The sequence below is a fragment of the Verrucosispora sp. WMMA2044 genome (assembly GCF_027497155.1).
Lineage (GTDB): Bacteria > Actinomycetota > Actinomycetes > Mycobacteriales > Micromonosporaceae > Micromonospora > Micromonospora palythoicola.
In genome coordinates, this window is record NZ_CP114913.1 from 3441310 (window position 1) to 3556652 (window position 115343).

General features: G+C 70.9%; 96 protein-coding genes, 1 pseudogene and 1 riboswitch (2 of these 98 only partly in view). Of the genes and pseudogenes, 53 read left to right on the forward strand and 44 right to left on the reverse strand.

Annotated features, from left to right (window positions below):
* Positions 1-285, reverse strand: the 5' end (the start) of a protein-coding gene (locus tag O3597_RS15645) for a hypothetical protein (RefSeq protein ID WP_281604555.1). The gene continues 306 nt to the left of window position 1, outside the view; the window shows 285 of its 591 coding nt (coding positions 1-285); the start codon lies at positions 283-285; its stop codon lies beyond the left edge, outside the window.
* A 301-nt stretch (positions 286-586) separates the two neighbouring features.
* On the opposite strand from O3597_RS15645, the gene trmB reads away from it, so the two are divergent.
* The 4 genes from trmB to O3597_RS15665 all read left to right on the forward strand — a co-directional run bounded on the left by trmB (position 587) and on the right by O3597_RS15665 (position 5636).
* Positions 587-1213, forward strand: a complete 627-nt coding sequence (gene trmB / locus O3597_RS15650) for a tRNA (guanosine(46)-N7)-methyltransferase TrmB (RefSeq protein WP_281604556.1) — start codon at positions 587-589, stop codon at positions 1211-1213.
* A 72-nt stretch (positions 1214-1285) separates the two neighbouring features.
* Complete coding sequence (locus tag O3597_RS15655) at positions 1286-3790, forward strand: DEAD/DEAH box helicase (RefSeq protein WP_164445299.1); 2505 nt, start codon at positions 1286-1288, stop codon at positions 3788-3790.
* Between the two features lie 119 nt (positions 3791-3909).
* Positions 3910-4554 carry a hypothetical protein gene (locus tag O3597_RS15660; protein WP_281601578.1) on the forward strand — a complete coding sequence of 215 codons (645 nt, stop codon included), beginning with the start codon at positions 3910-3912 and terminating at the stop codon, positions 4552-4554.
* A gap of 188 nt (positions 4555-4742) precedes the next feature.
* Positions 4743-5636, forward strand: coding sequence for a hypothetical protein (locus tag O3597_RS15665; RefSeq protein ID WP_281601579.1), 894 nt, complete (start codon positions 4743-4745; stop codon positions 5634-5636).
* A gap of 141 nt (positions 5637-5777) precedes the next feature.
* Here O3597_RS15665 and O3597_RS15670 read toward each other — a convergent pair whose 3' ends face one another.
* Positions 5778-6158, reverse strand: coding sequence for a cytidine deaminase (locus O3597_RS15670; RefSeq protein WP_281601580.1), 381 nt, complete (start codon positions 6156-6158; stop codon positions 5778-5780).
* A 304-nt stretch (positions 6159-6462) separates the two neighbouring features.
* On the opposite strand from O3597_RS15670, the gene hrpA reads away from it, so the two are divergent.
* Positions 6463-10530 carry an ATP-dependent RNA helicase HrpA gene (hrpA, locus tag O3597_RS15675; protein WP_281601581.1) on the forward strand — a complete coding sequence of 1356 codons (4068 nt, stop codon included), beginning with the start codon at positions 6463-6465 and terminating at the stop codon, positions 10528-10530.
* On the opposite strand, the gene O3597_RS15680 is transcribed toward hrpA, so the two are convergent.
* Positions 10527-11459, reverse strand: coding sequence for a LysR family transcriptional regulator (locus O3597_RS15680; protein ID WP_281601582.1), 933 nt, complete (start codon positions 11457-11459; stop codon positions 10527-10529). The genes hrpA and O3597_RS15680 overlap by 4 nt on opposite strands.
* 77 nt (positions 11460-11536) lie before the next feature.
* On the opposite strand from O3597_RS15680, the gene O3597_RS15685 reads away from it, so the two are divergent.
* The 6 genes from O3597_RS15685 to O3597_RS15710 all read left to right on the forward strand — a co-directional run bounded on the left by O3597_RS15685 (position 11537) and on the right by O3597_RS15710 (position 18587).
* Entirely contained in the window at positions 11537-12229 is a 693-nt protein-coding gene (locus tag O3597_RS15685) for a succinate dehydrogenase cytochrome b subunit (protein WP_281601583.1), read from the forward strand.
* A 2-nt stretch (positions 12230-12231) separates the two neighbouring features.
* Complete coding sequence (locus O3597_RS15690) at positions 12232-14169, forward strand: fumarate reductase/succinate dehydrogenase flavoprotein subunit (RefSeq protein ID WP_164445305.1); 1938 nt, start codon at positions 12232-12234, stop codon at positions 14167-14169.
* On the forward strand, positions 14166-14927 hold the full coding sequence (locus O3597_RS15695; protein ID WP_281601584.1) for a succinate dehydrogenase/fumarate reductase iron-sulfur subunit: 762 nt from the start codon (positions 14166-14168) through the stop codon (positions 14925-14927). The genes O3597_RS15690 and O3597_RS15695 overlap by 4 nt, the downstream gene beginning before the upstream one ends.
* A gap of 170 nt (positions 14928-15097) precedes the next feature.
* A complete protein-coding gene (locus O3597_RS15700) occupies positions 15098-16279 on the forward strand; it encodes a zinc-dependent alcohol dehydrogenase (protein WP_281601585.1) in 1182 nt (393 codons plus the stop codon).
* A gap of 93 nt (positions 16280-16372) precedes the next feature.
* Entirely contained in the window at positions 16373-17383 is a 1011-nt protein-coding gene (locus O3597_RS15705) for a serine hydrolase (RefSeq protein WP_281601586.1), read from the forward strand.
* A 52-nt stretch (positions 17384-17435) separates the two neighbouring features.
* Positions 17436-18587, forward strand: coding sequence for an MBL fold metallo-hydrolase (locus O3597_RS15710; protein ID WP_281601587.1), 1152 nt, complete (start codon positions 17436-17438; stop codon positions 18585-18587).
* Positions 18588-18623: 36 nt separating this feature from the next.
* On the opposite strand, the gene dgt is transcribed toward O3597_RS15710, so the two are convergent.
* A complete protein-coding gene (gene dgt / locus O3597_RS15715; protein ID WP_281601588.1) occupies positions 18624-20135 on the reverse strand; it encodes a dGTP triphosphohydrolase in 1512 nt (503 codons plus the stop codon).
* Positions 20136-20197: 62 nt separating this feature from the next.
* On the opposite strand from dgt, the gene O3597_RS15720 reads away from it, so the two are divergent.
* The 6 genes from O3597_RS15720 to O3597_RS15745 all read left to right on the forward strand — a co-directional run bounded on the left by O3597_RS15720 (position 20198) and on the right by O3597_RS15745 (position 28020).
* Positions 20198-22642: a Tex family protein gene (locus O3597_RS15720; protein WP_281601589.1), complete on the forward strand. Its 2445-nt coding sequence runs from the start codon at positions 20198-20200 to the stop codon at positions 22640-22642.
* A gap of 279 nt (positions 22643-22921) precedes the next feature.
* The gene (locus O3597_RS15725; RefSeq protein WP_164445311.1) at positions 22922-23356 is read left to right on the forward strand and encodes a hypothetical protein; all 435 of its coding nucleotides are present in this window, start codon (positions 22922-22924) and stop codon (positions 23354-23356) included.
* Between the two features lie 182 nt (positions 23357-23538).
* On the forward strand, positions 23539-24192 hold the full coding sequence (locus O3597_RS15730; protein ID WP_281601590.1) for a sugar transferase: 654 nt from the start codon (positions 23539-23541) through the stop codon (positions 24190-24192).
* Positions 24189-25337, forward strand: a complete 1149-nt coding sequence (locus O3597_RS15735; protein ID WP_281601591.1) for an aminotransferase class I/II-fold pyridoxal phosphate-dependent enzyme — start codon at positions 24189-24191, stop codon at positions 25335-25337. The genes O3597_RS15730 and O3597_RS15735 overlap by 4 nt, the downstream gene beginning before the upstream one ends.
* Positions 25334-25978: an acetyltransferase gene (locus O3597_RS15740; protein WP_164445313.1), complete on the forward strand. Its 645-nt coding sequence runs from the start codon at positions 25334-25336 to the stop codon at positions 25976-25978. The genes O3597_RS15735 and O3597_RS15740 overlap by 4 nt, the downstream gene beginning before the upstream one ends.
* Positions 25979-26148: 170 nt before the next feature.
* Entirely contained in the window at positions 26149-28020 is a 1872-nt protein-coding gene (locus tag O3597_RS15745; RefSeq protein ID WP_281601592.1) for a nucleoside-diphosphate sugar epimerase/dehydratase, read from the forward strand.
* A gap of 74 nt (positions 28021-28094) precedes the next feature.
* On the opposite strand, the gene wecB (O3597_RS15750) is transcribed toward O3597_RS15745, so the two are convergent.
* The 5 genes from wecB (O3597_RS15750) to O3597_RS15770 form a co-directional block, all read right to left on the reverse strand.
* Positions 28095-29219, reverse strand: a complete 1125-nt coding sequence (gene wecB, locus O3597_RS15750; protein WP_281601593.1) for a UDP-N-acetylglucosamine 2-epimerase (non-hydrolyzing) — start codon at positions 29217-29219, stop codon at positions 28095-28097.
* Positions 29216-30454, reverse strand: a complete 1239-nt coding sequence (locus O3597_RS15755) for a glycosyltransferase family 4 protein (protein WP_281601594.1) — start codon at positions 30452-30454, stop codon at positions 29216-29218. The genes wecB (O3597_RS15750) and O3597_RS15755 overlap by 4 nt, the downstream gene beginning before the upstream one ends.
* Positions 30451-31575, reverse strand: coding sequence for an NAD-dependent epimerase/dehydratase family protein (locus O3597_RS15760; RefSeq protein ID WP_164445317.1), 1125 nt, complete (start codon positions 31573-31575; stop codon positions 30451-30453). Before O3597_RS15760 ends, O3597_RS15755 begins: the two co-directional genes overlap by 4 nt.
* Positions 31569-32609, reverse strand: a complete 1041-nt coding sequence (locus O3597_RS15765; RefSeq protein WP_281601595.1) for a polysaccharide biosynthesis protein — start codon at positions 32607-32609, stop codon at positions 31569-31571. The genes O3597_RS15760 and O3597_RS15765 overlap by 7 nt, the downstream gene beginning before the upstream one ends.
* Positions 32610-32698: 89 nt before the next feature.
* Complete coding sequence (locus tag O3597_RS15770) at positions 32699-34246, reverse strand: hypothetical protein (RefSeq protein ID WP_281601596.1); 1548 nt, start codon at positions 34244-34246, stop codon at positions 32699-32701.
* 322 nt (positions 34247-34568) lie between these two features.
* On the opposite strand from O3597_RS15770, the gene O3597_RS15775 reads away from it, so the two are divergent.
* From O3597_RS15775 to O3597_RS15790, 4 genes are all read left to right on the forward strand, one after another.
* On the forward strand, positions 34569-35633 hold the full coding sequence (locus tag O3597_RS15775) for a glycosyltransferase (RefSeq protein ID WP_281601597.1): 1065 nt from the start codon (positions 34569-34571) through the stop codon (positions 35631-35633).
* Positions 35630-36961, forward strand: coding sequence for a hypothetical protein (locus O3597_RS15780; protein ID WP_281601598.1), 1332 nt, complete (start codon positions 35630-35632; stop codon positions 36959-36961). The genes O3597_RS15775 and O3597_RS15780 overlap by 4 nt, the downstream gene beginning before the upstream one ends.
* A gap of 191 nt (positions 36962-37152) precedes the next feature.
* Entirely contained in the window at positions 37153-40266 is a 3114-nt protein-coding gene (locus tag O3597_RS15785) for a M14 family metallopeptidase (protein ID WP_281601599.1), read from the forward strand.
* Between the two features lie 93 nt (positions 40267-40359).
* Entirely contained in the window at positions 40360-41289 is a 930-nt protein-coding gene (locus O3597_RS15790) for an NAD(+)/NADH kinase (RefSeq protein ID WP_281601600.1), read from the forward strand.
* A gap of 18 nt (positions 41290-41307) precedes the next feature.
* On the opposite strand, the gene pgm is transcribed toward O3597_RS15790, so the two are convergent.
* Both pgm and glgC read right to left on the reverse strand, forming a co-directional pair.
* On the reverse strand, positions 41308-42954 hold the full coding sequence (gene pgm, locus O3597_RS15795) for a phosphoglucomutase (alpha-D-glucose-1,6-bisphosphate-dependent) (RefSeq protein ID WP_281601601.1): 1647 nt from the start codon (positions 42952-42954) through the stop codon (positions 41308-41310).
* Between the two features lie 58 nt (positions 42955-43012).
* Positions 43013-44245 (reverse strand): glucose-1-phosphate adenylyltransferase, encoded by a 1233-nt coding sequence (gene glgC, locus O3597_RS15800; RefSeq protein WP_164445325.1) that lies wholly within the window; start codon positions 44243-44245, stop codon positions 43013-43015.
* Between the two features lie 95 nt (positions 44246-44340).
* Here glgC and glgA point away from each other — a divergent pair, with 95 nt between their 5' ends.
* A complete protein-coding gene (gene glgA / locus O3597_RS15805) occupies positions 44341-45540 on the forward strand; it encodes a glycogen synthase (protein ID WP_281601602.1) in 1200 nt (399 codons plus the stop codon).
* 261 nt (positions 45541-45801) lie between these two features.
* Here glgA and O3597_RS15810 read toward each other — a convergent pair whose 3' ends face one another.
* On the reverse strand, positions 45802-46980 hold the full coding sequence (locus O3597_RS15810; RefSeq protein WP_281601603.1) for a helix-turn-helix transcriptional regulator: 1179 nt from the start codon (positions 46978-46980) through the stop codon (positions 45802-45804).
* 186 nt (positions 46981-47166) lie between these two features.
* Between O3597_RS15810 and O3597_RS15815 the strand changes: the two genes are divergently transcribed.
* The 6 genes from O3597_RS15815 (at position 47167) to O3597_RS15840 (ending at position 56079) form a co-directional block, all read left to right on the forward strand.
* Entirely contained in the window at positions 47167-47394 is a 228-nt protein-coding gene (locus O3597_RS15815) for a winged helix-turn-helix domain-containing protein (protein WP_281601604.1), read from the forward strand.
* 147 nt (positions 47395-47541) lie between these two features.
* Complete coding sequence (locus O3597_RS15820) at positions 47542-49680, forward strand: alpha-1,4-glucan--maltose-1-phosphate maltosyltransferase (RefSeq protein ID WP_281601605.1); 2139 nt, start codon at positions 47542-47544, stop codon at positions 49678-49680.
* The gene (glgB, locus tag O3597_RS15825; RefSeq protein ID WP_281601606.1) at positions 49668-51770 is read left to right on the forward strand and encodes a 1,4-alpha-glucan branching protein GlgB; all 2103 of its coding nucleotides are present in this window, start codon (positions 49668-49670) and stop codon (positions 51768-51770) included. Before O3597_RS15820 ends, glgB begins: the two co-directional genes overlap by 13 nt.
* Positions 51771-52232: 462 nt before the next feature.
* Positions 52233-53522, forward strand: coding sequence for a lipopolysaccharide biosynthesis protein (locus tag O3597_RS15830; RefSeq protein WP_281601607.1), 1290 nt, complete (start codon positions 52233-52235; stop codon positions 53520-53522).
* On the forward strand, positions 53519-54889 hold the full coding sequence (locus tag O3597_RS15835; protein ID WP_164445332.1) for a glycosyltransferase: 1371 nt from the start codon (positions 53519-53521) through the stop codon (positions 54887-54889). The genes O3597_RS15830 and O3597_RS15835 overlap by 4 nt, the downstream gene beginning before the upstream one ends.
* 119 nt (positions 54890-55008) lie before the next feature.
* Positions 55009-56079: a glycosyltransferase gene (locus O3597_RS15840; protein ID WP_281601608.1), complete on the forward strand. Its 1071-nt coding sequence runs from the start codon at positions 55009-55011 to the stop codon at positions 56077-56079.
* A gap of 31 nt (positions 56080-56110) precedes the next feature.
* Here O3597_RS15840 and O3597_RS15845 read toward each other — a convergent pair whose 3' ends face one another.
* From O3597_RS15845 to O3597_RS15860, 4 genes are read right to left on the reverse strand one after another with little or no spacing between them, the layout of a single operon-like run.
* Positions 56111-57097 (reverse strand): LCP family protein, encoded by a 987-nt coding sequence (locus tag O3597_RS15845; RefSeq protein ID WP_164445334.1) that lies wholly within the window; start codon positions 57095-57097, stop codon positions 56111-56113.
* Between the two features lie 7 nt (positions 57098-57104).
* On the reverse strand, positions 57105-58223 hold the full coding sequence (wecB, locus tag O3597_RS15850; RefSeq protein ID WP_235944349.1) for a UDP-N-acetylglucosamine 2-epimerase (non-hydrolyzing): 1119 nt from the start codon (positions 58221-58223) through the stop codon (positions 57105-57107).
* Positions 58224-58231: 8 nt separating this feature from the next.
* A complete protein-coding gene (locus O3597_RS15855) occupies positions 58232-59365 on the reverse strand; it encodes an NAD-dependent epimerase/dehydratase family protein (RefSeq protein ID WP_281601609.1) in 1134 nt (377 codons plus the stop codon).
* Complete coding sequence (locus O3597_RS15860) at positions 59362-60477, reverse strand: polysaccharide biosynthesis protein (protein ID WP_281601610.1); 1116 nt, start codon at positions 60475-60477, stop codon at positions 59362-59364. The genes O3597_RS15855 and O3597_RS15860 overlap by 4 nt, the downstream gene beginning before the upstream one ends.
* Before the next feature lie 160 nt (positions 60478-60637).
* On the opposite strand from O3597_RS15860, the gene O3597_RS15865 reads away from it, so the two are divergent.
* On the forward strand, positions 60638-62023 hold the full coding sequence (locus tag O3597_RS15865; protein ID WP_164445337.1) for a hypothetical protein: 1386 nt from the start codon (positions 60638-60640) through the stop codon (positions 62021-62023).
* Positions 62024-62057: 34 nt separating this feature from the next.
* Here O3597_RS15865 and O3597_RS15870 read toward each other — a convergent pair whose 3' ends face one another.
* Positions 62058-63098 carry a phosphatase domain-containing protein gene (locus O3597_RS15870; protein WP_164445338.1) on the reverse strand — a complete coding sequence of 347 codons (1041 nt, stop codon included), beginning with the start codon at positions 63096-63098 and terminating at the stop codon, positions 62058-62060.
* A 75-nt stretch (positions 63099-63173) separates the two neighbouring features.
* Between O3597_RS15870 and O3597_RS15875 the strand changes: the two genes are divergently transcribed.
* From O3597_RS15875 to O3597_RS15890, 4 genes are all read left to right on the forward strand, one after another.
* The gene (locus tag O3597_RS15875) at positions 63174-64838 is read left to right on the forward strand and encodes a hypothetical protein (RefSeq protein WP_281601611.1); all 1665 of its coding nucleotides are present in this window, start codon (positions 63174-63176) and stop codon (positions 64836-64838) included.
* A gap of 8 nt (positions 64839-64846) precedes the next feature.
* Positions 64847-65641 carry a peroxide stress protein YaaA gene (gene yaaA / locus O3597_RS15880; protein ID WP_281601612.1) on the forward strand — a complete coding sequence of 265 codons (795 nt, stop codon included), beginning with the start codon at positions 64847-64849 and terminating at the stop codon, positions 65639-65641.
* A gap of 161 nt (positions 65642-65802) precedes the next feature.
* Positions 65803-66459, forward strand: a complete 657-nt coding sequence (locus tag O3597_RS15885; RefSeq protein ID WP_281604557.1) for a hypothetical protein — start codon at positions 65803-65805, stop codon at positions 66457-66459.
* A gap of 84 nt (positions 66460-66543) precedes the next feature.
* Entirely contained in the window at positions 66544-67506 is a 963-nt protein-coding gene (locus tag O3597_RS15890) for a TAXI family TRAP transporter solute-binding subunit (RefSeq protein WP_281601613.1), read from the forward strand.
* Between the two features lie 9 nt (positions 67507-67515).
* Here the strand turns inward: O3597_RS15890 and O3597_RS15895 are convergent, their stop codons facing one another.
* From O3597_RS15895 to O3597_RS15935, 9 genes are all read right to left on the reverse strand, one after another.
* Positions 67516-67755, reverse strand: a complete 240-nt coding sequence (locus O3597_RS15895; RefSeq protein ID WP_164445340.1) for a helix-turn-helix transcriptional regulator — start codon at positions 67753-67755, stop codon at positions 67516-67518.
* Positions 67756-67770: 15 nt separating this feature from the next.
* Complete coding sequence (locus O3597_RS15900; protein WP_281601614.1) at positions 67771-68622, reverse strand: ABC transporter permease; 852 nt, start codon at positions 68620-68622, stop codon at positions 67771-67773.
* Entirely contained in the window at positions 68619-69503 is an 885-nt protein-coding gene (locus tag O3597_RS15905; RefSeq protein WP_281604558.1) for an ABC transporter ATP-binding protein, read from the reverse strand. The genes O3597_RS15900 and O3597_RS15905 overlap by 4 nt, the downstream gene beginning before the upstream one ends.
* Positions 69504-69686: 183 nt before the next feature.
* A complete protein-coding gene (locus tag O3597_RS15910) occupies positions 69687-71141 on the reverse strand; it encodes a HAMP domain-containing sensor histidine kinase (protein ID WP_164445343.1) in 1455 nt (484 codons plus the stop codon).
* Between the two features lie 10 nt (positions 71142-71151).
* The gene (locus O3597_RS15915) at positions 71152-71808 is read right to left on the reverse strand and encodes a response regulator transcription factor (protein ID WP_164445344.1); all 657 of its coding nucleotides are present in this window, start codon (positions 71806-71808) and stop codon (positions 71152-71154) included.
* Positions 71809-71893: 85 nt separating this feature from the next.
* On the reverse strand, positions 71894-72241 hold the full coding sequence (locus O3597_RS15920; protein WP_235944350.1) for a hypothetical protein: 348 nt from the start codon (positions 72239-72241) through the stop codon (positions 71894-71896).
* A 101-nt stretch (positions 72242-72342) separates the two neighbouring features.
* Positions 72343-74088, reverse strand: a complete 1746-nt coding sequence (locus O3597_RS15925) for a CDP-glycerol glycerophosphotransferase family protein (RefSeq protein WP_281601615.1) — start codon at positions 74086-74088, stop codon at positions 72343-72345.
* Between the two features lie 207 nt (positions 74089-74295).
* The gene (locus O3597_RS15930) at positions 74296-76614 is read right to left on the reverse strand and encodes a DUF6077 domain-containing protein (RefSeq protein ID WP_281601616.1); all 2319 of its coding nucleotides are present in this window, start codon (positions 76612-76614) and stop codon (positions 74296-74298) included.
* A gap of 188 nt (positions 76615-76802) precedes the next feature.
* Entirely contained in the window at positions 76803-77402 is a 600-nt protein-coding gene (locus tag O3597_RS15935) for a TetR/AcrR family transcriptional regulator (RefSeq protein WP_164445948.1), read from the reverse strand.
* A 219-nt stretch (positions 77403-77621) separates the two neighbouring features.
* Here O3597_RS15935 and O3597_RS15940 point away from each other — a divergent pair, with 219 nt between their 5' ends.
* The 4 genes from O3597_RS15940 to O3597_RS15955 all read left to right on the forward strand — a co-directional run bounded on the left by O3597_RS15940 (position 77622) and on the right by O3597_RS15955 (position 82716).
* The gene (locus tag O3597_RS15940; protein ID WP_164445349.1) at positions 77622-78518 is read left to right on the forward strand and encodes an ABC transporter permease; all 897 of its coding nucleotides are present in this window, start codon (positions 77622-77624) and stop codon (positions 78516-78518) included.
* Positions 78519-78525: 7 nt separating this feature from the next.
* The gene (locus tag O3597_RS15945) at positions 78526-79326 is read left to right on the forward strand and encodes an ABC transporter ATP-binding protein (protein WP_164445949.1); all 801 of its coding nucleotides are present in this window, start codon (positions 78526-78528) and stop codon (positions 79324-79326) included.
* A gap of 150 nt (positions 79327-79476) precedes the next feature.
* A complete protein-coding gene (locus tag O3597_RS15950; protein ID WP_164445350.1) occupies positions 79477-80982 on the forward strand; it encodes a bifunctional cytidylyltransferase/SDR family oxidoreductase in 1506 nt (501 codons plus the stop codon).
* Between the two features lie 36 nt (positions 80983-81018).
* Positions 81019-82716, forward strand: coding sequence for a CDP-glycerol glycerophosphotransferase family protein (locus tag O3597_RS15955; protein WP_164445351.1), 1698 nt, complete (start codon positions 81019-81021; stop codon positions 82714-82716).
* Positions 82717-82834: 118 nt separating this feature from the next.
* Here O3597_RS15955 and O3597_RS15960 read toward each other — a convergent pair whose 3' ends face one another.
* The gene (locus O3597_RS15960; RefSeq protein WP_164445352.1) at positions 82835-83482 is read right to left on the reverse strand and encodes a DUF4360 domain-containing protein; all 648 of its coding nucleotides are present in this window, start codon (positions 83480-83482) and stop codon (positions 82835-82837) included.
* 471 nt (positions 83483-83953) lie between these two features.
* Here O3597_RS15960 and O3597_RS15965 point away from each other — a divergent pair, with 471 nt between their 5' ends.
* Positions 83954-84604 (forward strand): DUF4360 domain-containing protein, encoded by a 651-nt coding sequence (locus tag O3597_RS15965; RefSeq protein ID WP_164445353.1) that lies wholly within the window; start codon positions 83954-83956, stop codon positions 84602-84604.
* A gap of 109 nt (positions 84605-84713) precedes the next feature.
* Here O3597_RS15965 and O3597_RS15970 read toward each other — a convergent pair whose 3' ends face one another.
* On the reverse strand, positions 84714-85523 hold the full coding sequence (locus O3597_RS15970; protein ID WP_281601617.1) for a class I SAM-dependent methyltransferase: 810 nt from the start codon (positions 85521-85523) through the stop codon (positions 84714-84716).
* 182 nt (positions 85524-85705) lie between these two features.
* The gene (locus O3597_RS15975; protein ID WP_164445950.1) at positions 85706-86017 is read right to left on the reverse strand and encodes a hypothetical protein; all 312 of its coding nucleotides are present in this window, start codon (positions 86015-86017) and stop codon (positions 85706-85708) included.
* Between the two features lie 354 nt (positions 86018-86371).
* On the opposite strand from O3597_RS15975, the gene O3597_RS15980 reads away from it, so the two are divergent.
* Both O3597_RS15980 and O3597_RS15985 read left to right on the forward strand, forming a co-directional pair.
* Positions 86372-87184: a helix-turn-helix transcriptional regulator gene (locus O3597_RS15980; protein ID WP_281601618.1), complete on the forward strand. Its 813-nt coding sequence runs from the start codon at positions 86372-86374 to the stop codon at positions 87182-87184.
* Positions 87181-87375, forward strand: a complete 195-nt coding sequence (locus O3597_RS15985; RefSeq protein WP_281604559.1) for a DUF397 domain-containing protein — start codon at positions 87181-87183, stop codon at positions 87373-87375. Before O3597_RS15980 ends, O3597_RS15985 begins: the two co-directional genes overlap by 4 nt.
* Positions 87376-87442: 67 nt before the next feature.
* Here the strand turns inward: O3597_RS15985 and O3597_RS15990 are convergent, their stop codons facing one another.
* The 4 genes from O3597_RS15990 to O3597_RS16005 form a co-directional block, all read right to left on the reverse strand.
* Positions 87443-88339 (reverse strand): C39 family peptidase, encoded by an 897-nt coding sequence (locus tag O3597_RS15990; RefSeq protein WP_164445357.1) that lies wholly within the window; start codon positions 88337-88339, stop codon positions 87443-87445.
* A 226-nt stretch (positions 88340-88565) separates the two neighbouring features.
* Positions 88566-88706, reverse strand: a riboswitch (cyclic di-AMP (ydaO/yuaA leader).
* Between the two features lie 276 nt (positions 88707-88982).
* Positions 88983-89741 carry a hypothetical protein gene (locus O3597_RS15995; RefSeq protein WP_281601619.1) on the reverse strand — a complete coding sequence of 253 codons (759 nt, stop codon included), beginning with the start codon at positions 89739-89741 and terminating at the stop codon, positions 88983-88985.
* A 199-nt stretch (positions 89742-89940) separates the two neighbouring features.
* Positions 89941-90453: a hypothetical protein gene (locus O3597_RS16000; protein ID WP_281601620.1), complete on the reverse strand. Its 513-nt coding sequence runs from the start codon at positions 90451-90453 to the stop codon at positions 89941-89943.
* 111 nt (positions 90454-90564) lie between these two features.
* On the reverse strand, positions 90565-91893 hold the full coding sequence (locus O3597_RS16005; protein ID WP_281601621.1) for an acyltransferase: 1329 nt from the start codon (positions 91891-91893) through the stop codon (positions 90565-90567).
* Between the two features lie 255 nt (positions 91894-92148).
* Between O3597_RS16005 and O3597_RS16010 the strand changes: the two genes are divergently transcribed.
* The 5 genes from O3597_RS16010 to O3597_RS16030 all read left to right on the forward strand — a co-directional run bounded on the left by O3597_RS16010 (position 92149) and on the right by O3597_RS16030 (position 98025).
* A complete protein-coding gene (locus O3597_RS16010; protein ID WP_281601622.1) occupies positions 92149-93474 on the forward strand; it encodes a polysaccharide pyruvyl transferase family protein in 1326 nt (441 codons plus the stop codon).
* An 89-nt stretch (positions 93475-93563) separates the two neighbouring features.
* The gene (locus O3597_RS16015; protein ID WP_281601623.1) at positions 93564-94688 is read left to right on the forward strand and encodes a glycosyltransferase; all 1125 of its coding nucleotides are present in this window, start codon (positions 93564-93566) and stop codon (positions 94686-94688) included.
* Positions 94679-95731: a pseudaminic acid synthase gene (gene pseI / locus O3597_RS16020; protein ID WP_216592629.1), complete on the forward strand. Its 1053-nt coding sequence runs from the start codon at positions 94679-94681 to the stop codon at positions 95729-95731. The genes O3597_RS16015 and pseI overlap by 10 nt, the downstream gene beginning before the upstream one ends.
* Before the next feature lie 52 nt (positions 95732-95783).
* Positions 95784-96890 carry a potassium channel family protein gene (locus O3597_RS16025; protein ID WP_281601624.1) on the forward strand — a complete coding sequence of 369 codons (1107 nt, stop codon included), beginning with the start codon at positions 95784-95786 and terminating at the stop codon, positions 96888-96890.
* 187 nt (positions 96891-97077) lie between these two features.
* A complete protein-coding gene (locus O3597_RS16030) occupies positions 97078-98025 on the forward strand; it encodes a TerC family protein (RefSeq protein WP_164445363.1) in 948 nt (315 codons plus the stop codon).
* A gap of 10 nt (positions 98026-98035) precedes the next feature.
* Here the strand turns inward: O3597_RS16030 and O3597_RS16035 are convergent, their stop codons facing one another.
* Genes O3597_RS16035 through O3597_RS16050 form a run of 4 tightly spaced genes read right to left on the reverse strand, consistent with a single transcriptional unit; the run spans position 98036 to position 100766 of the window.
* The gene (locus O3597_RS16035; protein ID WP_281601625.1) at positions 98036-98533 is read right to left on the reverse strand and encodes a hypothetical protein; all 498 of its coding nucleotides are present in this window, start codon (positions 98531-98533) and stop codon (positions 98036-98038) included.
* The gene (locus O3597_RS16040) at positions 98517-99275 is read right to left on the reverse strand and encodes an SDR family NAD(P)-dependent oxidoreductase (RefSeq protein WP_164445364.1); all 759 of its coding nucleotides are present in this window, start codon (positions 99273-99275) and stop codon (positions 98517-98519) included. Before O3597_RS16040 ends, O3597_RS16035 begins: the two co-directional genes overlap by 17 nt.
* Positions 99268-100518 carry an AMP-binding protein gene (locus O3597_RS16045; protein ID WP_281601626.1) on the reverse strand — a complete coding sequence of 417 codons (1251 nt, stop codon included), beginning with the start codon at positions 100516-100518 and terminating at the stop codon, positions 99268-99270. The genes O3597_RS16040 and O3597_RS16045 overlap by 8 nt, the downstream gene beginning before the upstream one ends.
* Complete coding sequence (locus tag O3597_RS16050) at positions 100515-100766, reverse strand: acyl carrier protein (RefSeq protein WP_093403117.1); 252 nt, start codon at positions 100764-100766, stop codon at positions 100515-100517. The genes O3597_RS16045 and O3597_RS16050 overlap by 4 nt, the downstream gene beginning before the upstream one ends.
* A gap of 27 nt (positions 100767-100793) precedes the next feature.
* Between O3597_RS16050 and O3597_RS16055 the strand changes: the two genes are divergently transcribed.
* Complete coding sequence (locus O3597_RS16055) at positions 100794-101354, forward strand: GNAT family N-acetyltransferase (protein WP_281601627.1); 561 nt, start codon at positions 100794-100796, stop codon at positions 101352-101354.
* 68 nt (positions 101355-101422) lie between these two features.
* Here O3597_RS16055 and O3597_RS16060 read toward each other — a convergent pair whose 3' ends face one another.
* On the reverse strand, positions 101423-103183 hold the full coding sequence (locus tag O3597_RS16060; RefSeq protein WP_281601628.1) for a glycosyltransferase family 39 protein: 1761 nt from the start codon (positions 103181-103183) through the stop codon (positions 101423-101425).
* Positions 103184-103451: 268 nt separating this feature from the next.
* Here O3597_RS16060 and pseB point away from each other — a divergent pair, with 268 nt between their 5' ends.
* Genes pseB through O3597_RS16085 form a run of 5 tightly spaced genes read left to right on the forward strand, consistent with a single transcriptional unit; the run spans position 103452 to position 108985 of the window.
* Positions 103452-104435 carry a UDP-N-acetylglucosamine 4,6-dehydratase (inverting) gene (gene pseB / locus O3597_RS16065; RefSeq protein ID WP_281601629.1) on the forward strand — a complete coding sequence of 328 codons (984 nt, stop codon included), beginning with the start codon at positions 103452-103454 and terminating at the stop codon, positions 104433-104435.
* Positions 104432-105592: a DegT/DnrJ/EryC1/StrS family aminotransferase gene (locus O3597_RS16070; protein ID WP_281601630.1), complete on the forward strand. Its 1161-nt coding sequence runs from the start codon at positions 104432-104434 to the stop codon at positions 105590-105592. The genes pseB and O3597_RS16070 overlap by 4 nt, the downstream gene beginning before the upstream one ends.
* An 11-nt stretch (positions 105593-105603) precedes the next feature.
* Complete coding sequence (locus O3597_RS16075; RefSeq protein ID WP_281601631.1) at positions 105604-106440, forward strand: hypothetical protein; 837 nt, start codon at positions 105604-105606, stop codon at positions 106438-106440.
* Complete coding sequence (locus O3597_RS16080; protein WP_281601632.1) at positions 106437-108254, forward strand: class I SAM-dependent methyltransferase; 1818 nt, start codon at positions 106437-106439, stop codon at positions 108252-108254. Before O3597_RS16075 ends, O3597_RS16080 begins: the two co-directional genes overlap by 4 nt.
* Positions 108251-108985: a glycosyltransferase family protein gene (locus O3597_RS16085; protein WP_281601633.1), complete on the forward strand. Its 735-nt coding sequence runs from the start codon at positions 108251-108253 to the stop codon at positions 108983-108985. The genes O3597_RS16080 and O3597_RS16085 overlap by 4 nt, the downstream gene beginning before the upstream one ends.
* 5 nt (positions 108986-108990) lie before the next feature.
* Here the strand turns inward: O3597_RS16085 and O3597_RS16090 are convergent, their stop codons facing one another.
* A complete protein-coding gene (locus tag O3597_RS16090; RefSeq protein ID WP_281601634.1) occupies positions 108991-109215 on the reverse strand; it encodes a hypothetical protein in 225 nt (74 codons plus the stop codon).
* On the opposite strand from O3597_RS16090, the gene O3597_RS16095 reads away from it, so the two are divergent.
* A complete protein-coding gene (locus O3597_RS16095; protein WP_281604560.1) occupies positions 109156-110037 on the forward strand; it encodes a spore coat protein in 882 nt (293 codons plus the stop codon). The two genes, O3597_RS16090 and O3597_RS16095, sit on opposite strands and share 60 nt — an antisense overlap.
* On the opposite strand, the gene O3597_RS16100 is transcribed toward O3597_RS16095, so the two are convergent.
* Genes O3597_RS16100 through trpB form a run of 3 tightly spaced genes read right to left on the reverse strand, consistent with a single transcriptional unit; the run spans position 110002 to position 112781 of the window.
* Complete coding sequence (locus O3597_RS16100; RefSeq protein WP_281601635.1) at positions 110002-110769, reverse strand: GntR family transcriptional regulator; 768 nt, start codon at positions 110767-110769, stop codon at positions 110002-110004. The two genes, O3597_RS16095 and O3597_RS16100, sit on opposite strands and share 36 nt — an antisense overlap.
* A 15-nt stretch (positions 110770-110784) precedes the next feature.
* Positions 110785-111585, reverse strand: coding sequence for a tryptophan synthase subunit alpha (gene trpA / locus O3597_RS16105; RefSeq protein ID WP_281601636.1), 801 nt, complete (start codon positions 111583-111585; stop codon positions 110785-110787).
* A complete protein-coding gene (trpB, locus tag O3597_RS16110; RefSeq protein ID WP_281601637.1) occupies positions 111582-112781 on the reverse strand; it encodes a tryptophan synthase subunit beta in 1200 nt (399 codons plus the stop codon). The genes trpA and trpB overlap by 4 nt, the downstream gene beginning before the upstream one ends.
* A gap of 148 nt (positions 112782-112929) precedes the next feature.
* Here trpB and O3597_RS16115 point away from each other — a divergent pair, with 148 nt between their 5' ends.
* The gene (locus tag O3597_RS16115) at positions 112930-113565 is read left to right on the forward strand and encodes an alpha-ketoglutarate-dependent dioxygenase AlkB (RefSeq protein ID WP_281601638.1); all 636 of its coding nucleotides are present in this window, start codon (positions 112930-112932) and stop codon (positions 113563-113565) included.
* Positions 113566-113701: 136 nt separating this feature from the next.
* On the opposite strand, the gene O3597_RS16120 is transcribed toward O3597_RS16115, so the two are convergent.
* Together O3597_RS16120 and O3597_RS16125 are read right to left on the reverse strand one after the other, a co-directional pair.
* The gene (locus O3597_RS16120; RefSeq protein WP_281601639.1) at positions 113702-114535 is read right to left on the reverse strand and encodes an IS5 family transposase; all 834 of its coding nucleotides are present in this window, start codon (positions 114533-114535) and stop codon (positions 113702-113704) included.
* Positions 114536-114627: 92 nt separating this feature from the next.
* Positions 114628-115343 (reverse strand): annotated as a pseudogene (locus O3597_RS16125) (glycosyl hydrolase); its annotated part runs 57 nt beyond the window's last position; the annotation flags it as partial.

Sequence of the window (115343 nt, forward strand, 5' to 3'; positions counted from 1 at the left end):
GACGACGATGGCCCCCACCGAGTTGTCGTGGCAGCTGGCGCGGAGCCCGACCAGATGGCCCGGTTCCACCATGCTCGGCGAGACCTCCACGAACACGGTCGGGCCGGGCTGCGGTGCGCCCTCGGGTACACCGGGTTGCCCACCGCCGGGTTGCCCGGCGACGACCGGCACGGCGGCGGCCCGCGCGGGTGCCGCCAGGTGCGCCGAGTCGGTGCCGGCCGGCACGGACGGCGACAAGGGTGTCGCCACCGCCGGTACGGGCGTCAGCAGGGCGGCCAGGGTGATCGCGAGCAACGGGGCGAAGGCCGCGACGGTACGCAACGGAGCGGTGGACGGCGCCGGACGAGTGTGGATCGCTGCTGACACGCTGCCCCCTCCCGGTGCGCCGGGGCGGTCGCCGGGCACCGCCGGGCACCCGGTCCTGCCTTCTTCCGATGATGGTCTCACCACCGGGCGTACCTCACATCCGGGCCGGCGCGTGTTCGCGTAGGCTCGGTGCGTTGTGACCTCCACCGACCCCACTCCCGCCGTCGCCGTGCCGCATCCGGTACGGGCGATCCGCACCTACCACCCGCGTCGCGGCCGGATGAGCGGCCGGCAGGTGACGGCGCTGGAGCAGCACTGGCCGCGGTACGGGCTGCGCGTCGCCGACGCCGACCCGTTCGACCCCGTCGGCCTGTTCGGCCGCCGGGCCCCGCTGGTGGTCGAGATCGGTTCCGGCATGGGCGACACGACCGCGGAGATGGCCGCCGCCGACCCGGATCGAGATTATCTGGCGGTCGAGGTGCACACCCCCGGAATCGCCAACCTGCTGGACCTGATCCACCTTCGTGACCTGGGCAATGTCCGGATCGTCGAAGGCGACGCGATGGAGCTGCTCGATCTGCTGCCGCCCGCCTCGCTGGACGCGGTACACGTCTTCTTTCCGGACCCGTGGCCGAAGTCCCGCCACCACAAGCGGCGGCTGATCCAGCCCGCCCACGTGGCGCGGTTGCGGTCCCGGTTGGCGGTCGGTGGCACGCTGCACTGCGCCACCGACTGGGCGGAGTACGCCGAGTCGATGCGGGCCACCCTGGACGCCGATCCGGGCCTGGTCAACGCCCACGACGGGTACGCACCCCGGCCCGCGTACCGGCCGGTGACCCGGTTCGAGCGACGGGCGATGCGCGCCGGCCGCCCGATCGCCGACCTGATCTACCGCCGCCACGGGTAGGCCCGACGGCGGGCGAGCGCCGGCTGCCCCGGTTGGCGCACAGGCAATTCATCCAGGCACCATGGACCGGCCATGACACTCACCGCCGCGCTGCCGAAAACCGCCGACCCCGACACCCTCTACGACGCGTTCGCCAGTTGGGCGTCCGAGCGCGGCCTGGACCTCTACCCCCACCAGGAGGAGGCGGTCATCGAGATCGTCTCCGGGGCCAACGTGATCATGAATACGCCGACCGGCTCGGGCAAGAGCCTGGTCGCCATCGCCGCGCACTTCGCCGCGCTGGCCGACGACCGGACGACCTTCTACACCGCGCCGATCAAGGCGCTGGTGTCGGAGAAGTTCTTCGCGCTCTGTGAGGTCTTCGGCGCCGAGAACGTCGGCATGCTCACCGGCGACGCCAGCGTCAACGCCGACGCCCCGATCATCTGCTGCACCGCGGAGATCCTGGCCAACCTGGCGCTACGCGAGGGCAGTCGGGCCGACGTCGGTCAGGTGGTCATGGACGAGTTCCACTTCTACGCCGAACCGGACCGGGGCTGGGCCTGGCAGGTGCCGCTGATCGAGCTGCCGCAGGCCCAGTTCGTGCTGATGTCGGCGACGCTCGGCGACACCACCCGGTTCGTCGACGACCTGACCCGGCGTACCGGCCGGGCGACCGCCGTCGTGCGCTCGGCCGAGCGGCCGGTCCCGCTGCTCTTCTCGTACGCGATGACGCCGCTGCACGAGACCCTGGAAGAGCTGCTGGAGACCAAGCAGGCCCCGGTGTACGTGGTGCACTTCACCCAGGCCGCCGCCCTGGAACGCGCCCAGGCGCTGATGAGCGTCAACGTCTGCACCCGGGCCGAGAAGGACATGATCGCGGCCGCGATCGGTGGGTTCCGGTTCACCTCCGGCTTCGGCAAGACCCTGTCCCGGCTGGTCCGGCACGGCATCGGCGTGCACCACGCGGGGATGCTGCCCAAGTACCGCCGGCTGGTGGAGACCCTCGCCCAGGCCGGACTGCTCAAGGTCATCTGCGGTACGGACACCCTCGGCGTCGGAATCAACGTGCCGATCCGCACGGTGCTGTTCACCGGCCTGTCCAAGTACGACGGGGTCCGCACCCGGCTGCTCAAGGCCCGCGAGTTCCACCAGATCGCCGGTCGGGCCGGACGAGCCGGCTTCGACACCATCGGGCGGGTCGTGGTGCAGGCGCCCGAACACGTCATCGAGAACGAGAAGGCGCTCGCCAAGGCCGGCGACGACCCGAAGAAGCGACGCAAGGTGGTGCGCAAGAAGCCGCCGGAGGGCTCCATCGGCTGGGGCAAGCCAACCTTCGACCGTCTGGTGGAGGCCGAACCGGAACCGCTCACCTCCAGCTTCCAGGTCAGCCACTCGATGTTGCTCAACGTCATCGGCCGCCCCGGCGACGCGTTCGCGGCCATGCGGCACCTGCTCACCGACAACCACGAGGACGCGGCGGCCCAGCGCCGGCACATCCGCCGGGCCATCGCCATCTACCGGGCGTTGCGGGCCGGCGGCGTGGTCGAGGAGCTGCCCGAGCCGGACGAGACCGGGCGGCGGGTCCGGCTCACCGTCGACCTGCAACTCGACTTCGCCCTCAACCAGCCGCTGTCGCCGCTGGCGCTGGCCACCATCGAGCTGTTGGACGGCGACTCGCCGTCGTACGCCCTGGACGTGCTGTCGGTGATCGAGTCGATCCTCGACGACCCGCGCCAGGTGCTCTCCGCGCAGCAGTTCAAGGCCCGTGGCGAGGCGGTCGCCGCGATGAAGGCCGACGGCATCGAGTACGAGGCCCGGCTCGAACTGCTCGACGAGGTGACCTGGCCCAAGCCCCTCGCGGAGCTGCTGGAGAACGCCTACGAGATGTACCGGCGGGGGCACCCCTGGGTGGCCGACCACCAGCTCTCCCCCAAGTCCGTGGTGCGGGACATGTACGAGCGGGCGATGACCTTCACCGAGTACGTGCAGTTCTACGGGCTGTCCCGCTCCGAGGGCCTGGTGCTGCGCTATCTCGCCGACGCGTACAAGACGCTGCGGCAGACGGTGCCCGAGGAGGCCAAGACCGAGGAACTCGTAGACCTGATCGAGTGGCTGGGCGAGCTGGTCCGCCAGGTCGACTCCAGCCTCATCGACGAGTGGGAGCGGCTGCGCAACCCGACCGACCTGCCCGACGTCGCCGCCGCCCTGGACGACCGGCCGGCGGCGGTCACCCGCAACCCGCGGGCGTTCCGGGTGCTGGTGCGCAACGCCCTGTTCCGGCGGGTCGAGCTGGCCGCGCTGCGGCAGTGGAACGCGCTGGGCGAGTTGGACGCCGACTCCGGTTGGCCCGCCGACGCCTGGGCCGACGCGCTGGCGCCCTACTTCGAGTCGTACGACGGGATCGGGACCGGTCCGGACGCCCGTGGCCCGGCGCTGCTCATGATCGAGCAGGGTCGGGAGCGCTGGACGGTCCGTCAGATCCTGGACGATCCGGAGGGCGACCACGACTGGGGCATCAGCGCCGAGGTCGACCTCGCCGCCTCCGACGAGGCGGGCGCCGCCGTCGTCCGGATCACCGACGTCGGCCAGCTCTGAAATTTTCCGCGAGGGGGCCGTCCGGGATGCCCGGGCGGCCCCTTTCGTACCCTGGGCGATGTCAGGGTCGTCGATTAGAATGTATGTACTAATCGAGTTCCTGACCTGGGAGGATGCTCGTGACCGCGCCCATCTCCGCCCCCCTCACGCCGTACGCCACCCTCCTCGGTTTCACCCGGTACGTCGACCGCACCGGCCCGACCAAGGCCAGCTTCGTCGGCGGCCTGCGCCGGCAGCGGGCCAGCCGTTCCGGGTTCAACCCGCACGGCCAGTTCGTGAAGGCGCTCAAGGCCGACATCGCCTTCCACACCGGCGGCACCCACCTGGCGCAGGTGGTCGACGTGGTCAAGCCCCGCTGGCGGCCGCTCTACCAGTCGCTCGTGCCCGGCGCGACGGCCTGGCTGCACTCCCTCGGTGAGCCTGCCGGGGTCGACCTTGCCCAGACCCGCGACGCGCTGGCCATGCTCGGCGACCTGCCCATCAAGATCAACCCCCACTTCGGCATCCGGTACGCCGACGGCCGCGCCGAAGCGGTGCGCCTGCACTTCGACGAGAACCCGCCCAGCGAGGAGGCGACGCTGGCCGCCCTGCACCTGACCGCCCGGCACATGGACGCCGTGCTCCCGCACGCCGAGCCGGTCCTGGTCGACGTACGCCGGGGCAGCACCCACCGGATGCCCGACAACGCCCGGCCCGACGAGATCGAACGCTGGCTCGCCGGCGAAGCCGCCGCCTTCCGCGCCATCTGGTCCGCCGCCGCCTGACAGCCCCACCCCTCACCCGCCGCGTCTCAAAATGAGCAACTTCGGGGAAGGTGTCGCCTCGACGCGTCCGCAGGCAGCGCTTTCCCCGAAGTTGCTCGTGCAACGCCTCGTCGTGGTGGTCAGCGGGCCGCCGGTGGGTTATCCACAGGGGCGGCGGAAGGGGCTCGTGTTCGTCCATGGTGGACGTCATGGCCAAATCCGCTCGGCGTCCGGCGCAACTGCGCGGGCGCGTCTTCCGTGGTTCCCGTGCCGTGGCTCGCGGGCTGCTGACCCGGGGTGAGCTACGCAGCAGGGCGTGGCGGCCGGTCTTCCGGGACGTGTACGCCGACGCCCAACTCACGCTCTCGCACCGCACCCGGTGCGTGGCCGCGGCGAGGTGGGTCATGCCACCCGGTGCGGTGATCGCCGGGCGCAGTGCCGCCGCGCTGTTCGGCGCCGGGTTCATCGGAGACGCCGAACCGCTCGACATCCTGGTGCCCGCCGGGCTTCGCTTCGGGCCGGTCGCCGGTCTCGTGGTGCACACCGGGAAGATCACCGAGTTCGACGTGTTGTCGCACGCCGGCATGCCGGTCACCACCCCGCTGCGGAACTGCTGGGACCTGGCCCAATGGCTCGACGTCGAGCAGGCCGTGGTCGTCGTGGACCGGCTGCTCGGCCAGCGACTGGTGCGCGCCGACCAGCTACAGGAACTGGCGGATCGACGTCGGGGCACCCGGGGCTGGAGACGCATGCTCCGCGTGGCACAGCTGGCCGACCCGGGCGCGGAGTCGGCTCAGGAGTCGCGGCTACGGGTGCGGATCGTGCTGGCCGGTCTTCCCCGGCCGGTCACCCAGTTCGTGGTGCAGCGCGGTGGCAGGTTCATCGCCCGCGTCGACCTCGCCTGGCCAGAACTCAAGATCGCGGTCGAGTACGACGGACTCTGGCACGACGACCCGCAGCAACTCCATCGCGACCGGCGACGCCTCAACCGCCTACTCGGCGAGGACTGGATCGTCTTGCACGTGACCGCCCAACGCCTCCGCGACGACTTCGACGGCTTCCTCACCGAACTCCGCCAAGCCCTCCACACCCGCACCCGCTGATCCCGCCACCCACGCACAAGCCCGAACGGGCACAAGCGCAGACGGCAGTTTCGGGGAAACTGCCGCCTCAGCTCGTGTCGAGGGGACACTTTCCCCGAAGTTGCACACGCCGCCGTGGATCAGAGGTGCGAGCCGGGCAGGCTAGTGAGGGGCGGGTGGGGTCAGGTCGGTGACGGGCACGACCTTCGGATCCTCGGGGTTGCCGAGGATGACGCGTAAGGCCGGATAGCGTTCGGCCAGGAGCTGGCGACAGGCATCGCAGGGGGTGACGAGGGACCGGCCGCGGTCGCCGACCGTGACGATCGTCTCCAGCTCGCCCACGCCCTGCGTGGCGGCGGTACCAACCACAACCGTCTCGGGGCAGGCCCCGCCTGTCGCGTGCACCACGTTGACCGCCGAGATGACCCGACCGTCGGCGGTACGAGCCGCGGTGGCGAGAGTGTGGGTTGTGCTGCGGCAACGCAGCTTCGCCACCGCGCTGGCCGCCTGCACCAGCGCGCGATCGGTGTCCCGCATCGTCATCGGCGTCCCCACGTTCCGCTCCCAGCTCAGCGATCAACGATAGACCGCCACCGCGCTGGCGCCACTTCACCGCCTCCCTTGCTCTGCTTTGACCCACGCATCGGCTTCAGGCCGCAACCGTTGCGCCGGTTGAAGCAGAGCGTGCGGCACGGCGGTGAACCTCGGCCCGGCCGGCCAGCGCGGCCCGCCCAGCCCCGGCCGACCCAACCCAGCCGGTCCTGCCCGGCCAGCGCGACCGGCCCCGGGCACGGCGTGGGTAACCAGGAGGCGGACCGGCGGGCGGCTGCCTATCCTTGGCCACGACATGCAGAATCCAGCCTCACCCGCCGCGACCGATCCCGTCGGCGAGTTGCAGCGTCGACTGTCTCCGCTGATGTTCCGCGACCAGCGTCACCTGCGCCGTCGGCTCGACGGGCTGCGCAAGCTCCGCGATCCGCGGCGCCGCGAATCGGTGCTGGCGGAGATCGTCGCCGAGACGGCTGCGGCGGAGGGTCGGCTGGAGCGGCGGAAAGCGGCGGTCCCGAAGATCGTCTACCCGGCCAGTCTGCCGGTCAGTGAGCGCAAGGACGACATCGCCGCGGCGATCCGCGACCACCAGGTGGTGATCGTGGCGGGCGAGACCGGCTCGGGCAAGACCACCCAGCTGCCGAAGATCTGCCTGGAGCTGGGGCGGGGCATCGGCGGCCTGATCGGGCACACCCAGCCCCGGCGGCTGGCCGCGCGTACGGTGGCCGACCGGATCGCCGAGGAGCTGGGGACCGAGCTGGGTGACGTGGTCGGCTACAAGGTGCGCTTCACCGATCAGGTCAGCGAGAACAGCCTGGTCAAGCTGATGACCGACGGCATCCTGCTGGCCGAGTTGCAGACCGACCGGATGCTGCGCCAGTACGACACGTTGATCATCGACGAGGCGCACGAGCGCAGCCTCAACATCGACTTCATTCTCGGGTACCTCCGGCAGCTCCTGCCGCACCGCCCCGACCTCAAGGTGATCATCACCTCGGCGACCATCGAGACCGACCGGTTCGCCCGACACTTCGCCGGGCCACCGACCGCCGAGCATCCCGACGGCGAGCCGGCACCGGTGGTGGAGGTCTCCGGCCGGACCTATCCGGTCGAGGTGCGCTACCGGCCGCTGGTCGAGGTCGCCGGAGGCGACGAGGAGGATGCCGACGAGGAGAACGTCCGCGACCAGGTCCAGGCCATCGGTGACGCCGTCGAGGAGCTGGCCGCCGAAGGGCCGGGCGACATCCTGGTCTTCCTCAGCGGTGAGCGGGAGATCCGGGACACCGCCGAGGCGCTGGGCAAGCTGGTGCAGAACAAGCGGTCCCTGCTCGGCACCGAGATCCTGCCGCTGTACGCCCGGCTCAGCGTCGCCGAGCAGCACCGGGTCTTCGCCCCGCACGGTGGACGCCGGGTGGTGCTGGCCACCAACGTGGCGGAAACCTCGCTGACCGTGCCCGGCATCAAGTACGTGGTGGATCCCGGCACCGCCCGGATCTCCCGCTACTCACAGCGGCTGAAGGTGCAGCGGCTGCCGATCGAGCCGATCTCGCAGGCCAGCGCCAACCAGCGCAAGGGTCGCTGCGGACGTACCTCGGACGGCATCTGCATCCGGCTCTACGACGAGCAGGACTTCGAATCCCGTCCCGAATTCACCGACCCGGAGATCCTGCGGACCAACCTGGCCTCGGTCATCCTCCAGATGACCGCCATCGGCCTGGGCGACATCGCGGCGTTCCCGTTCATCGACCCGCCGGACCGGCGCAACATCACCGACGGCGTCAACCTGCTGCACGAGCTGGGCGCGCTCGACCCGGCCGAGAGCGAGCCGACGAGACGGCTCACCACTCTCGGCCGACGGTTGGCCCAGTTGCCGGTCGACCCCCGGCTGGCCCGGATGGTGCTGGAGGGGGAACGCAACGGCTGCGCCACCGAGGTGATGGTGATCGCCGCGGCCCTGTCCATCCAGGATCCGCGCGAGCGGCCGGCGGAGAAACAGGCCCAGGCCGACCAGGCGCACGCCCGGTTCGCCGACGCCGAATCCGACTTCGTCGCGTACCTCAACCTCTGGCGGTACCTGCGCGAGCAGCAGCGGGCCCTCTCCTCCAGCGCGTTCCGCCGGATGTGTCGGGCCGAGTACCTCAACTACCTGCGGGTCCGGGAGTGGCAGGACATCGTCAGCCAGTTGCGCCAGGTGCTGCGTACCCCTGACGACAGGAACCGGGGACGCGGCCAGCGGGGCGGCCCGGACGCCGCGCCCGACGGCGGCGGGCGGCGCCAGGGCGGCGCGGACCTGCCGGAGGAGATCGACACACCGAAGGTGCACCAGTCGCTGCTGCCCGGCCTGCTGTCGCACGTCGGCCTCAAGGACGCGCAGAAGCACGAGTACCTGGGCGCGCGCGGGGCGAAGTTCGCCCTGTTCCCGGGCTCGGCGCTGTTCCGCAAGCCGCCCCGCTGGGTGATGGCCGCCGAGCTGGTGGAGACTTCCCGGCTCTGGGGGCGGGTGAACGGGCGGATCGAGCCGGAGTGGGTCGAGCCGCTCGCCCAGCACCTGGTCAAGCGCAGTTACAGCGAGCCGCACTGGGAGAAGAAGCAGGCGGCGGTGATGGCGTACGAGAAGGTCACCCTCTTCGGCGTCCCGCTGGTCACCTCGCGCAAGGTCAACTTCGGCCGGATCGACCCGACGCTGAGCCGGGAGTTGTTCATCCGGCACGCGCTGGTCGAGGGCGACTGGTCCACCCACCACCAGTTCTGGCGGGACAACCAGCGGCTGCTGGCCGAGATCGAGGAGCTGGAGAACCGGGCCCGGCGGCGCGACATCCTGGTCGACGACGAGACGATCTTCCAGTTCTACGACGAACGGATCCCGGCCGACGTGGTCTCCGGGCGGCACTTCGACAGTTGGTGGAAGAAGATCCGCCGCGAGCGGCCCGAGCTGCTCACCTTCACCCGGGAGCTGCTGGTCAACGCGGGTCGGGGCGGGCTGGACGAGGCCGACTACCCCGACCAGTGGCGGGCCGACGGGGTGGCGCTGCCGCTGACGTACACGTTCGAGCCCGGTACCCCGACCGACGGCGTGACGGTGGACATCCCGCTGCCGCTGCTCAACCAGGTGCCCGCCGAAAGCTTCGACTGGCAGGTGCCGGGGCTGCGCGAGGAGCTGGTCGTCGCGCTGATCCGGTCACTGCCGAAGCCGGTACGGCGCAACTTCGTGCCGGTCCCCGACTACGCCCGAGCCGCGCTCGCCGCGCTCGCCGCGATCACCGTCGGCGAGGAGCCGCTGCTGGACGCGCTGACCCGGCAGCTGCGGCGGATGACCGGGGTGACCGTACCCCGGGACGCGTGGGATCTCAGCAAGCTGCCGCCGCACCTGAGGGTCACCTTCCGGGTGCTCGGCGACGACGACAAACCGGTCGCCGAGGGCAAGGACCTGCCGGCCCTGCAACGCCAGCTCAAGGCGGAGGTACGCCAGGTGGTGGCCGCCGCCGCGCCGGAGGTGGCCCGATCGGGGCTGACCGGCTGGGAGATCGGTACGCTGCCGCCCACCATCGAGCAGGTACGGGCCGGGTACGCGGTGACCGCCTACCCGGCGCTTGTGGACGAGGGCGCCACGGTCGGCGTGAAGGTGTTCGACTCCCCGGCCGAGCAGGAGGCCGCCCACTGGGCCGGCACCCGTCGGCTGCTGCGGCTGACCGTGCCGTCCCCGGCGAAGTTCCTCCAGGGCCGGTTGACCAACGAGGCGAAGCTGGCGTTGTCCCGCAACCCGCACGGCGGGGTGCAGGCGTTGATCGAGGATGCGGCCGGCGCGGCGATCGACAAGCTGATCGCCGACGCGGGCGGGCCGGCCTGGGACGAGGCGGGTTTCGCCGCGCTGCGCGAGAAGGTCCGGGCCGAGCTGGTGGACACGGTGGTGGCGGTGATGGACCGGGTCCGGGCGGTGCTCGCCACCGCGTACGCGGTGCAGCAGCGCCTCGGCGCGACGCGGAACCTGGCCGTGGTGGCCGCCCTGGCCGACATCCGCAACCAGCTCACCGGCCTCGTGCACGCCGGCTTCATCACCGAGGCCGGGTACGCCCGGCTGCCCGACCTGCTGCGCTACCTGACCGCGATCGAGCGTCGACTGGACCGGCTGCCGGGCAACCCGGCGCGGGACAAGCAGCAGCAGGACCGCGTCGCGGTGGTGCAGCGCGAGTACGACGAGTTCCTGGCCGCCCTGCCCGCGGCGCGACGCTCGTCGCCGGCGGTCCGCCAGATCCGCTGGATGATCGAGGAGTTGCGGGTCAGCATCTTCGCCCAGGCCCTCGGCACCCCCTACCCCGTCTCGGAACAACGCATCTACCGCACCATGGACGACGCCGAGAACGGCTAGGGCAGGGGCTCGACGCCGGGTGGGAGTTGGGCGGTGGCGGTGGCGGTGTGGACGTAGTCGAGCAGGATGCGGCGTAGTTCGCGGCCGGCGTGGGTGGGCACGGCGTCGCGGCGGCGGGCCACGGCGATGGTGCGGCGGACGCCGGGTGGGGCCAACCGGGTGACGCGGATGCCGGCCCGGCGGGCCACCACCATGCCGGGTACGACGGCGATGCCCAGCCCGGCCTCGACGAAGCTGAGCACCGCGTCCATCTCCCCGCCGTCCACCGACAGGGTCGGTTCGAAGCCGGCGCCCCGGCACGCCTGGAGGGTGGCGTCGCGCAGGTCGTAGCCCTCGCGGAACATCACCATCGGCTGGTCGCGCAGGTCGGTGATGCGTAGCTCGGCACCGGGGGTGGCGGTGGGCACCGGGTCGACCGAGGCGACCACCAGGTTCTCGGTGAGGATCGGGTCGGCCCGCAGGCCGGCGTCGGTGCCCTGGGCGGGCATGATGATCAGTGCGAGGTCGAGGTCGCCCCGGAGCAGGTCACGGACCAGGTCCTGCGAGCCGCCTTCCTCCATCCGCAGGTCGACGGTGGGGTGGGCGTCGCGGAACCGGCGCAGCACCGGCGGGGCGAGCGAGGTGGCGAGGCTGGGGGTGGCACCGAGGCGTACCCGGCCGCGCCGCAGGCCGACAAGTTCCTGCACCTCCCGGGTGGCGGTCTCGACGTCGGCCAGGATCCGGGTGGCCAACGGCAGCAGCACCTCGCCCGCCGCGGTCAGCGTTATGTTGCCCCTTACCCGTTCGAACAGGGGTGCGCCGAGGGTGTCCTCCAACGCGTGAATTTGCTTACTCAACGACGGCTGGGTGATGCCCACGATGTCGGCCGCCTGGGTGAAATGTCGTACTTCGGCCACCGCGACGAAGTACTTCAGCTGATGGAGCTGCATCTACATAGCTTATGACTATCAAGACTGCGGTGTCGATGCATTGGACGACTGATCGAAGTCCTCCTAGCGTCGGTCGAGTGGTAGTCACGACGAGAACCCGGTCGCCCATCCGATCGAATGTCGGCCTCAAGGCCGTCATGGCGGTGACGGGCATCCTGCTGGTGCTGTTCCTCATCGCCCACATGCTGGGCAACCTGAAGATCTTCTCGGGCGCGTCCTCGTTCGACCACTACGCGCACTGGCTGCGCGAGATCGGCGTCCCGCTGCTGCCCAGCGCCGGGTTCCTGTGGATCCAACGGGTCGGCCTGCTGACGGCGGTGCTGCTGCACATCTGGGCCGCCACGGTGCTGGCGTTGCGGGCCCGCGCCGCCCGTCCGGTCCGCTACGCCCACCGCAAGAAGGTCCGCGGCAGCTACGCGGCCCGCACCATGCGCTGGGGCGGCGTGATCATCCTGCTCTTCGTGATCTACCACATCCTGGACCTGACCACCGGCACGCTGAACCCGGTCGGCGACCCGTCCCGGCCGTACGCCAACGTGGTCGCCGACTTCGCCCCGCAGCGCTGGTACGTCACGGCCTTCTACACCCTGGCGATCGTCGCGCTCGGCTTCCACCTGCGGCACGGCGTGTTCAGCGCGTTGCGCAGCCTGGGCCAGCAGACCCCGCGCGGCGAGCAGCGGGCCCGGGTGGTGGCGCTGGTCTTCGCCGTCGTGCTCTGCGCCGGCTACCTCGTGGTCCCGTTCGCCGTACTCACCGGATTGGTGTCCTGACCATGGATCTGTTCACCGAGGGCGACCCGATCGCCGACACCAGGGCCCCCGACGGCCCGATCGAGACCCGGTGGGAACGCCGCCGCTTCGAGGCCAAGCTGGTCAACCCGGCCAACCGCCGCAAGATGACCGTGATCGTGGTCGGCACCGGTCTGGCCGGCGGCTCCGCCGCCGCCACGCTCGCCGAGCAGGGCTACCGGGTCCGGTCGTACTGCTACCAGGACAGCCCGCGCCGGGCGCACTCGATCGCCGCCCAGGGCGGCATCAACGCCGCAAAGAACTACCGCAACGACGGCGACTCGGTGCACCGGCTCTTCTACGACACCGTCAAGGGCGGTGACTTCCGCTCCCGCGAGTCGAACGTGCACCGGCTGGCCGAGGTCTCGGTCAACATCATCGACCAGTGCGTCGCCCAGGGGGTGCCGTTCGCCCGCGAGTACGGTGGCCTGCTCGACACCCGTTCGTTCGGTGGCGCGCAGGTGCAGCGCACCTTCTACGCTCGGGGCCAGACGGGTCAGCAGTTGCTGCTCGGCGCGTACCAGGCGTTGGAGCGGCAGATCGGCCTGGGCAACGTGGAGATGAACGCCCGGCACGAGATGCTGGAGCTGATCGTCGTCGACGGCAAGGCCCGGGGCATCGTGGTCCGGGACATGGTCACCGGCGAGATCACCACGGAGTTCGCCGACGCCGTGGTGCTCGCCTCCGGCGGCTACGGCAACGTTTTCTACCTCTCGACGAACGCCAAGGGCTGCAACGTCACCGCGACCTGGCGGGCGCACCGCAAGGGCGCGTACTTCGCCAACCCCTGCTACACCCAGATCCACCCGACCTGCATCCCGGTCTCCGGCGACCACCAGTCGAAGCTGACCCTGATGAGCGAGTCGCTGCGCAACGACGGCCGGGTGTGGGTACCGAAGGCCAAGGACGACGACCGCGACCCCCGCGACATCGGCGAGGACGAGCGGGACTACTACCTGGAGCGCATCTACCCGTCCTTCGGCAACCTGGTGCCCCGCGACATCGCCTCCCGGGCCGCGAAGAACGTCTGTGACGAGGGCCGGGGCGTGGGCCCGACGAAGCTCGGGGTCTACCTCGACTTCGCCGACGCCATCGACCGGCTCGGCCGCAAGGCCATCGAGGCCAAGTACGGCAACCTCTTCGAGATGTACGAGCGGATCACCGGCGAGGACCCGTACGAGGTGCCGATGCGGATCTACCCCGCCGTGCACTACACGATGGGCGGCCTCTGGGTCGACTACGACCTCCAGTCGACGATCCCCGGCCTGTTCGTCATCGGTGAGGCGAACTTCTCCGACCACGGCGCGAACCGGCTCGGCGCCTCGGCGCTGATGCAGGGCCTGGCCGACGGGTACTTCGTGCTGCCCAACACGGTCGCCAACTACCTGGCCGCCGGTCCGTTCGAGAAGGTCGACGCGACCCACCCGGCGGCCGTCGAGGCCCGTCGCGACGTGGAGGACCGTATCCAGCGGCTGCTCGCGATCGACGGCGACCGGACGGTGGACTCGTTCCACCGCGAGCTGGGCCAGATCATGTGGGAGCACTGCGGCATGGAGCGCTCCGAGGCCGGGCTGCGCAAGGCCATCGACGAGATCCGCGCCCTGCGGGACCAGTTCTGGCAGCGGGTCCGGGTGCCGGGCAACGGCGAAGGGTTGAACCAGTCGCTGGAGAAGGCCGGCCGGGTCGCCGACTTCTTCGAGCTGGCCGAGCTGATGTGCATCGACGCCCTGCACCGGGAGGAGTCCTGCGGCGGCCACTTCCGCGCCGAGCACCAGACCCCGGAGGGCGAGGCGCAGCGCGACGACGACCGGTTCGCGTACGTCGCGGCCTGGGAGTTCACCGCCACGGGTGAGCCCTCGGTGCTGCACAAGGAAGACCTGAACTTCGAATACGTCCACCCCACGCAGCGGAGCTACAAGTGAACCTGACCCTGCGCATCTGGCGCCAGTCCGGCCCCCAGGACAAGGGTCGGATGGTGACGTACCAGGTCGACGACGTCTCCCCGGACATGTCGTTCCTGGAGATGCTCGACGTGCTCAACGAGCGGCTCATCCTCGCGGGCGAGGAGCCGGTCGCCTTCGACCACGACTGCCGTGAGGGCATCTGCGGCATGTGCGGCCTGATGATCAATGGGGACGCGCACGGGCCGCAGCGCGGCACCACCGCCTGCCAGCTGCACATGCGGCAGTTCTCCGACGGCGACACCATCGACATCGAGCCGTGGCGCGCGCGGGCCTTCCCGGTCATCAAGGACCTGGTGGTCAACCGCAACGCCTTCGACAAGATCATCGCCGCTGGCGGGTACGTCACGGCGCCCACCGGCAGCGCGCCGGAGGCGCACTCCGTACCGGTGGCCAAGGCCGACGCCGACGCCGCCTTCGAGTCCGCCGCGTGCATCGGCTGCGGCGCCTGCGTGGCCGCCTGCCCGAACGGCTCCGGGATGCTGTTCACCGCCGCCAAGGTCACCCAGCTCTCGCTGCTCCCGCAGGGCCAGCCCGAGCGCTACACCCGGGTGATCGGCATGGTCGACGCGCACGACGAGGCCGGCTTCGGCGGCTGCACCAACGCCGGCGAGTGCACCGTGGTCTGCCCCAAGGGCATCCCGCTGACCACCATCGGCCGCCTCAACCGCGACTACCTGACGGCAACCACCCGCCGCGCCGACACCCCCGGCACCTGACCCCACCCCGACCGGATTTCCTCCGTTGACCATGAGGTTGGCGGCAGTTGTTGATCTTCAAGCCGCCGCCAACCTCATGATCAACCTTGCGGGAGGTGGGGTAGGCCGGTTAGGGGGCGCTGGCGCGGGTAGCAGGTCAGCTACGGGGACGGCGGCGACTAGGGGGCGACATGCGGGCACTTACCTGGCACGGCAAGCGGGACGTACGGGTCGAGGAGGTGCCCGATCCGAGGATCGAGGACCCGACCGACGCGATCGTGCGGATCACCTCGACCGCCATCTGCGGCTCGGACCTGCACCTGTACGAAGTCCTGGGGCCCTACCTCAAGCCGGGTGACATCCTCGGTCACGAGCCGATGGGCATCGTCGAGGAGGTCGGGTCGGGGGTTACCCGCCTCAAGCCCGGCGACCGGGTGGTGGTGCCGTTCAACATCTCCTGTGGATCCTGCTGGATGTGCCAGCGGCAGCTCTACGCCCAGTGTGAGACCACCCAGGTCACCGCCGAGGGCAAGGGCGCCGCGCTGTTCGGCTACACCTCCCTCTACGGCGCGGTGCCCGGCGGGCAGGCCCAGTTCCTCCGCGTTCCGTTCGCCGAGTTCGGTCCGGTCAAGGTGCCGGACGACGGGCCGGACGAGCGGTGGCTCTACCTCTCCGACATCCTGCCGACGGCCTGGCAGGCGGTGAAGTACGCCGACACCCCACCCGGCGGCACCCTGGCGGTCTTCGGGCTGGGGCCGGTCGGGCAGTTCTGTGCCCGCATCGGCCGCCACCTCGGCGCGGACCGGGTGATCGGCCTCGACGTGGTGCCGGAGCGGCTGGAGATGGCCCGCCGGCACGGCGTGGAGGTGCTTGACATCTCCCAACTCGACGACGTGCCCGGCACCTTGATCGACCTGGTGGACGGGCGCGGGCCGGACGCGGTGATCGACGCGGTCGGGATGGAGTCGCACGGCGCGCCGCTGGGCAAGCTCGGCCAGGCCGCCGCCGGGCTGCTGCCGGACAAGCTCGCCCAGCCGATGATCGACAAGGTCGGGGTGGACCGGCTGGTCGCGCTCAAGGCCGCGCTCAAGGCCGTCCGGCGCGGCGGCACCGTCTCCATCTCCGGGGTGTACGGCGGCGAGGTCGACCCGTTGCCGCTGATGGAGATGTTCGACCGGGGCATCCAGGTGCGGATGGGTCAGTGCCACGTGCGGCGCTGGACCGACGAGATCATCCCGCTGCTCACCGACGACGACCCGCTCGGCGTGACCGACCTGCGTACCCACCGGCTGCCGCTGGAGCAGGCGCCGCAGGCGTACGAGATGTTCCAGAAGAAGCAGGACGGCTGTGTGAAGGTCGTCCTCGCCCCGTGAGCCCATCGACGGGGTCACCTACGTCGATCCGTCCGCCTAGGGTGTGTCCTGGACACACCAGGGCACCGACGGGAGAGACGAGTGACCATTCGGATGGACCGCAGGACCGCGCTCGGCCTGGGCACCGTGGCGACGGCCGGCGCCGTGTTCGGCACCGCGATGCCCGCCGCCGCTGACCCGACCGAGCAGGCGGGCACGGGTGGCGAGGCGGGCAGTGACCGCGAACGGCTCGCCGCCCGCATCGCCGCGGCCTTCCACCGGGTGAGCAGCCGGGCCGGCGGCAACTGGCAGGCGTACGTCAGCCTGGCCGGTCCGGACGGGCCGCTGGTCGCGGTGAACGAGTCGGCGGACCTGCGGATCGAGGCGTACAGCGTCAACAAGATCGCCGTGGCGGTCGCGGTGCTGGACAAGGTCGACCGGGGCCTGCTCACCCTCGACCACCAGGTGGAGGTGACCGAGGCGATCGTGGTGACCGGCGGTGACGGCATCTTCAGCCTGGACGGCGCCTACCCCAGTCTGGTGACCGTCGGCCACGTCCTGGCGAACCTGCTGACCGTCTCCGACGACACCGCGGTCCGGCTCTGCGGGCTGGTCTGCCCGGCCGCTGAGATCAACCAGATCCTGGTCGCTAAGGGCTTCCCGAACACGCAGGTGCAGCCGGTGGCCAACCCGAACCGCTTCTTCCTGGGCACCAGCACGCCCCGGGAGACCCATGACCTGCTGCGGGCGCTGGTCGCCGGCACCCTGCTCTCCCCCGCCTCGACCGACCGGGTGCTGCGACTGCTGCGCTCGCCGGTGGCGTTCACCGACGGGGTACGTCGCGAGATGTCCTCCGCCGAACGGGCCCGCGTCGCCACCAAGGCGGGCTGGTTCGCCGACGCCCGCCACGAAGCCGGAGTGATCTTCGACACCGCCGGCGCGCCACTGGTGACGTACGCCCTCTTCGCCGACGGGCAGGCCGACGCGGACGACTTCGGCGCCACCCACCCCGCCGTGCAGGCACGCGCCCGGTGGGGCCGACGGGTCATGGACCTGACCGCCGGTGTCGGCGGCACCGGCACCACCCACCGCAAGCACCTGTACCGCCCCAGCAACGGCGGCTGAACCCGGCCGGCGGCGGCTACCGTGGACCTCGGGGATCAACAGAGGGGGGACCATGCGGGCGCCGAACGAGCCGAGCGGACGTACCACCGGTCGGCGAATCACCGGGTCGGTGGCGGGCCTGGCCGCGGTGGCCGGACTCGCCACCGCGGCCTGGGCCGCACGTAACGTGCCGGCCGCGATCGGCGGCCGGCTGGCCGGCGCGCGGGCCGAACGGGCGGCCCGGTCACCACAGTTCCGCGACGGCACCTTCCACAACCGGGCGGACACCCGCACGATGGTGCCCGCCTCCGACCGCAACCTGTTCCGGGAACTGCTCTTCGGCAAGCAGAAGCGTCGGCCGGGCGCACCCGTGCCACTGCTGCGGCCGGCCGCCGAGACCGGCATCGACCCGGCGCGCGAGCTGAACGTCGTCTGGTACGGCCACGCCTCCGCCCTGATCGAGATCGAGGGTCGACGGGTGCTGCTGGACCCGGTGTGGAGCGACAGGTGCTCCCCCTCGACGGCAGTCGGCCCGCGCCGGCTGCACCAACCGCCGGTACGCCTCGACGAACTGCCCCGCCTCGACGCGATCCTGATCTCGCACGACCATTACGACCATCTCGACATGGGCACGGTGCGGGAACTGACCGCCCGGCAGTCGGCGCCGTTCCTGGTGCCGCTCGGGGTCGGTGCCCACCTCGACCGCTGGGGCGTACCGGCGGAGCGGATCATCGAGCTGGACTGGTCGCAGACCCACCGGGTGGCCGAGCTGGAAATCTCCTGCACCGCCGCCCAGCACTTCTCCGGTCGGGGCCTGCGCCGCAACGGCACCTTGTGGAGCTCCTGGGTGGTGGCCGGTCGGCAGCGCCGCGTCTACTACACCGGAGACTCCGGCTACTTCGGCGGGTACGCCGAGATCGGCGCCGCGCACGGGCCGTTCGACGTGACGCTGATGCAGATCGGCGCGTACGACCGGGCCTGGCCCGGCATCCACATGTTCCCGGAGGAGGCCGTCGCCGCCCACCTGGACCTGCGCGGTGGGCTGTTCCTGCCGGTGCACTGGGGCACGTTCAACCTCGCGCTGCACGACTGGTCCGAGCCGGTGGACCGGCTCTTGGCCGAGGCGAAGGCCCGCGACGTGCGGCTGGCCGTGCCACGCCCCGGTGAGCGGGTGGTGGTCGACGACCCGCCGCCGGTCGACGGCTGGTGGCAGGCCATCGCCTGAGTAGCCGCTGCCCCGACGGACCCGAGCCGGGTCGCCTCAGAGGACGAAGGCGTCGGTCCAGAGGGCGCCGGAGCGGCCGGAGAGCGCGTCCAGCATCGCCACCGCCTGACCGTCGGTGAGCTGGGCGACGAAGTCCACGATGGCCCGGCCGCGCGCCTTGCCGATCCGGTCCGGGGTACGCGGATGCAGTTCCGCCTCGGCCAGCTCCACCAGGTCGTGCAGCCGCCGGGGCAGCCGGGACTCCTCCTCCGGGTCGAGCAGCCACTCCCGCAGCGCCTCGACCAGGGTGTCGAGCAGCCGCGCCTGACCACGCTGGTGCAACGCCAGGTCGGGACGGGCCAGCACGAACCGGTGGTGCACGAACTTGAGCACCTGCACCTCGTGCCACTGCGCCGAGGCCAGCAGCACGTGCCCGGAACGTACGGCGGGCTGCTCGACGACGGTGATCGCGTCCACGAAACGGGCGGTCCACCGGGCGGAGAAGCGGGCCACGTACTGCTCCGCCTCGATCGAACCGTCGAACGGCAACGCGAGCAGCCCCTCGACAAGTTCCTCCCGGACGTGTTCGACGGCGGCGGCGAAGGCCTCGTCGTCGGCGATCCAGGCGTCCTTGTGGTGCAGTTGGCGGCGCAGCCGCTCGATCGACGAGCCGGGCCGACGGGCCGAGGTGGCCAGCGCGGAATCGGTGATCGCCCGCAGGTGGCCGCCCTCGCGCTGCCAGGCCATCAGCTCGGCGGCCACCGCGCCCTGCTGGAGCACACCCACCCGGTAGAAGTCCTCCACGTCGTGGATGGCGTACGCGATGTCGTCGGCGGTGTCCATCACCGACGCCTCGACGGTCTGCTGCCAGTCGGCGATCCGGCCGGCGAACGGTGCCCGCGCCTGCCGCAGGTCGTCCAGCTCCGTGCGGTACGCCCCGAACTTCAACGAGCCGCTGTCCGGGTCGTCCGGCGGCGGGGTGGCGCCGCGCGGCGGCGGATCCATCGTCCGGGGATGCGGGTCGGGGTGGTCCAGCCGGGTCCACGGGTACTTCAGCATCGCCGCCCGCACCGCCGCCGTCAGGTCCAGGCCAGTGGTCGCCGCGCCCCGGATCTCGGTCGAGGTGACGATCCGGTACGACTGGGCGTTGCCCTCGAACCCGTCGGTCAGGCCGAGCCGGTGCCGGGCCAGCCGGTCCAGCACCCGCTCCCCCAGGTGCCCGAAGGGCGGGTGACCGAGGTCGTGGGCGAGCGCGGCGGCCTCCACCACGTCCGGGTCGCAGCCGCCCAGCTTCTCCACCAGGTCGCGTTGCTGGCCGTCGGCGGTGAGCCGCTCGGCTATCGCCCGGGCCACCTGGGCGACCTTGAGACTGTGGGTGAGCCGGTTGTGCACCAGCAGCCCGGACCCGCCCGGGCTGACCACCTGGGTGACGCCACCGAGCCGGGTGAAGAACGGCGAGCCGACGATGCGGTCCCGGTCGGCCCGGAACGGGCTGGTCGCCAGGTCGCCGAGGGCCCGCGCGCTGCCACCGAAGAGTCGGCGCGCCCGGGGGTCCGCAGGTGGTTCCATGATCGCCACGGTAGCCCGGCAGAATGCACCACGGAACCCACACCCGAAGGCGGAGCGACATCGTGACCCTCTCTGTTCATCAGCGGATCGCCGAGGAACTCGGCGTCGCCGAGCGCCAGGTACGCGCGGCCGTGGAGCTGCTCGACGGTGGTGCCAGCGTGCCGTTCATCGCGCGGTACCGGAAGGAGGCCACCGGCCTGCTCGACGACACCCAGCTGCGCACCCTGGAGGAGCGCCTGCGGTACCTGCGGGAGCTGGACGAGCGGCGCGCGGCGGTGCTGGAGTCCATCCGTTCCCAGGGCAAGCTCGACGAGGCCCTGGAAGCGCAGATCATGGCGGCCGACTCGAAGTCCCGCCTGGAGGACATCTACCTGCCGTACAAGCCGAAGCGGCGGACCCGGGCGCAGATCGCCCGCGAGGCGGGGCTGGAGCCCCTCGCCGACACGCTGCTCGGCGACCCGACCCAGGACCCGCGCGCGACCGCCGCGACCTTCGTCGACGCCGACAAGGGGGTGGCCGACGCCGCCGCCGCGCTGGACGGGGCGCGGGCCATCCTGATCGAACGGTTCGCCGAGGACGCCGACCTGATCGGCACGCTGCGCGAGCAGATGTGGTCGCGGGGCCGGCTGGTGTCCCGGGTACGCGAGGGACAGGAGAGCGCCGGGGCGAAGTTCGCCGACTACTTCGACTTCGCCGAGCCGTACCCGAAGCTGCCCTCGCACCGCATCCTGGCCATGTTCCGGGGCGAGAAGGAGGGCGTACTCGATCTGACCATGGATCCGGAGACCGACGGCGACGTCGACGCGGTGGCCAGCGGGCCGACCCGCTACGAGGCCGCCATCGCCGGCCGGTTCGGGGTGAGCGACCGGGGGCGGCCCGCCGACAAGTGGCTGGCCGACACGGTGCGCTGGGCGTGGCGTACCCGCATCCTCATCCACCTCGGCGCGGACCTGCGGATGCGGCTGTGGCAGGCGGCCGAGGAGGAGGCCGTCCGGGTCTTCGCCACCAACCTGCGGGACCTGCTGCTGGCCGCGCCGGCCGGCGCCCGGCCCACGATGGGACTGGACCCGGGTCTGCGGACCGGGGTGAAGGTGGCCGTGGTGGACGCCACCGGCAAGGTGGTCGCCACCGACACGATCTACCCGCACGAGCCGCGCCGGCAGTGGGACGCCTCGCTGCACACCCTGGCCACGCTGGCCGCCGCGCACGGGGTCGAGCTGATCGCCATCGGCAACGGCACGGCCAGCCGGGAGACCGACAAGCTCGCCGGTGACCTGATCAAACGGCACCCGGAGCTGAAGCTGACCAAGGTCGTGGTCTCCGAGGCCGGCGCGTCGGTCTACTCGGCCTCCGCGTACGCCGCCCAGGAACTGCCCGGGCTGGACGTGTCGCTGCGCGGCGCGGTCTCCATCGCCCGCCGGTTGCAGGACCCGCTCGCCGAGCTGGTGAAGATCGACCCGCGCTCCATCGGGGTCGGGCAGTACCAGCACGACCTGTCCGAGGTGAAGCTGTCCCGGTCGCTGGACGCGGTGGTGGAGGACTGCGTCAACGGCGTCGGCGTGGACGTCAACACCGCCTCCGCGCCGCTGCTGACCCGGGTTTCCGGCATCGGTGCCGGGCTGGCCGAGAACATCGTGCTGCACCGGGACGCCAACGGTCCGTTCCGTACCCGGGCCGAGTTGAAGAAGGTGGCCCGGCTCGGCCCGAAGGCGTTCGAGCAGTGCGCCGGCTTCCTGCGCATCCCCGGCGGCGACGACCCGCTGGACTCCTCGAGCGTGCACCCCGAGGCGTACCCGGTGGTGCGCCGGATTCTGGCCAGCACCGGCCAGGACCTGCGGTCGATCATCGGCAAGAGTTCCATCCTGCGCGGGCTGCGCGCGACCGACTTCGTCGACGAGACGTTCGGCCTGCCCACCGTCACCGACATCCTCGCCGAGCTGGAGAAGCCGGGCCGCGACCCCCGGCCGGAGTTCAAGACGGCGACCTTCGTCGAGGGTGTGGAGAAGATCGGTGACCTGACGCCGGGGATGGTGCTGGAGGGCGTGGTCACCAACGTGGCCGCGTTCGGCGCGTTCGTGGACGTCGGCGTGCACCAGGACGGGCTGGTGCACGTGTCGGCGATGTCCCGCACCTTCGTGAAGGACCCGCGCGACGTGGTCAAGTCCGGCGACGTGGTGAAAGTCAAGGTGCTGGACGTCGACGTACCGCGCAAGCGCATCTCGCTGACCCTGCGCCTGGACGACGAGTCCGAGCCCGGCGCCGGACGCGGTGGCGGCCGGGACGGCGCGGCCGGGCAGGACCGCGCTGGCCAGGGCGGTCGGAGTGGCCAGGGCGGTCGGAGTGGCCAGGGCCGCGACGGGCAGGGCGGACAGGGCCGTACCGGCCAGGGCGGGCAGGGCGGCCAGGGCCGTGGCGCGCAGGGCGGGCAGGTGCGCCAGGGACGCGGCGCGGCGGCACCCGCCGACGGCGCGATGGCCGACGCGCTGCGCCGCGCCGGCCTGCTCTAGAGAGAGCCCTCTCGTCAACGGCCGAGCCATATACCACCTCGCGCCCTTTGCTCTGCTTCAACGGACGCAACGGTTCCGCTGCACCGCTGGTGCGTGGGTTGAAGCAGAGCAAAGGGCCCCAACCCACACCCCGATCCGGGTTCAACACATCGGACAACTTCGGGGATGGTGCTGCCTCAACCCGTCGCGAGACCGCAGCATCACTGAAGTTGCTGACGGCGCCAGGGGTAGGGGGTGGGGAGGGCGGCGGGCGGCGGGCGGCGGGCGTACCGTCGGGGGGTGGGGAGCGACGGCGGCGCGGAGTGGCGGGAGACGCAGCGGCAGGCGGTGCTGGCGCACGCGGCGGCCGCACAGCGGCGCCGGGAGGCCGAGCAGGCGGAGGCGGCGGCACTGGTCAGCGCGTTCGTCGCCGAGGCGCGGCGGCGCGGCCTGGCCACCACCCGACTCGTCGCCCGGTCGCATGACGGCCGGGCCCGCTACCGGACCGGCCTGCACGGCTGGTACATCGACCGGGCGCGCAGCCGGGCGGTCGACGTGCACGGTCGTTTTCACCTGCTGACCGTGCCGCGCTCACTGCGCGCCCGGCTCCTCGGTGCCGATCCGCAGCCCGACCCGGCCCCGCTGATCGTCGGCGAAGGTGCTCGGGACGGCGAGTCGCTACCGCTGCGGATCATGTTGCAGCGGCGGCTCGACGCGGCCGACGCGGACCTCTGACCAGCGGCTGAGCGACACACCCGAGCTGACGCGGCGCGCCGGGACGCGTGTCCTTTGCATGTCCTCGCGGGTTGACGTGTCGGGATCCGTGTTGACTGTCGCCATTTTCCGAAATCACGAGCGCTCAGTCTGATACAACCCGTTTGTCTGCTATGACCGTTTGACGTACGGAGGTCAGAACGGTGCCCGTATCCTCGGTGACCGCGCCGACGCGCTCGCCCCGGCCCGCGCGGCCGGACGACCCGGTCAAGCGGCTGTTCGACGTGGTCGTCGCGACCGTGCTGCTGCTGCTGACCGCGCCGTTGATGGCGGTGGTCGCGGCGGCGGTCGCGGTACGGCTGGGCCGACCGGTGCTCTTCCGGCAGTGCCGCATCGGACGAGACGACCGGCCGTTCGAGTTGATCAAATTTCGCACCATGCGGGCGCCCGATTCGGCCCGGGGATTGCTGACCGACGCCGACCGGCTCACCCCGCTCGGCCGCTGGCTGCGGGCCACCAGTCTGGACGAGCTGCCGACGCTCTGGTGCGTGCTGCGGGGTGACATGAGCCTCGTCGGTCCCCGACCGCTGCTGCCGCAGTACCTGAGCCGGTACTCCCCCACCCAGGCGCGTCGGCACGAGGTGCGCCCCGGCATCACCGGGTTGGCCCAGGTACGCGGACGCAACAGCCTCGACTGGGACGCCAAGTTCTCGCTCGACGTGGAATACGTGACCAGCCGCAGCCTCCGCCTCGACCTGTCGATCCTGGCCGCAACCGTCGGCACGGTGCTGCGCCGGGACGGCATCTCGGCCGACGGCAACGCCACCATGCCCGAGTTCCTCGGCAGCCGACGATGACCGGCACCATTCACCTGTCCGCGCCGGACATCGGACCGCTGGAGGAGTCGTACCTGATCGCGGCGCTGCGCTCCGGGTGGGTGGCGCCGGTCGGGCCGGATCTCGACGCCTTCGAGCGGGAGGTCGCCGCCCGGGTCGGCACCCGGGGCGCGGTGGCGGTCAGTTCCGGCACCGCCGCGCTGCACCTGGCACTGTTGGGGCTCGGCGTCGGCCCGGGAGACGTGGTGCTGGTACCGACGCTGACCTTCGTGGCCACCGCCAACGCGGTCCGCTACACCGGAGCGCGACCGGTCTTCGTCGACTGCGATCCGCGCACCGGCAACCTCGACGTCGCCCTCGTCGCTGAACTGCTGCGGGACCTGCGCTCGCGCGGGGAGCGGATCGGCGCGGTGATCCCGGTCGACATGTTCGGCAGTTGTGCCGACTACGCCGCGCTGCTGCCGATCTGCGCCGCCGCCGACGTCGCGGTGATTGAGGATGCCGCGGAAGCGCTCGGTGCCACACATCTCGGCCGACCGGCCGGTTCCTTCGGCCGGGTGGGCGCCCTCTCCTTCAACGGAAACAAGATCATGACCACCTCCGGCGGTGGCATGCTCGTCGGCGACGATGTGGCGCTGCTCGACCGTGCAAGGCACCTGTCCACCCAGGCGCGCGAGCCGGTGGCGCACTACGAGCACCGGGAGACCGGATACAACTACCGGTTGAGCAACCTGCTCGCGGCGTTGGGGCGGGCTCAGCTGATCCGGCTGGACGGGATGATCGACCGGCGCCGGCGGCTGCGCGACCGGTACGCCAAACTCTTCGCCCCGGTGCCCGGGGCCGCGCTGGTCGGCGCCGAGGACGCCGGTTCCAACTGCTGGCTCACCAGCATCCGGGTCGACCCGCGCCGTTCCGGCTGGACCGCGGCGGACCTGGCCGCCCACCTGTCCGCCCGGAACATCGAGACCCGTCCGGTGTGGAAGCCGATGCACCTGCAACCGGCGTACGCCGACGCGGAGAGTCGGCTCACCGGAGCCGCCGAACGGCTCTACGCCGAAGGGTTGACCGTGCCCAGCGGCAGCGCCCTCACCGAAGCGCAGGTCACCGCCGTGCTCTCGGCGATCGACGAGTTCCTGGCCGCCCGGACCGGAGTTCCGGCACCGTGACGGTACCCCTGGTCATCGTCGGATGCGGCGGGCACGGTCGGGAGGTCCTGACCATCACCCGTGCCGTGAACGCCGCCGCTCTCCTGCCGCGGTGGCAGGTCCTGGGCTTCGTCGACGACCGGCCGAGCGAGGTGAACCTCAAGCGGGTGCAGCGACTCGACGTGCCGTTTCTCGGTGGTCTGTCCTGGTTCGCCGAGGCGCCCGCCGACACCCACCACGTCATCGGTATCGGCGACCCTCGGGTCCGGCGCGCGGTCGCCGAACGGGTCGACCGGTACGACACAGCGGCGGCCAGTCTCGTACACCCCGACGCCACGCTCGGCCCGGACCTGCGGCACGGCCCCGGTCTGGTCGCCTTCGCCGGGGCGCGGGTCACCACGAACGTCACTCTCGGGCGGCACGTGCATCTCAACCAGAACTGCACCGTCGGACACGACTGCGAGCTGGCCGACCACGTGTCGGTGAATCCGCTGGCCGCGATCTCCGGGGAGTGTCGGCTGGCGGAGGGCGTACTCGTCGGCACCACCGCCGCCGTGTTGCAGGGGCTGCGGGTGGGTCGGGACAGCACTGTCGGCGCGGGTGCCTGCGTGGTTCGGGACGTGCCCGCCGGTGTCGTGGTCAAGGGCGTACCAGCTCGCTGATCCGGCCGGTGGCCAGCAGCGATGGCCCGGCTGGTCATCAGGCCCGCGGCGATCAACCAGCAATCCCCGAAAAGCCCACAAAACACTCATAAGGCATGTAACAAGGACAGGAGCGTATTGCTCCTTCCGCTCGCCCCGGGCGGAAGTGGTCGACAGCACAGGAGCCGCAGATGCGGGACACACAGACCAGCCGGCACCCGGACCCGACGGCGCGCCGGAGCAGGACCCGATGGCGCACCCTGGCGTTTCTCGCCATCGACGCCACGGCCTGGGTGGGTGGGTTCGTCGCTGCCGCCTGGACCCGCTACGAGTTCGCCCTGACCACCACCCAACTGACCCGCGCCGCCGGCTGTGGGCTGATCGCCGCCGGGCTGCACGTGGCGGTGGCCGGGGCGCGCCGGGTGCGCTCGGGACGCCACCCGCTCGGCAGCCTCCAGGAGGTACGCGGGCTGGCCGGAACCGCCCTCACCACCATCGCGATCGTCCTGCTCGGCGTACTGCCGGCTGGCGAACGGCCGGTGCCGGCGAGCACGCCGCTGGTCGGCGGCGCGCTCGCCCTGCTGTTCATGCTCGCCGTTCGGTTCGCCTACCGGCACCGGCGTGACCTGGCCCTGCGTCCGGACGTCCGCTCGTCGGCCCCGGTGCTGCTGTTCGGGATGGGCGACGCCGGCCAGGGACTGCTCCACGCGCTGCTCACCGACCCACGCAGCCGCTACCGGCCGGTCGGGGCCCTCGACGACGACCCGGAGAAGCGCAACCTCTGCGTCGACGGCATCCGGGTGCTCGGTGGGCGCGGAGACGTCGCCGAGGCGGTACGCCGCACCGGCGCCACCACCGTGATCTTCTCGGTCGCCAACGCCGACGCCGCGCTCATCCGGCAGATCCGGGAGGCCACCCTGAACACCGGCGCGGCGTTCAAGGTGCTCCCGCCGGTACGCGACCTGGTCGACCACCGGATCACCGTGACCGACGTACGCGACGTACGGATCAGCGACCTGCTCGGCCGCCGGCAGGTGGTCGCCGAGATGGCGGTACGGACCAACGGCCTCACCGGCCGGCGGATCCTGGTCACCGGCGCCGGCGGCTCGATCGGCTCGGAACTGTGCCGCCAGGTGATGAAGGCCGACCCGGGCGAGCTGATGATGCTCGACCGCGACGAGTCGGCCCTGCACGCGCTCCAGATGTCGCTGAACGGCCGGGCCATGCTGGACGGGCCCGAGCTGATCCTGGCCGACCTGCGCGACGACGAGGCGATCCGGCGGATAATCCGGGAACGCCGTCCGGAGATCATCTTCCACGCCGCCGCGCTCAAGCACCTCACCCTGCTCGAACGGCACCCGGGCGAGGCGGTGAAGACGAACGTGTGGGGCACGCTGTCGGTGCTGGACGCCTGCCAGGACGTGGCCAAGTTCGTGAACATCTCCACCGACAAGGCCGCCGACCCGATAAGCGTCCTGGGCTACTCCAAACGGATCACCGAGCGGCTGACCGCGCACGCCGCCTCACGCTTCCCCGGCACCTTCCTCAGCGTCCGCTTCGGCAACGTGCTGAGCAGCCGGGGTTCGGTGGTCACCGCCTTCCAGCGGCAGATCGAGGCGGGCAACCCGCTCACCGTCACCCACCCCGAGGTGACGCGGTACCTGATGACCATGCAGGAGGCGGTGCACCTGGTGCTCCAGGCCGCCGAGATCGGCCGCGACGGTGAGGCACTGGTGCTGGACATGGGCGAGCCGGTCCGCATCGCCGACCTGGCCCGGCAGATGGCCGAGCAGGCCGGCAGCGACGTGCCGATCGTCTACACCGGCCTGCGTCCGGGCGAGAAGCTGCACGAGGACCTGCTCGGCACCGGCGAGACCGACGCCCGCCCGCTGCACCCGCTGGTGTCGCACGTCGCGGTGCCCCCACTCGATCCACTGGAGGTCAGCGGCCTCGACCCCTTCGACGACCCGGAAAAGGTCATCGCTGAACTCGCCCGCCTCAGCGACCAACCAACTGCCCGACCGGTCCAGGATGGTGTCGTCGAGCTGCCCACACCCCGCTGATCCCGTACCTGACGGAATGTCAAAGGGGCCGGCGACCCATTTGGATCGCCGGCCCCGGGCTTCTCAAGCGCGGTCTAGCGGCGGATGCCCGCCCACTCGTGGTGCCGTCGGACCGTGGACAAGATGAAATCCACCACCCGCCGGGAGGTGTCCGGCACCCGGTAATCGGCCGAACAGGGAACTCCGTCGGCGGCGACCTGCTCAACGGTGACTTTCACGGCCTCGACCACGCCCGCCGCATCCAGGCCGGTCATGATGATGCCGCCAGCGTCCAGCGCCTCAGGACGTTCAATCGACTCCCGCAGAGTGACCGCCGGGAAGCCGAGGATGGCTGATTCCTCACTTATGGTCCCGCTGTCCGACAGGGTGCAGAACGCGCGGGACTGCAGATGTACATAGTCGATCAGCCCGAACGGTTCGTGAAATGCGATGCCGTCCAGCACGGTAGCGTCGGGTGCCAGGGCCTCAAGCCGCTTACGGGTACGCGGATGGGTGGAAACCAGCACCGGGTGACCCCAGCGGTCCCGGACTGCGGCGAGGCAGTCGAGCAGCCGCCGCAGCCGAGCGGGATCATCGACATTCTCCTCCCGGTGAGCGCTCACCACGACATAGCGGCCGGAGGTCAGGTCGAGCTGGTTGAGGACCCGAGACCTCTCGATCTGGGGCCGGTAGTGCTCCAGCACCTCGCGCATCGGCGACCCGGTGTGCAGGATCCGGCGCGGATGCAGACCTTCGGCGAGGAGATTGCGTCGCGCGTGTTCGGTGTAGACGAGGTTGAAGTCGGCGACGTGGTCGACCAGCCGACGGTTGGTTTCCTCCGGCACGTTGAGGTCGAAGCAGCGATTTCCGGCCTCCATGTGGTAGACCGGTACGCGCAGCCGCCGTGCCATCAAGGCGGCGATACAGCTGTTGGTGTCCCCCAGCACCAGGAGCGCATCCGGCCGCAGTTCGGCGATGGCCGCCTCGATCCCAACCAGCACGCCACCCAGCACCCGCCCCAACGAGGACGTGTCCACCCGCAGGAAACGGTCCGGCTCGCGCAGCCTCAGTTCGGTGAAGAAGACGTCGGAGAGAGTTTTGTCCCAATTTTGTCCGGTGTGCACCAGCGAGTGGTCCACGGTGTCGTCGAGCCGGCTGATGACCCGGGACAGCCGGATGATCTCAGGCCGAGTCCCCACCACTGTCATAATGCGTGTCATCTGCGCCCCCTGCGCGTGTTCAACTTGGCGAGGATGTCCTCGAACTGGTCGACGCCGACGCGCAGCGACATCCGGTCCTGATAGACCTGTCGGGCCTGGCGTCCCATTTCGTCACGACGTTGCCGGGGCAGCGCGGCGGCCTCGGCGAAGCGGGCGGCCAAGGCCCGCCAGTCCCCCGGCCGGCTGACGAGTCCACCGCCGCTCGATTGGATGAGCGCCGCCGCGTCTCCTGCGACCGATGCGATGACCGGCACACCGCAGGCCATCGCGGCCTGCAGCTTGGACGGGGTCGCGCCGCGCAGCTCTGGCAAGTCCCGCAGGCAGATCAGCTGAAAATCGGCCGCCGCGTACAGCGCGGCCATCTCGTTCGCCGGCCGGCGGCCCACGAATCGCACGTTGTCGGCGCCCGACTCCACGGCGAGCCGTCGGATCTGGTCCTCGTCGGCACCGGAGCCGACCAGGACCAAGTCCATCCGCTCACGGACTGCTGCGGCGGCACGAACTGCGGTGTCGAGCCCCTGCAGGAGTCCGAGGTTCCCAGCGAACATGACGGTGCAGCGACCGCGGTGTCCCAGGACCGACCGCGCTTCCGGCGTGACCGGCACCGGCCGGAACAGAGAGTCGTCGGTCCAATTCAAAACAACTCTGACCCGGTCCGGGTCCGCGCCGCGGGCAACCACCTGCTCCGCCATGACCGGTGAGATCGTCACGATCACGTCGGCGGTCCGATAGGCGGTCCGCATCAATTCCCCGATGCCCGTCTCCAGCGCTCGTCCCAGTCGGCCGACGGATGCCATGCCTGACCCAGTCACCGAATCCGGCCACAGGTCCTGCACATGCAGGACGACGGGAGTACGCCGTGTCGCGCGTAACAGGGCGGCGAGGGCAATCGCGGTCGGCGGAGGATGGTAGACGTATGTGACGTCCACTCCGGCCAACCACGCTGAACCGGCCAGAACGCTACTGGCACCAAAGGAAAGGTGACTGAGCGCCCGCCGGGTCGCCGAGGTGTCATGGCTGGGATACGTGGGCACCCGTCGTACCGCTACTGGCCCGTCGGTCTCCCGATGTCTCCAGCGCTGTTTCCATCCCGGGAAGATACGGCCGTACGGATAGTTCGGAAAGGCGGTGAGCACCCGGACGGTGTGTCCTCGACCGGCCAACCCCTGTGCCAGGCTGCCCGGGATGAACACCCCCTCCGGGGGATACCACTGGCTGACGACGCCAATCTTCATACGGCGACCGCAGCCTGCGCCGGCACTGCCGCGTCCACCGGCTCGGGCCAAGTGTCCGGGCGCGTGGGGTCGAACAGCTCGTTGGTCCAGAACAGGGTGACCAATTCGTGGTCACCGGTGTTGACCAGCTTGTGCACCCACATGGTCGGCATGTCTACTGCCACCGGTTCGTCACCGGTCACGGTGAACCGCAACACCTCGGTGTGGCCGACGCGCCGGAGGCTGATCTCCGCGGAGCCGCGCAGCACCACGAACCGCTCCATTTTGGCAAGGTGGAAGTGTTCACCCCGGGCGACCGCTGGATACGACGTCGAGCAGAACGTCTGGCCGCCGCCGTGCGTCCTGACCGTCTCTACGAGATCACCGCGTGCGTCGCCCCGGCGGGGCAACGGCAGCGGGTAGTGCACCGGGAAGCAGTGCGACCGGTAGGTGTTGAATAGCCGTACCTCGTGTCGGTCGCGCAGCAGAGGCAACTCTCCGTTGCGATAGGTCGCCGCTGTCGCCGCCAGCCGCTCGGCCAGTTCGCGTACGCCGACCCGAAGCACGGGCATGCGCGGATCCCAGGAGCCACCGACCGGCACCCCCGCCAGCCGGGCTGCGGCGTCGGTCACGTGCACCAAATCGAGTTCCCGATCCGCATGCACCTCAGGCTGCCCACCGTCGGCTAGGACCCGACAGAATGTCGCGACAACGGAGTTGTACCACGGGCGACCGTGTTCGCCGTAGAGGTTGGGCAGCCTGACGTCATCGAGCGGCAGTCCGGTGTCGGCGAGCAGTCGGGCGGAGGTGGCCTTCGCGTCACCGTACGGCGTGCCGTTCCCAGCCTGCACCGAGTTGGCATAGACCACCGTGGTCGGGGCGATATCGGCGGCTCGTAGTGCGGCGGCCAGTTGCGCGGTGGCCCGCAAACTACCTGCGGCTACCTCGTCGGGCTCGCCCCGGTTGCGCCCCGCCAGGTGTAGTACGCGATCCACCCCGGACAGCAGCTCGCTGGCACGTTGCGGATCGGCCAGCTCGGTGGGGCCCAGACAGACCGGCTCGGGCCAGCCGAGAGCCCGGACCAACACCCGCACATGCCAGCCGAGGAAGCCGTCGGCGCCGGTGATGGCCAACCTCAGCATGCCGGCACCGCATCCGACAGGTCCAGTTCCACGCGGACCTCGGGCAGCGTCAGCAACAGTTCCACGATCTCGGAAACGCTCAGCCGCAGCGCATTGGCGGAATCGAAGTCCGCAGCCGAGGCGCCGCCCAGATCTCCCTCGGAGATGTAGAGGGCGTAGTTCAGGTCTCGGCCGTCCAGCGGCACTCTGAAGAACTCGCCGAAGTCCTCGGCACGGGCCAGATCCTCCCGGCTGGCCAGCGTCTCGTGCCGTTTCTCACCGTGCCGGATGCCAATGACGTCGAGTTTCGCGGGCACATCGAAAAGTTGACAGACGGCTTCGGCGAGATCTCCGATGGTGCAGGCGACAGCCTTGCGGATGAACACGTCACCTGGTCGGGCATGTTGAAAGGCGTGCTCCACCAGCGCCACCGAGTCGGTCAGGGACATCAGGAAGCGGGTCATGGTGGGGTCGGTGACGGTGGGGGGACGGCCGGCCTTAATTTGTTCTATGAACATCGGGATCACCGATCCACGCGAATACATGACGTTGCCGTAGCGAACACAGGAGACGACTGTGGCGCTGTCCGGGTTGTTCCGGGCGTGCGCCTGCACGACCTTCTCCATCAGAGCTTTGCTCATGCCCATGGCATTGACCGGGCGCACCGCCTTGTCGGTGCTCAGCACGACCACCGACTCAACACCGTTGCGGTGGGCGGCATCCACCACGTTGGCAGTGCCATGCACGTTGGTACGCACCGCCTCCAGCGGGAAGAACTCGCAGGACGGGACCTGCTTCAGCGCCGCCGCGTGGAAGATGTGGTGGACGCCGCGACTCGCGTGCAACACCGATTCGTGGTCGCGGACGTCTCCCATGTAGTAGCGCACTCGTCGATCACCGATGAGCCGCCGCATCGCGTCCTGTTTGGCCTCATCACGGCTGAGCACGCGGACCTCGTCGACGCCGCGGGCGAGCAGATGACGAACCATCGTCTGGCCAAAGGATCCGGTGCCACCGGTGATGAGGACACAACTGCCGGTCGTCGTTGAAGTCACTGATGCTCCGTTCGTCGTCGCCGAGACGCCCGCCGCAGTCGGTCGGACAGCCACGTGACGAAAAACGAGCCAGCCAATCTCCGGAAACGTCACAGGCCACTAAAACGACCGCTTGAGCAGGAGCGCTGTTGCATCGCCGATCGGCGTTCGGCCCGGGCTCCGCCACCGGCACGATGGGAACCAGCACGACGGGAACCTGCGACCGAGTACGACTCCGGTGCGTGGCCGGAGGTGCGAAGACGACTCGCGCCCCAGGCCAACAGCAGGAGCACGGCGAGCAGCACCAACAGGCGGCCGCCGGTGCGCACCACGTACGTGAAACTGCCCACCCAGACGAGGTCGAACAGACCGACGGCGGCGAGGATCGTCCCGGCGTAGACGCCGACCGCGGATGGCCGGTCAAGCGGCTTCGATGAAGCGCGGAGCAGCAGCCAATCGATAGCACGGACCACAAGGCCAGTGACCGGAATCATCAGGGCCAGCCCTGGCAGCCCGAAGTTGAACAGCCACTCACCATGCCATAGGGCGGCCTCGGAATGCGCCGTACCAGCCAACTCGGGCGACAGGAACGGGACCAGGTCGGCACCGAACCCGACCGGCTTTTCCGGCCAGATCGCGCGGGGAATCAAGCCGACCGCCGCGTTGAGGAAGGTCTCTCCCATTGCCATAGGCAGCGACCCCATCGCGTGGAGGTCGAGTAGCTGGGCAAACGAGTGCAGCGGGCTGACGGCCGACTCGAAGCCGTCCTCCTCCACCCCAGGAGACGCCGAGGCGTCGCTGGCGCGTAACCCCGCAAGAAACAGCAGGACCGGGGCCGCGCCGAGCAACACGAGAGACTTCGTGAGTCGCCGTCGGTCACGGTGGGCCGCGATCACCAGTAGGGCTAGTGCGAGCGCCCCGAGAACAAGACGACCAAAGCCGTTGAAGAGGTATATGAAATAGATCGCGAAGGCGACTCCGATGACCACTGCGCCCAGCGGGAGCCAGCGGCGCATCGGCCCTCCCAGCAAGCCCGCGGACAGGAGCAGGACCCCGATGAAGCCGGCCGAGTTCACAAGCGGTACCGATCCGGGAATCATTGTCGATCCGGCCACCGCCAGCGTCAGCAGGACGGCACCGCACCGCATTGCCCAGCCGGCCGTCCGGCCGTCCGCTTGGCCGGCGTCCGGCGGAAGATCGGGTATCCCAAGCCCACTCCAGAAGAGCAACCAGGTCGTCACCTGCACGAAATAGCAGATCGCCAGCGCAGGGAACAGGGAGGCTCCCGCAGCATCCGACCATGCCCGCGCCACCTGGTAGAGCCCGCTGAAACCGACGAAGAGGGCGAAGGCCAGATGGTAGAGGCCGACTGCCGTGATCCGGCAGGCACCGTCGCGCCAGAAGACCCATAGCCCGAACAGAGCCGACAGGGCACTCAGTACGAGGGCACCCTGACGAGGCCAGCCGGCCGACTCGACACCGTCGAGGACGAAGCACAGCGCGCCCGCGACCAGCCAGGTCGAACCGACGAAGCCCCGCCTGAGAATACTCGTCGGACGCCGCGTAACCCGGAAGGCGTGGATTCCGCGGGACGAACTCCGCAACGGCCCACGTCGTCCCTCCGCCACCATAGGCACCGGTTCGATGGATGCTGCCATGACCGTCGACTTTAGCCGAGAGTCGCTCCCGAAGCCGGTCGATCAAAAGGGCGGATGGCGCAATTGAGGCGTCACCTCTGGAGCTCTCACTCGTTGGCCAGACGTGGCTGAAAATTCCGGATATGCAGCCGAAGAGCACACCACTGCAGCCGCGAGAAATATTCGCAGCGCACGCCTTGCTAATACCACCTTTCAGCCGACACGACTGATCGACCAGTCGGGCTGGCCGACCCAAGCAGGGTCACCAAAGCAGCCCTATCGCGTCCTGCTGACGTGCGACTTCTTCGAGCCCGGATTCCGGGCCGGAGGTCCGGTACGCTCCGTGGCCAAACTACTGGACGACGTGTCGGCAGCCGTCGAGGTGACGATGGTCACGAGAGACCGGGACCTTGGCTGCGACCAGCCGTACTCCGGGCTCTCCGGCCAGTGGGTCCGGCGTCGACAGGCTCGAATCTACTATCTCGACGCGAAGAACCGTAGGCAGTTGTACCGAATCCTCCGCACGCTACGGTCCACCATGTTCGACCTTCTATATGTGAACAGCCTGTGGGCGACCTTCGCGGTCGTGCCCATCGTCGCCACGCGCATCGGCCTCCTACGGGTGAGGGAGATTCTCATTGCCCCTCGGGGTGAACTCTCACCGAGCGCGCTGAAGGTGAAGAGCTTCAAAAAGCGGTTGTTCCTGAGGGTGTGGCGACCGCTCATCAAGTCGTCGAGAGTACGCTGGCACGCCACCAGCGATCGCGAGGCGCAATCGATCGCCCAAGTCTTTCCCCGGGCGCGGATAGAGACCCGGCAAGTCGACGTGGCGCTCCCTCTTGAACCCATGGCACCCGTCGAGCTCGACGGCCCGCTGCGGCTAGTCTTCATCGGGCGAATTAACCCGATCAAAAACCTGTCATTGACGATCCTTGCTCTCGCCCGGATTACCCGGCCGGTAATTTTTGATCTGTACGGTCCTGTTGAGGATCCCGCGTACTGGGCCGAATGCCAGGACCTTGCCCGGCAGCTTCCCCCTGCGGTGACCCTCGCCTACGGGGGTGAGCTCAGGCCTGGAGACGTGCCATCCACCTTCGCCGGGTACGACGCGTTCGTCTTTCCGACACAGGGTGAGAACTTCGGGCACGTGATCGCCGAGAGCCTGTCCGCGTCCTGTCCGGTCATCTGTTCGGACCAGACGCCGTGGAGTTCGCTGCTTCGCGCGGGTGGCGGCATCGTGCTGGCGGACCTCACGCCGGCTGCTCTCGCCGAGCAACTCGACCAGTTGGCCAGGCGGACGCCGACCGAGCGGCTCGCCGCGCGCCGCGCAGCCGGTGACGCCTACCGGTCGTGGCGCGCCGAGGCACGCGGCCCGAACATTCTCGACCAGATCCGGCTGATCGGTTGACGGCCGAACGCATGCCAACCACGGTCAACGTCACGGCACAGTCCCCCCGAGCCGGCAACAGCAAGCTCCGCACCAACACCCTGGTCACATCGGCGAGCAGTCTGGCCAATGGCCTGCTGAACGCGGCAATGTTGGCATACGCGGCGCGACAGGGCCAGACCGGGCAGATTGCTGCTTACAGCGTCATGACTGCGGCCCTGACCTGGATCGCGATTCTGGTGATGGGTGGTTCGTCACTGCTGTACGTCTCCGGGACCGAGCACGAGCGTCTGGCCGCACGCAGTCAACGCCTGCTGATTGCGTTGCCGGTGATGGCAGCCGCCACATGCCTGCTCTCCGGCCTTTACGCAGCGCGGGGCTACGCAAGCACGGCTCTGATCGCGGCCGGATGCGTGCTAATGCTCAACAGCCTCGCCGAGCTGCGCTACAGCGATCTGATCCGGCAGCTGCGGTTCGTCGGCGTCTCCGCCGCCTCGACCGGCACCCGGCTGTTGGCTCTCGGACTGCTGGTCGGCGGCGTCCCGTTGACCGCAGCCTTGGCCACCGGGGCCGGCGTCTACCTGCTCTCCGTCGAGATTCTCGTTCGCCAGGCCGGGAACGGAGCTCCGCCGATCTGGTCGGGGCTGTCCGTCCGGGCGGCAAAGGGGGCGTTCAGGCTGAACCGCAGGCTGATGGGTTACAGCATCGGGGATGCGTTCAGCGCTCGAGCCGGGACCCTAGCGCTATCTCTGGTCGCCAGTCCACACGTGGTGGGCTGCTACGGGGCCCTGGTCAGCATTTACCAGGCGCTGGTGGCGGTCGTGTTCAGTGGCCTCCGGGTGCCGATGGCGATGCGGACCCGCCGCCGCCATCGGATCGGGCCACCACGCCCCGTCAGCCGCGAGGCCGAAGTCATCACGACGGCAGCCGCACTCGTGATCTCGGCAGGCATCGTCGGCTTCGCGCCCTGGCTCACCTCCGACGTGCTCGATCTAGACGTTGCCGGGGCTGCAGTTTGGTTACAAATACTCGCGATCGCCCTTCCGTTCGCCACCGTGAATCGGGCCTTTGCCCTGAGCCGAATCGGCGACGGCGACTACCGCGCTGCGACCCGGACGGCCATTGCCCTTGCCACCATCGTTCTGGTTGGGCTGGCCGCCCAGTTCGCAGAGCTCACGCCGACCGGAACCGCAGCAGCCGCTGGTATCGCGGAGGTGTCCGTCGCGGTCGCCATTCTGGTCGGCGCCGCGCGGCGCCGACGCGGTCGATCAGCACCGGCCGTGGGGACGGCGGATGCGCCAATCGGCACTGAGCAGGCATCGGTGCCGGGGTCCGTCACGGCCCCATGACCTGGTGAAGTCGATTTCGCTGCGCCTCCGGTCGCACCGTGCCTGGCACCGATCGGGCTGATGCGGAGTGCGGCGAAATGCGCGATTAACTGCACCGACCACCCGCAGCGGGATGTTACGCCGAATGTATTGACATGCGTAGGGGCCGGCACAAGGCTCGCCGCAGAAGTCCTTCGATCAAAGGGGGCAGGATGAGGCGCACACGGCTGGCGATCGCCGGCGTGTTCACTCTGGTCGGTGCGCTGGTGCTGACCGCACCGGCGAGCGCACGGCCACCGTCCGATCCGGGCGGTCGCGACGGCCGAGACGGCCTGGAGGTGTACGTCGGCACGGTCGATCCCGCGCAGCTGCACCAGTTGCGGGAGGCCGGTGTCGACCTCGGGCACGGCGCGACGCCCGACCAGTCCGGCAAGACGGAGATCGAGACGGTACTCAGCCGGGGTGAGGCCGCCCGGCTGGCCCACAAGGGTGTCGATCTCAAGGTCAAGAAGGTCCGCGGCAAGGACGCCTCGCAGGTGCTGCGGGAGCAGGGCGCGGCCGGCTGGCGGGCCTTCCGGTCGTACAGCGAGCCCGGCGGCATCCGCGACGAGATCACCGCGACCGCGGCCCGTTATCCGAAGCTGACCAAGGTGCAGAGCATCGGTCGGTCGGCCCAGGGCAAGCCGATCCTCGCGATCAAGGTCACCAAGGACGCGAAGAAGATCAAGGACGGCAAGCGGCCGGCGGTGCTCTACGGCGGCACCCAGCACGCCCGGGAGTGGATCACGCCGGAGATGACCCGCCGGTTGATGCACCACGTGTTGACCGGCTACGGCTCCGACCGGGAGATCACCCGGCTGGTGGACACCACCGAGCTGTGGTTCATACCGGTGCTCAACCCGGACGGCTACGACCACACCTTCACCCCCGGCAACCGGCTGTGGCGCAAGAACCTGCGCGACAACAACGACGACGGCCAGATCACCGGAGCCGACGGCGTCGACCTGAACCGTAACTTCAGCTACAAGTGGGGCTACGACAACGAGGGGTCGTCGCCGGACCCGGCCAGTGACACCTACCGGGGGCCGGGACCCAACTCGGAGCCGGAGACGAAGGCGCTGGACGCGTTGTTCAAGCGGCTCAGGTTCGAGTTCTTCGTCAACTACCACTCCGCCGCGCAGTTGCTGCTGTACGGCGTCGGCTGGCAGGTGGCCACGCCAACCCCCGACGACGTGATCTACGAGGCGATGGTCGGCGACGACGCGAACCCGGCGGTGCCGGGCTACGACCCGGACATCTCCGCCGAGCTTTACACCACCAACGGCGACACGGACAGCCACGCCACGGTGCGCTACGGCACGCTGGGCTTCACTCCGGAGATGTCCACCTGTCAGGCGGCGGCCGAGTCGGATCCGGACGACCAGTGGCTGCCGGAGGACTGCGTCAGCGTCTTCACCTTCCCCGACGACGAGGAGCTGATCGCCGCCGAGGTGGCCAAGAACATTCCGTTCGCCCTGTCGGTGGCGAAGTCGGCGCACGGGCCTGACGATCCGGTCTCGGTGGTCGGCCGCAGCGCCCCGGACTTCGTGGTGGACGCTTTCGACGTGTCGTACGGCCGGACCCAGCAGGTCGCCGCGATCACCCGCCGCTCGCTGAAGAACGTCAAGCTGAACTGGTCGATCAACGAGGGCCGGACGAAATCCACCCGGGTCCGCGAGTGGCGCGGCGGTGAACGCTACGGCGACACCCACGACGACTACTACGCCGAAATGCGCGGCAAGGTCACCGGTGCCCGGCCCGGCGACCGGGTGCGGGTCTGGTTCACCGCGACCAGACCGGGCCGGGGCAAGGTCAGCAGCGAGCGCTTCAGCTACCGGGTGCACGACGACATCGGCGGGGACATGCTGGTGCTGGCCGTGGAGGACGTCACCGGCGTGAGCCCGGCCCAGGACACCACCACGGCGAAGTACGCCGACGAGATCGCCGCCTCGCTGAAGGCGGCCGGGCGCAGCAGCGACGTGTACGACTTCGACGCGATGGGGCGTACCGCGCCGCACCACCTGGGGGTGCTGTCGCACTACGACGCGGTGGTCTGGGAGACCGGCGACGACATCATCCTGCGCGAGCCGGGTCAGGTGCCGGGCACCGTGGCGAAGGCGGCGGTGGACATCGAGCTGTCCGTCCGGGACTACCTCAACGAGGGCGGCAAGCTGCTGGTCAGCGGCAAGTACGCGCTGTACGCCCAGGCGGCCAACGGATCGTACGGCTACCTGCCGGACGCCCCGCCGGAGTGCACCGACGCGGACGATCCGGCCTGCCTGCCGCTGCTGAACGACTTCCAGCAGTACTGGCTCGGGGCGTACAACTACGTCAGCGACGGCGGCACGTCACCCGACGGGCAGCCGTACCCGGTGCTCGGCGAGGAGGGCCGGTTCGCGGGGTTCACCGGCGCGCTCAACGCCGACGGCTCGGCGGGCAACCAGGACCACACCGCGTCGTTCCTGACCACGTCGAGTTTCCTGCCGCCGGCCCAGTTCCCACAGTTCGCCAGCTCCGCTCCGGTGGGCTGGGGTCGTCCGGGCGGCGCGCCGTTCGATCCACGTACCGGCGAGTGGTACCTGTTCAGCGGGCAGTCCGACGAGTCCTACAAGCGGCTCACCAGGACCGTGGACCTGACCGGGGCGAGCAGCGCCGAGCTGCGCTTCTTCACCTCGTTCGACATCGAGACGAACTGGGACTTCATGTTCGTCGAGGCGCGTGCGGTCGGCACCGACGACTGGACCACCCTGCCGGACGCCGGGGGCCTGACGACCCAGGAGACCGGGGACAGCTGCGCCTCCGGCTGGGTGGCTGAACTGCACCCGTTCCTCGCCCACTACCAGGGCGCGGACTGTTCGCCGACCGGCAGCACCGGCCAGTGGCACGCGGCGACCGGCACCTCCAACGGCTGGAAGGAGTTCGTGGCCGACCTGTCCGGGTACGCGGGCGGGCAGGTGGAGGTCTCGATCAGCTACGCCAGCGACTGGGCCACCCAGGGCCTCGGCCTGTTCATCGACGACACCCGGGTCGTGGTCGACGGGGCCACCGTCGCCGAGACGTCGTTCGAGACGGACCTCGGCGGCTGGACGGTGGCCGGTCCGCCGACCGGGTCCACCCCGGCGGCCAACGACTGGTCGCGTAGTCAGCAGGCGTTCGAGGAAGGGTCGGCGGTGGTCACCCCGGACACCGTCTACCTGGGCTTCGGGCTGGAGGGGCTGGCACCGGCGGCCCGCGACGAGCTGGTCGCCCGGTCGCTGACCCACCTGACCGGTCGACCGCGCCGGTAGCGGCGGTCCAGGGCGCGCCGGCGGTGTCCCACCGCCGGCGCGCCTTGCCGCGTACCGGCATGACGGGCGTGCGGACTGTGATGAGCTGTGGGCATGGACCGCATCCGGCTCGGGCTGGTGCTGCACCCCACCCGGGACGTGTCCCCGGTGGTGGACACCATCGCCGCCTGGGCCGCGCGGCACCAGGTGGAGCTGACGGTACGCGAACAGGACCGGCAACGGGTGCCCGAGTCCGTCCGCCCGGTACCGGAGGACCAGCTCCCCGCCGGAGCGGACGTACTGGTCAGCGTCGGCGGGGACGGCACGATGCTGGGCGCGCTGCGGGCGGCCGTACCGGATCCGAAGCCGGTGCTCGGCGTACACCTCGGCAAGTTGGGGTTTCTGGTGGAGGTGGAGCCGCCGGAGCTACCGGCGGCGCTGGACCGGCTGCTGGCCGGCGAGTACACCGTCGAGTCACACAGCTGTCTGGCCTGCGACGTGTGCGGCGACGACGTGGTCGCGTTCAACGACATCGCGTTGATCCGCCGCCCCGGTCAGGGCTTCGTCACCGCGACCCTGGCGGTGAACGGGCAACAGTACGGCTACTACCGCTGTGACGCGCTTGTGGTGAGCACCCCCAGCGGGTCGACCGCCTACAGTTACGCCGCCGGCGGGCCGCTGATCTCTCCCGCGACGCGTGCCGTGGTGGTCACCCCCAGCGCGCCGATGTCCGGCATTTCGCGATCGGTGGTGCTCTCCTCCGACGAACGGGTCCGGCTGGAACTGCGTCCCGGGTCCGCCCCGGTCGCGATCGAGGTGGACGGCCAGGTGATCCGGGACGGGTCGACCTCCGGTGCGGTGGACATCGGCTACCGCACCGACGCGGGCCTGGTGGTCCGCCTCGACCCGGCCCGCTACCAGGAACGCAGTCAGCTCAAGCTGAGCCTGCTCGACCTGCCGCTGCTGCCGGAGCAACTCCGCGAGCTGCTCCCCGAAAATCTGCGCCGCCAACTCGGCCGCCGCGAACAGCCCCCACCGCGCTGAGCTGCCGGTGTGATGCGGTCAGGCGTTGTCGAGGACGTCGGTGACCAGGGCCTGGGCCTCCTGCTGCACCCGAGCCAGGTGCTCGGGGCCCTGGAAGGACTCCGCGTAGATCTTGTAGACGTCCTCGGTGCCGGACGGGCGGGCGGCGAACCAGCCGCTCTGCGTCGTCACCTTCAGCCCACCGATCGGCGCCCCGTTGCCGGGGGCGGTGGTCAGCGTGGCGGTGATCGGCTCACCGGCCAGCTCGGTCGCCTTAACCTGCTCCGGGGAGAGCTTGCCGAGCACGGCCTTCTGCTCCCGGGTGGCGGGTGCGTCGATGCGGGCGTACGCAGGTGCGCCGAAGCGGTCGGCCAGCTCGGCCCAGTGCTCGCTCGGGGTACGCCCGGTGCTGCCGATGATCTCGGCGGCGAGCAGGCAGAGCAGGATGCCGTCCTTGTCGGTGGTCCAGGTGCCGCCGTCGCGGCGCAGGAAGGACGCGCCGGCGCTCTCCTCGCCGCCGAAGCCGACCGCGCCGTCCAGCAGCCCGGGCACGAACCACTTGAAGCCGACCGGCACCTCCAGCAGCGGTCGGCCGAGGTCGGCGGCCACCCGGTCGATCATCGAGGAGGAGACCAGGGTCTTGCCGACCGCCGCGTCCGGGCCCCAGTTGTCGCGGGTACGGAACAGGTGGGCGATGGCGACGGCCAGGTAGTGGTTGGGGTTCATCAGCCCGGCGTCGGGGGTGACGATGCCGTGCCGGTCGGCGTCGGCGTCGTTGCCGGTGGCCACCTGGTACTCGGCGCGCCGGGCGATGAGCGAGGCCATCGCGTTCGGCGACGAGCAGTCCATCCGGATCTTGCCGTCGCCGTCGAGGGTCATGAACCGCCAGGTCGGGTCGACGCTCGGGTTGACCACGGTCAGGTCGAGGCGGTGCCGGTCGGCGATCTCGCCCCAGTAGTCGACGCTGGCGCCGCCGAGCGGGTCCGCGCCGATGCGCACCCCGGCGGCGCGGACCGCGTCGAGGTCGAGCACCGCCGGCAGGTCGTCGACGTAGCGGCCGAGGAAGTCGTACGTGTCGGTGGTGTCGGCGGCGCGGGCCCGCGCGTACGGGATGCGGCGCACCTCCTTGAGCCCGGCGGCCAGGATCGCGTTCGCGCGGTCCTGGATCCACTTCGTGACGTCGGAGTCGGCCGGACCGCCGTGGGTGGGGTTGTACTTGAATCCGCCGTCGTCCGGCGGATTGTGCGACGGAGTGATGACGATGCCGTCGGCGAGCGCGCTGGTGCGTCCCCGGTTGTGGGTGAGGATGGCGTGCGACACCGCCGGGGTGGGGGTGTAACCGTCGCGGCTGTCCAGCAGCACGGTGACGTCGTTGGCGGCGAGCACCTCCAGGGCGTCGACGGCCGCCGGGGTGGACAGCGCGTGGGTGTCCCGGCCGAGGAAGAGCGGGCCATCGACGCCCTGCTCCCGTCGGTAGTCGCAGAGCGCCTGGGTGACGGCGAGGATGTGGTCGGAGTTGAAGGCGTTACGCAGGCTCGACCCGCGATGCCCGGAGGTGCCGAAGGAGACCTGCTGCGCCGGGTCGGCCGGGTCGGGATGCTCGCTGTAGTAGGCAGTCACCAACCGTGGTACATCGACCAGGTCGGCGGGCTCGGCGGGCTGCCCGGCACGGGGATGACTGCTCAAGGCTGTATTGACCTTTCGTTCGCGACTGCGGGGCTCCGCTGCGCTGCACTCCTCGCGCTCACGGTTCTACCTTCTGTCCTTTGCCGATGACCACGATGCCGTTGTCGGAGACCGTGTATCGCTGCCGGTCCCGTTCCAGGTCCACGCCGATCTCGGCGCCCTCGGGCACGTAGACATTCTTGTCGAGGATGGCCCGGCGGACCACCGCGTGCCGGCCGATCTCGACACCTTCCATGAGTACGGAGCCGTCCACGTGGGCCCAGGAGTGGACCTTCACCTTCGGCGAGACGATCGAGTTCTCCACCAGGGAGCCGGAGATCACCGCGCCGGGCGAGACCATCGAGGCGACCGCCCGGCCGACCCGCTCCCCCCACTGGTGCACGAACTTGGCCGGCGGGAACGGGGGCTGCTCGGTGTAGATCGGCCAGTCGAAGTTGTAGAGGTTGAACACCGGGTGGACGTTGATCAGATCCATGTGCGCGTCGTAGAACGAGTCGAGGGTTCCCACGTCGCGCCAGTAGCCGCGGTCCCGGTCGGTGCTGCCGGGCACCTCGTTGTCGCGGAAGTCGTAGACGTTCGCCTCGCCGCGCTCGACGAGCATCGGGATGATGCTGCCGCCCATGTCGTGCTTGCTGGTCTTGTCGTCGGCGTCGCGCTCCACCGCCTCGCACAGGGCCTTTGTGGTGAAGACGTAGTTGCCCATCGAGGCGTAGATCTCGTCGGGCGCGTCGGGCAGGCCCACGGCGTCGGTGGGCTTCTCCCGGAAGGCCCGGATCCGTCGGCCGTCCTCGCCGACCTCGATGACGCCGAACTGGTCGGCCGTCGACAGCGGCTGCCGGATGCCGGCGACGGTCACCCCGGCGCCGGAGGCGATGTGGTCCTCCACCATCTGCCGGGGGTCCATCCGGTAGATGTGGTCGGCGCCGAAGACGATCACATAGTCGGGCTGCTCGTCGTAGATCAGGTTGAAGCTCTGGTAGATCGCGTCGGCGGAGCCGGCGAACCACCAGGGGCCACGGCGCTGCTGCGCGGGCACCGGCGTGACGTAGTTGCCGAGCAGCGTCGACATCCGCCACGTCTTGGTGATGTGTCGGTCGAGGGAGTGGGATTTGTACTGGGTCAACACGACGATCTTCAGATAGCCGGCGTTGGCCAGGTTGGAGAGGACGAAGTCGACCATGCGGTACATCCCGCCGAACGGGACGGCCGGCTTGGCCCGGTCCGTGGTCAGCGGCATCAGGCGCTTGCCCTCTCCGCCGGCCAGGACGATCGCGAGCACCTTGGCAGCCATGAACAGACGCTATCCATACCGCTGCCGGTTCACCACTCGTACGGGACAGTTCCGCAGCCGGGTGCGGCGCCGGATTCTGCACTAGGGTGCCGGGCATGACCGACTCCGCACAGCTACGCGTGGACCTGCTGACCCGGGAGTACCCACCGGAGGTCTACGGCGGCGCCGGGGTGCACGTCGAGTACCTGGCCCGGGAGCTGCGCCGGATCACCGACGTGCGGGTGCACTGCTTCGGTGCGCCGCGTACCGAGCCGGGAGTTCGGGCGTACGCCGAACCGGCGGCCCTGATCGGCGCGAACGCCGCGCTGCGCACCATGGGCGTGGACCTGGAGATGGCCGCCGGATGTGCCGGCACCGACGTGGTGCACAGCCACACCTGGTACGCGAACCTGGCCGGGCACACCGCGAAGCTGCTGTACGGGGTGCCGCACGTGGCGACCGCGCACAGCCTGGAGCCGCTGCGACCGTGGAAGGCCGAGCAGCTCGGCGGCGGCTACGCGCTCTCCTCGTGGTGTGAGCGCACCGCGTACGAGGCGGCCGACGCGATCGTGGCGGTCAGCGCGGGGATGCGGCGGGACGTGCTGGCCGCGTACCCGTCGGTGGACCCGGACCGGGTGCACGTGATCTACAACGGCATCGACACCGCGCAGTACACCCCGGATCCGGGCACGGACGTGCTGGCGCGACTCGGCATCGACCCGGCCCTGCCCAGCGTGGTCTACGTGGGGCGGATCACCCGGCAGAAGGGCCTGCCGCACCTGCTGCGCGCCGCCCGCGAGCTGCCGGCGGACACCCAGCTGGTGCTGCTGGCCGGCGCGCCGGACACCCCGGAGATCGCCGCCGAGGTGGAGGGCCTGGTCGCCGAGCTGCGGGAGAAGCGCTCCGGGGTTGTCTGGGTGGCCGAGATGCTGCCCAAGCCCGAGGTGATCCAGGTACTCACCCACGCCACCATCTTCGTCTGCCCGTCGGTGTACGAGCCGATGGGCATCGTCAACCTGGAGGCGATGGCCTGCGAGACGGCGGTGGTGGCCACCGCCACCGGCGGCATCCCCGAGGTGGTCGCCGACGGCGAGACCGGCCTGTTGGTCCCGCTCGACCAGGCCGGCCTCGACGGCACACCCGTCGACCCGGCACGCTTCGAGGCCGACCTGGCGGCCCGCCTGAACGAGCTGCTGGCGTCTCCCGAGCGTGCCGCCGCACTCGGCCGGGCCGGCCGGCACCGCGCCGTCGAACACTTCTCCTGGGACGCCGTCGCCGCCCGCACCCTCGACCTCTACCGCTCCCTGCTGAAGTAGGGAAGGAAGGGTCACCTTCTCCCGTTCTTACCGCTCGCCGCGCAACAGCGCCATCAGGGCGTCGGTGGGCATCTGCGCGGTGGAGGTCGCGCCGCCACGGCCACGCATGTGCCGCACAAGGCGCGAACCCCGACTCTCGCAGCTGCGCCCGCCAGCCGACTGACGCAATCTTGGAAAGTTTGCGTTAGCGATGAACGGAAACTTTCCAAGATTGCATAGGCGCTGCATGGCGAGAGCGAGGATTCGGGCGAGCACGCCGGCTCAGGTCGCGTGCAGGCTGGCGGCGAGACGGGTCAGGTCGGCCGGGGCTGCGGCGGACCGGGCCACGACCGCGACCAGGTTCCGCGCCGCCGGCCGGTCACGCACCTCGCCGCGAGCGGTGCGTTCGGCCTCCAGCAGCGCCCGCCCGGCCCGGGACGTCTCACCGATCCCCGCGTACGCGCGGGCGACATCGAGCAGGTACGCGGCCCGGTGCTCTGGCGGTAGCCACCGCCAGCCTGGGCTGGCCAGCAGTCGTTCGTGGCGTACCGTCGCCGTTGGAAGGTCTCCCCTCGCGGCCTCGACGAGCACACGGGCCGTCTGCACCGCCGCCGGGCCGAACCCTTCACCGCCGAAACTCCCCTGGTCGGCCAGTTCGACGGCCTGGTCGACCAGCCCTCGGGCGCTGTGTTCGTCGGCTCGGTCAGCGGCAGCCAGGGCCGCCTGAATCAGGAGCCTCCCGCGCAGCGACTCCACGCCGGCCGGAGGCTGGGCCCCGGGTCTGGGTCCGAGGCGGTGAGCGGCGACGACGGCGGCCCGCAAGGCGGCTCCGTTTCGGCCGCAGCAGCGCAGGGCCTGACACAGCGGTACGGTGGCGACGGCGGTCAGCTGCGGATCCTCCGAGGCCAGGGCGACGGCCATCCCCCGGTCGGCCGTCAACCACGCCAACTCGCCCTGGTCCACCTTGACCATGGTCAAGGCGATCAGACCATAGACCGGCACCAGCAGAGTGTCGGTGAGCCGGCCGATGCGGGCGGACCGCACGGCGTCGAGCAGACCGGGCAGCAGGGAGAGCAGCGCCGGATAATGCGCGTGCCGGTAGCTCTGCTTCGCGTGTTCGAGACCGGCCCGTATTTGCGCGACTTCGGGCGGACGGGGCGGGGCCGGCACGTGATACTGGGCCAGCGCCGCCCGGATCCGCTCCACACCGGTGTCAGCATGTCCCGGCCGCGAGGGCCGTTCGGCGAGGAGGACCTGCACGTCGATCCGAAGGGCGTCGGCGATCTCCCGGAGGTTCGACACCCGTTCCAGCCGACGTGCCCCACGCTCGATCTTGTCGACCCAGCTCTTGGACTTGCCGAGCCGGTCCGCGAACTGCTGCTGCGTCATGTTGCGCCGTACCCGCCACTGCGCGACCCGCCGCCCCACCGGCACCTCATTGACCGCGCGACGCTCACGCATCTGTTCCTCCTTCAGGTCAGGGCGGGGCAGCACGGGACCACCCCGCCCACCACAAAGCACTCCGCTGCTGACGAGAGAACCTCTGGCGACCCAAACTTAGCGTACACTGTATACACAGTCAACACTGCACGCACAGGATGCAGAGTCGGCGTGGCATGCTCGACGCGCTGACGAGAGGCCGTTGCCATGCCCAGACAACCTGTGTACGAGCAGATCATCGCCGACGTGATCGCGTCGATACGGTCCGGCGCGCTCCAGCCCGGAGCCAAGCTTCCGTCCATCGCGCAACTGTGCGAGCAGTACCAGGCCAGCCCAACACCGATCAGGTTCGCGCTCCGGATTCTCGACGAACGAGGCTGGATCGAGGTTCACCAGGGCAAGGGGTCGTTCGTGGCGACAGAACCGCCCTCCTGATCCGACGCCCGCCCCCCTCTCCGGTGGCCCCGGCGAGATCTTGGTTCGGGAGTGCCCTTGAGGGGGCGGTTTCGGACCAAGATTGTTTCTGCGGCCGAGGCGGCGGTCAGCCGAGCGCGAGGGGATCTCGGGCAGTAGGTTGGGGCGGTGAGCGGACGGTTCCCGATCGAAGACGTCTCCCCCGTCGTCTCCTGCGGTCGCTACCCGGCCCGTGCGGTGGTCGGCGAGGTGGTGCCGGTGTCGGCGCGCGCCTACCGCGAGGGGCACGACGCGCTCGGCTGCAACGTGGTGTGGCTCGGCCCGGACGGGGTGGCCCGCCCGTTCACCCGGATGCGTCCGGGTGAACCCGGCCAGGACCGGTGGCACGCCAGCATCGTGCCGGACGCGGTGGGCGAGTGGAAATTCACCGTCGAGGCGTTCAGCGACCCCTACCTGACCTGGCACAACGCGGTCACCAAGAAGATCGCCGCTGGCCAGGGGCCAGCCGAGCTGGCCAACGACCTCGCCGAGGGCGTACGCGTGCTGAGCGCCGCCACCAAGCTGGTGCCGAAGGGCGAGCGGGCCCGCCTCAAGACGGCCGCGAAGGCCCTCGGTGACGCCAAGCGGCAGTTGCCCCAGCGGGTGAGTCCGGCGTTGGAGCTGGCCGACCTGCTCTGGGCGCATCCGGTGCGGGAGCTGGTCACCACCGGCGAGGAGTACCGCCTCTGGACCGACCGCGAGCGGGCCCTCTTCTCCGCCTGGTACGAGTTCTTCCCCCGCTCCGAGGGGGCGATCCCGGCGACCGTCGACGCGCCGGCCCGCTCCGGCACCTTCGCCACCGCCACCGAGCGGCTGCCAGGCGTGGCGGCGATGGGTTTCGACGTGCTCTACCTGCCGCCGATCCACCCGATCGGCCGGGTCAACCGCAAGGGCCCGAACAACAGCCTGCTCGCCGGGCCGGACGACGTGGGTTCGCCGTGGGCGATCGGCGCGGCCGAGGGCGGGCACGACGCCATCCACCCCGACCTGGGTACGCCGGAGGACTTCCGCGACTTCGTCGCCGCCGCCGCCGAAGCGGGCCTGGAGGTGGCGATGGACCTGGCGTTGCAGTGCGCGCCGGATCACCCGTGGGTGACCGAGCATCCAGAGTGGTTCACCACCCGGGCCGACGGCAGCATCGCGTACGCGGAGAACCCGCCGAAGAAGTACCAGGACATCTACCCGCTGAACTTCGACAACGACCCGGAGGGCATCCGCGCCGAGGTGCTGCGGGTGGTGCGGCACTGGGTCGGCGAGGGCGTGAAGATCTTCCGGGTGGACAACCCGCACACCAAGCCGGTCGACTTCTGGCACTGGCTGATCTGGGAGGTCAAGCGGGTCAACCCGGACGTGCTCTTCCTCGCCGAGGCGTTCACCCGGCCGGCGATGATGCACGGGCTGGCCAAGGTCGGGTTCACCCAGTCGTACACGTACTTCACCTGGCGGACCTCGGCCGCCGAGATGCGCGAGTACTGCACGGAGCTGGTGGCGGCGGCCGACTACATGCGGCCGAACTTCTGGCCCAACACGCCGGACATCCTGCACGCCTCGTTGCAGCACGGTGGGCCGCCGATGTTCAAGATCCGGGCGGTGCTGGCCGCGCTGCTGTCCCCGTCGTGGGGCATGTACGCCGGCTACGAGCTGTTCGAGCACGTGGCACGCCCCGGCGCGGAGGAGTACCTCGACAACGAGAAGTACGAGCTGCGGCCCCGGGACTGGGCCGGCGCCGAGGCGCGGGGCCGGTCGCTGGCGCCGTTCATCACCACCCTCAACCGGGTACGCCGGGAGAACCCGGCCCTGCGCCGGCTGCGGAACCTGGTCTTCCACGACATCGACAACCCGGCTCTGCTGTGCTGGTCCAAGCACGATCCGGATACCGGCAACACGGTGCTGGTGATCTGCTCGTTCGACTCGCACACGGTGCAGTGGGGCAACACCACCCTGGACATGCCGGCGCTGGGCCTGGACTGGCACGACCGGTTCACCGTGCACGACGAGCTGACCGGTGCCCGCTACGACTGGGGGCAGCGCAACGCCGTCCGGCTCGACCCGTACCTGCAACCCGCGCACGTGCTCACCCTGCGCCCCGTCGCCGCGGCGTCGCCGTCGACCGGGCCGGGCGCGTCCGGGCCGGCCGACGCCGGATCACCGGGTCAGGGCGGCACCGAGCCGGTCACCCTGACCGTTGAGAACGTGCCCGCCGACCTGTCGGGCGGCACCGCACCGACCGCTCCCGCCCAGAAGGACGACACCCGATGGACCAGCTGATCTCCGGGGAGATCCACGACCCGCACGCCGTGCTCGGCGCGCACCCGGCCGACGGGCATACGGTGATCCGCACCCTGCGCCGGGGCGCGGGCGACGTGAGCGTGCTGGTCGGCGAGGAGCGGCACCCGATGAAACGGGTGCACGACGTCGGTGTCTTCGAGGCCACCGTGCCTGGCGAGGTGCTCGACTACCGGCTCGATGTCGACGGGGTACGCCACGACGACCCGTACCGTTTCCCGCCGACCCTCGGCGAGCTGGACCTGCACCTGATCGCTGAGGGCCGGCACGAGCGGCTGTGGGAGGCGCTCGGTGCCCGGGTCGTCGACGGCGGGGTGGCGTTCGCGGTGTGGGCGCCGAACGCGCGGGGCGTGCGGCTGGTCGGCGACCTGACCGGCTGGGCACCCGACGACGGCTGGCCGATGCGGTCACTCGGCTCGACCGGCGTGTGGGAGATCTTCGTGCCCGGGGCCACCGCCGGCAGCCGGTACAAGTACCGCGTGCTGGGCGCGGACGGGTACTGGCGGGACAAGGCCGACCCCCTCGCGGCGTACGCGGAGGTGCCGCCGGCCACCGCGTCGGTGGTGCACCGGTCGACCTTCGAGTGGTCGGACGCCCAGTGGCTGGGCCGGCGGTCGCGGCGGCAGCCGCACCAGGAGCCGATGAGCGTGTACGAGGTGCACCTCGGCTCGTGGCGGCCCGGCCTGGGCTACCGGGAGCTGGCCGAGCAGTTGACCGCGTACGTGGTGGAGCTGGGCTTCACCCACGTGGAGTTCCTACCGGTGATGGAGCACCCGTTCGGCGGCTCGTGGGGCTACCAGGTGACCGGCTACTTCGCCCCGACCGCCCGGTTCGGCGATCCCGACGACTTCCGGTACCTGGTGGACCGGCTGCACGCCGCCGGCATCGGGGTGATCCTGGACTGGGTGCCCGCGCACTTCCCGAAGGACGAGTGGGCCCTCGCCCGGTTCGACGGCACCCCGCTCTACGAGCATCCCGATCCGCGCCGGGGTGAGCATCCCGACTGGGGCACCTACGTCTTCGACTTCGGTCGCCGGGAGGTACGCAACTTCCTGGTCGCCAACGCGCTCTACTGGCTCGACGAGTTCCACGTCGACGGGCTGCGGGTGGACGCGGTCGCCTCGATGCTCTACCTGGACTACTCCCGCCAGGACGGGCAGTGGACGCCGAACGTGCACGGCGGCCGGGAGAACCTGGAAGCCATCGCGTTCATGCAGGAGGTCAACGCGACGGTCTACAAGCACCACGCCGGCGTCATGATGATCGCCGAAGAGTCCACCGCCTGGCCGGGGGTGACCCGGGCGACCAGCGACGGCGGGCTCGGCTTCGGGTTCAAGTGGAACATGGGCTGGATGCACGACACCCTGCTCTACACCTCGAAGGACCCGATCTACCGGCAGCACCACCACCATCAGCTCACCTTCTCCCTGGCGTACGCCTGGAGCGAGAACTACACGCTGCCGATCAGCCACGACGAGGTGGTGCACGGCAAGGGCTCACTGGCGAGCAAGATGCCCGGCGACACGTGGCAGCGGCTGGCGAACGTCCGGGTGCTGCTGGCGTACATGTGGGCGCACCCGGGCAAGCAGTTGTTGTTCATGGGGTGTGAGCTGGCCGACGACCGGGAGTGGAGCGAGGAACGCGGCCTCGACTGGTACCTGCTGCACGATCCGGCACGGGCCGGCGTGCAACGCCTGGTCGGCGACCTGAACCGGGTCTACCGGGACACCCCGGCCCTGTGGGCGCAGGACACCTCCCCCGCCGGTTTCCGCTGGCTCGCCGGTGACGACGTCGCCAACAACACCATCTCGTTCGTCCGGATCGCGCCCGACGGGGCGACGCTGGTCTGCGTGGCCAACTTCTCCGCGCTGCCGCTGGAGGACTACCGGATCGGGTTGCCGGCCGCGGGTGCCTGGGCGGAGGTGGTCAACACCGACGCCCACCACTACGGCGGCTCGGGCGTCGGCAACCTGGGCACGGTGCACGCCGAGAACGTGCCGTGGCACGGCCAACCGGCCTCGGTGGCGCTGCGCGTACCGCCCCTGGGCGCCCTCTGGCTCCGCGCGGCATGAGCAGCGAGCAGTGATCAGTAGGGCGAGTGGCACGGTTGGAGACAGTCGAGACTAGTGCGCCGCCACGGCGGGCGAGATCGATGAGTTGACCCTTTTCCCGGTCGTCCGCTCCATACCGACCACGCACCCCGCGTGACCAATAGTACGCTTTGTCCGATATGGCAGTTATCGGGGTGACGCGGGGAGCGCCATGTTCTGGAGGCGTGGCACCCAGCTTTGCCCTGCGTCCGCTAGCGCACCAGCCTGCGATACCTCTCGGTGACGGCTGGAGACACTTCCCGACGCGGCCACCAGGTGGCCGGTTTGTCTAGGCCCAACTTCACAGACGGCGGGCGGCCGACCATGCCAGCCGACGCGGTCGGCGTGTCCCTCGCCCCGAGCACCTCAGCGCACTCGAATACCCCCGGGCCCTCGACCGGCCGACCAGGGACTCCGGCGGTCGCTTCATGGATAGCCACCGCAGTGATCGGACGCGCGGTCAGCGCCATCGTGCCGCTGGCGCTGATTCCGGTGACGCTGTCGTATCTCGGCCCTGATCTGTACGGGCTGTGGATGGCGGTGCTCGCTCTGACCGGCATGGCTGCCTTCGCCGACCTGGGACTCGGGAACGGCCTGCTCACCCGGCTGGCGCCGTGTTGCGCCAGTGGTGACAGCCGACTGGCCCGCGGTTACGTCACCAGCGCCTACGCGATGGTGACGGGCATCGCCCTGAGCGGCTGCGCCGCGCTGTGGCTCATCTCGGGGCTGATTCCCTGGCGAACCGTCTTCAACGCGCCAGATTCCATTGCACCCGCCGACGCCCGCACCTTGACCCTAGCCTGCCTGACCGCGTTCTTGCTGAACATGCCCCTGTCGCTGGTCAACCGGGTCCAGTTCGCGTATCGACTCGGAGCAACAAGCAACCTGTGGCAGGCGGCCGGAGCGGCTTCCTCGCTGCCGCTGGCGCTTGGCGCAGTGCATATCGGCAGCCCCGCTGTCGCGGTCGTCGCTGCCGCCGTCACCGGCCCGGTGCTGGTCAACGTCGTCAACACCGCCTGGACGTTCGGTCGCAGGCTGCCTGACCTCGCTCCGACATGGCAGGCCCTGGACCCCGCAACCGGCCGGCAGCTACTGAGGATCAGCGGCTTGTTCGGCGTCGTCACGATCCTGATGACCGTCGCCGACAACGCGGACAGTTTGATCATCGCGCACACGCAAGGTCTCGCCGAGGTCACCGCGTACGCGGTTCCGGCCCGGTTGTTCATACAGCTCGGCGTGGTCGTGATGCTGGTGAATCAGCCATTCTGGCCGGCACACGGCGAAGCGCTGGCCGCCGGTCGGGTGAGCTGGGTCCGCCACACCGCGCGGCGGATGGTCCTCGTGTCCACGGTCATCGTGCTGGTGCCGGCCACCGCCCTGGTCCTGTGCGGTGAGTGGCTGTTCGTCACCTGGTTGTCGGTGCCGTTGGTGGACGATCGCTGGCTGTTGCCGGGCCTGGCCCTGTGGTGGCTGGTCGTGGCGGCCACCTCACCGATATTCATGGTGCAGAACGCCGCCGGAGTCGTCCGACCGCAACTTATCGGCTACGCCGCCTATCTCGGTCTGTCGCTCGTCGGCAAATGGTACGGCGCGAAGTGGTTCGGCATTTCCGCCGTGCCGTACGTCGGCGCGGCCTGCTATCTGCTGACTGTCGTCCCGGCGGCGATACACGGCTACCACCGGGCGTTGGCCTCCCGGGCACTACCCGAACATGCGAAAGGTGATCTGCGATGACACGTCCTCGTGACGATTCGCCGCACGGTGGCGGATTCCCCAAGGTGCTGGTCGTCGGACACATGCCGTTCGACCGCTCCACCGGCACGACGATCACATTGTCCAACCTGTTTCACGGCTGGCCGAAGGACCGCCTGGCGCAGGTCTACACCTCTGGTGCCGAGCCGTCGACGGAGGTGTGCGAGGAATTCCTGCAGTTCCCGCCGCGCGAGCACTACCCCCGCCCGCAGTATCTCGCGCTTCGGATGCTGGGGTGGAACGGCACCGGCCCGGTCCAGAACATGCCGGCACTCGCCGCAGTTCGCGACGCCGCGGACCGGCGGTCCACCGTGGCGTCCTGGTACACGCATCTTGTCGCGCTCGGCGATCTCAGCCCACTGCGCCTTCCGCCCCGGGTCGCCGACTGGATGCGGCAGTACCGACCCGACCTGGTCTACTCGATGCTCGGCAGTGTCCGACTGACCCGGCTGGCGGCCCACGCCGCCCGGCTCTGCGGGGTGCCACTGGTCCCGCACTTCACCGACGACTGGCCAGCGACTTTGTACGGTCGTCGCGAGCTGTGGGGCGTCGCGGCGTCGCGGTTGCACGCCGCGGTCCGCGACCTCATCAGGCTCGCCCCGTGCGGCATGGCGATCAGCGAGCCGATGGCCGAGGAGTACCAGCGCCGGTACGGGATCCCGTTCGACGTCTTCACCAACTCGGTGGACGCGGACTTCTTCGCCGCGCCACCGCCACCGGTGGCGCCTGAACGGGACCGTCCGACGAACCTCGTCTATGTCGGAGGGCTGCACCTGGGTCGTTGGCGGTCGCTGCTCAGCATCGCGGCCGGCGCGGCAGCGATCAGCACCGCAGCCACCCCGGTCCGGCTCACCGTGCACTGTCCGACCGAGGACGCCGACCGCTACCGTCGCGAGTTCGCCGGTTATCCCGGCGTGCACTTCGGGCGGTCGCTGGCCAGTCACGAGGTGCCCGCCGTGCTCGCGGCAGCGGACATCCTGGTGCACGTCGAAAGCTTCGCCGAGGACACCCGGCGCTATACGCACTATTCGGTGTCGACCAAGATTCCTCAGTACCTGGCCGCCGGCCGACCCATCTTCGGGCACGGTCCGGCCGAACTCGCCTCGATGGCGTACATCCGGTCGGCCGGCGCCGGGATCGTGGTCGGGACACCTGAGCCGGACGTGGTCACCGAGCAGTTGTGGAAGCTGTGTCTCGACTCTTCCTCCTGGCGGGAGTACGCAGGCAACGGTCGGGCGCACGCGGAGCGCCACCACCGACGGGAGCGGGTGGCGACGCGGTTCGCCGAGGTACTCCAACGGGCCGCGCGATCGAGCCCCACACCGACCGGGACGAGGGAAAGACTGTGAATCGCTCAGGAGAGTGGATCGCCTGTGTCGGCCCGTTCCTCTTCCCCTGGGGCGACGCTAGTTCCCGCCGAGTTTTCGGCCTCGTCGGCTCGTTGGCGGCCGCCAACCAGCAGGTTGTGGTGGCCAGTGGCGATTCGCAGCCACGCGTACCGACGCCGGTGCCCGGCTTCGACGGACCGGGCACCGTGTCCCACGTGGGCCTCGGCGAGGCACCAGCGGCGGACGCGGGCCTGCTCCGCGTCTCGGTGCGGGCCTTCGTCACATGGGGTCGACGCACGGTGCGCTGGCTGGAGGAGCAGCCGACGAAACCGTCGCACGTGCTCCTGCACGGCGGGCAAGCACAGTACGCCCACCAAATCATCCGCTGGTGCAGCCGGCATCGGGTGCCACTGGTGGCTGACGTGGTGGACTGGCATGACGGACGCTACGTCAGGGGCGGCAGGTTCGGTCCGCTGAACGCCAGCATGAAGTTGGCGCTGCGGTACCACTACCCGCGCTGCGACGGCATCATCGCCATCAGCGCCCTGCTCACCGAGTACTACGAGGCGCGCGCTCGTGCGGTGGTGCGGGTACCGTCGACGGTGGACGTGGCAAATCTTCCTCTCCTCGCCCCGAAGGGTCGACGCGGAGCCGCACTCGTCATCGCCTACGCGGGGAATCCCGGCCGGAACAACAAGGACCTGCTTTCCCACGTGGTGCTCGCCGCGCAGCGGGCACACTGCGCACAGGCACCGGTCGAGCTGCGCATCCTCGGCCCGTCCCCCGACGAGGTGCGTGCGCTGATCGGTGGGGCGCTGCCGGACAATGTACGCGCACTGGGACGGCTGGCACAGCACGAGGTTCCGATCGCGGTGCAGCAGGCCGACTTCACGGTGCTGCTGCGCCGGCCGGAGCGGGCCTCCAACGCGGGATTCTCCACCAAGTTCTGCGAGAGTCTCGCCAACGGGGTACCGGTGATCGCGAATCTCACCGGCGACATGGCTGAGTACCTCCACCACGGGGTAGAGGGGCTGGTCTGTCCCGATTACTCCGTGGAGAGCGTGACGCAGACCCTTCGCGTTGCGGCGCGGCTCAGCGATCGGGACCGGGCGCAGCTTCGGGTGGCGGCGCGGGAGCGGGCGCTGAAGTCCCTTGACTACCGCGTCCACGCCGTCACCCTCGGCGAATTCTTCGATCGCCTGCACGCCTGACCTTCCGCGTACGCGGCGGCTGGTGCGGTGACTACTGCGGATTCTCCGTCAACCAGTGGTCCAACTCGTCGTTTTTGACCGCCTGGTACAGCGCGGCGGCGGCAGGCCTGTCCGCAAGGACGACGCTCTGGTCACCGATCATGCCAACTCCGGCGGTGGGACTGGTCAGCATTGTCACCCGGTCGGCCCTGATCCTGCGGAGACGCCAGGCGGTGTCCCCAACGGCCAGATCCGCGTCGATCTGCACGGCACCTGCGAGTCTTCGCAGAAAGGTGTTGAGACGCGCCGGTTCGACGAGGATGCCCGCGCGGGTCACCTCTTGCAACACGGCGGTGAAGATCGCTTGTTGGTGACGAATCCGGCTGAAGTCGCCGTCGGCGAACTGATAGCGCTCACGGGCGTACTCGAGGGCGACCGCGCCATTCATCCGGTGCGTACCCGGAGGAAAGACGGCACCACCTGCGGCAAAGGACCTGAACGGCGCATCGACGACCACCTCTATCCCGCCGAGCCCATCGATGATTTCAGCGAACCCGGCGAAGTCCACAACTGCGACGTGGTCGACCCGGACACCGGTGAAATCCTCGACGGTTCGTACGAGCAGCGGTGCGCCACCCCAGGCGTAGGCAGCATTGATCTTGGCATGCCTGGGCCGGTCGGCCGTGCTGGCCGTTGGGACGTTGACCCAGGTGTCACGAGGGATGGAGATGACGTACGCCCGGTCCTGGCTCGGCGGGACGTGCACAAGAAGAATGCTGTCGCCACGTTGCGCCGCACCAGGCTGTTCAGCCTGGTCCGTACCGATCACGAGGAAGTTGAGCGCCTCATCCGGCGCCGGCCGCTGCTCGGCGGGGATGCGCTCGAAGGCGTCGACGCGCCGGATCTCGGCATCAAACGAGCGAAGGTAGAGCCAACCGCCGACGCCGGCACCGGTGATCACCAGCAGGGCCAGGGCGGCAACCAGTGCCACCGCCCTGGTCCAGCGGTTGCGCAACACATTGGGCCTGCGCAGTTCCATCGTCACCTCATTCTTGACGCCTGATGCCCGCCCAATCGTGGTGCCGACGGACCGTGGAAAGGACGAAGTCGACCACCCGGCGTGAGGTGTCGGGAACTTGGTAGTCAGCCGGGCAGGGCACCCCCGCAGCAGAGACCTGATCCAGCGTCACCCCGACCGCCTCGACCACGCCCGACGGCTCCAGACCGGTCATGATGATCCCGCCGGCATCCAGCGCCTCCGGCCGTTCGATCGACTCGCGCAGAGTGACGGCCGCAAAGCCGAGGATGGCGCTCTCCTCGCTGATGGTGCCGCTGTCCGACAGCGTGCATCGGGCATTTCGTTGTAGCTGCACGTAGTCGAAGAGGCCGAAGGGTTCGTGGAACTCGATGCCGTCCAGGCCGGTGGGATCCGCGGCGAGCGCCTCCAGTCGCTTGCGGGTCCGCGGATGGGTGGAGACCAGCACCGGTAGCTGCCACTCGTCACGGACCGCACGAAGGCAGTCGAGCAGGCTCGTCAATCGCGCCGGATGATCGACGTTCTCCTCCCGGTGCGCGCTCACCACGAAGTATCCGTTCGGCACCAGGTCGAGCTGCTCCAGAATGCGTGAACTCCGGATGTCCTCGACGTAGTGGTCGAGCACCTCACGCATGGGCGAGCCCGTGTGCAGGATGCGACGGGGATGCAGCCCCTCGGCGAGCAGGTTACGCCGAGCGTGCTCGGTGTAGACCAGGTTGAAATCAGCCACGTGATCGACCAGACGGCGATTGGTCTCCTCGGGAACGTTCAGATCGAAACAGCGGTTGCCGGCCTCCATGTGGTAGACGGGCACCCGCATCCGCCGTGCCATCAGTGCTGCGATGCAGCTGTTGGTGTCGCCGAGCACGAGTAGCGCGTCCGGCCGCACCTCGTCGATCGCCTGCTCGACGCCCGTCAGCACCCCGGCGAACACCCTGGCCAGCGAGGAGGTGTCGACCCGCAGGAATCGATCGGGTTCCCGCAACCGCAACTCAGCGAAAAAGACCTCGGACAGTGCCCGGTCCCAGTTCTGCCCGGTGTGTACCAAGACATGATCCAGCGTACGGTCGAGCCGGTCGATCACGCGGGACAGACGGATGATCTCGGGCCGGGTGCCCACCACGGTCATGACGCGGGTCATGGCGCCACCCCTGTCGTCTGTGCCGCCGAATTACCTACGGATTCCGGGTAGGTGTCCGGGTGAGTCGGGTCGAACAGCTCATTGGTCCAGAACAGCGTGAGCAGGTCATCCGTACCGGTATTGATGATCTCGTGGGCCCACATCGTCGGCATGTCCACCACAACCGGCGAAACACCGCTGACCGGGAAGCTGACCACGTCTCGGTACCCGACCCGTCGCAGCCGGATCTCGGCGGTGCCGCGAACGACCGCGAAGCGTTCGACCTTCGCCAGGTGGAAGTGATTCCCGCGACTGACTCCCGGCCGGGTCGTCGACACAAAGGTCTGCCCACCGCCACCTCGGGCCCGGACGACCTCCGTCAGGCTCCCTCGGTTGTCGCTGCGGTCGGTCAGCGGAAGCGGCATGTCAGCCGGAAAGCAGTGCGATCGGTACGTGTTGAACATCCGCACGGCGTGCCGGTCGGACAACGCCGGAAACTCCCCGGACCGGTAGAAGGTCGCCAGGTCAGTCAACCATTCAGCGAGGCGTGGCACGTCGATCCGTAGTGCCGGCATGGTCGAGTCCCAGGTGTGCCCGGATGGCAAGCCGATGAGTCGTGCCGCGGCATCCTGCACGTGCACCAGTGCCAGTTCGTTGTCGACTCTCACCTCCGGCCGGCCGCCGTCGGCGAGGATCCGGCAGAAGGTCGCCACCACCGAGTTGTAGAAGGGCCGGCCGTGTTCGCCGTAGAGGTTCGGCAACGGGACGTCGTCGAAGTCGTAGCCGACGCCCGAGGCAGCGGCCAGTGCGCCAGCCGCCGCCGCCTTGCTCTCGCCGTACGGCGTCGCGTTGCCGGCCTGCACCGAGTTGGCGAACACGACCCGTTTCGGCGGGGCGGGACATCGTCGAAGGGCATCGGCCAGGGACTTCGCCGAGTTCACGTTGCCGGCGACCACGTCGGCCGGACTACCCCGATTGACACCCGCGAGATGCAGGAGCAGATCCGCGCCAGCGATCCGGTCGGCGGCAACCGCCGGAACGGCCAACTCCGCTTGGGTCAGCACCGTCGGCGCGGGCCAGCCCACCGCCCGGAGTAGTACCCGGACATGCCAGCCGAGAAATCCGCCGGCACCGGTCAGAGCGACCTTCATGACACCAGCACCGGCTCGCGCAGGGACAGTTCTGCTCGAATCGGAGGAAGGTTGAGCAGCACCTCCCTGACTCCGGACACGTCCAGGCGCGGTGCGTTCGCCGAGTTGAGTTCCTGCACCACGGCGGCCCCCGCGATGGCGAGACTGTGCGGCAAGGACTGCACGCCACGGCCCTCCATCGGCACCCGCAGGAAGTCACCGAAGTCGTCAGCCCGCGCCACCTCTTCCGCGCTGGCCAGGCACTCGTGCAGCTTTTCACCGAGACGGATACCGACCACGTCGAGCTTCTCCGAGACATCGAACAGCTGGCACAAAGCCGTGGCCAGATCTCCCACCCGGCAGGCGCTGGCCTTGTGGATGAAGACATCGCCGGGGCGGGCGTGCGTAAACGCGTGTTCGACCAGTCGCACGGAGTCCGCCAACGACATGAGGAATCGCGTCATGTTGGGATCGGTGACGGTTGGTGCCCGCCCGGCCCGGATCTGCTCCACGAACAGTGGAATGACCGAACCACGTGAGTACATGACGTTGCCGTAGCGGACACACGAGACGGTCGTGTCGCTGGCGGGATGGTTGCGAGCGTGCGCCTGGGCCAACTTCTCCATGATGGCCTTGGTCATCCCCATGGTGTTGACCGGCTGGACCGCCTTGTCGGTGCTCAGCAGGACGACCGAGCGCACCCCGTTACGCTCGGCCGCCTCCACCACGTTGGCGCTGCCGGAAACGTTGGTTCGCACCGCCTCGATAGGGAAGAACTCGCAGGCCGGGACCTGCTTGAGGGCGGCGGCGTGGAAGATGTGGTCGATGTCGCGGCTGGCACGCAGCACAGTCTCGAAATCCCGGACGTCACCGAGGTGGTAGCGCACGCGATCATCCGGGAGGGCGTGGCGCATCGCGTCCTGCTTGGCCTCGTCTCGGCTGAGAACCCGTACCTCGGCAACGTCCCTCTCAAGCAGTCGACGGACCATCGTCTGGCCGAACGAACCGGTGCCGCCGGTGACGAGGACCGTCGCGTCGGGCTCAAATGGTGTCATCAAGATCCCCTTACAGCTGTCACTACTGCCAAAGCGGAGGCGCTTCCCCTGAAGGAGGTTTACCGGATACAGAGGCACGAAAGGCGCAATCTGCCAAAAAGGGTACTTAAGTGTGGATTAGGCTCTGGATTGGTAGCGTCGCATCGCAGCAGAGATTCCGATCCGGTCCGCGCGGCGGCGGCCTGCCGACCGTGCACGATCCGTGTAGCGGGGCGAGGACAACCGGAAGGTGCTGTAGGTGGCATCTGTAGATGCGCAACGCGGCGGGGTCCAAGGAGCACACCGTGGCGGTGGGACCGACACGGCCTGGCACCCCGATCCACCAGAGTCCGGCCAGCGGGAGCAGCCCGGCCCGCTGCGGATCTGGTTTCCCCTACTCCTGGCCCTCTGCTGGATGCTCGGCACCTTCGCGGTCTTCTGGCTCAGCGACTTGGACCAACGGGTGCCGAACAAGACCCAACTGTGTGTCTTCGTGTTCAGTGCCACAGGCCTGTTCGCCTTCGGATACGCCGTCCAGGCCTGGCGCTGCAAACCAGACAGATTTCTCTCCGTCGCGCCTACCGAGTTCACCAGGGCTCGGAAACTGCTGTTTGTGGGAGTCGGCTATCACGTCGCGGTGAGCGCCGTCGCGATGGCCACGCTGGGGGCGACAGGTCCGACAAGTGTCTGGTCCAACGTGCGTGATCCAGCCAACGCCTACTTCGACAAACTGGACGCATACGAGCAGGGCGTCGGCCAGGGTAATGGGACCCTGACACTGCTGGCGCTACTCGGCGTCTGCGGCACCATGTTGGCACCGCTCCTGGTGGTGTACTGGCACCGCCTTTCCTGGCCGGTACGGACGGTCGGCCTGCTCGGCCTCGCCTTCCACGCGACGTACTACCTCTTCGTCGGCACGCTCAAGGGCCTCGGCGACGTCGCGGTCATGCTGGGGGCGGGACTGCTCGTCGTCGCGGTGACCGCCCGCCGACGCCCGGGTACCCGACGCGGCAGATTGCTCGCGCTCGCTGCGATGATCGCCGTCGCCTTCACGGCCTACATGGTCTTCAGCCAGGCGGCACGGAGTACCGTCTCCGGCACGAGTGACATGGTCAGGGCAAGCCCGACCGTGGCGAGTGTGGCCGGTCCCCACGTGGCCAACGGTGTCGCCGCAGTGGTGTTCTACCCAACCCACGGCTACCTCGGACTGGCGCACAACCTACAGGTGCCGTTCGAGTGGTCCCGTGGCCTGGGCAGCGCACCCGCCGCGACCATCCTCGCCGAACAGCAGTTCGGCGCGGACGCGTCGGCCCACCCGAGCTATCCGAAGCGTACGGAGAACGCGACCGGCTGGCCTGCCCAATTGTACTGGGCGACGATCTACCCCTGGCTCGCCTCTGATCTCACCTTTCCCGGCGCCGCCCTGTTCATGGGCCTGGTCGGGTGGTTCTTCGCCCGGGTGTGGTTGGAGGCCACCCTCGCCCGACGGGTGCTGCCACTACTGATCTTCGCTCAGCTCTGGATCGTCATCGCCTACCTGCCGGCCAACAATCAAATCGGCATGTCCCCGGAATCCGTCAGCGGAATGATCACCCTGTTGGCGCTCTACCTGTGCCGATCTCGGCCTGCGCGGCGGGCCGCATAGGTCCAGATCCGGCCCCCAGGCCGCGCGGTTCAGCTCAGACCAGGCCAGCGTCGCGCAGCAGGGTCCACAGTCCGGCGCCGTCGGGAGCGGAGAGCCACTTCTGCCCCACCGGCCCCTCGGTGGGGTGGCCGTGCGGGACGGGCAGGCTGCCGGCGAGCACCGCCTGGGTGGGTGACAGCCGGCGGATCGCCACCCCGGCGACGTTGTCCGGGTGGGCGACGGCGAACTCGCGGTAGATCTCCTGGTCGTGCTGGCCGTCGTCGCCGACGAGCAGCCAGCGTACGTCGGGGAACTCCTTGGCCAGCCGGGCCAGGGTGGCGCGCTTGTGCTCCCGGCCGCTGCGGAACCAGCGGTCCTGCGTCGGCCCCCAGTCGGTCAGCAGCAGCGGCCCGGCCGGGTAGAGGTGCCGGGACAGGAACCGGGTCAACGTCGGTGCGACGTTCCACGCGCCGGTGGACAGGTAGAACACCGGCGCGCCGGGGTGGGCGGTGACCAGCCGCTCGTAGAGCACCGCCATGCCGGGCACCGCGGCGCGGGCGTGCTCGTCGAGGACGAAGGTGTTCCAGGCGGCGAGCAGTGGTCGGGGCAGCGCGGTGACCATGACCGTGTCGTCGATGTCGGAGAGGATGCCGAAGCGCACCTCCGGGTCGAGGATGCGCACCGGCGCCTCGACCGGATCGGCGTCGGGCAGGCTCAACCGCACCGAACCCCAGCCGGGTGGCAGGCCCGCCTCGACCACCGTGTCGATGAAGCCGCTGCGGTCGGCCCGCGCCTCGTGCACCACCCCGCCGGTCTCGATGGTCACCGTGACGTGCTTGGCCGGCAGGGTGGTGAAGCTGCGCCAGCCCCGGACCTTCTCCAGCCGGCCACGCTGGCGGGTGTCGGGCCGGCCCAGCAGCACCCGGCACATCACCCGCACCCAACCGGGCCCGCCGTAGCCGGTGTACGCGATGATGTTGGTCCGCCAGCCGGTCCGGCGCAGCCGGCGTTCCACCAGGGCGTGCACGGCGTCCTCGATCCGCGCGGCCCGGTGCAGGTTCGGTATGGCCAGCTGGCCTGCGGGAGTGGGTGGCACGCCAGCAACCCTGCCACAGACCGGCCACCTCGGCCACGCGAGCTGTGCCGAACCGCCACGCCCGGCGTGGCCGTCGTGACACACTCCGGTCGGGACGGCGACGGGGGCGAGGTCGTGCCACGAGCAGCGGCGGAACCAGGGCGACAGCGGGGGCGGTGGCGGCCACGGCTCGACCGGCCGGCGCTTGTCGCGCTGCTGTTCGGGATGGTCGGAGTCGGTTACCGGCTGGTCCTGGTGCTGACCACGGTGCCGGTCTCCAACAGCGACGAGGCGACCTTCGGGCTGGCCGCGCTGCACATCGCGCAGGGCCGCGAGCAGCCGATCTTCCTCTACGGCCAGCGGTACATGGGCACCCTGGAGTCGTACCTGGCCGCGCCACTGCTCGCGGTGACCGGACCGAGCTGGCCGATGCTGCGGCTACCGGTGCTCGCCCTCTACGCGCTGTTCCTCTGGTTGATCCACCGGTTGACCCGCGGGATCTGCTCGCCGTGGTTCGCCACCGTGGTGGTCGGGCTGCTCGCCCTCGGTTCCGAGCGGGTCGTCCGGGATCAGGTGACCGCGGTCGGCGGGCGGCCGGAGGTCAAGGTGGCGGTGCTGGCGATGCTGCTGGTCGTGGTGGCGCTGGCCCGCGGCACGGTACGGCACCGGACGCTGGCCGTGGGCGGCTTCGGGCTGCTCGCCGGGGTGGCGCTCTGGTCGGACTGGCTGATCGTGCCGTACCTGGCGGTGGCCGGGCTGGCGCTGGTGTGGACGCTGCGCCGGGAACTGTTCGGCCGGGCGGGGCTGCTGCTGGTGATCGGGTTCGCCGTCGGGCTCGCCCCGATGGTCCGGGACAACCTGGTGGCCCCGCCCGGGCAGGACTCCCTGTCGGTGTTGCGTGGCGTCAGCGGCGAGAACGGGCCGGTGCCGCCGTGGTCGCAGCGGCTCGGCGGTGGGCTGTTGGAGGGGGTACCGCTGGCCGCCGGGCTCTGCCCGGTCGACGGCTGCGCCCGGTGGCAGGCGTGGTTCGGCCTGCTCTACCCGCTGCTGCTGCTGGTGGCGGCGGCGCTCGCCGGGCTGGCGTACCGGCGGGCGTGCGGGCGCCACGACCGGGTCGGCCCGGTCGTGCACCTCGCGCTGCTCGCCGGCGCGGCGCTGACCCTGCTGGCGTACGTGCGCAGCCCGCTGGCGGCGGCGGATCCGCTGGGCAACGCCCGCTACCTGTCGGTGCTGCAACTGTCGCTGCCGGCGGTGCTGTGGCCGTTGTGGGTGGCGGCGGTCGCCGCCCGACGGGGCACGGCCGGCGTGGCGGGCCGGGTGGCGGGGGTGGCGGCCACCGCCGTGCTGGGCGCGCTGGCGGCCGCTTCGCTCGTGGTGACCGTGCTGTTCGCCACCACCGGCGCGGATCCCGGGCGCGTCGAGGAACGACAGGCCCGGCAGTTGGCCGACACGGTACGCGCGGCCGGTCTGCGTGAGGTGTACGGCGAGTACTGGACCTGCAACCGGCTGGTCTTCAACACCGCCGAGGAGGTGGTCTGCGGGGTGATCGACGGCAGCCTGCACCCGGGCCAGAACCGGTACCCGGCGTACTGGTGGCGGCTGGCCCGGGCACAGCGGCCCGGGTACGTGCTGGCGGCCGACGCCCCGGCGGACCGGCGGCTGCGGGAACTGCTCGGCGGCCGGGCCGACGCGGCGCTGCTCGCGGAGGTCGGCGGTTTCCGGGTGTACCACCCACCGGAGCCGCTGCGGCCGTGGCGTTAGAGTCACCCATGCTCATCCTGCTGCCGCCCTCGGAGGGCAAGGCCGAGGCCGGCTCGGGCCGCCGACTGGACCTGGACCGGCTCTCCCTGCCGGAGCTGAACCCACGGCGGGAGGAGGTGCTGTCCGCGCTTGTCGCCCTCAGCGCCGGGCCGCCGGAGACGGCGCTTGCCGCGCTGGGCCTCGGTGCCGGGCAGCACGGCGAGCTACGGCGCAACGCCCGGCTGCGGCAGGCCGCCACCGCGCCCGCCGGCCGGATCTACACCGGCGTGCTCTACGAGGCCCTCGACCTGGCCGGCCTGCCGGCGACGGCGCAGCGCGCGGCGGCACGTCAGGTGCTGGTCAGCTCCGGTCTGTGGGGCGCGGTGCGGCTGACCGACCGGATTCCGCCGTACCGGTGCCCGATCGGGGCCCGGCTGCCCGGCGTCGGCGCGTTGCCGGCGCTGTGGCGTCGGGATCTGGGTGCCGCGCTGACGGCGGCGGCCGGTCGCGGCCCGGTGCTGGACCTGCGTTCCGGGGCGTACGCGGCGGCCTGGACACCGCGTGGCGAGTTGGCCGAGCGCACCCTCACCGTGCGGGTGCTGCACGAGCGGGAGGTCGACGGGGTGCCGGTGCGCTCGGTGGTCAGCCACTTCAACAAGGCCACCAAGGGGCGGCTGGTGCGGGATCTGCTCCTCGCCGGTGCCCGGCCACGTTCCGTGGCCGCGCTGACGACGACGCTGCGGGACCTGAAGTACCAGGTGTGCGAGCAGGCCACCACGCCCGGCCGACCGCGTCAGGTCGACGTGATCGTTTCGGAGCTGTAACCAGACGCAAGATTTCCTCAAGGCTGGACCGGATCGGTACCACCGGTCGGTGTCCCGGGTCACCGTAAGAGGACCCGACGCGACGAGGAGGCCCTCCGGTGGTTGCCGAACCGATCCTGCTCGACCGGTCCCGCCCGTCATCGGCCCTGCCGGCGCCGACCATGCCGTCGGCGGTCCGGCCCGCGTCGGCACCGCCACCGCTGGACTGGACGACCCTGGCCGACGCCTTCGAGACGGCCTGCCTGCTGCGCTGCATGCCGCCGCCGGCGACCCCCGCGCACCGGCAGGCCGGGCAGCAACCCGTCGGGCCGACCACGATCGAGTTCAACCGGGAGGAGGCGGCCCGGCGGACCCGGCAACTGCTCGGTCGCCTCGACATCCCGGTGCGGCACGAGGTGGCGGTCGGTGGGCTGCGCCGCCGGTACGAACTGCACCGGCTGCACGTCGAGCGGGAACACCGGCCGACGTACGGGGCGATCGTGGAGAACGGCTGGCGGCGCGGCCGGCGCGAACTGCTCGGCGGCCCGGTGCCGGGTGCCTCGACGGCGCGGCGGTTGTGGCGCACCCGGTTGGCCGCCGCCGCCTGGCGGGCCGCGCTGCTGGCCGGGGGTCGGCATGTCCGGCGGCACATCCTCGGGGTGCGGATCACCGACCGGGAACTCGGTGCGGTGCTGGTACGCGGCGCCGCCCTGCTTGACGTGCCGGCGCTGCTGCGGCCGAGCACCGGTTGCTTTCTGGTCAGCGTGGCGCACGGTCGGGACCGGGACCGGATCCTGCGGTACGCGGCGGAGGAGGCGGTGCAACGGCCGGTGGCCTGACCTGGCGGTCGTGTCACGGCCGCACCACGCTGCGCCCGTCCCCGGGGTTGCGCCATCGGGGTCCGGCGGCGCACAGTGCTGCCCGTGACCCGTACCCGGTATCCCGCCCGAGCCCGGTGGCGCGGTGCCCGCGTGGCGGTGGCGCTGACCGTGCTGCTGGCCCTGCCCGGCCTCGTCGGTTGCCGCGACGATCCGGGCGAACCGGTGGTCATCCGGATCGCCACCGGCAGCCCGACCGCCGTCTACCACGCCTTCGGCGCGTCACTGGCGGCCATCCTCAACCGGGAACTCCCGCAGGTGCGGGCCCAGGTGCTGGTCACCGCCGCCTCGGCGGAGAACGTGCGACTGCTCAACGCCGGGCAGGCCGAACTCGGCTTCACCCAGGCCGACGTGTTGCAGCCCGATCCGGGTCCGAATCCGCCGGTGGTGGCGGTGGCCCGGGTCTACGACGACCTGCTGCACCTGGTCACCAGCGCCGACAGCCCGGTGCGGACCCTGACCGACCTGCGCGGGCGGCGGGTCTCGGTGGGCGCGGCCGGCTCCGGTACCAAGATCACCGTGGACCGGCTGTTGACCGCGGCCGGTCTCGACGGCGCACAGGTGCGGCAGGAACAGCTCGGCCTGGACGATTCGGTGGCGGCGCTGCGCGCCGGCCGGATCGACGCCTTCTTCTTCTCCGGCGGGCTGCCGGTGCGCGCGGTCGCCCAGTTCGCCCAGGGCACCCCCACCCGCATCGTCGACCTCGGCGAGTGGACGGCACCGCTGCGGCGCGGCAACCCGGAGGTGTACGTGCCCCGCGACATTCCCCGCTCGGTGTACGGCGTCGACCCGGTCACCACCGTGGCCAACCCGAACTACCTGGTGGTGCGGGCCAACCTGCCGGAGTCGCTGGTACGCGAGGTGACCCGGCTGCTGATGGAACGCCGCTCCGAACTGGCCGCCGCGCACCCGGCGGCCGGCCGGATGAGCCCTCGCTCGGCCATCGCCACCTCACCGCTGCCGCTGCACCCCGGTGCCGTCGACTACTACCGGGCCAGCAAACCCTGACCGGGCGGATCAGGCGGACCGGGCGGGGTCGCCGAGGCGGGGGAACGGTTCGGTGGAGAAGACCACCTCCACCGGCACCTCGAAGTGCCGGGCGATCCGCAGCGCCAGATGCAGGCTCGGGCTGAACTCGCCGCGTTCCAGGTAGCCGATGGTCTGATAGTGGACGCCCAGCGCCTCGGCCAGCTGCCGGCGGGAGATCCCCCGCTCCGCCCGGAGCATGGCGATGCGGTTGTGGACCAGCTCACTCATCTCGACGGTCCATCCTCAGGTCACCCGCTGCATGGCCTTCTCGCGGCGGGCCGCCACGCTGGACCCGGACTCCCGGCGGGCCATCCGGCGCAGCACCACCGGTGCCAGCACCAGCCCGGCGACCGCCCAGCCGCCGAGCACCAGCAGCGTCTCCAGGTGCCGCCACGACTCGCCGAGCTCGACGGCGGCCATCGCCTCGGGCAGCAACGCCGACCGCATGCCGAGACCGAGCCAGTAGATCGGGAAGACCTGCGCGACCGCCTGCAACCAGCCGGGCATCGCGGTGATCGGGTAGAAGATGCCCGACGTCGCGATGAGTCCCATCATCGGCAGCATGATCAGCCCCATGTTCCGGGGGTTGGACAGCAGCGAGCCGAAGACCGCACCGACCGGCATGGTCGCCACCATGCCGACCAGCATCACCCAGGCCAGGGTCAGCCAGGCACCGATGCTGTCCAGCGCGAGGACGTCGAAGAGAAAGAGACCCGGTACGAGCAGCAGGGCGACGCTGACAAGCGTCATCCCCGAAACCAGGGTGATCTTGCTGATCAGGTAGCCGAACATGCCGTTCGGGGTGGCCTTGGCCCGCAGCAGGGTGCCGTCCTCGCGTTCCACGGTGAGGATCGACGCCATGGTGACCAGCCCGCCGAACGCCACGGTCATGCCGAGCGTGCTGGGCAGCGTCTGCGCGCCGAGCGAGAACTCGGTGCCCGGCACCTTGGCGCCCCGCAGGAAGAACATCACCACCAGCAGGACGACCGTCGGGAAGAGGTACCCCCAGAGGGTCTCCGCGTTGGTGAAGCTCTGCCGCAGTTCGATGCGGCCCCGGGACAGGCCGGCCCGGGCGGCCACGACCAGCGGGCTCATCGAGCCACCTCCTCGAACGCGCGGGTCGCGCCGTCGGCGCGGCCGGACTCGTGATCGCGTACCAACGTCATGTAGGTGTCCTCCAGGCTGGCCCGGCGCACCTCCAGGTCGGCGATGTCCTCGCCGTGCTGGGCGAACAGCTCCCGGACGAAGCCGGTCGCGTCGGCGGTGGAGTGCACGAACCGTGCCCCGCCCCGGCTCCAGCGCACCTCGGCGTCGGCGGAGATGCGGCGGGACAACTCGTCGGCGGACCCGCTGGCGATGATGCGGCCACCGGCCAGGATGAGGATCCGGTCGGCCAGCTTCTCCGCCTCGTCCAGGTCGTGGGTGGTGAGCAGGATGGTGGTGTCGTCGATGTCGGTGAGCCGGTGCACCAGGTCGTGGAACTCGCGGCGGGCGGCCGGGTCGAACCCGGCGGTCGGCTCGTCGAGGAAGAGCACCTCCGGCCGGCCGACGATGCCGATCGCCACGTCCACCCGGCGGCGTTGGCCACCCGAGAGCTGACCGACCTTCTTGTCCGCGTGCTCGGTCAGCCCGACCACCTGGATCAGCTCGTCGATGTGCCACGGCCGGCTGGTCCGCTCGGTCGAGTAGGGCGCGTAGTAGGAACCGAGGTGCGCCAGCAGTTCCCGCACCCGCCATCGGCTGTGGTCGCGCCAGGACTGGAGCACCACACCGAGCCGGGACCGCCACCGCTCGTCGCCGCGCGCCGGGTCGATCCCCAGCACCTCGACCCGGCCGCCGGAGCGCATCCGGAAGCCCTCCAGGATCTCGATGGTGGTCGTCTTGCCGGCACCGTTGGGGCCCAGCAGGGCCAGCACCTCGCCGCGTCGCGCACGGAACGACACGCCGGTGAGCACGTCGGTCGAGCCGTACCGCATCCGCAGGTCGTGCACGTCCAGGGTGACGCCCCGGTCGGTCGGCGGCCCGCTACTGGTCGGGGTCTCCGCCTCGGCGCTGACAGCCATGGACCACCACCTCCGTATGATCTGTGCGCTGAAAGATAGCACTCATACTACAACTAGCAGCAAACCTCGGTTGTCCTGCGGTGCACGGTGTTGCACTCAGGCCACTGCTGGCTGGGACGACGCCGGGTCGCTGGGTGCCGCTGGTTCGGCCTCGACGCCCGCGTCGGCGGGGTCGGCCGGCTCCGCCGGCTGCGGGAACCACAGCGCGGCGACCAGGCCGCGCGGCGAGTTCGGGTGCATGGTGAGCCGGCCGTCGGAGGCGTCGACGAGCACGGCGGCGATGGTCAGGCCCAGCCCGGCACCGTCGACGTTCTGCACCTCCGGTGCCCGCCAGAACCGTTCGGTGGCCCGACCGAGCTGGCTGCGGGTCATCCCCGGGCCGGTGTCGCGTACCTCGAGGGTCGTGCCGCCGTCGCGGGCCGCGACGGTCACCGTCACCTCGCCGCCCGCGCCGCTGAACTTCACCGCGTTGTCGATCAGCGCGTCCAGCGCCTGGTCGATGGCGGTCGGCACGGTACGGGCATAGGCCGGGCCGGAATCGGCCGCCAGCCGCAGGGTGACCGACCGGTGCCGGGCCAACGGCTCCCAGGCCGCGACCCGGGAGGCGGCCGCGGCCGTCGCGTCGACGGTGATCCGCTGGTTCTCGCGGCGCTCCGCTCGGGCCAGGGTGAGCAGCGCGTCGAGCAGCAGCGCGAGCCGGTCGGTCTCCTCCAACGCCAGCCGGTGCTCGGCGCGGCCCTGCTCGTCGGTGACGCTCGGCCCCAGCTCCTCCACCCGCAGCCGCAACGCGGTCAACGGATTGCGGAGCTGGTGGCTGGCGTGCGCGACGAACGCACGCTGCCGGTCCATCACGTCGGACACGACGTCGGCCATGTGGTTGAAGCTCGCCGCCAGGCGGCGCAGCTCCGGCGGCCCCAGCCGGTGCTGCACGCGGGCGCCGCGATCGCCCTCGGCGATCTCGTGGGTGACCGCGTCCAGCTCGGTGACCGGACGCAGCACCCAGCCGGCCAGCCCGAACGCGGTGAGCACGCAGGCCAGCACGGCCAGCAGGCCCAGCGCGGCGACAAGCGTCCACCAGGTGGCGACGGTACGCCGAACCCCGTCGGCCGGGGTCGCGGTGACCACCGCACCGAGGACCTCGCCGCCGTCGTTGATCGGCACCGCCACCACGATCGGCCCCTCGACCCACGGCCAGACCGAATCGGGTCCGCTGGCCTGCTGCCCGGACAGCGCGACGTCGAGTGCCTCGCGGGTGCCCGGGGCCGGGCGCCAGCTCGCCGAGGCCACCACCTCCCGCCGGTCCCGGTCCACCACCGCCGCACCGATGCCGTACAGCTCGTCGTAGCTGCCCAGCTCGTGGTCGAGCGGACCGGGCGTGCCGTCCCGCAACGCCGGCCCGGCCAGCGACGCGAACCGGGTGGCGTCGGCGAGCCGGTCGGCCCGCACCCGGTCGGTCTCCCGGGTGGTCAGCGTCACCGCCAGCGGCGTGCCCAGCGCCACCACCACCAGCACCATCAGCAGCAGATAGCTGATCACCAGCCGCCGTCGCACCCTGGGCTCCTCACTCGCCCCGGAGCCGGTAACCGACGCCACGGACGGTCTCCACCAGACGCGGGTCGCCGAGCTTGCCGCGCAGCGAGCCGACGTGCACCTCGACCGTGTGCCGATCGGTGAAGGTGGTGCCCCAGGCGTCGAGCAGGATCCGGTCGCGGGGCACCGCGACGCCGGGTTGCCGGGCCAGCGAGAGCAGCACGTCGAACTCCTTGCGGGTCAACGACACCGCCCGTCCGGCCACCGCCACGGTGCGGGCCGCCACGTCGATGTACACCGGCCCGACCTCGATCAGGTTGCGCTCCGGTGCCGCGTGCGCGGCCCGCCGCAGCACCGCCTCGATGCGGGCCTGGAGTTCCACCATCGAGAAGGGCTTGACCACGTAGTCGTCCGCGCCGAGCCGCAGGCCGAGCACCCGGTCCCGCTCCTCACCTCGGGCGGTCACCGCGATGATGCCGAGCTGGTTGCTGCGCCGCCGCAACTGCCGGCACAGGTCGGTGCCGTCACCGTCAGGCAGGGTGAGGTCGAGCAGCACCAGGTCGCAGGGGGCGGCGGAGAGCGCGGCCGCGACGGTGGCGGCGTGCTCCACCTCGTAGCCGCGACGGGTCAGGGCCGACGACAGCGCGGCGGCCACCCGTCGGTCGTCCTCGACCAGCAGGATGCGCACCCGGCCTCCCCGTTCGGTCTGCTAACCCGCACTAGATGGTGGCAGACGAGCGGCCGGGTGGACAGGCCCGGGCCCCGGGGGCGGTTCAGAGGCCGAAGGTCTCGTCGGAGGCGCCGTCGCGCACCCCGTCCACGAAGCCCTTGAATCCGGGATCCTCGTGGCTGGCCGGCACGGTGGCGACGACCTCGCCGGTGGCCTCGGTGACCGCGTCGATCAGCGGCGCGAAATCGATCTCGGCGTCGGCGAGGGTGTCGTCGTCGGCCTCAGCCAGGTTGATCACGTGCTGGACGTCCTCCGACGGCGTGTCGGGGTCGTCGGCCCAGTCGGCGCCGGCGCGGTAGCACTCGTCGTAGAGCGCGCGCTGGCTGTCGGTCCAGTCCTCGTGGTAGCTCTCCATGCCCATCCCCTCGCCGGCGGCCTGCCCTTCGAGCATGCCCGCCGGGGCCGTGGACCGGGCCGGTACCGGACAAAACCGGGTCAACGACGACGTGCCCGGGACGAGGGCTCGTCCCGGGCACGTCAGGTCGGTCGGTGTCAGCGGCAGAGCCGGCCGACCTCCTCGGCGAACCGGTCCATCGGGTTGGCGTCGGCCGGGCCGAGCAGATAGGTCTTCAGCTCCCGGCGGGCCTCGGTCATCGGGTCGTCACCGGCCCGGGTCACCGCCACGATCTTCTCCAGCTCCCCGCAGTCGGCGGCCAGCAGGTACGCCGCCCGGGAGGTCGGGAAGGACCGTCGGAACTCGTCCTCGGGCAGCCCGGCGGGGTTGGCCACCACGTACGGCCGCTGGCTCTGCACGAAGTCGGAGACCACGCTGGACACGTCGCTGACCAGCAGGTCGGTCTGGTTGAAGCAGTCGAACAGCGCCGGCACCCGCCCGGTGACGACCCGGTGTGCCGGACCGTCCAGGGTGCTCGCGTCGACGTCGCCACCGGCGGCGCGGATCATCGCCACGATTCGCTCGTGCACCGCCTTGGCCTGCTTGGACCGGCTGCCGGTCAGCGGGTGCGGCTTGTAGACCACCCGCACCCCCGGCCGGACCGCCAGCAGGCCGGCGATGATCCGCTCACCCATCAGCACCAGCGAGGTGTGGTACGGGTCGTCGTCGAGCCAGCCCTCCCAGGTGGGCGCGTAGAGCACGGTGAAGGGCCGCTCGACCGACTCCGAGCCGAAGGTGTGCACCCCGGCCAGCTGCGGCCGGCCGATCTCCACGATGTCGGCGTCCAGGACGCCCACCCCGGCCCGCGCGTACCGTTCGCGCCCGGCCAGCCCGGCGACCCAAACCTCGTCGTAGACCTTGCTGTACGGGTTGACGCTCGCCGCCTTGTCGCTGTCACCGTGGCCGACGAACACGTGCTTCATGCCGGGTTCACGCAGCATGTGGATGTTCGGGCCGACGTTAGCCGCGTACAGGGTGGTCCGCAGGCTGCTCTTGTCGAGATTCATGAAGTCCGGTGCGGCCGGCACGCAGATCACCGGCAGTCGGGTGGCGGCCAGCTCGAGGAACGCCTCCTTGCTGCGCATCAGCACCACCGCCGGTCGGCCGAGCGCCTCGATCGGGGCGAGCCACATGTTCGCCTGGTAGACGTCCTTGGCCGGACCGGCGAAGTACAGCGCCACCTCGGGGCGGTCGCGGTCCAGCCAGCGCTGCACGGCCGGCAGCAGCGGGCTCTGGCCCGCGCCCCGGCCACGCAGCCAGGTCACCATGACCACGCCGCCGACCAGCGCGGCCAGCCCGACGGCCACCGCGCCGGCCACGAAGACCGGTGCCGGCTCGCTCGCGGCCGCCGTGACGACCGCCCCCGGCAGCAGCAGCACGTTCACCCGGGGCAGCCGGTCGCCGACGAAACGGGTGGCCCACTCCGGCGGACGAGGTGCTGCGGACACTGGCCCCAGGTCGATGTTGCGCACCAGGGCCGAGAGGGGGTTACGCCTGTCGATCATGCGGTTGAACGCACCGGCGAAGACCGCGATCACCCAGACCGCGGCGGGCAGCAGGAGCAGCAGGGTCAGCTCCTGGTCGATCAGCGGCACCTCGGCGGCCACCAGCAGGACGGCCGACAGGTCGCGGCTGAGTTGGCGGTAGATCCGGCTGATGCCGACCTTGCCCAGCAGGTTCACCGTCGCCGGTGACCACCGCTCGACCGCGAACTCCCCCAGGACCGCCGCCAGGGCGGCGACCGCGAAGAGGCCGACCCAGCCGAGCGCGGCCGCGGCCAGCAGGATGAGATAGGACGCCACCAGCAGGGCGCCGCGCGCGGCGACCCCGACGCGTGCAGTCAACGTGCCGAACAACGAGAACGCTCCCTAAAGAGATCGATGACCGGCTGGATACGCCTCGACGGCCGCCAGCGTAGCTGCGACCTTAACGCGAATCGTCTCCGGGACAACGTCGGGGTATCCGGCACCTTTCCCCCAAACCACCGGGCCCGACAGCGGGACGAGCACCCCGGCCGGGCAGAAACCGCCCGGCCGGAGTACCGGCCCAGGTCAGGCCCGACGCAGGCAGGTGACGGCGCCGGGCTGATCGGGCACGGGTGGGGGCCGCTCGGCGAATTCGAGGTAGCCCAACCGTTGGGCTGTCCGACGGGCGAAGCGGTTGCCGCTGTAGACACAGATCGTTCCGACGTCCAGCCGCTCCAACGCTCCGGCGACCTGCTCGCGGGTCGGTCGGCCCTCGGCCGCGCCACTGTTGGCGAACCGGGTAAGCAGCAGCCGGTCCTGGGCGAACTGCGAGTCCAGGTCGTACTCCACCAGGTAGAAGTCGCGCGGCAGGACCACCCGCACCCGGGTGGTCAGCATCGGTATGGCGCGCATGGCGGTCTCCGGCGCGAGAACGAGCCCGTCCGGACGGTCGAGGGTGGTGATCCACTGCGCGATGCCCAGCCGCTGTTGCGGGATCTTCCAGACCGGTTCGGCGTGCACCTGAACCCAGCTGCGCTCGGACCACATCGGCGTGGCGTAGGTGGCGAACGAGGCAACCATCGCCCCGGCCAGCACCACGCCGACAAGCGCCCGGACGCTGCGCAGCCGGGTCGGCAACCAGACGGTGCAGAGCAGCCCGATCAGCGCCGGCAGGGCGAGCAGCCACGGCACCCGCCACAACACCACCGAGATGCCGGTCAACTCACCGAGCCACTCCAGCACCCCCGGCAGCAGCAGCACGCTGAGCGTGAGGCCGCCGCCGGCCGCGAGCAACGCCGGGGTGCGGCGGCGGGCCAGCAGCGGGCCGCACCAAAGGGCCAGGCCGGCGATCACTCCCACGATGCCGATCTGGAACGTGCGCTGGAAGGTCCGTTCGGCACCCCAGACGTTGACGTCCGCCGCGGCCTCGGTGGCGGATCCGACGAGCAACTGGGCGACGGCGACCACCCCGACCGGGTACGCGAGGGCCGCGACGCCGGCCACCAATGCCGCCTTCCACCGCCCCACCAGCAGCATCATCAGGGCCGCCCCGCCGACCAGCAGCGGCAGGATGATCGCGGCGGTGGTGGTCAGCCCGATCGCGGTGATCGACAGGGCGACGATCAGCACCAGGGCACGCCGGGAGCGCTCGTCGAACCACCGGGTCAGGTAGAGCCACATCAGCGGCACGACCGCCGAGACGAACATGCCCTTGCCCTGGTAGAGCCGGGGTAGGTGGAAGGTGCCCAGGGCGGCGTCGGGTCCGCAGACCAGGGCGAGGAAGGCCACCGCCACGGTGAAGGCGAGCACCGGGCGCCGGGGTGCCCAGCGCTGCACCAGCCGCCACAACGCCAGCACGGCGAGCACCGCCATGATCGGCAACAGCACGTACCAGGTCGCCGAGGCGGCCGGGAGGGAGAGGAGGCGGGCCAGCGCGCCCGCGAGCACCTCGACGCTGGCGACCGGGGGCTGCGAGGCCATCGGCGGCAGCACGTTCTCGCTGAACAGGAAGTCGTTGAGGGGAACCTGATCCCGCTCCGCCACCCACACCGAGCGGCCCACGTAGTAGATGTCGTCGGGAGTGTTGCGGGCCAGGTAGAGCGAGGCGACCGCGGCCCCGCCGGCGATCAGCAGCGCGTACGCCGACTGCCAGGCCCCCGGCGACGGCGCCGCCGGGGTGCTCGCCGGGGCGACCCGCCACGTCCGCCAGGTGAGCAGTACCGCGCCGACCGCCGCGACGGCACCCGCCGAGGCCGGCACCCACCAGGAGATTCCCTCGCCGGCCGGCGTGCCGGCCACCCCTGCGGTGATCGCCGCGCCGGTGCCGATCAGCAGGACCAACGCCGTCAGCAGGCGCTGCGCCACCGGCATCCGTGGGATGTTCGCGCTGTCGGTCCGCGCAACCGGGTCACGCGTGGCCGTGTCCCGCGTCCGGGCTGCGGCGGTGTCGGGCGCTCGGTCGCCACCCGGCTCCGCCGGGGCGGCCTCGTCGACGCCGTTGATGTCGGTGTCGGTGCTCCGGTCCGGCGGCGCGAGGGCAGCGTCGGGGGTGTCGCCCGTCGCCACGGTGGTGCCGGTGGGCCGGGCGGCCCGGCGACGGCGGCGCCAGCGCAGGGCGAGCCGGGTCGCCACGGCCAGCAGGGCCAGGGCCGGACCGGTCATCAGCCAGGTCCGCAGCGTCAGCGACGGGGCCAGGTCTAACAGCAGCGCCGCGTGGTAGAGCAGCGTCCAGAGGGCGAACGCGAGCACCGCACCGTCGGTCAGCACGGCGGGTATCGCGGCGAAGCCACGCCGGACACGGCCGGCCACCACCCGTACCCGACGGGGGCGGGCCGGCGTGGGGACGGTCGCCTCATCGGCCGTTGCCGGCTCGACAGCGGCGACGGCGACGGTCTGGTCGGTCATCGACACGGGCGTCCTTGTCGTCGTACGGGCGAATCCGGCGGGGCTACGCGCTCGTGCGCGGCGGTGCCCCGCACCACGATCCACACCGAGAGTAGTAGTCGTCGCGGGGCCGTCGAGTCGAGCCGACGCGCGGGGCGGCGGCCTGCCGGGGGGCCGTTCCGGACAGCCCTACCCACGGCGGCCGATGCTCAACCAGGGTCGGGCGCGGACCGTTGCCGGGGGACCGAGTCCTGGGCACCGAGCCCGGACGCCACCGACTCCACCAGTGCCTCCAGGTAGCTGTCGGTGACGGGGGTACGGGCGATGGCGATCCGCCAGTACAGCGGACCGACGATCAGATCGACGGCGACGTCCGGATCGGTGTCGGCGGGCAGTTCTCCGCGCCGCACCGCCCGGCCGATCAGCTCACCGGCGACCTCCTGCTGCCGGGCGCGCAGCACGCGTTGGAGAGTCTCGTCGATCGTCGGGTTGCGGGCCGCCTCGGCCAGCAGGTCGGGGATGATCTGCGAGGCCAGCGGGTGCCGCAACGCGTGCGCCAGGACCTGGAACAGCAGGGACAGGTCACCGCGCAGGGTGCCGGTGTCCAGCGCGGGCAGCCGACGGCCGGCGGCGGCGGCCACCACCTCCAGCACGAGATCCAGCTTCGAGTTCCAGCGCCGGTAGATCGCGGTCTTGCTGACCCCGGCGCGACGGGCCACCGCCTCGATCGAGAGCCGGCCGTACCCGACCGCGGCGAGTTCCTGCATGAGGGCGCGCCGGATGGCCGTGGTGATTTCCCCACGGAGCACCGCCGCACCGGCTGGTGTGCGTCTCTTCTCGGCCGTCACCTGGGACTCTTCTCGACTGTCACGAGGGACAGCGTAGCGCAACGACGCTACGGTTGCGTCCCGACGCATTTCGGACTACTGTCCAGCCAGCGACCGGGGGCGGCGCTCCCGCACTGACCACGCTAGATTCTCTCGTCGCGAGACATAACGCCGGCACGACAGATCGGAGCGCCAATCCCCATGGCCAACCTGCTGGCCGACCCCGACTCCGGCCTCACCCCAGCTCAGCTGGCCGCCCGACACGGGCTGCGGGTGGCCGGCGAGCGGCCCTCGATCGGCGCCTACAGCGGCCAACTGTGGCGCTACCGGCATTTCATCTCCGCGTACGCCCACGCCAAGCTGACCGCCTCGTTCAGCAACGCGCGGCTCGGGCAGCTGTGGCAGGTGCTCACCCCGCTGACCAACGCGGCGGTCTACTTCCTGATCTTCGGTCTGGTGCTCGAACAGAGCCGCAACATCCCCAACTTCATCGCCTACCTGACCACCGGGCTGTTCATCTTCAACTTCACCCAGGTCAGCGTGCAGCAGGGCACCCAGGCGATCAGCGGCAACCTCGGTCTGATCCGCGCCCTGCACTTCCCCAGGGCCTGCCTGCCGCTGGCCATCACCGCCACCCAGTTCCAGCAGCTGCTCGGCTCGATCGTGGTGCTGCTGGCCATCGTGGTCGCCACCGGTGAGCCGATCACCCTGATGTGGCTGATGCTGGTGCCGGCGGTGCTGCTCCAGACGGTCTTCAACGCCGGGTTGACCATGGTGGTGGCCCGGCTGGGCGCCAAGGCCACCGACCTGAAGCAGGTCATGCCGTTCGTCCTGCGGGCCTGGATGTACGGCTCCGGGGTGCTCTACAGCGTCAACCTGTTCGCGGAGAACCTGCCGGGCTGGGCGACCGCGGTGGTGCAGTTCAACCCGATGCTCGTCTACATCGAGCTGGCCCGCATCTCCCTGCTGGAGAACACCCACCTGCTCAACGACTCACTGCCGCTCACCTGGCTGATCGCGCTCGGTTGGGCGGCGCTCGCGGGCCTCGGCGGCTACCTCTACTTCTGGCGCGGCGAACAGGAGTACGGCCGTGGTTAACCTGGAAATGTCCAATGATGTGACGGTGACCCTCCCCCGGATCCAGGAGCGGATCCCCACCGTGGTGGTGGACGACGCGCACGTCGTCTACCGGGTGCACAAGGGCGCCGCCGGCAACACCAGCCCGGTGGCCGCCTTCAAGCGGATGGTCACCCGCACCAACGCACCGAACGTACGCGTGGTGCACGCCGTGCGCGGGGTCACCTTCACCGCGTACCGGGGCGAGGCCATCGGGCTGATCGGCACCAACGGCTCCGGCAAGTCGACCCTGCTGCGGGCCATCGCCGGACTGCTGCCGGTGGAGCAGGGCGCGGTCTACACCCAGGGGCAACCGTCCCTGCTCGGAGTGAACGCCGCCCTGCTCAACGACCTGCCGGGTGAGCGCAACGTCACGCTCGGCTGCCTGGCCATGGGCATGTCTCCGGCGGAGGTGCGGCGCAAGCTCCCGGAGATCATCGAGTTCTCCGGCATCAACCAGCGGGGGGACTTCGCCTCACTGCCGATGCGCACCTACTCCTCCGGCATGTCGGCCCGGCTGCGCTTCTCGATCGCCGCGGCGAAGCAGCACGACGTGCTGCTGATCGACGAGGCCCTGGCCACCGGGGACAAGGCGTTCCGCAAGCGCAGCGAGCAGCGGGTGCGGGAGTTGCGGGAGAGCGCCGGCACTGTGTTCCTGGTCAGCCACCAGCTCTCCTCGGTACGGGACACCTGCGAACGGACCATCTGGCTGGAATCCGGCGAAATCCGGATGGACGGCCCAACTCCTGAGGTGCTGGCGGCCTACGAGGCATTTACGAACGGCAAGTAGAGTCTGGGTGAACCAGCGGCGTCCTGGGCCGCGTTGTCCCGTTGGGGCGACGCGGCCCGCGCGTTATGGTTCACTCCGTCGCCGTGTCGGCGGAACCTTCCGTTCACGTACCCCACCACTGTCATGCACCCCCGAGAGCGAGGACCGGCAATGACGCAGGACCAGACCACCGATCCGGGTACGACGCCGGAGGGCCGGGCGCCGTGGCGACCCTCACGGACGGTGGCGGTGGTGTTGGCCGGCGGCACCGGCACCCGGTTGGGCCTAGGCATCCCCAAGCAGTTGCTCAAGATCGCCGGTAAGCCGATCATCGAGCACACCCTCGCCGTCTTCGAGGCCGCGCCCGAGATCGACGAGATCATCGTGCTGATGGCCACCGGGCACGTCGCCGAGGCGCAGAAGATCGTCGACAAGGCCGGCTTCCGCAAGGTCACCAAGGTGATCGAGGGTGGCGACACCCGCAACGCCACCACCCGCGTCGCGCTGGACGCGGTCGGTGCGGGTGACTGCAACATCCTCTTCCACGACGCGGTGCGCCCGCTGCTCAGCGGCCGCATCGTCCGCGAGTGCGTGAACGCCCTGTGGACCTACTCGGCCGTCGACGTGGCCATCCCGTCGGCCGACACGATCATCCAGGTCGACGAGAACGAGTGCATCACCGACATTCCCGTGCGGGCCACACTGCGTCGGGGTCAGACCCCGCAGGCGTTCCGCTCCGGCACCATCCGCGAGGCGTACCGCCGGGCCGAGGGCGATCCCGACTTCGCCGCCACCGACGACTGCGGCGTGGTCCTGCGCTACCTCCCGGAGACCCCGATCAAGGTGATCGACGGCTCGGACGAGAACATCAAGGTCACCCACCCGGTCGACGTGCATCTGGCCGACAAGCTGTTCCAGCTGGCCGCCGCCAAGGTGCCCCGCCTCACCGACCACCGCGCGTACAGCGAGGAGGTCTCCGGCCGGACGATCGTCGTCTTCGGCGGCAGCTACGGCATCGGTCACGACCTGACGGAGCTGGCCCGCCGCTACGGTGCCCAGGTCTTCCCGTTCAGCCGCTCAAGCACCGGCACCCACGTGGAGCGCCCCGAGGACGTCGAGGCCGCGCTGCGGACCGCCTTCGAGGCCACCGGCCGGATCGACCACGTGGTGGTCACCGCCGGGATCCTGGAGAAGGGCGCGCTCGCCGAGATGGACCAGGAGACCATCGACCGGGTGCTCCAGGTCAACTTCGTCGGCCCGGTCACCGTCGCCCGGCAGGCCCTGCCCTACCTCCAGCAGACCAAGGGCCAGCTGCTGCTCTACACCTCCAGCTCGTACACCCGTGGGCGGGCCGACTACGCGCTCTACTCGGCCACCAAGGCCGCCCTGGTCAACCTCACCCAGGCGCTGGCCGACGAGTGGGCGGAGTTCGGCGTACGGGTCAACGTCATCAACCCGGAGCGGACCGCCACCCCGATGCGGACGAAGGCCTTCGGCGCGGAGCCCGAGCACACGCTGCTCGCCGCCGAGACCGTCGCCCAGTCGTCGCTGGACGTGCTGATCTCGGATCTCACCGGCCAGGTGATCGACGTTCGCCGTCCGCCGGGCGAGGCACCGGTCGCCGTCGCCGTACCCGCACAGACCGACCGGTCGGCAAGCGCCGCCGCCGTCGGCTGACCTCCGACCCACACGACCCGCGAAAGCGACACCGAGATGCGTGGTGAGCTGGTCCGGAAGTTGACCGCACGGGGCCTGGCCACCGGTGGGGCGGTCCTGGCGTTCCTGGTGCTCGCCCTCACCGGCGCGACCGCCTGGGGGCTCTGCCTGGCCGTGGCGGCACTTGCCGCCACCGTCTGGGAGCGCCGGGTACGACCCGGTGCCGACAACGTCGCGGAGACCACGCTGATCGCGGCGGGAGTGCTGGTCGGCTATGCCCGGCAGCTCGACGCCGGCTTCGATCCGGCGCTGGCCGCGACCGCTCTGGTGTTGCTGGGCCTGGTGCTGCTGACCGGTCCGCTGCGCCAGGCCGGGAACCTGGAGATCCGGGTCGCCAACCTGCCGGTACGGACCTGGGTGCCGCAGGCCGCGGCGATGCTCGGCGACGCCGTGGCCGCGCTGCTCGGCCTGCTGGCCCTGGCCGCCCTGGCGGGTCTGCCCGCCGCCGTGGCCCTGGCGGCGACGCTGCTGGTCGGTGGGGTCGCCGCAGCGGTCGCGCTCGGTCTTGCCCGGCGACGGTTCCGGCCGTCCCCGGCCGGGTCGGCGGTGGCTCGGGCGCTGCGCCGGCACCAGCCCGAGTTCGTGCTGCACTTCTCCGCCCCGCCCGGTTCCGAATATCAGGTCACCATGTGGCTGCCGTACCTGGCACGGATCGGCCGGCCCTTCGTGGTGATGGTCCGGGAGCCGGAGTTCCTGGCCTCGATCGCGGCGGCCACCACCGCCCCGGTGATCTACTGCCCCACCACCCGGAGCATGGACGAGGTGCTGGTGCCGAGCCTGCGGGTGGCGTTCTACGTCAACCACGGCGCCAAGAACAGTCACTGCATCAGGTTCACGCAGCTCACCCACGTGCAGTTGCATCACGGTGACAGCGACAAGGCCCCCAGCGCCAACCCGGTCTCGGCGATCTTCGACCGGATCTTCGTCGCCGGTGCGGCGGCCATCGAGCGGTACGCCCGCGCCGGGATCGACATCCCGGCCGAGAAGTTCGTGGTGGTCGGTCGTCCCCAGGTCGAGGCGATCGAGGTGCGCTCGCGGCCGGCGCGGGCCCTGACGAACCCGACGGTCCTCTACACCCCCACCTGGACCGGGCACAACGCCGACGCCGACTACTGCTCGCTGCCGGTGGCGGAGCCGCTGCTGCGACGCCTGCTGGACCGGGGGGCCACCGTCATCCTGCGGGCCCATCCCTACACCGCGCAGAACCCGGCCTCGGCCCGGCAACTGGCCCGGCTGCACGACCTGCTCGCCGCCGACCGGACCCGCACCGGGCGGGCGCACGTCTACGGTGCCGCGGCGAGCCGGCTCACGCTCACCGACTGCGTCAACCGCGCGGACGCGCTGGTCTCCGACGTGTCCGGGGTGGTCTCCGACTGGCTCTACTCGGGCAAGCCGTACGCGGTGACCGACATGGGCACCGACGGCGACCGGTTCGTCGAGCGCTTCCCGCTGGCCGCCGCCGGCTATGTGCTGCGCCGGGACATGGCCGACCTGGACGACGTGCTGACCCGACTGCTCGACACCGATCCGCTCGCGGAGGCCCGCTGGGTCACCCGCCGCCGCTACCTGGGTGACTTCCCCGTCGACTCGTACGCCGAGGTCTTCCTGGCCGCCGCCCGACGCGAGCTGGACCCGGCCTGGACCGCACCAGCGCAACGCGCCGCGGTCGCCGTGCCCTTCACCTCCGCCACCTGAGATCACACGCGGCGCGTCCCGCTCGGGATCCGGTGCCGGGTGGTCGTCGGATCCCGGGCGCCCGGTGAGGGTGGCCGGCGTCGCCGACCACCCTCACGAGCCGTTGGCCGGGGTCAGGTCACGGGCAGGGCTGCCAGGCGAGGTGGTACATCGTCTGGATGCTGCCGTCGGTCGAGTCCATCGTGAGGAAGTTCGTGTCCGTGGACCTGCCCCGGCTCAGGCGCAGCTCGGTGTTGATGTTCAGGTTGCGCAGCTCGCCGCAGGGGTGCCAGACCACGGAGGCGATCGGCACCTCGTCGGTCACCATCCAGTTGTCGTCGAGCGGAGCGGCGATGGGGTGGTTGCTGAAGGTGCTCTGCGTCATGCCCTGGAAGTAGTAGTTCGCCCGCGCCGAGGCGACGGCGCCCGGGTTGAGCAGCCCGTACCCGCGGTAGTCCACCTTGACGATCGCGAAGGTGTAACCGGCCGGGGCGTGCACCAGCACGTTGAGCTGGCAGTTCCGGCGCCCGTCGGTGACCGGGATGCCCGGGCCCGCCTGGACCAGGTAGTCGCTGTAGATGGTGGTGAAGGCGGTGTTGTCCGGGGAGACCGCGACGTCGGCGGTGCCCGGTCGGCATCCGGAGCCGGCCATCGCGACAAGGTCGATCACGACCTTGTCGGTGGGCGGGTCATCCATGATTCCCCTAGCGGACGCCGGCGTTCCCACGGTCAACGACGAAGCGAGTAGCACAAGCACCACGCCGCCCCGCGTCAGCAGTTTACGCATGAATCCTCCTCCGGTACAGGAAACGACGCCAGATGCGGAACAAGCTACGTACAGACATAGATGTGTGTCAACGTAATCCCCATTGTTTCACGGCGAACTGCAAACCGAATATTATTCGGCTCAGTTCGCCAGCTTTACGTCGTCCCACAGAGTGAGATCGCCGGAGGCTCCGACCGATGAGGCCACTTGATCAGGCACACACCCGTTGCGCAGCAACAGTTATAGAGGTTGATCTCCGCTTCCGGCAATTACGATCAAGCGCACACCCGTAATCGATCATATAGACGTGTGCTGATGCTTGCGGGTGCCGTACAGCGTCGCTAGCATCCTCTCGCAGAACGACATCCGAGTGCTCTCCATCACCACTCGCCACCGCCTGCACCGGGTCGGTAGGCGACGAGTCTCACGGCCGTTCGGCGAAGAAACACGCGTTGAATTCGGTGAACATCAACTGCATCCGAGAGGAACAGAATGACAAAGAACCTCGTCGGCGCGAGAACCGCGATCTTCGCCGTACTCGGCACGGTTCTCGCGTTGTCCCTGTCCGCACCGGCCCACGCCGCCCCAACCGGTTCCACGGCTGCGCCCGACAGCGAGATCACCGTCGAGGTGGTGGCCGCCAACGGCTCCGGCTGTTCGCCCGGCACCGCTCGTGTGGTGGCCCATCCCGACAACACCGGCTTCCGGATCCGGTACTACGACTTCGTCGCGACCGCCGGCCGGGGCGTCGAGGTCACCGACAGCCGGAAGAACTGCCAGCTCGGCGTGCTCGTCAACGTGCCGGCCGGCTGGACCATCGCCGTCGCCGCCGCCGACTACCGGGGCCGGGCCCGGATCCCCACCGGCGCGACCGGTCGCCAACGGACGAGCTACTACTGGCAGGGCTCGTCCGAGACCAGCCGCACCGACGCGACCTTCACCGGCCCCTACAACGGTTTCTGGGGCACCTCGGACGTCGCCCCCGTGCTGGTCTACACACCCTGCGGACAACAGCGGGTGCTCAACGTCAACACCGAGTTGAGAGTGGACCCGGGCACGGCCGGGTCGAACGTCAGCATGTCCATGACGACGACCGAGGGCGACGTCGACACCCTGTTCAACCTCAAGTGGGAACGGTGCTGATCCCCTGATCCGGCAGAGTCACCACGCCGAGCCACCCGGCGGCGGGCGCGGGCGAACAACCCGCCCCGCCGCCCTGGTTACCTGAGCGGAAACGGGCGCGGCGGGTAGGTCAGTCGAGGCGTGCGGCGACCTGGAGGGTGTTCAGGTAGTGCTTGCGTATCGTCCCGGCCGGACGGGTGGCGATCAGCTGCCGGATCCCGGCGAAGAGGGTTCGCCGCTGCCAGGGCTCGGCGGCGATGTGATTGGAGTACGTGGACAGCACGGCCAGGTACTCGTCGGCGGTGTAGTCGCGGCTCCAGACGTAGCGGTGCACGGTCGGGCTGGCGAAGAACCCGCTGCCCGCCATCGCCGCCGCATCGGGGGCCGCGAGCGTCTCGGGTGGCTGCGGGCCGCCCTGCCCGTCCCCCATGCCCACCTCGGCGTAGATCCGCTGGACCTGCCGGAAGAAGTCGTCGCCACCTGCCGGTGACACGTGCTCGGTGGCCACGATCGCCAGGTGGCCGCCGGGACGCAGCAACTCGGCCGCCCGGCGGTAGGCGACCTCCGGGTCCAGCCAGTGCCACGCCGTGGCGGCGAAGACGAGGTCGAACGGCACGCTCTCGTCAGCTTCCCACCGCTCGAAGGGCGCCACCAACACGCGCACGTCGCCCCGGCCGGCGAGTACCCGACGCGCCACGGTGGCCAGTTCCCGTCCCGGCTCCAGGCCGACCACCTGCCAGCCACGCGCCAACAGACCACGGGTGGCCTTACCGGTGCCCGTACCGACCTCCAGCGCCCGGGCCGGCCCGGCCACCAGGCCCGTCGTCTCGGCCAGGTCGGCGAACAACGCCTCCGGATAACCCGGCCGGGCCTGCTCGTACAGTTCGGCGGCCGTGTCGAACGTCGTGGCCAGCCCCGCGTACGGTTCCTGCTCCCCCATGATGTCCCCTCGCAGGTGTCAGACGTCGCGGTCGATGTCACAGGTGATCGTCGCACCACCCCGACCAGCCGCCCCCACGCCACTCCCACCCACTCGCCGCCCGAGATCTTGGAACGTTTCCGTCTTTCGCGAACGGAAACTTTCCAAGATCTCGGGTTCTCGCGCTGGGCGGCTACGGGGTGCTAGGTGGGACGGCGGGTCCAGGCCATGAAGCGGGTGAAGAGGGTGGTGGGTGTCGGGCCGTCGTGCGGGTTGAGGCGGTAGAGGTCGCGCATCGCCTCGTACATCAGGCCGGCGAGGTAGATGGACAGGCCGGGCAGGTTCCCGTCGTATTCGACCCGCAGCAGCAGCCGGGCCTGACCGCAGGGCCAGGGCTGCCCGTCGACGCGGCAGCACCAGATCGGCCGCAACGGGGTGTGCGGCACCTCGTCACCACAGGTGGAGGGTCGCAGCGGACGCGGACCCCGCTCGGGAGGGAAAAGCCGGGTGGTGATCGCACCCGACCGGCCCACGGTCACCACCGGCCCCCGTTGACCCGCCGTTGCCACCCCGGTGAGGACACCGGCAGCAGCGTCGTCGGGCACAGGTAGCGGGCAACCCGGGTACGCACATCGACCTCCCAGTCATTGATCGGAAGGGGCCGCCCGGACACGGGGGAAGGCGCACGGGCGGCCCCGGGGCAGAACCGCCCCGTCCCTGTCTGGATGGGAGCGGCCCCGCTGCGTGACAGTCTGGTGAGGACACCGCTACTGTCGGAAGGCATCGACGCTGGCCACGGTGGGTTCCGGGTGCCCCGAACCGGCCCCTGGCGGCCCCTTGGCGATCTACGTAGACCCGGTGGAGGGGACATGGAACGCGAGCAGCCTTCCGACCTGCACGAGTTGATCCGTACGCAGCTCCGCCGGCTGCGAGCCGCGGCCGGCATGAACCAGGAGGAATTCGGTCGGCGGACGAACTACTCGGCGTCGCTGGTGTCCGCTGTGGAGGTGGGCACCCGTCCCCTCGACCGGCCGTACGCGAAGCGGGCCGACGAGGTGCTTCAGACCGGGGGCATGTTCGAGGAGTTGCTGCGCACGGCGGAGGTGCTGCGCCAACCCTCGTGGTTCCTGCCCTACCTGGAGGCCGAGCGCAACGCCCGGCAGCTCCGCTGTTACCAGCCGACGCTGGTGCCGGGCCTGCTCCAGACCGAGCGCTACGCCCGCGCGGTGATCCGGACCGACGCCGCGCTGACCGAGGCGGGGGTGGAGCGTCGGCTGGCCAACCGGATGGCCCGGCAGGCGGTGCTGGAGCAGGACGACCCGCCGCAACTCGTCGCGGTGATCGACGAGGTGGTGCTGCGGCGGGTCGACGAGGAGCTGAAGGACGTGCTGGTCGAGCAGGTGCACCACCTCATGGAGCTGGCCACCCGGCCCAACATCAGCGTGCACCTGGTGCCCACCGGCGTCGGCATGCACATCGGACTGACCGGCCCCTTCACCCTGGCGAGGGGCGCGGACGGCGGCTGGGTGGCTAATCTCGAAACTCAACTTGGCGGCGTTCTCGCCGACAAGGACGACGACCTGACCGCCCTGCTGTCCCGGTGGGAGACGGTGCGCAACGAGGCACTGTCCGGCCGCCAGTCGATCGAGCTGATGAAGGATGTGGTGAAGCCGTGGATCTGAACGGCGCGACCTGGCGCAAGTCCACCCGCAGCGGCGCCGGCGGCGGCGACTGTGTGGAGGTCGCCGACAACCTGACGGGCATCGTGCTGGTCCGCGACACCAAGGATCGCGACGGCGGCACGCTGGCCTTCACCCCGGCGGCCTGGGCGAGCTTCGTCGGCCAGGCGAAGCAGCACGGCCCGCACGCCTGACGTACGTACCCGGAAGCCCTCGGCCGGCGGGCCGAGGGCTTCCGGGTGTGCAGCGGGACCGGTGCGATCAGGCCGAGTAGCCGCGGGTGGCGGCCCAGTTGGCCAGGTCGATGGTGCTGAGCCAGTACGACGGGTACGAGGCGTCCGCCGAGTCGGCGATCTTCACCAGCCGCCCGGAGTCCTTGTAGCCGACCACGGCGATGTAGTGCCCGCCGGGGAAGGAGTGCCAGCGGCCGTCGGTGTCGGTGACGGTGCCGGCGACGTTCACCACGACGCCCCGCCCGTCGCTGACGGCGGTGACGACGTCCGCCTGGAGCTGGTCCATCTGGGCCGGGCTGGCCGCACCGCCACGGATCATCGTGGTCTCGTACGGGTCGCCCTTGACGACGGCGTTGAGGACGCGGGTGGTGTCCTCGGCCGAGTTGGTGCCCGCGAACGTGGTGCCGAGCTGGCTGGCCAGGGCGTCCTGGCTGCGCGCGACACCGGCGGCGCTCAGCGCGTTACGCACCGCGGCGGGACCGCAGTAGTAGCCGTTGATCTGGGCCTGGTGGTCGTACGCCAGGACCTTCGAGGCGGGCGGCTTCGGTGCCGCCTTCTTGCTGGTCAGATCCGGGTCCGGGGTGGCCGAGCTGGGCTTCGGCGACGGCGAGGCGGTGGCGCTTGCCGGTGCCGGGCTGGCCGGCGCGGCGCTGCTCGGCGCGGCGCTGCTCGGTGCGGCGCTGCTCGGTGCGGCGGTCGACGGCGCGACCTCCGCCTGGCTCGGCGCGGCCACCGTGTCGCCGGACAGTTCGGCGGCGGTGGTGGCCTGCGCGGGGGCCGGGGTGTTCCCGGTGCCGGCGAGGGCGGCTCCGGTGCCGGTGGCCAGGACGAGGGCCACGGCGGATCCGGCAACGAGCTGATAGGGGCGTTCGCTGACCAGCCGGCGGAGCCGGCGGGAAAGGGTGTGCTTCACGGATTCCTCCACGGGCTGAGGGGAGAACGGCACACCGGCTCCGGCGGTCGGGTCGGCAACGGGACGCCGACGACCGCCCGGGCGAGCGGGACAGGCCGTTCAAGGGGTACGCCCGGAAGAACCCGGGCGGTGGCGATGACCGGGGTCAGCTCGCGGCGGTCGGGCCGGCGAGCACGGGCACCGCGGTGCCGTGGAGGCGGGGGAACGGGGGAATCACATCGGACTGCACGAGGGTTGGTACTCCTTCCGTCACCGCCGACCGGGTTAGCTGACGGATTCGGGCGGGAAGTCGCCCTACCGCGGGCCGAGGCTCGCGGATTCACCCCAGTGGTGCAGTGGGTCCCCGGTTCGTGAGTTCACGATTGAGCGGGTCGGTACGGCGTCGCTTCCTGCGATCGGTTACCGCACCGGACGCGCTGACACTACTGGCCGGTCACCTCGAAGCCAACCCGCTCTGACCTGCTTAAACATGATCGAGCCAGGCAATTTTCGGGTAACCGGGAACTGGCGTCACTCAATGGGACCGACGGCATCCCGGGCGCCTTCGGGTGACAACCGGACGGCAGGGGAAAATCTCGCCGGGGATTACTGCGGTAATCGCCTCACCTACGAACAGTGACCGAATTTCGAGCAATGTGACCCAGCTCACGGAATTTCAGCCGAGCCGAGCCGGACGCCAGCGCGGGACCAGGTCGGGCCGCCCGGCGGTGGCTCGACCGGAGACGGGCGGTCGGGTCGGTCGGAGCCGCTCGGCGGCCGCGTACGCCTCGGCGGAGAGGCTGCGGGCCGCCTCGGTGGCCAGTTCCGCCGCCCGCCACAGGTCACGCTCCCGCTCGGCGGCCGATCGATAGGCGGCCAGACGGTTGTCGCGCACCACCCGGGCGAGGACCGCCTCCTGCTCGGCCGGGTGACGTCGGGGGTCCCAACCGGACCGGTGCGCCAGCACGTCGGTGAGCTGTCGGGCGGTCAGGTCACCGCGCCAGTGGGCAGCCATCGCGGCCCGGTGCAGCCAGCGTTCCCGAGCCGCGTACTCGGCCGGGGTGCGCGGGGTGCGCGGGGCCGACAGCCCGGTGACGCCGGCCAGCCGACGGGCGGCGGCCTCCGCCTGGTCGTACGCGGCCCAGGCGCGGTCCAGCTCCGCCTGGGCCACCCGCCACGCCGTACGCCGTCGCTCGGCGTTCTGCCCGGCACCGGCTGCCGCGACCGCCACCTCCCCGGCGTATCGGCGCAGGTCGGCCTCCTCGGTCGCGGCGCGGACCGCATCCTGGTCGGTGGTCTTCTCCACCGGCCCGGCCGGCTCCGGGCGGGCGACCAGCACGGTGAGTACGCCCAGCGCGAGCACCAGCAGAACCGACCAGATGGCGGCGGCGCGTGGCACCTCGATCAGGAACTGGTAGAGAACGGTCTTCTCCATGTCGGCACCTCAAAGACATCGGTACGGCGTCGGTGGTCGTACCGGCAGCGGATGGCGTTGCGGCGCGGTTGCCGGGTTGGCGGGCGGTGCCGCCGGTCATGGCGAGCATCGACGGCGCGACCGGCGGCGACGGGCTGGCCGTGCTCGGCGCCGAGGCGCGGCCGGGCGCGGTCTGGAGGCGCGGAAAGGGTCGCCAGGATCAGGCGTGCGGTGGGGCGCGGGCGACTCGGACACCCGTCACCCGAGCCGGCGACCCCCGCGTGACGCCGGCGGTGCCGCTGTCGAGCGCCGTCAGCCCGGGCTGGCCACCGGCCGCCGGTGGCATCGCGGGAATCCCGGACCCGGCGAAGTCACCGGCGTCCCGCGCGATCGGCGACCCGGTCGCCTCCGCCGCGTCAGCAGCGCGCGGTCCGGTGGACGACGCGGACACCCCGGCCAGGTCGGCGCCACCGGCACCGCGCACGGTCGGCGTCGCCAGGCCGACCGGGTCGAGGCCGGTCACCAGGTCGAGACCGGCCAGGTCGAGGGGTGCGGCGACTTCGCGGGCCAGGTCCGGTGCGACGGCGGCGGCCGGCGATGCGGCGGCGGGTGACTGGTCGGGCAGGGCCCAGGCGCCGAGGGTGAAGGCGGCGGCGACCGCGAGCCCGGTCAGCAGCCGCGCGGCCCAGCGCGCCAACCACCACAGCGGACGGGCGGGCGCGGCGGGAGGCACCTCGTCACGCTACCGCCACCGCCCGCCCGCACACACCGGTCCCCGGGCGTGTCGTACCGTCCGGCGAGTCGGCCACGTACGTCGATACGCGCAGGTCAGCCTGCCGGCCGCCTACCGTCCCTGATGGACGGGGCGGTCCTGCTCCGGGCCGGTGGCGGGGTCCGGGTCGCTGCCACCGGACACCCGCTGGCGCGGCAGCCCGTCCACGACCGGTCCGCCCGGCGTCCCGGATCGCGGGGCACCGTTCGACTCCGTGGCTCGCGCCGTGCCACCCGGCGTCGTGGACCACCCGCCATCCGACGTCGCGGACCGCGCCGCGCCGTTCTGCCGGCCGGGTCGTGGCGGCCGGGACGGGGCCAGGCGGCGCATCATCGGCTGTTCCACGTACCGGTGCAACAGCGCGGCCAGTCCCAGGGTGAGCAGCAGGAAGCCGAACACCGCGACCGGGCCCCACCAGCCGGGCAGGCCCGTGCCCCAGTCGCCGGTCACCCGCAGAATCGTCATGATCACGAAGACGTGCACCAGGTAGAAGGCGAAGGAGACCTCACCCAGCCAGACCATCGGTCGGGAGCGCAGCGGTGAGCGCCGCCCGTGCACGTCCGCGTCGGCCGCCGCGGCGATCACCAGGACGTACGCCGCCGACAGCAGTGCCGCCCAGAATTCCGCCCGGATCCACTGAGCGGCCGCCACCCAGGTCACGACGAAGATCAGACTGGCCAGCGGCAGTCGTGGCCCCCGCCAGCGACCGCGCAGCATGAGTTCGGCGGCGGCCACGCCCATCCAGAACTCCAGCGAACGGACCAGCGGGAAGACCTGGGTGAACCACCAGCGACTCTGCTCCGGCACCAGCGCCTGCCCGGGCCAGAGCGCCAGCGTCAGCAGCGGCACCGCGATCACCACGGCCCACAGCAGCCACGGTCGGGCCCGTCGCACCGCCGGCAGCGCCAACGGCAGACACAGGTAGAAGAACAGTTCGCAGGAGAGCGACCAGCTGACGTTGTTGACGCTGTAGAAGTGGCCGGGGCGGGGATCCCAGGCCTGGACGAGGAAGAGGTTCTCCAGCGCCGCCACCGGGTTGATCGGGTCGGCGAACCAGAGCATCGCCAGCATGGCCAGCGCCCACAGCACCAGGTGGTTCGGATAGATCTTGGCGAGTCGTCGCCGCCAGAACCGGCGGCGGGAGGCGCCGGGCCGCATCGACCAGACCAGCACGAAACCGCTGAGGATGAAGAAGAACTGCACCCCGGACAGGCCCAGGGTGAAGATCTCCCCCACCACGGCCTGCGGGCCGGGGTCGGCGATGATGCGCATGGTGCCGGCGTGGAAACCGAAGACCAGCAGCGCGGCGATCCACCGCAGACCGGTCAGCGACGGCAAGCGGCTCGCGTACCCGGGCGCGGCGGCGGGCGTCGGTCGATCGACGGTGATGGTGCTGGTCACTCCGGAACCCTACCCACTGAACCTCGGTCCACCTGGACGGCGTGGCACGCAGGCTGTCTGCGGCCGGGCGGCGGTGGCGTACCGGACACACCCGGGCACTGACCCACAGATCAGTACAGACCTCCCGCAACCGCCGCAGGTGTCATCTGCCGGCCTCGTGGCCTACTATTCCGAGACCCGAGAGGTACACCACCCCGTTACCTGGCGACCCGGTGGGCGTGGGGGCGGACGCACCGAGGAGAGGCAGAGCCAGCGATGCACCAGCGGATTCTGATGCGAGCCCGCAAGGATCCCTTCGAGGTCAACTCCCCGGAGGAGACGTTCGACCGGAACCTGATCGGGGACAACGTCGGCAACCTGGTGTTCAGCCACGCCGCGCACAAGCTGCTGGGCGCGCCCGGCGTCGAGATCACCTCCAACCGGGGCGTGGTCAACCCGCGCGCCGCGGACCGGATCAACGAGGAGTACGACGTCTTCGTGGTGCCGCTGGCCAACGCGTTCCGGCGCAGCTACGCGCACCGGGTCGACGCGATGAGCAACCTCATCGAGCGGCTGAAGATTCCGGTCGTGGTGCTCGGCGTGGGCGTGCAGACCAACGTCGACGGTGACCGGGAGTACCTGCGACCGATCGACGAGTCGGTCAGCCGGTTCTGCCGCGCGGTGCTCGACCGCTCGCACAGCATCGGGGTACGCGGCGAGATCACCGCGAGCTACCTGCGTACGCTCGGCTTCTCCGCCGTCGAGGAGATCGGCTGCCCGTCGATGTTCCTGCACGGGGACACCCTGCCGGTGGAGAAGCGCAAGGCCACGCTCGGCACCGACGACCGGATCGCGTTGACCGTCTCGCCGTACGTGAAGTCGATGGCGAAGATCATCCAGTCACACCAGCAGCGCTACCCGAACCTGCGCTACATCCCGCAGGACGTGAAGACCCTGGGCACGCTGCTCTACGGCGACGCGCCGGAGGACCGGGGCAAGACCAGCGCGATCCCGCTGCACACCTCGCACCCGCTGTTCGCAGAGGACAAGGTGCGGATGTTCGTCGACCCGTGGACCTGGATCGACTACCTCACCGGCTTCGACTTCAACTTCGGCACCCGCATCCACGGCACGATTGTCTCGTTGCTGGCCGGCACACCCGGCTACCTGTTCGCCCACGACTCGCGCACCCTGGAACTGGCCCGGTACTTCGAGATCCCGCACCGGGCCATGCGGGACGTGCCGAAGGACGTCGACGCCGCCCAGTTGTACGACGAGGCCGACTACTCCGGGATGGTCAACGGGCACAAGGCGCGCTTCGCCACGATGCTCGCCTTCCTCGCCAAGCACGATCTGGACAACTCCTTCGCCCACGGGGACAGCCCGGCCGCGTTCGACGCCCAGGTCCGCGCGACGACCTTCCCGCCGGCGGTCCGGCCTGCGCTGGCGACCGCACCGGAGGTGCTGCTGGAACGCATCCAGTGGCTGCGCGACCGGGAGACCGAACTCCGCGAGCAGGTCCAGCAGCAGCGCCCGGACCGGTTCAAGGCCCGGATCAAGAAGGCTGTTCCGGCACCGGTACGCCGCATCCTCAGCCGTTAACCTGATGCCGGCCGGCTGTTCAATTACTGAACCGTCGGCGGTCACGTCAGGTTCCAGGTCTGTCCACCCGGGTGGCCAATTGTTTCCGGGTGGTCACACAGCCGACGCCAACGCCGCTGCTGAGCATCGTCGTGCCGGTTTACGGCGTCGAGGCGTACCTGCGCCAGTGCCTGGACTCGATCCACGGCGACATTCCCGCTGACGAGGCGGCGCGGGTCGAGGTGGTCGCCGTCGACGACGCCTCACCGGACCGGTGCGGTGACCTGCTGCGCGAGTACGCCGCCGAGCATCCCGGGCTGCGCGTGCTGCACCTGGCCCGCAACGTCGGCCTCGGGCCGGCCCGCAACGCGGGCCTGGACGTCGCCACCGGCCGGTACGTCTGGTTCGTCGACAGCGACGACTGGCTGCCGGCCGGCACGATCCCGGCGGTGCTGGACCGGCTGCGGGCGGACCGCCCCGACGTGATGATGGTCGACCACCTGCGCGTGCACGAATGCGGGCGCGAGGAGGTGGACGCCAGCAGCCGACTGCTGCGCGCAACCCCCGGCGTGGTGCGGCTGGCCGACCGCCCGCAACTGCTGCGGGTGCAGCACACCGCCTGGAACAAGGTCGTACGCCGGGAGTTCCTGGCCGAGCTGGGGCTGCGCTTCCACCCCGGCTGGTACGAGGACATCCCGTTCAGCCACCCGCTGCTCGTCGGCGCGGAGCGCATCAGCGTGCTAGACCGGGTCTGTTACCTGTACCGCCAGGGTCGCCAGGGCGCGATCACCTCGACCCGCAGCGGGCGGCACTTCGACTCCTTCGAGCAGTACGACCGCCTCTTCGCCTGGCTGCGGCGACGGCATCCCGACGGACGCTGGCACGCCGAGCTGTTCGACCTGATGGTGAACCACTTCCTGGTGGTGGTGGGCAACGACGACCGGCTGCATCCGCACCTGCGCCGGGACTTCTTCCGCCGGGTCGCCGCGCACTACCGCAGGTACCTGCCCAGCGGCGGCTACCCCCGCCCCGGTGGGGTGTCGGGGCTCAAGCACCGGCTGGTCGGCCGCGACAGCTACCTGGCGTACGCGGCGCTGCGGCGAGCCCACCGGCTCGCCGGCCGGTTGCGGGGCGGCACCGGTGGGGATCCCACGACGGCCGGGACGGGCCCGGCAGCGGACGGCCCGACCCGAGATCGCACGTTGGTAAACACGCACGGAAACGGATCGGAATGACGTTCAAGATCGGATCGCATCTGGTCGGCACCGGGGAGCGCCCCTTCGTGGTCGCCGAGATGTCCGGCAACCACAACGGCGACCTGGACCGGGCATTGTCCATCGTGGACGCGGTGGCGGCCAGCGGTGCGCACGCGCTGAAGCTCCAGACGTACCGGCCGGACACCATCACCATCGACGTGGACACGCCGGACTTCCGCATCTCCGGCGGGCACGAGCTGTGGGGTGGGCAGAACCTGTACCGGCTCTACGAGAAGGCGCACACCCCGTACGAGTGGCACCGGCCGATCTTCGAGCGGGCCCGCGCCCTGGGGCTGACCGTCTTCTCCTCCCCGTTCGACGCCTCCGCGGTGGAGCTGCTGGAGGAGCTGGACGCCCCGGCGTACAAGATCGCCTCGTCGGAGCTGGTCGACCTGCCGCTGATCCGGCTGGTGGCGGCCACCGGCAAGCCGATGGTCATCTCGACCGGCATGGCCACCCTCGCCGAGATCGACGCCGCCGTACGCACCGCCCGCGACGGCGGCGCGGGTGGGATCATCCTGCTGGCCTGCACCGCCTCCTACCCGGCACCGCCGGCCGACAGCAACCTGCGCCGCATCCCGGTGCTGGCCGACGCGTTCGGCGTGCCGGTGGGCCTGTCCGACCACACCCCCGGCATCGGGGTGCCGGTCGCCTCGGTGGCGCTCGGCGCCTGCTTCATCGAGAAGCACGTCACGCTGGACCGCGCCGACGGCGGGGTGGACTCCGACTTCTCCCTCAACCCGACCGAGTTGGCCGCCCTGGTGGTCGAGTCGGAGCGGGCGTACGCGGCACTGGGCGGCACGGCGGTCGGGCCGACCCCCGCCGAGCAGGAGGGCCTGCGCTTCCGGCGCTCGCTGTACGTGGTGGCGGACGTGCGGGCCGGAGACGAGGTGACGGTGCACAACGTCCGCTCGATCCGACCGGCCGGTGGGCTCCCCCCGGTCGAGATCGACCGGGTGCTGGGCCGCCGGTTCACCGCCGACGTGGCCCGTGGCACCGCACTGAGCTGGGACCTCATCTGACGGTGCCGGGGCGCGTCGTGACGATCACCGGCGGACGGGTATACCTCTGCGTATGACCTTGGTAGCGGTGACGGCGGGCCTGGCACTGATCGCCGTGGTGGTGGTCGACGTCTGGCTCACCGTCCTGCATCCGGACGCGGAGGGACCGATCGCCCGTACGGTCCGGCGGCTGGTCTGGCGCGCCTCGTCGCTGACCGCCGGCCGACGCCGCACGCCGCGCCGCACGCCGCTGGTCTGGGCCGGGCCGGTCCTGGTCACCGGCACGTTCCTCGCCTGGCTCGGGCCGCTGGTGCTCGGGGTCGCACTCGTCGTCTGGCCGAACCTGGACGGCTACCACCGGGTCGCCGGTTACGGGCCGGCCGGTTTCGTCGACGCCCTCTACTACGCCACCGGGCTGCTGACCGTGCTCGGCTTCGGCGACCTCACCCCGGACACCGGGCCGCAGAAGCTGTTCGCCGTGACCGCCGCCGCCCTCGGTTTCGGCTTCTTCGCCGCGCTGGCCACCTATCTCATCGAGCTGATCACCGGGCTGACGGTCCGCAACCGGTTCGCGCTCACCATTCACGACCAGGTTCGCGGCACCGACGGGGTGGGCCTGCTCACCCGGAGCCTGACCGACGAGGGGGTCGACGTGGCCCGCGAGCGGTGTACGGCCTGGGCGGCGAGCCTGCGGGAGGTCGACGACACCGTCCGTCGGTATCCGCTTGTCGCCCTCACCTACCGGCCCCGCCGCCGGGACTACGACATCGAGCCCGCCCTGGAGCAGATCGCCGCGGTCACCGTCGCGGCCCTGCTGGCCGCCAGGTGCGATCCCTGGCGCGGCCTGCGCCCCCGGGCGGAGGAACTGGCGTACGCCCTGCTGCGCCTTCAGGACACCATCGCCAGCCGTTACCTGGGCCGTCATCTGCTGCCGGCGGCCAGCGATCCGGCGGCGGCCGACGCGCATCCCGACGAGGTTCTCCGCCGCGTGCACGCGCGGCTTAGGGACGAGTTGGGGCCCCGGTTCGATCGGCCACCGGACGGCGACAGGTTCGTCGACGAGGTGCTCTCCCGGTCACTGCCGTTCCTCGCGGCGCTGCGCGGCTGGTCGGTGCTCGGGGTCACCCGCGACGGACCACCGATCGGGGTGGCCCGGCCGGACGAGCCGGAGCGGCCTTGACGCACGAAGCATGCTTCGTGAATAATGGTGCGTAGTTCGAGGGGGAGTACCCGACGCACTGCGCGCCACCGTCAGTACGGGCCCGGCCCATCCGGGCCCCGGTGGCGCGGCCACCACACCGGTGGCCGGGGAGACCTTCGTCCCGCGACGCCGGACGCCGCGTCCGGCCGGACGAGAGGTCTTTCCGGTGTCTGTCTCCTGGTGGGTCTGGGCCCTGCTGATGCTGGCGATCGCCGTGATGCTGGCGATCGACCTGTTCCTGCACCGTGACAACCACGTCATCGGCTTCCGCGAGGCCGCGACCTGGTCGGGCATCTGGATCGCCGCCGGCCTGCTCTTCGGGGTGGTCCTGTGGGCGTGGCAGGGCGGTGACGTGGCCGGCACCTACTTCGCCGGCTATCTGATCGAGAAGGCGCTGTCCATCGACAACGTGTTCGTCTTCGCGATGATCTTCACCTACTTCGCGGTTCCCGCCGCGTACCAGCACAAGGTCCTGTTCTGGGGCGTCATCGGTGCGCTGGTGTTCCGGTTCGTGTTCATCTTCGTCGGCGCGGAACTGCTGGAGACCTTCTTCTGGACCGCGTACCTGTTCGGTGCGTTCCTCATCGTGACCGCCTACAAGATGGCGTTCCAACACGGCGAGCAGACCCCGCCGGACCGCAACCCGGTGGTGCGCCTGGTACGCCGTCTCGTGCCGACCGATCCGGCGTACCACGGCGACCGGTTCTTCACCCGGATCAACGGCAGGCGGGTCGCGACCCTGCTGTTCGTGGTCCTGATCGCGGTCGAGACCACCGATCTGATCTTCGCGGTCGACTCGGTCGCGGCGATCCTCGCCATCACCACCAGCACGTTCATCGTGTGGACCGCGAACGCGTTCGCGATCCTCGGGTTGCGCAGCCTGTACTTCTGCCTCGCCGGCCTGCTCCGCCGCTTCGTGCACCTGCACTACGGCCTGGCGGTGCTGCTGGCCTTCGCCGGGGTCAAGCTCATCCTGTCCGAGACCCCGGTCGGCAAGCTGCCCATCCCGGTCACCCTGGGCGTCATCGTGGCGACGATCGCGGTGTCCATCGCCTGGAGCCTGCGCAGCACCAGCTCGCGCCCGGAGACGCCGGAGCCCGCACGACTTCCCTGATGGTGCGGTCTCAACCGGCGCCGGACACCGCAACATCCGGGAAAGTGCCCGACTCCCGCTCGATGGGGGTGGCGGTGGTGAAGGCGACGGTGACGACCAGGTCATCCAGCGGCAGGGTGCGCCACAGCCAGGCGGTGCCGGGCGGCACCTCCAGGCCGTGCCGGTGCCACCAGGTGGCCACCGGCACCTCGGCGAGCTTGGCCAGACACTCCACCCGGGTCCACCGGCCCCAGAAGTCGGTGGACCCGAACCGTCGGGCCAGCGCGGGGGGTAGCGCAGCGGCGGCCCGCTCGGCGTCGATCGCGACCCGCCAGCCGGGCACCGGCGGGGCGTACCAGCCGACACAACGTCCGTCGCCGAGATGGCTGCGGGTGACGGCGGCACCGGAGTCGGCCACCGCCGCCACCCGCAGGTGTCGTGGCGCGGCGGCGAGCAGGGCGGAGACCTGTTGTCCCGCACCTTCGTAGGTGCGGGACAACGGGTGCGGCGGATCAGATCGAGGCGGCACCGTCGACCACGATGACCTGGCCGTTGATGTTCGTCTGGTCGCGCAGCAGCAGCCGCACCACCGGCACCACCTCCTCCGGCTCGGTCAGCTGACCGGTCGGCGTACGGCGCACGATCTGGTCGAGCTGGGTCTGGCCGAGCACCGCCGACATCTCCGAGGCGAAGAAGCCCGGCGCCACCGCGTTGACCAGTACCCGCCCGCCCAGTTCCCGGGCCAGCGAACGGGTCGCCGCGTCCATCCCGCCCTTGGTGGCGGAGTACGCCACCAGGCCCGGGAAGCCGCGCTGCGCGCAGATCGAGGTGATGTTGACGATCCGCCCACGCCGCCCCTGGGCCAGCATCCGCCGCACGACCAGCCGGGTGAGCTGCAACGGTGCGGTCAGGTTGGTCTCGATGATCCGGGCGATGTCGGCGGTGGCGGTGTGTACGTGCAGCGAGTCCTGCCCGACGGCCGCGTTGTTCACCAGGCCGTCGATCGGACCGAGCCGCTCCTCGGCCGACCGGACGAACGCCTGCGCGGCGGCGAGGTCGGTCACGTCGACCGAGCCGACGTGGGTCCGCTCGGGGTGGGCGTCGGCGAGCTTGGCCAACTCGGGTGTGACGGTACGGGCGAAGGCCGCCACCTTCAGGCCCGAATCGAGCAGGTCGGTGACGATGGCGAGGCCGAGGCCGCGGGATCCGCCCGAAACCAGCACCACGGAGCTGGGCGGTACGGGCCGGGCGAGGGTGGTGGGGTCAGACATCGCTCTTCAGGGTCTCCTTGACGGGAATTTCGGTCAGCACACGGATCCGCCGCGGGACCGCGTACTCGGGCAGCTGGTCGGCGCACCAGCGCACCAACGTCGCCTCGTCCAACTTGGCGCCTGCGGTCGGTACCACCTCGGCCACGACCATGTGGCCGAGCAGCGGGGCACGCCGACCGGTGACCCGGGCCCAGGCCACCTGCGGATGCGCGGTCAGCACGTCGCGGACCACACCGGCGGAAACCTTGCTGCCACCGACGTTGATCTCGTCCGCGTCGAGCCGACCGGTGATCAGCACCCGGTCACCGCTCACCTGCGCCCGGTCCCCGGTGCGGACCGGACCGTCCAGCCCGGCACCGTGGTACGGCGAGGTGATCACCAGCTCCCCGTCACGCACCCCGATCGTGGGACGGCCCGGAGCTGCCCGGTCCAGCCAGTCCACCGGAAACCCGGCCCGCCCGTCGTGCACCACGATGGCCGCGCCGACCTCGGAGGAGGCGTAGATCCAGGAGATCCGGGCCGCCGGGAACACCTCCCGCAACCGGTCCAGGATGGTCTGGTCGACCGGTTCACCGCCGAGGGTCAGCTGACGCAGCGGCACCCGGGCCAGCCCGGCCGGATCGCGGTGCAGGGCCCGCCGCCAGAAGGTGGGGGTGCCGGAGGCGGCGTCCACACCGTGCTCGGCCGCCAGCGCCGGCCAGTCGTCGAGCTGGTCCGGTTCCACCACCACCAGGTGCTGACCCGGCTGGGTCAGCGACAGCGTGACCACCTGCCACCAGGCGTACGTGCCGGGGGCGTACGGGCAGAGCCAGGTCCGCGCCGGCTGCTGCCCCCGCACGGTGGTGAGCGATTCGAGGGTGTGCCCCACCCGCTTGGGACGACCGGTGGAGCCGGAGGTCAGCAGCCACAGCCGACCGGGCTCGGCGGCCCGCGCCGCGGGCGCCGTCGCGTCCCCGGCCGTCGGGGCGTCCAGCTCGGTGACCGCGAACCCGGCGTCGCGCAGTTCCGCGCGCATCGCCGCGTCGACCCGGCTGGCGGTGCTGAGCAGCAGCTCGGTGCCGTGCACGGCGTGGTGCCGGGCGGCCGCGAGCGCATACCGGGCCGAGTGGGCCAGCGCGGCAGCAGGCCCCGGAAGGGTCAGCTCCGGCAGGTCACGCCAGGTCAGCGTGGCACCGTCGACGACGATCCGGTTGTCCGCCCCCGCCGGATGGACGGGGGCCGGCGCGGCGGTCTCGACGCTCACTGCCGCTGCAACTCGACGAGGAAGTCCAGCACGTCGCCGACGGTGGCGATCCGGCGCAGCCCGGGAGCGTCGAAGTTCAACTCCTCCCCCGTGGCGTCCTCGACGCGCAGCGCCAACTCGGAGAAGTCCAGCGACCGGAAACCGACCTCGCGCAGATCGGCGGCGTCGTCGGCGGGCAACGCCTTGCCCTGGTTCTTGAGAACCTCGCCCATGAGGTCGCGAATCTGCGCCCGACTCAATTCCTTCATGCGGCGGAGTGTACAGCCAGGTGAATCGTGATTAGGGTGCCCGGTGACCAGGTAAACGGAGCGGAAAGCGAGCGGTACGTGTTGCGTGACGCCACCGAGGACGACGTTAACCTGATGTTGTCCTGGCGTAATCAGGAAATCAACCGACAGGTCAGCAAGACCAGTCACGTCATCACCGTCGAGGAGCACCGACGGTGGTGGTCGGCGGTCCGTCAGGACCCCACCCGCCGGGTGCTGACCTACCTGCGCGACGGCGTGCCCAGCGGCGCGGTCAGCTACTTCGACCTGCGGATGTCCGGCCCGCGTACCGGCGGTTGGGGCTTCTACCTGGACGCCGAGGGGCTGGCCGAGCGGGGTGACACGCTGCCGGCCTGGCTGGAGGTGATGCGGGAGGCGGTCGACCACGCCTTCGACGTGCTGGCCCTGGACCGGCTCGAGGGCGAGGTGCTCGCCCACAACACGGCGGTGCGCCAGATGAACCGTCGCTTCCGTTTTGTCGAGGGGCCCGGTCGTCAGGAGACGCACGACGGCCGGGAAATCACCGTCATCCCCATTTCCCTGGAGCGCGCCAACCGCCGCGTTCGCTGATTCTTGGCATTCCGTCCACGCATTGTTCACGTGGCCGACGAGTTGCGTTGGCCATTACTGCGGGATTGTCACCGACGCCGCCACGCGGCCCACTGCCGCTGCGGGTCGCCGCCCAACCGGACGAAGCCGTACCGCGCGCCGTCCCAGTCACCGGGCTCGCCGGGCGCCCAGCGGGCGAAGACCACCTCCGCCTCGGCCGGCGGCCGGTCCCGGAACCACGGCACCTCGGTCCAGGTGACCTGGTGGCTGAGGTTGAACCGGAGCTGGTAGGGCACACCGGTGGAGGCGGCGACCCGCTCCGGTGCGCGGACCCCCAGCCCGGTCACGCTGGGCACGGGCGTGCCGGCCGCCGCCAGCGGGCGGATCAACCGCTGCGTGATCACCTGCATGGTCGCCACGTTGACCACGACCAGCGCGGCGAGCACGACCGCCAGCAGGCCGGTGCGCGCGGCCGGCCGGCGGATCGCCAGCACGAGCACCAGCAGCAGGCAACCGGCGACCCCGATCGCGGAGCCGACCAGGGGACGCATCTGTCGCCACCCGCCGGTCAGGGCCATCAGGTCCGGCGCGCTGAACCCACCCCAGCGCAGCCGCGCGCCCCGGGCCTCGGCGTGGTCCAGGCGAAGCCGGATCAGTGCCCCGCCCACCACCAGCAGCAGCACGGTGACCCCGACCCGGCGCAGCAGCGGACGGTACGCCGCGCCGAACAGCAGCCCGACGCCGACCAGCAGCCAGAACGGGGCGAACACCTGCACGTAGCGGGCGTAGATGGCGTCCGGTACCCGGTCCGGCACACCGGCCAGGACGACCTCCGCGCCGACGGCGACGCCCACAGTGGTCAGCAGGGCCATCCCGAGCGTCCACCTGGCGGCGTCACCGCCCCGGCGACACACCCTGGTCACCGCCTCGGCACCGGCCAGCCCGGCCAGCCCGAAGGTGACCACCGTCAGGTACCACAGCTGCGTACCGACCGACGCCAGCACCTGCGACAGGCCGCGGACCGAGGTGAGCGCCCGTACGGCGTTGCCACTGGCCGGGTTGCCGAGCAGGTGCACCGTGTCGCCGAGCAGTCGTACTCCCGCCTCGTTGCCCAGCGCCGCGACCGCCACCGGCAGCACCGCCGCCAGCAGCGGCACCGGGCCCAGCCGACGGCGGACGAGAAGTGCCAGGGCCAGCAGCGCGGATCCGGCGACGACCACCACGCCGCGCGAGTGCACCAGGTGGGCCGCGCCGGCCAGGGCACCGCACACCGCCGCGGCGACCGGCCCGGGTCGGTCGACCAGCCGGTGCACGGCGAGCAGCCAGGCCAGCAGCAGCGGCCCGAGCACCGCGTCGGTCATCGCCACCGTGGCGTGGAAGGCCACCGCCGGCAAGGTCGCCGCGCCGACCGCCGCCGCCAGCGCCGGACCGGATCGCAGCCCCAACAGCCGGCGACCGAGCAGGTACGCCAGCGGCAGGACCGTCGCGTTCAGCGCCGCGTTGATCACCCGTACCAGCAGGTAGGTGTCGAGGAACTCCCGGTCCAGCAGGAAGGCCGGCGCGATCAGCAGCGGGTAGCCGATCCGGCGCAGGGTCTCGTTCTCACTGCTGAACCCCCCGGGACCGCCGGCCAGGGCGCGTGCGGTGTTGAGGTAGCTGTCCTCGTCGGTGTGCGCGAACGGCATGCTGGCGTGGCGGGCCAACCAGATCCGCCACGCGGTCGCCAGCAGCCAGCCGCCGACCAGCAGCAGGGGCAGCAACCAGCGGCGACGGTCGGGCCAGGCCGCTGCCCGCCGGTCCACCGGCCCGTCCGGGTCCTCGGCCCGGATCGTCTCGGCTTCGACGGTCATTGTTTCCTCCCACGACACGGCCGGGCCGGCAGCCGCCGTCCGAACGCGCCACGGTTCCCGGTCGGGTCGAGACGCTAACGGCCCGGTCGACGCAGGTCGGCGGGCACGCCGCGACGACGGCAGGTGTTCGCCAACCGGGTGCCGGCCATTCACCGCCGCACGGCACGTGGTTAACCGCAGGGCTCGGGCCCGTTAACCCGCCGCGTCTAGCGTTCCCACCCGGCCGGCCCAGGCCGACCGCGAATCCGACACACACGGGAGCACCAAGTTGAGCGAGCTGAACGGATCGTCCATCCTCGTCACCGGGGGAACGGGTTCCTTCGGCAGGACCTTCCTGCGGCATCTCCTCGCCGATACCGATCCGGCCCGGGTGGTGGTCTTCTCCCGTGACGAACTCAAGCAGTACGAGCTACGTCAGCAGCTCGGCGACGACCATCGGCTGCGCTGGTTCATCGGCGACATCCGCGACCGGCACCGGCTGACCCGGGCCATGCACGGCGTGGACTACGTCGTGCACGCCGCCGCCCTCAAGCAGGTCGACACCGCGGAGTACAACCCGTCGGAGTTCATCGCCACCAACATCACCGGTTCGCAGCACGTCGTCGACGCGGCGATCGAGGCCGGTGTGCAGAAGGTGGTGGCCCTCTCCACCGACAAGGCGTCCAGCCCGATCAACCTGTACGGCGCGACCAAGCTGGTCGGGGACAAGCTGTTCATCTCCGCCAACCACTACGCGGCACAGCACCCGACCCGCTTCGCGGTGGTGCGCTACGGCAACGTGGTCGGCAGCCGGGGCTCGGTGGTTCCGCTGTTCCGTCGGCTCGCCGCCGAGGGCAAGAGCCTGCCGATCACGGACAAGCGGATGACCCGCTTCTGGATCACCCTGGACCAGGCCGTGCAGTTCGTCATCGACTCGTTCGACCAGATGCAGGGCGGCGAGCTGTTCGTCCCCCGCATCCCCAGCATGCGCATCCTCGACCTGGTCGAGGCGGTCGCCCCGGACGCCACCACCCATGAGATCGGCATCCGGCCCGGCGAGAAGCTGCACGAGGAGATGATCGCCCCGGACGACAGCCGGCGGACGCTGATCGCCAAGGACCGGTTCATCGTGCAGCCGACCATCGCCACCTGGGGCTACCAGCCGCCCGTCGGCTGCGAGCCGGTGGCGGACGGCTTCGCGTACCAGTCGGACACCAACGATGAGTGGCTCACCGTGCCCCAGCTGCGTGAGATGCTCGGCATCGCGGCATGAGTTCGTCTTTTCTTCCGTACGGACGCCAGTCGGTCACCGACGACGACGTGGCCGCCGTGGTCGCCGCCCTGCGCAGCGACTGGCTCACCACCGGCCCGGAGGTGACCGCCTTCGAGGCGGACATCTCTGCGTGGGCCGGTGGCGCCGGGGTGGCGACGGTCTCCAACGGCACCGCCGCGCTACACGTGGCGTACGCGGCGGCCGGTGTCGGCCCCGGCGACGAGGTGATCGTGCCGCCGATGACGTTCGTGGCCACCGCCAGCAGCGCGGTCGCCCTGGGTGCCCGGGTCGTCTTCGCCGACGTGGAGGAGGAGACGTTCACCCTGGACCCGGCTGCGGTGGCCGCGGCGACCACCGGGCGGACGAAGGTCGTCGCCGCGGTGGACTACGCCGGTCACCCGGCCGACTACGACGCGCTGCGTGCCGCGCTCGACGGCAGCGACGCGCTGCTGCTCGCCGACGCGGCCCACTCGATCGGTGCCACCTACCGGGGCCGGCCGGTGGGATCGCTTGCCGACCTGACCACGTTCTCGTTCTTCCCGACCAAGAACCTGACCACCGCCGAGGGCGGCGCGGTCGCCACCACCGATGCGCGGTTGCTCACCCGGGCCCGCCGGTTCCGCAACATCGGGCTGGTCCGGGAACCCGACGAGCTGCGCTGGCCGGACGAGGGTGGCTGGCACCAGGAGGTGCACGAGTTCGGCCTGAACTACCGACTGCCGGACGTGTTGTGCGCGCTCGGCCGTAGCCAGTTGCGCCGCCTCGACGCCTTCCTGGCCCGTCGCGCCGAACTGGTGGCCCGCTACGACGAGGCGCTCGCGGAACTGCCCGGCGTGCTCGTCCCCGGCCGGCGCGACTGGGCGGCACCGGCCTGGCACCTGTACCCGATTCGGGTGCTCGACGGCCGCCGCCGCGAGATCTACGAACGGATGCGCGCCGCCGGCATCGGCGTACAGGTCAACTACATCCCCGCGCACTGGCACCCGGCCTTCGCCGATCTCGGCTACCGGCGCGGCAGTTACCCCGTGGCGGAGGCCTTCTACGCCCAGCAGTTGTCGCTGCCGCTCTACCCTGGACTACGCGACGCCGACCAGGAGCGCGTCATCGACGCATTGGCTGCGGCCCTGCGCGGCACCTCGCTCCGGTCCGCCGCCTGAAGGAAAGCCCGATGCACCACGCCAACCACTTCTACGGTCACGCCCACGTGCTGGCCCGCTACGCCGGGCTGGGTGACGGCCATCCACCCCGGATCAACGGGTACGTCCAGCACGGCTGGAACATCGGCGACGGCCTCGCCCCCGGGCACCCGTACGCCGAGCGCACGCCGAGTCTGCTCTGGTCGGAGCAGACCCGGCGGCGGGCCTGGTCGGTCGGGCGGCGCAACGTCACGGTGATCGGGGCACCGTTCGTCTACCTGCTGGCCATGCGGCCGGAGGAGGAATCCGCGCCGCACCGGGAGGGCACCATCTGGTACCCGTTCCACGGCTGGGAGGGCCAGCACGTCAAGGGTGACCACAAGAAACTGATCGCCCGCATCCGGGACACCGAACCCGGCCCGGTGACCGTCTGCCTGTACTGGCACGAACACCGGATGCGGCGGGTACGCCGGCTCTACGAGAACGCCGGCTTCCGGGTGATCTGCCACGGCTACCGGGGACACTGGTGGTCCAACACCGACCCACAGTTCCTGGACCGCCAGCTCGCCGAGCTGCGCCGGCACCGCCGGGTCGCCTCCAACCGGCTGACCAGCGCCATCTTCTACGGCATCGCGGCCGGTTGCGAGCCGGCGGTGTACGGCGACCCGATGGTGCTGGCCGACGAGGACCCGACCTTCGGCGGCACCGCCCGGATCCGCCGGCAGTGGCCGCAGCTGCACGGCGAGCAGGTGCACCTGCCGACCGCCGTCGAGATCGCGCACGCCGAACTGGGCACCGACCACCGCCACCCGCCCGCCGCGCTGCGGGAGCTGCTGGGGTGGTCGTACCCGCAGGAGGAGACGACGTGACAACCGAGACGGCTTCGGCGGTGACGCTGCCCGGCGGCGAGATGCTCGCCTGGTCCGACCGGACGGACCCGGCCGACGACGGCCCTCTCGCCGCGTTGGCCGCCCGCCTGGTGCCGGCCGGCGCCCGGGTGCTGCTGGCCGGACCGCACGGTCCGGCGGTGCTCGACGCGCTGGCCCACACCCGGCTCACCTGCCTGCTGCGCGGCTACCCGGACGCGACAGCGGTCGCCGGACGGGTGGACCGGGTCCTGGTGTCCGGCCCGCGGGGCCTGCCCGCTGGCGAGGAGTACGACGTGGTGATCGCCGGCGCCGGGCTGGACGCGATCGAGTCGGTCGAGGGTGAACGGCTCGGCTGGGACGAGCTGCTGGCCCGCCTGGTGGCGGCCGTCCGCCCCGGCGGTGACCTGCTGCTACGGCTGGACAACCCGCTCGGCGTGCACCGGCTGACCGCCGCGGAGAGCTGGTACGCCGGCCGGGGCGACGCCGAGTGGACCGTCGGTGGCGTGCTCGACGCCGCCCGCCCCGCCAATCTGGCGCAGGTACACGAACGGCTGACCGTCGCCGGGATGCGCGTCGGCACCTGCTACGCCGGGTATCCCCGTCCCGACCTGACCACCGCGCTGCTGGCCGCCGACGAGCTGGCCCGGCACACCACCAGCGGACTGTTCGACGCGGTGCTGCACGCCGCCTGCACCGACGGGTACACCGGCCGGTTCGTCCTCGCCGACCCGGCCCGGCTGGCCGTGGACGCCCTGCACGCCGGTCGCGCCGCCGACCTGGCCCCGTCCTGGCTGGTGCTCGCGCGCCGGCCGGCCACCGGGTCGGGCGGCACCGACGACGACTCCGGCGACCCACCGCCGCGCCTCGACCGGCCGGAGGATCCGCCGCCCGGGGTCGGCGGACCCGACCGGCTGCCGGTGGCCTTCTTCGCCGACGCGACGGCGGGCGGCACCGTGGTCGAGGTACGGGACGGGCCACCGGGCTGGCACTGGCACCAGTCCGGCGTCACCGTGCCCGCCCCGTCGACCGACGCACCGAACGCCGGCCGTGAGCCGGCCCACCGTGACCCGGCCGCCCCCGACGGACCGGTGCCCGACGGGCGTCTGCTGCGCAGCCTGCTGCTCGACGGATGCCTGCGGCGCGACACCGCACTGCTGCGCCGGCTGCTCCGTGGGTACGCCGACTGGCTCGACGGCCAGGCCGAGCAGGGACGGCTCGCCGGGGCGGTGGCCCTGGCCGGGGCGGACAGCCTGGTCGTCGACGGTGACCGCTGGGGAGTGCTCGACCGGGGCTGGCGCGCCGACGCCCCGTTGCCGGTCGACGTGGTGCTGGTCCGGACGCTGTGGCGCTTCGCCGCCGACCTGCTCACCGGCGGGTACGCCCACCCGTGGACCTCCACGCTCGACGTGACGGGGCTGACCGTGCTGCTCGGTGGGGTCGCCGGACGCGACGTCGACCGGGCCGCCGTCGAGGCCGCGATGGCGAAGGGCGCGACGGCTGCGGAGGCCGAGGTCAGCCCGACCGACCCGCCGCCCGGCCCGCGCAGCTACCAGCAGCTGCGCGAGGCGTGGCTGCGCCAGCGGGAGGAGAACACCCGGCTGACCGCGCTGCTCACGTGGACCGAGAACCTGCTCACCTCGCGCGAACGCGCGTTGCGTCGGGCCGAAGCGAAGATCAACCTGATGAGCGGTTCGCTGAGCTACAAGGTCGGGCGGCTGGCCTTGACCCCGGCCCGGATGGCCAAGCGCGGCGCCCGCGCCGCCAAACGCCGTGCCCGCACGGCCATCGCCGCGAAGCAGGGAGAACAGAAATGACGGACCGGATCGTCGGCATCGTGCAGGCGCGGATGGGGTCGTCCCGGCTGCCCGGCAAGGTGCTGCGTTCGCTGGCCGGACGCAGCGTGCTCGGCCGGGTGGTCCGGGCCGCGCAGGACAGCGGCGTACTGGCCGACCTGGTGGTGGCGACCAGCAGCGACGTCGGTGACGACGCGGTCGTCGCCGAATGCGAACGGCTCGGCGTCGCCTGGCACCGGGGCCCCGTGGACGACGTGCTGACCCGCTTCGTCGGCGCCCTGGACGCCCATCCCGCCGACGCGGTCATGCGGTTCACCGCCGACTGTCCGCTGCTGGACCCGGAGATCGTCAGCCTGGTCGCCTCGGTGTACCGGGCCGTGCCGGGACTGGACTACGCCAGCACGTCGATCGCCCGTACCCTCCCCCGGGGGCTGGACGTCGAGATCATCCGGGCGGACGCGCTGCGTACCGTCGACCGGCTCGCCACCGACCACCACCGGGTGCACGTGACCTCGTACGCGTACGCGCATCCGGAGGTGTTCCGGGTGCTCGGCGTGACCCTCACCCCGGACCGTTCGCAGCTGCGCCTCACCCTCGACACCGACCGGGACTGGGAGCTGGTCCGCGCGGTGGCCGACCACTTCGGTGACGTCAGCGTGCCGTTGGCCAAGCTCGCCGACTGGCTGGACGGGCAGCCGACGCTGCGCGCGCTCAACGCCGACGTCCGGCAGAAGCGGTTGGAGGAACGCTGAGCACGTTACGCGTCGGGCTGCGCTGCGACGCCGGGCCGCTGCGCGGTGTCGGGCACCTGGTTCGCTGTCTCGCCCTCGGCGAGGCGTTCCAGGCCCGGGGGGCAACCGTCGAGGTCTTCGGCACCGTCGACGGCGTCGGATGGGCGGCCGACCAGCTCACCGCCCGGGGCATCGCGTCGCACCCCGGCCCGGACACCCCGGCCGAGCTGGTCGCCGCCGCCCGCCGCCACGACCTCGACGTGCTGGTCCTCGACTCGTACGAGCTGGATCCCGCCGGTGCGGGGGCGCTGCGGGCCGCCGGGGTGCTGACCCTGGCCATCGTCGACGGGGACACCCGGGGACAGGACGCCGACCTCTACCTCGACCAGAACTTCGCCACCGACCTGGCGGTGCCCGCGGGCCGGCTGCTCGCCGGCAGCGGGTACGCCCTGCTGCGCGCGGGTGTCCTGGCCGCCCGGCCGGCGGCCCCGCGCCCGGCGGTGACGGTCGATCCCCCCTCGGTGCTGGCCTTCTTCGGCGGCACCGACGCGGTCGGCGCGGCACCGGTGCTGACCGAGGTGCTGCTGTCGACCGGCCGGCCGATGGAACTCACCGTCGTCGTCGGCCGGCCCGAACTGGGCGAGCGGATAGCCGGGCTGACGCCGGGCCCCGGGCAGTCGCTGCTGCCGGTGCCTCCCACCGCAACGCTGCCGGCCCTGATCGCCGCGGCGGACCTGGTGGTCAGCGCGGCCGGCACCTCCACCTGGGAACTGTGCTGCCTCGGGGCGCCGTCGGCGCTGGTCTGTGTGGTGGACAACCAGCGCGAGTCGTACCACCGGGTGGTGGCCGCCGGGCTGGCCGCCGGGCTCGGTGAGCTGCCCGCGCTGGCCGGTGACCCGGCGGCGGTCCGCGCCGCCACGCACACCCTGGCGGGGCTGCTCGACGACGGGGCACGCCGGGCGGAGCTGTCCGCCCGGGCCTGGGCCACGGTGGACGGGCGCGGGCGGGAACGGGTGGTGGACGCGGTGCTGGACGCGCTACGGCAGGTCGCGGCTGGCTCCCCAGTGCAGTGACAGGCCCCGCACGGCCCGGTCGGTGTTGATCTGCATCATGCTGCCGAGGATCGTCGCCCGGTCGACCACGATCGCGGTGCCGTCGAGCGTGTAGGTGGTCCGGTCGCTGATCAGCACGGCAGCGCCCGGTGCGGCGTCGAGGTGTGTCGCCAGCGCCGCGTCGAGGACGCCGGGCCGGATCGTCTCGGTGGCCCGGGCCACCGAGACACCTCGGGCCGCGAGCGCCTCGTACAGCGACGTCGCGGTGAAGTCCACCTCACGCAGCCCGTCCGCGTGCGACGCGCGAACCCACGAGACCTGGTGCACGGCGCGGCGGCCGGCGAACGCGCGCACCCGCTCCAGCCGCAGCCCGTAGTCGGTCGTGTCGGTCCGCAGCGTGCCGGCGATCCGCGCCGGCAGCCGGCGCACCGCCCGGCCGACGACGGTGGTACGCACCTCGTGGCCCTGATCCCGCAGGTCGTCGGCGAAGCTGCGCAGCGAGCCCAGCCGGTACGCCAGGTGCGGCGGGGCGACGAAGGTGCCCCGGCCGGGTTGCTGCTCGATCAGCCCCTCGTCGCTGAGCTGCCGCAACGCCTGCCGCAGCGTCATCAGCGTGACGCCGTAGGCGGCGCTGAGATCGCGTTGGGAGGGCAACGCCTCGCCGGGCCGGTAGTCCCCGGCGCGGATCTTGGCGGCGAGGTCGGCGGCGATGGTGCGGTACCGCGCCGTGGGCGCGTCCTGCCCGGTGACCATGCCGCCGCCCGCCCCCTAACCTCCGGCGTCCGCCGTTGTCCGTGCCGGCACGCCGTCCAGCGCCGTGCGCAGTGACCGGACGAATCCGGCGGTCGACGCCGGGTCCGCACCGTCGAGCAGGCGTCGCATCAGCGCCGCGCCGACGATCACACCGTCGGCGTCCCGCGCCGCGGCAGCCGCCTGCGCCGGTGTCGAGATGCCGAATCCCAAGAATACGGGCCGGTCCGTGACGCCCCGCAGGCGCCGCGCCAGTGCGGCGGCCGAGGCGGCGAGGTGCTCCCGTTCGCCGGTGATTCCCATCAGGGAGACCGCGTAGACGAAACCACGGCTACGCTCGGCGATCTCCCGAAGCCGGTGGGTGGGCGTGGCCGGTGACGCCAGCAGCGCGAGGTCGACGTTCGCGGCCCGGGCGGCCACGCTTGTCGCCCCGGCCTCCTCCAGCGGCAGGTCGGGCACGATCAGGCCCTGGACGCCCGCCTCGGCGAGGGACCGGCAGAACCGGCCCGCGCCGCGCCGCAGGGCGAGGTTGGCGTACGTGCTGACGACGACCGGCACCTCGACCCGGTTCCTGGACAGGTCGGCGAGGACGCCGTCGGCGGTGGCGCCCCGGGCCAGCGCGACGTCGGACGCCTCCTGGATGGTGACGCCGTCGAGGGTGGGGTCGGAGAAGGGGATACCGACCTCGATCGCGTCGGCCCCGGCATCGGCGATCGCGCGCAGGTGGTCGGTCCAGTCCGGGGTGACTCCCCCGGTGAGGTAGGGCATGAGCAGCTTGCGTCCACGGTCGCGCCGCAGCCGGGTCTCCAGCGTGGTCACCGCGCCTCCTCGTCGCCGAGGTACGTCGTCAGGGTCGCGATGTCCTTGTCGCCGCGGCCGGAGAGCGTGACGAGCACGCTGCTGCCGGTGGGTAGGTCGGTGGTGCCGGCGGCCCGGACGACCCAGGCGAGCGCGTGCGCCGACTCGATCGCCGGGACGATGCCCTCGGCGCGAGCCAACCGGACCGCCGCCGCCAGTGCCTCCTCGTCGGTGGCGGTGACGTACTCGGCTCGGCCGAGATCGCGCAGGTGGGCATGCTCCGGACCGACTCCCGGGTAGTCCAGGCCCGCCGCGACGGACCGTGCCTCCCGGATCTGGCCCTGCTCGTCCTGGAGGAACAGCGACTGGAATCCGTGCAGGACGCCGACCTCACCCAGCGCCGCGCCGGCACCGCCCGCCGCCTCGACCCCCACCAGGCGGGCTGGCGTGTCCACGAAGCCGGCGAAGGTGCCGGCGGCGTTGGAGCCACCACCGACGCAGGCGACGACCTGATCCGGTGTACCGGCCGACAACTGCTCGGCGCACTGGTGTCGGGCCTCCTGGCCGATGACCGCCTGCAGCTCGCGCACCAGCCACGGGTACGGATGCGGCCCGATCACCGAGCCCACGCAGTAGTAGGCGTCCTCGGTGGCGCTCACCCAGTGGCGCATCGCCTCGCTGGTGGCGTCCTTGAGGGTCCGGCTGCCCGAGCGCACCGGCACGACCTGCGCACCGAGCAGCCGCATCCGGAACACGTTGTGCGCCTGCCGCTCGACGTCACGCTCGCCCATGAAGACCGTCACCGGCAGGCCCAGCAGGGCACCGGCGGTGGCGGTGGCCACGCCGTGCATTCCCGCGCCGGTCTCGGCGATCAGTCGCCGCTTGCCCATCCGGCGCGCCAGCAACGCCTGCCCCAGCACATTGTTGATCTTGTGGGAGCCGGTGTGCGCCAGGTCCTCCCGCTTGAGCAGCACCGTCACGCCGAGTTCGGCCGACAGCCGCAGGGCCGGGGTCAGCGGGGTCGGTCGACCCGCGTACCTCGACAGCAGCCACGCCAGGTCACCCCGGAAGCCGGGATCCGCCCACGCCTCGGCGAAGGCCGCCTCGACCTCCTCGCACGCGGGGATCAGCGGCTCGGGCACGAACCGGCCACCGTGGCGCCCGAACCGACCGGCCACGGGCGCGGCGGTCGGGCCGCGCAGGGCCAGAGCTTCCATGACAGCTCCCAACTGTTCTATAACTGTTGGCATCAGTTATAGAACAGTTCCTCCGAGGTGCGCAAGGGACTCCACCGACGCGCCCACCACACGACCGGACCGGCACCGCCCTAGGACAGGTGTGCTAACTCGCTGCTAGGGTGGGGGCATGTCGCAGACCGCGTACCAGCCGTCGATGCTGGAGGTCACCGATGCGGCGCCCACCCTCGGCCCGTTGGCCGGGCAGCCGCGCCGGCACCCGCTGACCCGGGGCGCCTGGGTCGATCACCTGCCCGGCTGGGTGCGCGGCTCCGACCAGGTGCTCGACGTGCTGCTACGCGAGGTGCCGTGGCGGGCCGAGCGACGCACCATGTACGACACCGAGGTCGACGTCCCCCGGCTGCTCAGCTGGTACGGTGCCGGCCGACCACTACCACACCCGGTGCTCACCGCCGCCCGCACGGCGCTGACCCGCCACTACGCCGACGAGCTGGGCGAGCCCTTCGTCACCGCCGGGATGTGCCTCTACCGCGACGGTCGGGACAGCGTCGCCTGGCACGGCGACACCCAGGGCCGCTCCGCCCACGTCGACACCATGGTCGCCATCGTCTCCTTCGGCTCGCCCCGCCAACTGCTGCTGCGCCCGCGCGGCGGCGGGACCAGCCTGCGTTTCCCACTCGGCCACGGCGACCTGGTGGTGATGGGCGGCTCCTGCCAGCGCACCTGGGAACACGCGATACCGAAGACCGCCCGCCCGGTCGGCCCCCGGGTCAGCGTCCAGTTCCGCCCGGCCGGCGTCGCCTGAGCGACCCCGCAGCCGCTCCACCGTCCTGAGCACGGGCGAGCCCGCCCCCGCCGGATCGACAGGAACGGGCTCGCCCTCAGCACGGTCGCGACCTGAGGGACGCGTTCTGCTCAGAGCGTGTTTGAGATGGAGTTGATCAGGTCCTGGTGAAGGTGCGGCGGGGTTGCCGGCGGGCGGGTTGGCCGCGGGTGATGCGGCGGGTGATGCCGGCGATGGCGGCCCAGCGGATGAGGGCTGCGGAGATGGCCGGGTGGCGCTCGTAGTCGCGGGCCAGGCGGCGGCAGGCGGTGAGCCAGGCCAGAGTCCGCTCGACCACCCACCGACGTGGGTGGACGGCGAAACCGCGCTGCTCAGCGGGTTTACGGACGATCTCCAGGGTGGTGCGCAAGGTGTCGCGAGTCCAGTCGACCAGGCGGCCGGCGAAGCCCTGGTCGGCGTAGACATGCCGGATCGGGCTGATCATGTAGGCGCCCAGCAGGGCGGTCTTGGCACCGTCGCGGTCCTGCCAACTCGCGGCGAGGACGGTGACGGCGACCAGCAGTCCCAGGGTGTCGGTGACGATGAACCGCTTGCGGCCGTTGACCTTCTTCCCGGCGTCGTAGCCCCGACTGTCCCGACCCACGGTATCCGCGCCCTTCACCGTCTGCGAGTCGATGATCCCCGCCGACGGGTCCGGCTGACGGCCTTGCTGCACCCGCGCCTTGACCCGCAGCGTGGTCAGGAGCTTCTCGGTGACGCCGGCTTCTTCCCACCGGGTGAAGTACCAGTACACCGTCTGCCACGGCGGCAGATCCGCCGGCAGATAGCGCCACGGACACCCCGACCGCACCACGTACAAGATCGCGTTCACGATCTCCCGACGCGGATGCTTCTCCCTGCGGCCGTCCGTGCTCGGCTCGGGCAACAACGGCTCGATCAGCGCCCACTGGGCGTCAGTCAGGTCCGAGGGGTAACCACGACGTGCAACCACCGCGCCACCCTGCCCGCCCCGGCAACAGATGTCACGCCGCCACACCGTCCACAACAGACCTTCTCAAACACGCTCTCAGACCGCGCGCCCTAGAACTGCGCGAAGAAGCGCCACACCTCGCCCTTGGTCCAGGTCCTGGCGCCGCTGTCGCCGCCGCCATCGACCGGGCCGGGGGTGTGACCACCGTCGAACGCCCCCCACTGCACGGGATAGCCGGCGCGGCATCCCGAGTAGACGGTGGTGATGTGCGTCCGGCTGCCCGCCGCCGGCTCCGGCGGGTTCTGCGGGGTGCAGCCGTTGTTACGGACGAACCTGTCCCGCAACGACCGCCCGCTGGTGATGTTGTCGGAGATGCCGTGGATGCCGAAGTACGCGATCGGCTCGGTGCCACCACTGCACCCGCTCAGCTCCCGGGGAGCGCCGTAGACCGCGACCGCCCGGAAGACGCCGGCGCGGGCACAGGCGAGGGCGTAGCTCATCGCGCCGCCGTAGCTGAACCCGAGGGCGAAACGCTGCGACGTGTTGACGCACAGGTCACTCTCGATCCGACGGATCATGTCGTCGACGAAGGTGACGTCCTCGCCGCCGGAGTTGGCCCAGCCGTTGCCGATGCCCTGCGGCGCGACCAGGATCGCGGTGTTGTTCGACTGCTCCTGCTGCCCGTAGTAGGCCCAGGCCGCCCCGTCGGCCCCACCGTAGGCGACATCGCCGGCCGTGCCGCCCCACCAGTGGAACGCGAACATCAACCGGTAGCGGGTGTTGCTGTTGTAGTTGGCGGGGAGCCTCAGGATGAGCTGCGACTCTGGCC

Coding starts and splice junctions, on each gene's coding strand:
- trmB (WP_281604556.1), top strand. CDS start 587: ATGAGCGGCCGGCAGGTGACGGCGCTGGAGCAGCACTGGCCGCGGTAC.
- yaaA (WP_281601612.1), top strand. CDS start 64,847: ATGCTCATCCTGCTGCCGCCCTCGGAGGGCAAGGCCGAGGCCGGCTCG.
- glgA (WP_281601602.1), top strand. CDS start 44,341: ATGACCGACTCCGCACAGCTACGCGTGGACCTGCTGACCCGGGAGTAC.
- O3597_RS15810 (WP_281601603.1), bottom strand. CDS start 46,980: ATGCGTGAGCGTCGCGCGGTCAATGAGGTGCCGGTGGGGCGGCGGGTC.
- O3597_RS15755 (WP_281601594.1), bottom strand. CDS start 30,454: ATGAAGATTGGCGTCGTCAGCCAGTGGTATCCCCCGGAGGGGGTGTTC.
- wecB (WP_235944349.1), bottom strand. CDS start 58,223: ATGACCGTGGTGGGCACCCGGCCCGAGATCATCCGTCTGTCCCGCGTG.
- O3597_RS15945 (WP_164445949.1), top strand. CDS start 78,526: ATGTCCAATGATGTGACGGTGACCCTCCCCCGGATCCAGGAGCGGATC.
- O3597_RS15900 (WP_281601614.1), bottom strand. CDS start 68,622: ATGAGCCCGCTGGTCGTGGCCGCCCGGGCCGGCCTGTCCCGGGGCCGC.
- O3597_RS15680 (WP_281601582.1), bottom strand. CDS start 11,459: ATGCAGCTCCATCAGCTGAAGTACTTCGTCGCGGTGGCCGAAGTACGA.
- O3597_RS16025 (WP_281601624.1), top strand. CDS start 95,784: ATGACCTTGGTAGCGGTGACGGCGGGCCTGGCACTGATCGCCGTGGTG.
- O3597_RS16070 (WP_281601630.1), top strand. CDS start 104,432: ATGAGTTCGTCTTTTCTTCCGTACGGACGCCAGTCGGTCACCGACGAC.
- O3597_RS16040 (WP_164445364.1), bottom strand. CDS start 99,275: ATGTCTGACCCCACCACCCTCGCCCGGCCCGTACCGCCCAGCTCCGTG.
- O3597_RS15700 (WP_281601585.1), top strand. CDS start 15,098: ATGCGGGCACTTACCTGGCACGGCAAGCGGGACGTACGGGTCGAGGAG.
- O3597_RS16060 (WP_281601628.1), bottom strand. CDS start 103,183: ATGACCGTCGAAGCCGAGACGATCCGGGCCGAGGACCCGGACGGGCCG.
- dgt (WP_281601588.1), bottom strand. CDS start 20,135: ATGGAACCACCTGCGGACCCCCGGGCGCGCCGACTCTTCGGTGGCAGC.
- trpB (WP_281601637.1), bottom strand. CDS start 112,781: ATGGAAGCTCTGGCCCTGCGCGGCCCGACCGCCGCGCCCGTGGCCGGT.
- O3597_RS15940 (WP_164445349.1), top strand. CDS start 77,622: ATGGCCAACCTGCTGGCCGACCCCGACTCCGGCCTCACCCCAGCTCAG.
- O3597_RS16115 (WP_281601638.1), top strand. CDS start 112,930: ATGTCGCAGACCGCGTACCAGCCGTCGATGCTGGAGGTCACCGATGCG.
- O3597_RS15745 (WP_281601592.1), top strand. CDS start 26,149: ATGCGGGACACACAGACCAGCCGGCACCCGGACCCGACGGCGCGCCGG.
- O3597_RS15760 (WP_164445317.1), bottom strand. CDS start 31,575: ATGCTGAGGTTGGCCATCACCGGCGCCGACGGCTTCCTCGGCTGGCAT.
- hrpA (WP_281601581.1), top strand. CDS start 6,463: ATGCAGAATCCAGCCTCACCCGCCGCGACCGATCCCGTCGGCGAGTTG.
- O3597_RS15835 (WP_164445332.1), top strand. CDS start 53,519: ATGACACGTCCTCGTGACGATTCGCCGCACGGTGGCGGATTCCCCAAG.
- O3597_RS16075 (WP_281601631.1), top strand. CDS start 105,604: ATGCACCACGCCAACCACTTCTACGGTCACGCCCACGTGCTGGCCCGC.
- O3597_RS15970 (WP_281601617.1), bottom strand. CDS start 85,523: ATGGGGGAGCAGGAACCGTACGCGGGGCTGGCCACGACGTTCGACACG.
- wecB (WP_281601593.1), bottom strand. CDS start 29,219: ATGACACGCATTATGACAGTGGTGGGGACTCGGCCTGAGATCATCCGG.
- O3597_RS15710 (WP_281601587.1), top strand. CDS start 17,436: ATGCGGGCGCCGAACGAGCCGAGCGGACGTACCACCGGTCGGCGAATC.
- O3597_RS15930 (WP_281601616.1), bottom strand. CDS start 76,614: ATGACCGACCAGACCGTCGCCGTCGCCGCTGTCGAGCCGGCAACGGCC.
- O3597_RS16085 (WP_281601633.1), top strand. CDS start 108,251: ATGACGGACCGGATCGTCGGCATCGTGCAGGCGCGGATGGGGTCGTCC.
- O3597_RS15665 (WP_281601579.1), top strand. CDS start 4,743: ATGGCCAAATCCGCTCGGCGTCCGGCGCAACTGCGCGGGCGCGTCTTC.
- O3597_RS15855 (WP_281601609.1), bottom strand. CDS start 59,365: ATGAAGGTCGCTCTGACCGGTGCCGGCGGATTTCTCGGCTGGCATGTC.
- O3597_RS15885 (WP_281604557.1), top strand. CDS start 65,803: ATGCCGTCGGCGGTCCGGCCCGCGTCGGCACCGCCACCGCTGGACTGG.
- O3597_RS16100 (WP_281601635.1), bottom strand. CDS start 110,769: ATGGTCACCGGGCAGGACGCGCCCACGGCGCGGTACCGCACCATCGCC.
- O3597_RS15655 (WP_164445299.1), top strand. CDS start 1,286: ATGACACTCACCGCCGCGCTGCCGAAAACCGCCGACCCCGACACCCTC.
- O3597_RS15735 (WP_281601591.1), top strand. CDS start 24,189: ATGACCGGCACCATTCACCTGTCCGCGCCGGACATCGGACCGCTGGAG.
- O3597_RS15815 (WP_281601604.1), top strand. CDS start 47,167: ATGCCCAGACAACCTGTGTACGAGCAGATCATCGCCGACGTGATCGCG.
- O3597_RS15905 (WP_281604558.1), bottom strand. CDS start 69,503: ATGCGGTACGGCTCGACCGACGTGCTCACCGGCGTGTCGTTCCGTGCG.
- O3597_RS15955 (WP_164445351.1), top strand. CDS start 81,019: ATGCGTGGTGAGCTGGTCCGGAAGTTGACCGCACGGGGCCTGGCCACC.
- glgB (WP_281601606.1), top strand. CDS start 49,668: ATGGACCAGCTGATCTCCGGGGAGATCCACGACCCGCACGCCGTGCTC.
- O3597_RS15965 (WP_164445353.1), top strand. CDS start 83,954: ATGACAAAGAACCTCGTCGGCGCGAGAACCGCGATCTTCGCCGTACTC.
- O3597_RS15770 (WP_281601596.1), bottom strand. CDS start 34,246: ATGGCAGCATCCATCGAACCGGTGCCTATGGTGGCGGAGGGACGACGT.
- O3597_RS15950 (WP_164445350.1), top strand. CDS start 79,477: ATGACGCAGGACCAGACCACCGATCCGGGTACGACGCCGGAGGGCCGG.
- O3597_RS16050 (WP_093403117.1), bottom strand. CDS start 100,766: ATGAAGGAATTGAGTCGGGCGCAGATTCGCGACCTCATGGGCGAGGTT.
- O3597_RS15845 (WP_164445334.1), bottom strand. CDS start 57,097: ATGGAACTGCGCAGGCCCAATGTGTTGCGCAACCGCTGGACCAGGGCG.
- O3597_RS15980 (WP_281601618.1), top strand. CDS start 86,372: ATGGAACGCGAGCAGCCTTCCGACCTGCACGAGTTGATCCGTACGCAG.
- O3597_RS15995 (WP_281601619.1), bottom strand. CDS start 89,741: ATGGAGAAGACCGTTCTCTACCAGTTCCTGATCGAGGTGCCACGCGCC.
- O3597_RS15790 (WP_281601600.1), top strand. CDS start 40,360: ATGGACCGCATCCGGCTCGGGCTGGTGCTGCACCCCACCCGGGACGTG.
- O3597_RS15670 (WP_281601580.1), bottom strand. CDS start 6,158: ATGACGATGCGGGACACCGATCGCGCGCTGGTGCAGGCGGCCAGCGCG.
- O3597_RS16010 (WP_281601622.1), top strand. CDS start 92,149: ATGCACCAGCGGATTCTGATGCGAGCCCGCAAGGATCCCTTCGAGGTC.
- glgC (WP_164445325.1), bottom strand. CDS start 44,245: ATGGCTGCCAAGGTGCTCGCGATCGTCCTGGCCGGCGGAGAGGGCAAG.
- O3597_RS15690 (WP_164445305.1), top strand. CDS start 12,232: ATGGATCTGTTCACCGAGGGCGACCCGATCGCCGACACCAGGGCCCCC.
- O3597_RS15785 (WP_281601599.1), top strand. CDS start 37,153: ATGAGGCGCACACGGCTGGCGATCGCCGGCGTGTTCACTCTGGTCGGT.
- O3597_RS15960 (WP_164445352.1), bottom strand. CDS start 83,482: ATGCGTAAACTGCTGACGCGGGGCGGCGTGGTGCTTGTGCTACTCGCT.
- O3597_RS15705 (WP_281601586.1), top strand. CDS start 16,373: ATGGACCGCAGGACCGCGCTCGGCCTGGGCACCGTGGCGACGGCCGGC.
- O3597_RS15895 (WP_164445340.1), bottom strand. CDS start 67,755: ATGAGTGAGCTGGTCCACAACCGCATCGCCATGCTCCGGGCGGAGCGG.
- O3597_RS15920 (WP_235944350.1), bottom strand. CDS start 72,241: ATGCTCGAAGGGCAGGCCGCCGGCGAGGGGATGGGCATGGAGAGCTAC.